This window comes from Variovorax paradoxus NBRC 15149 (genome assembly GCF_001591365.1).
GTDB classification, from domain to species: domain Bacteria; phylum Pseudomonadota; class Gammaproteobacteria; order Burkholderiales; family Burkholderiaceae_C; genus Variovorax; species Variovorax paradoxus.
Window position 1 is genome coordinate 392,312 of record NZ_BCUT01000007.1, and the last position, 112,056, is coordinate 504,367.

General features: G+C 68.3%; 104 protein-coding genes, 1 tRNA gene and 1 riboswitch (2 of these 106 only partly in view). Of the genes, 64 read left to right on the forward strand and 41 right to left on the reverse strand.

Features of this window, described 5'->3' with window-relative positions; translation table 11 throughout:
- The 16 genes from VPA02S_RS27420 to VPA02S_RS27495 form a co-directional block, all read left to right on the forward strand.
- Positions 1 to 801, forward strand: the 3' portion of a protein-coding gene (locus tag VPA02S_RS27420; RefSeq protein WP_062366814.1) for an alpha/beta fold hydrolase. It extends 75 nt beyond the left edge of the window; only the last 801 of its 876 coding nucleotides appear in the window; the start codon falls outside the window, past its left edge; it ends in the stop codon at positions 799 to 801.
- A gap of 44 nt (positions 802 to 845) precedes the next feature.
- On the forward strand, positions 846 to 1,682 hold the full coding sequence (locus VPA02S_RS27425; protein WP_012748267.1) for an IclR family transcriptional regulator: 837 nt from the start codon (positions 846 to 848) through the stop codon (positions 1,680 to 1,682).
- Between the two features lie 8 nt (positions 1,683 to 1,690).
- Entirely contained in the window at positions 1,691 to 2,530 is an 840-nt protein-coding gene (locus VPA02S_RS27430; RefSeq protein WP_020610580.1) for an SDR family oxidoreductase, read from the forward strand.
- Positions 2,523 to 4,241 carry a thiamine pyrophosphate-binding protein gene (locus tag VPA02S_RS27435; RefSeq protein WP_018904669.1) on the forward strand — a complete coding sequence of 573 codons (1,719 nt, stop codon included), beginning with the start codon at positions 2,523 to 2,525 and terminating at the stop codon, positions 4,239 to 4,241. Before VPA02S_RS27430 ends, VPA02S_RS27435 begins: the two co-directional genes overlap by 8 nt.
- Before the next feature lie 5 nt (positions 4,242 to 4,246).
- Complete coding sequence (locus VPA02S_RS27440; protein WP_018904668.1) at positions 4,247 to 5,041, forward strand: aspartate dehydrogenase; 795 nt, start codon at positions 4,247 to 4,249, stop codon at positions 5,039 to 5,041.
- A 13-nt stretch (positions 5,042 to 5,054) separates the two neighbouring features.
- Positions 5,055 to 6,533 carry an aldehyde dehydrogenase gene (locus tag VPA02S_RS27445; protein ID WP_018904667.1) on the forward strand — a complete coding sequence of 493 codons (1,479 nt, stop codon included), beginning with the start codon at positions 5,055 to 5,057 and terminating at the stop codon, positions 6,531 to 6,533.
- Complete coding sequence (locus VPA02S_RS27450) at positions 6,530 to 7,501, forward strand: VOC family protein (protein ID WP_018904666.1); 972 nt, start codon at positions 6,530 to 6,532, stop codon at positions 7,499 to 7,501. The genes VPA02S_RS27445 and VPA02S_RS27450 overlap by 4 nt, the downstream gene beginning before the upstream one ends.
- 17 nt (positions 7,502 to 7,518) lie before the next feature.
- Positions 7,519 to 8,511, forward strand: coding sequence for a Bug family tripartite tricarboxylate transporter substrate binding protein (locus VPA02S_RS27455; RefSeq protein WP_026284008.1), 993 nt, complete (start codon positions 7,519 to 7,521; stop codon positions 8,509 to 8,511).
- A gap of 29 nt (positions 8,512 to 8,540) precedes the next feature.
- A complete protein-coding gene (locus VPA02S_RS27460) occupies positions 8,541 to 9,704 on the forward strand; it encodes an FAD-dependent monooxygenase (protein WP_018904664.1) in 1,164 nt (387 codons plus the stop codon).
- Positions 9,705 to 9,735: 31 nt separating this feature from the next.
- The gene (locus VPA02S_RS27465) at positions 9,736 to 9,957 is read left to right on the forward strand and encodes a recombinase-like helix-turn-helix domain-containing protein (RefSeq protein ID WP_018904663.1); all 222 of its coding nucleotides are present in this window, start codon (positions 9,736 to 9,738) and stop codon (positions 9,955 to 9,957) included.
- Between the two features lie 13 nt (positions 9,958 to 9,970).
- Entirely contained in the window at positions 9,971 to 11,014 is a 1,044-nt protein-coding gene (locus VPA02S_RS27470; protein ID WP_018904662.1) for a Rieske 2Fe-2S domain-containing protein, read from the forward strand.
- 18 nt (positions 11,015 to 11,032) lie between these two features.
- The gene (locus tag VPA02S_RS27475; protein ID WP_062366816.1) at positions 11,033 to 12,001 is read left to right on the forward strand and encodes a PDR/VanB family oxidoreductase; all 969 of its coding nucleotides are present in this window, start codon (positions 11,033 to 11,035) and stop codon (positions 11,999 to 12,001) included.
- 36 nt (positions 12,002 to 12,037) lie between these two features.
- Positions 12,038 to 13,144 (forward strand): porin, encoded by a 1,107-nt coding sequence (locus VPA02S_RS27480; protein ID WP_018904660.1) that lies wholly within the window; start codon positions 12,038 to 12,040, stop codon positions 13,142 to 13,144.
- A 47-nt stretch (positions 13,145 to 13,191) separates the two neighbouring features.
- The gene (locus VPA02S_RS27485) at positions 13,192 to 14,505 is read left to right on the forward strand and encodes an MFS transporter (protein WP_018904659.1); all 1,314 of its coding nucleotides are present in this window, start codon (positions 13,192 to 13,194) and stop codon (positions 14,503 to 14,505) included.
- Between the two features lie 646 nt (positions 14,506 to 15,151).
- The gene (locus VPA02S_RS27490; RefSeq protein ID WP_018904658.1) at positions 15,152 to 17,377 is read left to right on the forward strand and encodes a M1 family metallopeptidase; all 2,226 of its coding nucleotides are present in this window, start codon (positions 15,152 to 15,154) and stop codon (positions 17,375 to 17,377) included.
- Positions 17,378 to 17,397: 20 nt separating this feature from the next.
- A complete protein-coding gene (locus VPA02S_RS27495) occupies positions 17,398 to 17,805 on the forward strand; it encodes a hypothetical protein (RefSeq protein WP_244883785.1) in 408 nt (135 codons plus the stop codon).
- Positions 17,806 to 18,121: 316 nt separating this feature from the next.
- Here VPA02S_RS27495 and VPA02S_RS27500 read toward each other — a convergent pair whose 3' ends face one another.
- Together VPA02S_RS27500 and VPA02S_RS27505 are read right to left on the reverse strand one after the other, a co-directional pair.
- Complete coding sequence (locus tag VPA02S_RS27500; RefSeq protein WP_018904656.1) at positions 18,122 to 18,871, reverse strand: transporter substrate-binding domain-containing protein; 750 nt, start codon at positions 18,869 to 18,871, stop codon at positions 18,122 to 18,124.
- A gap of 58 nt (positions 18,872 to 18,929) precedes the next feature.
- Positions 18,930 to 19,751, reverse strand: coding sequence for a substrate-binding domain-containing protein (locus VPA02S_RS27505; RefSeq protein WP_018904655.1), 822 nt, complete (start codon positions 19,749 to 19,751; stop codon positions 18,930 to 18,932).
- Positions 19,752 to 19,887: 136 nt separating this feature from the next.
- On the opposite strand from VPA02S_RS27505, the gene VPA02S_RS27510 reads away from it, so the two are divergent.
- The gene (locus tag VPA02S_RS27510) at positions 19,888 to 20,661 is read left to right on the forward strand and encodes a helix-turn-helix transcriptional regulator (protein WP_018904654.1); all 774 of its coding nucleotides are present in this window, start codon (positions 19,888 to 19,890) and stop codon (positions 20,659 to 20,661) included.
- A gap of 38 nt (positions 20,662 to 20,699) precedes the next feature.
- Positions 20,700 to 21,611, forward strand: coding sequence for a DMT family transporter (locus VPA02S_RS27515; RefSeq protein WP_018904653.1), 912 nt, complete (start codon positions 20,700 to 20,702; stop codon positions 21,609 to 21,611).
- Here the strand turns inward: VPA02S_RS27515 and VPA02S_RS27520 are convergent.
- The gene (locus tag VPA02S_RS27520; protein ID WP_012748248.1) at positions 21,597 to 21,881 is read right to left on the reverse strand and encodes a DUF1488 family protein; all 285 of its coding nucleotides are present in this window, start codon (positions 21,879 to 21,881) and stop codon (positions 21,597 to 21,599) included. The genes VPA02S_RS27515 and VPA02S_RS27520 overlap by 15 nt on opposite strands.
- A gap of 126 nt (positions 21,882 to 22,007) precedes the next feature.
- Between VPA02S_RS27520 and VPA02S_RS27525 the strand changes: the two genes are divergently transcribed.
- Together VPA02S_RS27525 and VPA02S_RS31880 are read left to right on the forward strand one after the other, a co-directional pair.
- Positions 22,008 to 23,159, forward strand: coding sequence for a sensor histidine kinase (locus tag VPA02S_RS27525; RefSeq protein ID WP_018904652.1), 1,152 nt, complete (start codon positions 22,008 to 22,010; stop codon positions 23,157 to 23,159).
- 137 nt (positions 23,160 to 23,296) lie between these two features.
- A complete protein-coding gene (locus VPA02S_RS31880) occupies positions 23,297 to 23,755 on the forward strand; it encodes a hypothetical protein (protein WP_155247834.1) in 459 nt (152 codons plus the stop codon).
- 38 nt (positions 23,756 to 23,793) lie between these two features.
- On the opposite strand, the gene VPA02S_RS27530 is transcribed toward VPA02S_RS31880, so the two are convergent.
- Entirely contained in the window at positions 23,794 to 24,702 is a 909-nt protein-coding gene (locus VPA02S_RS27530; RefSeq protein WP_012748246.1) for a response regulator transcription factor, read from the reverse strand.
- Complete coding sequence (locus VPA02S_RS27535) at positions 24,680 to 28,066, reverse strand: hybrid sensor histidine kinase/response regulator (protein WP_230537791.1); 3,387 nt, start codon at positions 28,064 to 28,066, stop codon at positions 24,680 to 24,682. Before VPA02S_RS27535 ends, VPA02S_RS27530 begins: the two co-directional genes overlap by 23 nt.
- 254 nt (positions 28,067 to 28,320) lie before the next feature.
- On the opposite strand from VPA02S_RS27535, the gene urtA reads away from it, so the two are divergent.
- From urtA to VPA02S_RS27575, 8 genes are all read left to right on the forward strand, one after another.
- On the forward strand, positions 28,321 to 29,589 hold the full coding sequence (urtA, locus tag VPA02S_RS27540) for an urea ABC transporter substrate-binding protein (protein ID WP_062366818.1): 1,269 nt from the start codon (positions 28,321 to 28,323) through the stop codon (positions 29,587 to 29,589).
- A 140-nt stretch (positions 29,590 to 29,729) separates the two neighbouring features.
- Positions 29,730 to 30,644, forward strand: coding sequence for an urea ABC transporter permease subunit UrtB (gene urtB / locus VPA02S_RS27545; protein ID WP_012748243.1), 915 nt, complete (start codon positions 29,730 to 29,732; stop codon positions 30,642 to 30,644).
- Positions 30,645 to 30,678: 34 nt separating this feature from the next.
- Entirely contained in the window at positions 30,679 to 31,875 is a 1,197-nt protein-coding gene (gene urtC, locus VPA02S_RS27550; RefSeq protein WP_026284007.1) for an urea ABC transporter permease subunit UrtC, read from the forward strand.
- A 21-nt stretch (positions 31,876 to 31,896) separates the two neighbouring features.
- Positions 31,897 to 32,640: an urea ABC transporter ATP-binding protein UrtD gene (gene urtD / locus VPA02S_RS27555; protein WP_012748241.1), complete on the forward strand. Its 744-nt coding sequence runs from the start codon at positions 31,897 to 31,899 to the stop codon at positions 32,638 to 32,640.
- 323 nt (positions 32,641 to 32,963) lie between these two features.
- Complete coding sequence (gene urtE / locus VPA02S_RS27560) at positions 32,964 to 33,653, forward strand: urea ABC transporter ATP-binding subunit UrtE (protein ID WP_026284006.1); 690 nt, start codon at positions 32,964 to 32,966, stop codon at positions 33,651 to 33,653.
- A 27-nt stretch (positions 33,654 to 33,680) separates the two neighbouring features.
- Positions 33,681 to 34,913, forward strand: coding sequence for a formamidase (gene fmdA, locus VPA02S_RS27565; RefSeq protein ID WP_018904647.1), 1,233 nt, complete (start codon positions 33,681 to 33,683; stop codon positions 34,911 to 34,913).
- 11 nt (positions 34,914 to 34,924) lie between these two features.
- Complete coding sequence (locus VPA02S_RS27570; protein WP_018904646.1) at positions 34,925 to 35,272, forward strand: FmdB family zinc ribbon protein; 348 nt, start codon at positions 34,925 to 34,927, stop codon at positions 35,270 to 35,272.
- 148 nt (positions 35,273 to 35,420) lie between these two features.
- Positions 35,421 to 35,771, forward strand: coding sequence for a hypothetical protein (locus tag VPA02S_RS27575; protein WP_012748237.1), 351 nt, complete (start codon positions 35,421 to 35,423; stop codon positions 35,769 to 35,771).
- An 81-nt stretch (positions 35,772 to 35,852) separates the two neighbouring features.
- Here the strand turns inward: VPA02S_RS27575 and VPA02S_RS27580 are convergent, their stop codons facing one another.
- The 8 genes from VPA02S_RS27580 to VPA02S_RS27615 all read right to left on the reverse strand — a co-directional run bounded on the left by VPA02S_RS27580 (position 35,853) and on the right by VPA02S_RS27615 (position 44,665).
- A complete protein-coding gene (locus tag VPA02S_RS27580; protein ID WP_155247833.1) occupies positions 35,853 to 36,131 on the reverse strand; it encodes a hypothetical protein in 279 nt (92 codons plus the stop codon).
- Positions 36,132 to 36,155: 24 nt separating this feature from the next.
- On the reverse strand, positions 36,156 to 38,435 hold the full coding sequence (locus VPA02S_RS27585; protein WP_018904644.1) for a glycoside hydrolase family 3 N-terminal domain-containing protein: 2,280 nt from the start codon (positions 38,433 to 38,435) through the stop codon (positions 36,156 to 36,158).
- 69 nt (positions 38,436 to 38,504) lie between these two features.
- Complete coding sequence (locus VPA02S_RS27590; protein WP_018904643.1) at positions 38,505 to 39,485, reverse strand: tripartite tricarboxylate transporter substrate binding protein; 981 nt, start codon at positions 39,483 to 39,485, stop codon at positions 38,505 to 38,507.
- A gap of 63 nt (positions 39,486 to 39,548) precedes the next feature.
- Positions 39,549 to 40,775 carry a tricarballylate utilization 4Fe-4S protein TcuB gene (gene tcuB, locus VPA02S_RS27595; protein WP_018904642.1) on the reverse strand — a complete coding sequence of 409 codons (1,227 nt, stop codon included), beginning with the start codon at positions 40,773 to 40,775 and terminating at the stop codon, positions 39,549 to 39,551.
- A complete protein-coding gene (tcuA, locus tag VPA02S_RS27600) occupies positions 40,759 to 42,189 on the reverse strand; it encodes an FAD-dependent tricarballylate dehydrogenase TcuA (RefSeq protein WP_018904641.1) in 1,431 nt (476 codons plus the stop codon). Before tcuA ends, tcuB begins: the two co-directional genes overlap by 17 nt.
- Before the next feature lie 76 nt (positions 42,190 to 42,265).
- Entirely contained in the window at positions 42,266 to 43,192 is a 927-nt protein-coding gene (locus VPA02S_RS27605) for a LysR family transcriptional regulator (protein ID WP_018904640.1), read from the reverse strand.
- Between the two features lie 90 nt (positions 43,193 to 43,282).
- On the reverse strand, positions 43,283 to 44,050 hold the full coding sequence (locus VPA02S_RS27610) for a class II aldolase/adducin family protein (protein ID WP_018904639.1): 768 nt from the start codon (positions 44,048 to 44,050) through the stop codon (positions 43,283 to 43,285).
- A gap of 24 nt (positions 44,051 to 44,074) precedes the next feature.
- Positions 44,075 to 44,665, reverse strand: coding sequence for an HD domain-containing protein (locus VPA02S_RS27615; protein ID WP_018904638.1), 591 nt, complete (start codon positions 44,663 to 44,665; stop codon positions 44,075 to 44,077).
- Positions 44,666 to 44,767: 102 nt separating this feature from the next.
- Here VPA02S_RS27615 and VPA02S_RS27620 point away from each other — a divergent pair, with 102 nt between their 5' ends.
- Complete coding sequence (locus VPA02S_RS27620; RefSeq protein WP_026284005.1) at positions 44,768 to 45,487, forward strand: Crp/Fnr family transcriptional regulator; 720 nt, start codon at positions 44,768 to 44,770, stop codon at positions 45,485 to 45,487.
- Between the two features lie 4 nt (positions 45,488 to 45,491).
- Here VPA02S_RS27620 and VPA02S_RS27625 read toward each other — a convergent pair whose 3' ends face one another.
- The 5 genes from VPA02S_RS27625 to VPA02S_RS27645 all read right to left on the reverse strand — a co-directional run bounded on the left by VPA02S_RS27625 (position 45,492) and on the right by VPA02S_RS27645 (position 50,627).
- On the reverse strand, positions 45,492 to 46,655 hold the full coding sequence (locus VPA02S_RS27625) for an ABC transporter substrate-binding protein (protein ID WP_018904636.1): 1,164 nt from the start codon (positions 46,653 to 46,655) through the stop codon (positions 45,492 to 45,494).
- A gap of 104 nt (positions 46,656 to 46,759) precedes the next feature.
- Positions 46,760 to 47,518, reverse strand: coding sequence for a tRNA (guanosine(46)-N7)-methyltransferase TrmB (gene trmB, locus VPA02S_RS27630; protein ID WP_018904635.1), 759 nt, complete (start codon positions 47,516 to 47,518; stop codon positions 46,760 to 46,762).
- A complete protein-coding gene (gluQRS, locus tag VPA02S_RS27635; RefSeq protein ID WP_018904634.1) occupies positions 47,518 to 48,441 on the reverse strand; it encodes a tRNA glutamyl-Q(34) synthetase GluQRS in 924 nt (307 codons plus the stop codon). Before gluQRS ends, trmB begins: the two co-directional genes overlap by 1 nt.
- 7 nt (positions 48,442 to 48,448) lie before the next feature.
- Entirely contained in the window at positions 48,449 to 49,531 is a 1,083-nt protein-coding gene (locus VPA02S_RS27640) for an NAD(P)/FAD-dependent oxidoreductase (RefSeq protein WP_018904633.1), read from the reverse strand.
- Between the two features lie 142 nt (positions 49,532 to 49,673).
- Positions 49,674 to 50,627, reverse strand: a complete 954-nt coding sequence (locus tag VPA02S_RS27645; protein ID WP_012748223.1) for a LysR family transcriptional regulator — start codon at positions 50,625 to 50,627, stop codon at positions 49,674 to 49,676.
- A gap of 177 nt (positions 50,628 to 50,804) precedes the next feature.
- Here VPA02S_RS27645 and VPA02S_RS27650 point away from each other — a divergent pair, with 177 nt between their 5' ends.
- The 4 genes from VPA02S_RS27650 to VPA02S_RS27665 are packed head-to-tail and all read left to right on the forward strand — an operon-like array spanning position 50,805 to position 53,539.
- Positions 50,805 to 51,506, forward strand: coding sequence for a pirin family protein (locus VPA02S_RS27650; RefSeq protein ID WP_018904632.1), 702 nt, complete (start codon positions 50,805 to 50,807; stop codon positions 51,504 to 51,506).
- 15 nt (positions 51,507 to 51,521) lie between these two features.
- On the forward strand, positions 51,522 to 52,007 hold the full coding sequence (locus VPA02S_RS27655; protein ID WP_259347625.1) for a DoxX family protein: 486 nt from the start codon (positions 51,522 to 51,524) through the stop codon (positions 52,005 to 52,007).
- 31 nt (positions 52,008 to 52,038) lie between these two features.
- The gene (locus tag VPA02S_RS27660) at positions 52,039 to 52,590 is read left to right on the forward strand and encodes a flavodoxin family protein (RefSeq protein ID WP_018904630.1); all 552 of its coding nucleotides are present in this window, start codon (positions 52,039 to 52,041) and stop codon (positions 52,588 to 52,590) included.
- Between the two features lie 25 nt (positions 52,591 to 52,615).
- On the forward strand, positions 52,616 to 53,539 hold the full coding sequence (locus tag VPA02S_RS27665) for a pirin family protein (RefSeq protein WP_018904629.1): 924 nt from the start codon (positions 52,616 to 52,618) through the stop codon (positions 53,537 to 53,539).
- Between the two features lie 31 nt (positions 53,540 to 53,570).
- Here the strand turns inward: VPA02S_RS27665 and VPA02S_RS27670 are convergent, their stop codons facing one another.
- Entirely contained in the window at positions 53,571 to 54,362 is a 792-nt protein-coding gene (locus VPA02S_RS27670; RefSeq protein WP_018904628.1) for a sulfurtransferase, read from the reverse strand.
- A 61-nt stretch (positions 54,363 to 54,423) separates the two neighbouring features.
- On the opposite strand from VPA02S_RS27670, the gene dnaE reads away from it, so the two are divergent.
- Positions 54,424 to 57,942: a DNA polymerase III subunit alpha gene (gene dnaE, locus VPA02S_RS27675; protein ID WP_012748217.1), complete on the forward strand. Its 3,519-nt coding sequence runs from the start codon at positions 54,424 to 54,426 to the stop codon at positions 57,940 to 57,942.
- A 45-nt stretch (positions 57,943 to 57,987) separates the two neighbouring features.
- On the opposite strand, the gene tolA is transcribed toward dnaE, so the two are convergent.
- Genes tolA through ribD form a run of 10 tightly spaced genes read right to left on the reverse strand, consistent with a single transcriptional unit; the run spans position 57,988 to position 65,755 of the window.
- Positions 57,988 to 58,914 (reverse strand): cell envelope integrity protein TolA, encoded by a 927-nt coding sequence (gene tolA / locus VPA02S_RS27680; RefSeq protein WP_018904627.1) that lies wholly within the window; start codon positions 58,912 to 58,914, stop codon positions 57,988 to 57,990.
- 3 nt (positions 58,915 to 58,917) lie between these two features.
- Entirely contained in the window at positions 58,918 to 59,355 is a 438-nt protein-coding gene (locus VPA02S_RS27685) for an ExbD/TolR family protein (RefSeq protein ID WP_012748215.1), read from the reverse strand.
- A gap of 15 nt (positions 59,356 to 59,370) precedes the next feature.
- Positions 59,371 to 60,093: a protein TolQ gene (gene tolQ / locus VPA02S_RS27690; protein ID WP_012748214.1), complete on the reverse strand. Its 723-nt coding sequence runs from the start codon at positions 60,091 to 60,093 to the stop codon at positions 59,371 to 59,373.
- Positions 60,090 to 60,548 (reverse strand): YbgC/FadM family acyl-CoA thioesterase, encoded by a 459-nt coding sequence (locus VPA02S_RS27695; protein ID WP_018904626.1) that lies wholly within the window; start codon positions 60,546 to 60,548, stop codon positions 60,090 to 60,092. Before VPA02S_RS27695 ends, tolQ begins: the two co-directional genes overlap by 4 nt.
- Positions 60,545 to 61,741 (reverse strand): pyridoxal phosphate-dependent aminotransferase, encoded by a 1,197-nt coding sequence (locus VPA02S_RS27700; protein ID WP_018904625.1) that lies wholly within the window; start codon positions 61,739 to 61,741, stop codon positions 60,545 to 60,547. The genes VPA02S_RS27695 and VPA02S_RS27700 overlap by 4 nt, the downstream gene beginning before the upstream one ends.
- Positions 61,738 to 62,283, reverse strand: coding sequence for a transcription antitermination factor NusB (gene nusB, locus VPA02S_RS27705; RefSeq protein ID WP_012748211.1), 546 nt, complete (start codon positions 62,281 to 62,283; stop codon positions 61,738 to 61,740). The genes VPA02S_RS27700 and nusB overlap by 4 nt, the downstream gene beginning before the upstream one ends.
- Entirely contained in the window at positions 62,280 to 62,750 is a 471-nt protein-coding gene (gene ribH / locus VPA02S_RS27710; protein ID WP_018904624.1) for a 6,7-dimethyl-8-ribityllumazine synthase, read from the reverse strand. Before ribH ends, nusB begins: the two co-directional genes overlap by 4 nt.
- A gap of 5 nt (positions 62,751 to 62,755) precedes the next feature.
- Positions 62,756 to 63,910: a bifunctional 3,4-dihydroxy-2-butanone-4-phosphate synthase/GTP cyclohydrolase II gene (ribBA, locus tag VPA02S_RS27715; RefSeq protein WP_018904623.1), complete on the reverse strand. Its 1,155-nt coding sequence runs from the start codon at positions 63,908 to 63,910 to the stop codon at positions 62,756 to 62,758.
- Positions 63,907 to 64,572, reverse strand: a complete 666-nt coding sequence (locus VPA02S_RS27720) for a riboflavin synthase (RefSeq protein ID WP_026284004.1) — start codon at positions 64,570 to 64,572, stop codon at positions 63,907 to 63,909. Before VPA02S_RS27720 ends, ribBA begins: the two co-directional genes overlap by 4 nt.
- Positions 64,573 to 64,627: 55 nt before the next feature.
- Entirely contained in the window at positions 64,628 to 65,755 is a 1,128-nt protein-coding gene (ribD, locus tag VPA02S_RS27725) for a bifunctional diaminohydroxyphosphoribosylaminopyrimidine deaminase/5-amino-6-(5-phosphoribosylamino)uracil reductase RibD (protein ID WP_018904621.1), read from the reverse strand.
- Between the two features lie 195 nt (positions 65,756 to 65,950).
- Here ribD and VPA02S_RS27730 point away from each other — a divergent pair, with 195 nt between their 5' ends.
- Genes VPA02S_RS27730 through VPA02S_RS27755 form a run of 6 tightly spaced genes read left to right on the forward strand, consistent with a single transcriptional unit; the run spans position 65,951 to position 72,378 of the window.
- Positions 65,951 to 66,460 (forward strand): GspH/FimT family pseudopilin, encoded by a 510-nt coding sequence (locus VPA02S_RS27730; protein ID WP_080642514.1) that lies wholly within the window; start codon positions 65,951 to 65,953, stop codon positions 66,458 to 66,460.
- Positions 66,461 to 66,471: 11 nt separating this feature from the next.
- Positions 66,472 to 67,005 (forward strand): type IV pilus modification protein PilV, encoded by a 534-nt coding sequence (pilV, locus tag VPA02S_RS27735; RefSeq protein WP_230537790.1) that lies wholly within the window; start codon positions 66,472 to 66,474, stop codon positions 67,003 to 67,005.
- Positions 67,002 to 67,811, forward strand: a complete 810-nt coding sequence (locus tag VPA02S_RS27740) for a PilW family protein (RefSeq protein WP_018904619.1) — start codon at positions 67,002 to 67,004, stop codon at positions 67,809 to 67,811. The genes pilV and VPA02S_RS27740 overlap by 4 nt, the downstream gene beginning before the upstream one ends.
- Complete coding sequence (locus VPA02S_RS27745; protein WP_018904618.1) at positions 67,808 to 68,494, forward strand: pilus assembly PilX family protein; 687 nt, start codon at positions 67,808 to 67,810, stop codon at positions 68,492 to 68,494. The genes VPA02S_RS27740 and VPA02S_RS27745 overlap by 4 nt, the downstream gene beginning before the upstream one ends.
- A 50-nt stretch (positions 68,495 to 68,544) precedes the next feature.
- Positions 68,545 to 71,892: a pilus assembly protein gene (locus VPA02S_RS27750; RefSeq protein ID WP_018904617.1), complete on the forward strand. Its 3,348-nt coding sequence runs from the start codon at positions 68,545 to 68,547 to the stop codon at positions 71,890 to 71,892.
- A gap of 39 nt (positions 71,893 to 71,931) precedes the next feature.
- Positions 71,932 to 72,378 (forward strand): type IV pilin protein, encoded by a 447-nt coding sequence (locus tag VPA02S_RS27755; RefSeq protein ID WP_018904616.1) that lies wholly within the window; start codon positions 71,932 to 71,934, stop codon positions 72,376 to 72,378.
- 15 nt (positions 72,379 to 72,393) lie between these two features.
- Here the strand turns inward: VPA02S_RS27755 and nrdR are convergent, their stop codons facing one another.
- The 3 genes from nrdR to VPA02S_RS27770 form a co-directional block, all read right to left on the reverse strand.
- A complete protein-coding gene (nrdR, locus tag VPA02S_RS27760; RefSeq protein WP_012748200.1) occupies positions 72,394 to 72,837 on the reverse strand; it encodes a transcriptional regulator NrdR in 444 nt (147 codons plus the stop codon).
- Between the two features lie 19 nt (positions 72,838 to 72,856).
- On the reverse strand, positions 72,857 to 74,101 hold the full coding sequence (gene glyA, locus VPA02S_RS27765) for a serine hydroxymethyltransferase (protein WP_018904615.1): 1,245 nt from the start codon (positions 74,099 to 74,101) through the stop codon (positions 72,857 to 72,859).
- 41 nt (positions 74,102 to 74,142) lie between these two features.
- A riboswitch (ZMP/ZTP riboswitch) is annotated at positions 74,143 to 74,269 on the reverse strand.
- Between the two features lie 17 nt (positions 74,270 to 74,286).
- Complete coding sequence (locus VPA02S_RS27770) at positions 74,287 to 75,150, reverse strand: lytic transglycosylase domain-containing protein (RefSeq protein ID WP_018904614.1); 864 nt, start codon at positions 75,148 to 75,150, stop codon at positions 74,287 to 74,289.
- A gap of 578 nt (positions 75,151 to 75,728) precedes the next feature.
- Between VPA02S_RS27770 and VPA02S_RS27775 the strand changes: the two genes are divergently transcribed.
- Together VPA02S_RS27775 and VPA02S_RS27780 are read left to right on the forward strand one after the other, a co-directional pair.
- Entirely contained in the window at positions 75,729 to 79,556 is a 3,828-nt protein-coding gene (locus VPA02S_RS27775; protein WP_018904613.1) for a DUF748 domain-containing protein, read from the forward strand.
- Between the two features lie 128 nt (positions 79,557 to 79,684).
- A complete protein-coding gene (locus VPA02S_RS27780; protein WP_051128014.1) occupies positions 79,685 to 82,615 on the forward strand; it encodes a DUF349 domain-containing protein in 2,931 nt (976 codons plus the stop codon).
- Between the two features lie 72 nt (positions 82,616 to 82,687).
- On the opposite strand, the gene VPA02S_RS27785 is transcribed toward VPA02S_RS27780, so the two are convergent.
- The 5 genes from VPA02S_RS27785 to VPA02S_RS27805 all read right to left on the reverse strand — a co-directional run bounded on the left by VPA02S_RS27785 (position 82,688) and on the right by VPA02S_RS27805 (position 86,112).
- Positions 82,688 to 83,479 carry a M90 family metallopeptidase gene (locus VPA02S_RS27785; protein ID WP_018904611.1) on the reverse strand — a complete coding sequence of 264 codons (792 nt, stop codon included), beginning with the start codon at positions 83,477 to 83,479 and terminating at the stop codon, positions 82,688 to 82,690.
- Positions 83,480 to 83,486: 7 nt separating this feature from the next.
- On the reverse strand, positions 83,487 to 84,257 hold the full coding sequence (locus VPA02S_RS27790) for a UDP-2,3-diacylglucosamine diphosphatase (protein ID WP_018904610.1): 771 nt from the start codon (positions 84,255 to 84,257) through the stop codon (positions 83,487 to 83,489).
- Positions 84,258 to 84,294: 37 nt separating this feature from the next.
- The gene (locus VPA02S_RS27795; RefSeq protein WP_012748192.1) at positions 84,295 to 84,807 is read right to left on the reverse strand and encodes a peptidylprolyl isomerase; all 513 of its coding nucleotides are present in this window, start codon (positions 84,805 to 84,807) and stop codon (positions 84,295 to 84,297) included.
- 30 nt (positions 84,808 to 84,837) lie between these two features.
- A complete protein-coding gene (locus VPA02S_RS27800; protein ID WP_018904609.1) occupies positions 84,838 to 85,437 on the reverse strand; it encodes a peptidylprolyl isomerase in 600 nt (199 codons plus the stop codon).
- Between the two features lie 84 nt (positions 85,438 to 85,521).
- Positions 85,522 to 86,112, reverse strand: a complete 591-nt coding sequence (locus tag VPA02S_RS27805) for a tetratricopeptide repeat protein (RefSeq protein WP_012748190.1) — start codon at positions 86,110 to 86,112, stop codon at positions 85,522 to 85,524.
- Positions 86,113 to 86,304: 192 nt separating this feature from the next.
- Here VPA02S_RS27805 and cysS point away from each other — a divergent pair, with 192 nt between their 5' ends.
- The 13 genes from cysS (at position 86,305) to fae (ending at position 98,726) form a co-directional block, all read left to right on the forward strand.
- The gene (gene cysS, locus VPA02S_RS27810) at positions 86,305 to 87,684 is read left to right on the forward strand and encodes a cysteine--tRNA ligase (protein ID WP_018904608.1); all 1,380 of its coding nucleotides are present in this window, start codon (positions 86,305 to 86,307) and stop codon (positions 87,682 to 87,684) included.
- 17 nt (positions 87,685 to 87,701) lie between these two features.
- Positions 87,702 to 88,355: a DNA-3-methyladenine glycosylase family protein gene (locus VPA02S_RS27815; RefSeq protein ID WP_012748188.1), complete on the forward strand. Its 654-nt coding sequence runs from the start codon at positions 87,702 to 87,704 to the stop codon at positions 88,353 to 88,355.
- A gap of 16 nt (positions 88,356 to 88,371) precedes the next feature.
- A complete protein-coding gene (locus VPA02S_RS27820) occupies positions 88,372 to 89,352 on the forward strand; it encodes an acetyl-CoA carboxylase carboxyltransferase subunit alpha (RefSeq protein WP_012748187.1) in 981 nt (326 codons plus the stop codon).
- Between the two features lie 24 nt (positions 89,353 to 89,376).
- Positions 89,377 to 90,354, forward strand: coding sequence for a tRNA lysidine(34) synthetase TilS (gene tilS, locus VPA02S_RS27825; RefSeq protein ID WP_018904607.1), 978 nt, complete (start codon positions 89,377 to 89,379; stop codon positions 90,352 to 90,354).
- Positions 90,355 to 90,424: 70 nt separating this feature from the next.
- Positions 90,425 to 91,693, forward strand: coding sequence for an aspartate kinase (locus VPA02S_RS27830; RefSeq protein ID WP_018904606.1), 1,269 nt, complete (start codon positions 90,425 to 90,427; stop codon positions 91,691 to 91,693).
- 26 nt (positions 91,694 to 91,719) lie between these two features.
- Positions 91,720 to 91,812, forward strand: a tRNA-Ser gene (locus tag VPA02S_RS27835).
- Between the two features lie 230 nt (positions 91,813 to 92,042).
- Positions 92,043 to 93,089 (forward strand): beta-ribofuranosylaminobenzene 5'-phosphate synthase family protein, encoded by a 1,047-nt coding sequence (locus tag VPA02S_RS27840; RefSeq protein ID WP_012748184.1) that lies wholly within the window; start codon positions 92,043 to 92,045, stop codon positions 93,087 to 93,089.
- A 59-nt stretch (positions 93,090 to 93,148) separates the two neighbouring features.
- Complete coding sequence (locus VPA02S_RS27845) at positions 93,149 to 94,066, forward strand: NAD(P)-dependent methylenetetrahydromethanopterin dehydrogenase (protein ID WP_026284001.1); 918 nt, start codon at positions 93,149 to 93,151, stop codon at positions 94,064 to 94,066.
- A 14-nt stretch (positions 94,067 to 94,080) separates the two neighbouring features.
- Entirely contained in the window at positions 94,081 to 95,223 is a 1,143-nt protein-coding gene (locus tag VPA02S_RS27850; protein WP_038107181.1) for an ATP-grasp domain-containing protein, read from the forward strand.
- Positions 95,220 to 96,227: a methenyltetrahydromethanopterin cyclohydrolase gene (mch, locus tag VPA02S_RS27855; protein ID WP_018904603.1), complete on the forward strand. Its 1,008-nt coding sequence runs from the start codon at positions 95,220 to 95,222 to the stop codon at positions 96,225 to 96,227. The genes VPA02S_RS27850 and mch overlap by 4 nt, the downstream gene beginning before the upstream one ends.
- Positions 96,228 to 96,229: 2 nt before the next feature.
- A complete protein-coding gene (locus VPA02S_RS27860; protein WP_018904602.1) occupies positions 96,230 to 97,183 on the forward strand; it encodes an ATP-grasp domain-containing protein in 954 nt (317 codons plus the stop codon).
- A complete protein-coding gene (locus VPA02S_RS27865) occupies positions 97,183 to 98,130 on the forward strand; it encodes a triphosphoribosyl-dephospho-CoA synthase (RefSeq protein WP_018904601.1) in 948 nt (315 codons plus the stop codon). The genes VPA02S_RS27860 and VPA02S_RS27865 overlap by 1 nt, the downstream gene beginning before the upstream one ends.
- An 83-nt stretch (positions 98,131 to 98,213) precedes the next feature.
- Positions 98,214 to 98,726: a formaldehyde-activating enzyme gene (gene fae, locus VPA02S_RS27870; protein ID WP_012748178.1), complete on the forward strand. Its 513-nt coding sequence runs from the start codon at positions 98,214 to 98,216 to the stop codon at positions 98,724 to 98,726.
- Positions 98,727 to 98,790: 64 nt separating this feature from the next.
- Here fae and VPA02S_RS27875 read toward each other — a convergent pair whose 3' ends face one another.
- Complete coding sequence (locus tag VPA02S_RS27875) at positions 98,791 to 99,222, reverse strand: dihydroneopterin aldolase (RefSeq protein WP_018904599.1); 432 nt, start codon at positions 99,220 to 99,222, stop codon at positions 98,791 to 98,793.
- A 309-nt stretch (positions 99,223 to 99,531) separates the two neighbouring features.
- Between VPA02S_RS27875 and VPA02S_RS27880 the strand changes: the two genes are divergently transcribed.
- From VPA02S_RS27880 to VPA02S_RS27900, 5 genes are read left to right on the forward strand one after another with little or no spacing between them, the layout of a single operon-like run.
- On the forward strand, positions 99,532 to 101,580 hold the full coding sequence (locus tag VPA02S_RS27880) for a sigma-54-dependent Fis family transcriptional regulator (RefSeq protein WP_018904597.1): 2,049 nt from the start codon (positions 99,532 to 99,534) through the stop codon (positions 101,578 to 101,580).
- Between the two features lie 18 nt (positions 101,581 to 101,598).
- On the forward strand, positions 101,599 to 102,252 hold the full coding sequence (locus VPA02S_RS27885; RefSeq protein ID WP_012748175.1) for a flavoprotein: 654 nt from the start codon (positions 101,599 to 101,601) through the stop codon (positions 102,250 to 102,252).
- A complete protein-coding gene (locus VPA02S_RS27890; RefSeq protein ID WP_018904596.1) occupies positions 102,231 to 103,715 on the forward strand; it encodes a DUF6513 domain-containing protein in 1,485 nt (494 codons plus the stop codon). The genes VPA02S_RS27885 and VPA02S_RS27890 overlap by 22 nt, the downstream gene beginning before the upstream one ends.
- Positions 103,712 to 104,293, forward strand: a complete 582-nt coding sequence (locus VPA02S_RS27895; RefSeq protein WP_018904595.1) for a DUF447 domain-containing protein — start codon at positions 103,712 to 103,714, stop codon at positions 104,291 to 104,293. Before VPA02S_RS27890 ends, VPA02S_RS27895 begins: the two co-directional genes overlap by 4 nt.
- Positions 104,290 to 104,994 (forward strand): (5-formylfuran-3-yl)methyl phosphate synthase, encoded by a 705-nt coding sequence (locus VPA02S_RS27900; RefSeq protein ID WP_018904594.1) that lies wholly within the window; start codon positions 104,290 to 104,292, stop codon positions 104,992 to 104,994. Before VPA02S_RS27895 ends, VPA02S_RS27900 begins: the two co-directional genes overlap by 4 nt.
- Before the next feature lie 30 nt (positions 104,995 to 105,024).
- Here the strand turns inward: VPA02S_RS27900 and VPA02S_RS27905 are convergent, their stop codons facing one another.
- The 3 genes from VPA02S_RS27905 to VPA02S_RS27915 are packed head-to-tail and all read right to left on the reverse strand — an operon-like array spanning position 105,025 to position 107,703.
- A complete protein-coding gene (locus tag VPA02S_RS27905; RefSeq protein WP_018904593.1) occupies positions 105,025 to 105,624 on the reverse strand; it encodes an amino acid kinase family protein in 600 nt (199 codons plus the stop codon).
- On the reverse strand, positions 105,624 to 106,724 hold the full coding sequence (locus VPA02S_RS27910; RefSeq protein ID WP_155247832.1) for a hydantoinase/oxoprolinase family protein: 1,101 nt from the start codon (positions 106,722 to 106,724) through the stop codon (positions 105,624 to 105,626). The genes VPA02S_RS27905 and VPA02S_RS27910 overlap by 1 nt, the downstream gene beginning before the upstream one ends.
- Positions 106,711 to 107,703 (reverse strand): ATP-grasp domain-containing protein, encoded by a 993-nt coding sequence (locus VPA02S_RS27915; protein ID WP_018904591.1) that lies wholly within the window; start codon positions 107,701 to 107,703, stop codon positions 106,711 to 106,713. Before VPA02S_RS27915 ends, VPA02S_RS27910 begins: the two co-directional genes overlap by 14 nt.
- Before the next feature lie 38 nt (positions 107,704 to 107,741).
- On the opposite strand from VPA02S_RS27915, the gene VPA02S_RS27920 reads away from it, so the two are divergent.
- From VPA02S_RS27920 to fhcD, 4 genes are all read left to right on the forward strand, one after another.
- Complete coding sequence (locus VPA02S_RS27920; RefSeq protein ID WP_018904590.1) at positions 107,742 to 108,476, forward strand: HisA/HisF-related TIM barrel protein; 735 nt, start codon at positions 107,742 to 107,744, stop codon at positions 108,474 to 108,476.
- 232 nt (positions 108,477 to 108,708) lie between these two features.
- The gene (locus VPA02S_RS27925) at positions 108,709 to 109,932 is read left to right on the forward strand and encodes a molybdopterin-binding domain-containing protein (protein ID WP_018904589.1); all 1,224 of its coding nucleotides are present in this window, start codon (positions 108,709 to 108,711) and stop codon (positions 109,930 to 109,932) included.
- A complete protein-coding gene (locus tag VPA02S_RS27930; protein WP_018904588.1) occupies positions 109,929 to 111,614 on the forward strand; it encodes a formylmethanofuran dehydrogenase subunit A in 1,686 nt (561 codons plus the stop codon). Before VPA02S_RS27925 ends, VPA02S_RS27930 begins: the two co-directional genes overlap by 4 nt.
- A protein-coding gene (fhcD, locus tag VPA02S_RS27935) for a formylmethanofuran--tetrahydromethanopterin N-formyltransferase (protein WP_018904587.1) crosses the window boundary here: on the forward strand, positions 111,611 to 112,056 show its beginning. Its footprint extends 508 nt past the window's final position; the window shows 446 of its 954 coding nt (coding positions 1–446); the start codon lies at positions 111,611 to 111,613; its stop codon lies beyond the right edge, outside the window. The genes VPA02S_RS27930 and fhcD overlap by 4 nt, the downstream gene beginning before the upstream one ends.

The window sequence follows — 112,056 nt, forward strand, 5'->3', positions numbered from 1 at the left end:
CCGGCGCGCGCCGTGCCGGTCGGCGGCGGTGCCGTGGTGTCGGTGCGCGAATGCGGCGCGGGCCCGGCCATCGTCTGCCTGCACGGCATCGGCTCGGGTGCGGCCTCGTGGCTCGGCCTTGCCTTGCAGCTCGCGCCGCAGGCCCGCGTGATCGCGTGGGATGCGCCGGGCTATGGCGCCTCGACGCCGCTCGCGCCTGCGTCGCCTTGTGCGGCCGACTACGCGCAGCGGCTGCACGGCCTGCTCGATGCGCTGGAGCTGCCGTCCTGCGTGCTGGTCGGCCATTCGCTCGGCGCGATCACGGCGGGCCGCGCCGCGCGCAAGGATTCTGCCCTGGCTTCGCGCATCCGCCGTCTCGTGCTCGTCAGCCCCGCGGCCGGCTATGGCGCCCCGCAGCGCGAGGAAGCCCGCCGCAAGGTGCGCGCCGAGCGGCTTGCAACGCTCGATGAACTCGGCATTGCCGGCATGGCCGCGAAGCGCGCAGGCCGGCTGGTGTCCGGCAACGCCAGCGAACGCGCGCGCCAGTGGGTGCAATGGAACATGGCGCGGCTGAGCGACGGCGGCTATCGCCAGGCCGTCGAGCTGCTGTGCAATGCCGACCTGCTGGCCGACCTGCCGCCCGTCATGCCGGTGCGCGTGGCCTGTGGCGCGCTCGATGCCGTCACCACGCCCGAGGCCTGCGCCGAGGTCGCGCGCCGCTGCGGCGTGCCGCTCGAATCGATTGCCGATGCCGGCCATGCGAGCTACGTGGAGCAGCCGCAAGCCGTTGCCGCATTGCTGCGCGAAGTGCTGGCCGCCTGACAGAAGACACACGACAAGACAACCAAAGGGAAGAACGAACCACCATGGCCACCCACGACAACGAGACAATGGAAGAGGGCGGCGAGCGCTACAACGTGCCGGCGCTCGAACGGGGCCTGCGCGTGCTGTGCGAGTTCAGCCGTGAGAGCCGCACGCTCTCCGCGCCTGAACTGGGGCGCCGCCTCGACCTGCCGCGCTCGACCGTGTTCCGGCTTCTCACCACGCTGGAGAACATGGGTTTCCTCGAGCGCGCCGAAGGCGGGCGCGACTACCGCCTGGGCCTGGCCGTGCTGCGCCTGGGCTTCGAATACCTGGCCTCGCTGGAGCTCACGCAGCTGGGCGCGCCGCTGCTCAACCGCCTGTGCGACGAGCTGCGCACGCCCTGCAACCTGGTGGTGCGCGACGGCCGCTCCATCGTCTACGTGGCCAAGGTGGCGCCGCCCACGCCGTTCGCAAGCTCGGTCACCGTGGGCACGCGGCTGCCGGCCCATGCCACGGTGCTCGGCCGCGTGCTGCTCGAAGACCTCACGCTGCCGCAGCTGCGCGCGCTCTACCCGGAAGACAGGCTCGAGACCTTCTCGCCGAGCACGCCCACGACCGTGAGCGAGCTGTTCGACATGGTGCAGGCCGACCGCACGCGCGGCTACGTGCTGGGAGAAGGCTTCTTCGAATCGAACATCTCCAGCATCGCGGCGCCGGTGCGCGACCACAGCGGCCACATCGTGGCGGCGCTGGGCGCCACCATCACCTCGGGCCACATCGAGGAGAACCGCATGGACGAGATGGTGCAGCGCGTGCGCGCCACCGCCGAAGAAATTTCGGGCCTCCTGAACTATTCGCCCGCCCGCGCGCAAAAGGTGGTGCCGCTTCGCAGCGCATGAACCACGCCATGACACAGCCATCTACTTCTTCTTCCTTCTTTGCCGCCGACGCACTGGCGGGCCGCGTGGCCGTGGTCACGGGCGGTTCCTCGGGCATCGGCCTGGCCACGGTCGAGCTGCTGCTCGAATGCGGCGCCGCGGTGGCGCTGTGCGGCCGCAATGCCGGGCGGCTCGACAGCGCGGTGGCCGGCCTGCGCGAGAAGCACGCGGGCGCGCGGCTCTTCGCGCAGCCCTGCGACGTGCTCGACGGCCCCTCGGTGCGCGCCTTTGCGGCCGCCAGCGAGGCCGCGCTCGGCCCGGCCTCGATGCTGGTCAACAACGCGGGGCAGGGGCGCGTCTCCACCTTCGCCGACACCGACGACGCGGCCTGGACCGAAGAGCTCAAGCTCAAGTTCTTCTCGGTCATCAACCCCACGCGTGCCTTCCTGCCGCAGCTCGCGGCGCAGCGGATCGTGCACGGCGACGCCGCCATCGTCTGCGCCAACTCGCTGCTCGCGCGCCAGCCCGAGCCGCACATGGTCGCCACCTCGGCCGCGCGCGCCGGCCTGCTGAACCTCGTGCGCTCGATGGCCACCGAGTTCGCGCCGCAGGGCGTGCGCGTGAACGGCATCCTGATCGGCCTGGTCGAGTCGGGCCAGTGGCGCCGCCGCTTCGAGGCGCGCGAAGACAAGTCGCAGGACTGGGCCGCATGGAGCGGCCAGCTCGCGCAGAACAAGCACATTCCGCTGGGCCGCCTGGGGCTTCCGACCGAAGCCGCGCGCGCCATTCTTTTTCTTGCTTCACCGCTCGCGTCGTACACGACGGGCAGCCACATCGATATCTCTGGAGGCCTTTCGCGCCATGCATAACCCCAACAACAACAACACGGTCACGGTCGGCGCAGTCGTCGCGGCCTTTCTCGAACAGTGCGGCGTCAAGGCGGCCTTCGGCGTGATCTCGATCCACAACATGCCGATCCTCGATGCCTTCGCGCAGCGCGGCGCGATCCGCTTCGTGCCCGCGCGCGGCGAGGCCGGGGCCGGTAACATGGCCGACGCCTATGCGCGCTCCACGGCCAGCCTGGGCGTGTGCCTCACCAGCACGGGCCCGGCGGCCGGCAACATCGCGGGCAGCATGGTCGAGGCGCTGACGGCCGGTGCGCCGCTCTTGCACATCACGGGGCAGATCGAGACGCCGTATCTCGACAAGGGCATGTCGTACATCCACGAGGCACCCGACCAGCTGACCATGCTCAAGGCGGTGTCGAAGGCGGCCCTGCGCGTGCGCAGCGTGGAGACCGTGCTCGGCACGCTCAAGCGCGCGGTGCAGCTCGCATTGACGGCGCCGACCGGGCCGGTGAGCGTGGAGATCCCGATCGACATCCAGTCGGCGCTCACGACCATGCCGGCCGACCTGTCGCCGCTGCCGATCGAGCGGCCCGTGCCTTCGGCCGCATCGCTCGATGCGCTGGCGGCACGCCTGGCAGCCGCCAGGCGCCCGATGCTGTGGGTCGGCGGCGGCGCGCGCCATGCGGGCGCCGCCATCCGCCGGCTGCAGAAGCTCGGCTTCGGCGTGGTCACGACCACGCAGGGCCGCGGCACGGTGCCCGAGGACGACGCGGGTTCGCTCGGCTCCTACAACATCCACAAGCCGGTCGAGGCGCTGTACCAGCGCTGCGACGCAATGCTGGTCGTCGGCTCGCGGCTGCGCGGCAACGAAACGCTCAAGTACGAGTTGAAGCTGCCGCGCCTGTTGCTGCGCATCGATGCCGACGCCGCCGCCGAAGGCCGCGGCTACGCCACCGACCTGTTCGTCTGCGGCGATTCCGCGCTGGCGCTCGAAGGCCTGGCCGACCGCCTCGAGGCCGCGAAGTACAAGGCCGACCCCGAACTGCTCGCCGACCTGCGCGCCGCGCACGAACAGGCCGTGGCCTCGCTGACCGACGGCCTCGGCCCCTATGCCGCGCTCGTGAAGGAGCTGCAGGCCGCAGCCGGCCGCAGCTTCAACTGGGTGCGCGACGTCACGGTGTCGAACAGCACCTGGGGCAACCGCGAGCTGCGCATCTTCGAGCCGAGCGCGGGCGTGCACGCCACGGGCGGCGGCATCGGGCAGGGCATGCCGATGGCCATCGGCGCGGCCATTGGCGCGGCCGAGACGGGCTCGGGCCGCAAGACCTTCTGCCTGGCGGGCGACGGCGGCTTCATCCTGAACCTCGGCGAGCTTGCCACCGCGGTGCAGGAGCAGGCCGACATGCTGATCGTGCTCATGAACGACAAGGGCTACGGCGTCATCAAGAACATCCAGGACGCCCAGTACGGCGGCCGCCGCTGCTATGCCGACCTGCACACACCCGACTACGCGATGCTGTGCGCCTCGCTGGCGCTGCCGCATGCGCGCGTGCAGCGCATGGACGAGCTGAAGGCGAAGCTCGGCGAGGCGCTGGCAAGGAAGGGCCCGTTCCTGCTCGAGATCGACATGCTGTCGATCGGCGATTTCAAGAGCGCCTTCGCGGGTCCACCGACCAATACCGTGACCCAGATTCCGGCGCTCGGCAAGGCTGCGGCCACGTCGGTGGAGTGACGGGCATGACCGCGCTGCGCGTTGCACTCATCGGCTGCGGTGCCATCGGCACCTCGGTGCTCGAACTGCTCGAGGGCGACACGGCCCTGGCGGTGGCGGCCATCGTCGTGCCTGAAGAAGGCGTGGCCGCTGCGCAGAGGCTTGTGCCCGGCGTGCCGGTTGCAAGCCGCGTGCCGGTTGCGGGCATCGACCTCGTGGTCGAGACGGCCGGGCATGCGGCCATCGAGGAGCATGTGCTGCCGGCGCTCGCACGCGGCACGCCGTGCATCGTGGCCTCGGTGGGCGCGCTGTCGGCCGCGGGCCTTGCCGAAAGGCTCGAAGCCGCCGCCACTGCCGGCCGCACCCAGGTGCAGCTGATCGCGGGCGCGATCGGTGCCATCGACGCGCTGGCGGCCGCGCGCATCGGCGGGCTGGGCAGCGTGCGCTACACGGGCCGCAAGCCGCCGCGGGCCTGGAAGGGCACGCCGGCCGAGCAGGGCCGCGACCTCGATGCGCTCACGCAGGAAACCGTCATCTTCGAAGGCAGCGCGCGCGAGGCGGCGCAGCTCTATCCCAAGAACGCCAACGTCGCGGCCACCGTGTCGCTCGCGGGGCTGGGGCTCGACAGGACGATGGTGCGGCTCATTGCCGATCCGGCCATCGCCGACAACGTGCACACGGTCGAGGCCGAGGGCGCCTTCGGCAGCTTCGAGCTGACCATGCGCAACAAGCCGCTTGCGGCCAATCCCAAGACCTCCGCGCTCACCGTCTACAGCGCGGTGCGCGCGCTGCGCAACCGGGCCGCGGCGCTCGCCATCTGAGCCATTCCCCACCATGATTTCTTCCGAACTTCTTCCGATCTGCGTTGCCGGCGAATGGCGCCTGGGCGGCGGCGACGTGTACGAGAGCCTCTATCCCGCCACGGGCGAGCCGATCGCGCGCCTCAGGGCCGCGAGCCTGGCCGATGTCGAGGAGGCCATCACGCGTGCCGACCACGCGTTCCGCAACAGCGGCTGGGCCCAGCGCCTGCCGCACGAGCGCGCCGCCGTGCTGCACCGCGTGGCGCAGCTGATCCGCGAAGAGAGCGAAAGCCTTGCGCAGAAGCAGCGCCTGGACAACGGCAAGCCGATCAACGAAACGCGCAACCTCGTGGCCAGCGCCGCGGGCACCTTCCAGTTCTTCGCGGCAGCATTGGAGACGCTCGAAGAAACCATCACCCCCTCGCGCGGCGCCTTCGTCACGATGAGCGTGCACGAGCCCATGGGCGTGGTCGCGGCGATCACGCCGTGGAACTCGCCGATCGCGAGCGAAGCGCAGAAGCTCGCGCCCGCGCTGGCGGCCGGCAATGCGGTGGTCGTGAAGCCCGCCGAAGTCACGCCGCTGATGGCGCTGGAGCTCGCGCGCATCTGCGAGCAGGCCGGCGTGCCGAAGGGCATCGTCAGCGTGCTGCCGGGCAAGGGATCGGTCATCGGCGATGCGATCACGAAGCATCCGCTGGTCAAGCGCGTGTCGTTCACGGGCGGCACCACCACCGGCAAGCACATCGCGCACATCGCGGCCGACAAGATGATGCCGGTGTCGCTGGAGCTGGGCGGCAAGTCGCCCACCATGGTGCTCGACGATGCGGACCTCGACCATGCGGTGAGCGGCGTGCTCTACGGCATCTTCAGCTCATCGGGCGAATCGTGCATCGCCGGCTCGCGCCTCTTTGTGGCACGCGGCATCTATGACGAGTTCCTCACGCGGCTGGCCGAAGGCGCCAATGCCTTGCGCGTGGGCGACCCGGCTTCGGAGCGCACGCAGATGGGCCCGCTCATCACCGCCAGGCACCGCGAGGGCATCGAGCGCTATGTGGAGCTGGGCGTGTCCGAAGGCGGGCGCATCCGCACCGGCGGCGTGCGGCCCCATGGCGGCGACTACGACAAGGGCTACTTCTACCGGCCGACCATCATCGAGGGCCTGGACAACAGCGCGCGCATCAGCCAGGAAGAGATCTTCGGCCCGGTACTGGTCGCGATGCCCTTCGACGACGAGGAGTCGCTGATCGCGCAGGCCAACGACAGCGTCTACGCGCTGGCCGCGGGCGTCTGGAGCCGCGACTTCAAGCGCGCCTGGAAGCTCGGCCGCGCGGTGCAGGCCGGCACCGTCTGGGTCAACACCTACAAGCAGTTCTCGGTCTCCACCCCCTTCGGCGGCTGGCGCGACAGCGGCCTCGGCCGCGAGAAGGGCCGCGAAGGCATTTTCCAGTACATGGAGCAAAAGAGCATGTACTGGGGCACCAACGAACAACCTCTGCCCTGGGCACTGACATGAGCGTACTTGGCATCGACCAGATCACCTACGGGGCGGACGACCTGCCCACCTGCCGCCGTTTCTTCGAGGACTGGGGCCTCGCGCTGAAGTCGGAAGCGGCCGACGAGCTCGTCTTCGAATGCCTCAACGGCTGCAAGGTGGTCGTCGCGGCGTTGGACAAGGCGGGCCTTCCGCCCGCGATGGAAGAGGGCCCGACGCTGCGCGAAGTGGTGTGGGGCGTGGAAAGCGACGCGGACCTCGACCGCTATGCCGCCGCCATCGCGCGGGACCCGGCCTTCTTCGATGTCACCGTCGACGGCGCGCGCCGCATCGGCTGCATCGACCCCAACGGCCTCGCCGCGCGGCTGCAGGTCAGCCGCAAGCACGCGGTCGAGGTCGACTGCGGCGCCATGAACACCTGGAACGCCAAGCCGCGCGTCAACCAGCCCGCACCGGTCTATGAACGCGCGACGCCGATCGAGGTCGGCCACGTGGTGTTCTTCGTGAGCGACGTGGCGGCCACCAGCGCGTTCTACGCGCAGCGCTTCGGCTTCGTTTCGTCCGACAGCTATCCGAAGCGCGGCGCCTTCATGCGCTGCGCGCCGGAGGGCGGCCACCATGACCTGTTCCTGCTGCAGATCCCCTCGGGCAAGCGCGGACTCAACCACGTCGCCTTCACCGTGCGCGACATCCACGAGGTGTTCGGCGGCGGCCTGCACTTTTCGCGCCGCGGCTGGGAAACGCAGCTGGGCCCGGGGCGGCACCCGGTGTCTTCCGCGTACTTCTGGTACTTCAAGAATCCGGCCGGCGGCCTGATCGAGTACTACGCGGACGAAGACCAGCTCACGGCCGACTGGCAGCCGCGCGAGTTCGAGCCGGGGCCTACGGTGTTCGCCGAATGGGCGGTCGACGGCGGCCTCGACGGCAACACGCGCCGCCAGAAGAACGCGGAAGGCCCGAAGGGCGCCTTCCTCACGGAGAAAAAGTGAATCCCACAACCACCACCATGCAACGACGCCTTTCCCTTTCCCTTGTGTTCGCCGCGCTGTCGGCCTTTGCCATCGCTTCGCCCGCGCAGGCGCAGGGCGAGGTGCAGAAGCAGCTCTCGAGCGAGCGCTTCACCATCGTCTCGCCGTTCCCGCCCGGCGGTCCGGTCGACACGCTGGCGCGCGTGCTGTCGGACGGGCTCGCCAAGCGCTACGGCCAGGCCGCGGTGGTCGAGAACCTGGTCGGCGCGGCCGGCAACATCGGCATCGACAAGGTCAAGCGCGCCAAGGGCGACGGCCACACGCTGCTCGTGGTGCCCGCGGGCAACCTCACGATCAACCCCACCTTGATGCCGAACTTCCCGTTCGACATCGAGAAGGACTTCGTGCCCGTCACCATGCTGGCCAAGGCGCCCAACGTGCTGGTGGCCTCGCCCTCGTCGGGCATCAAGAGCGCGAAGGAGCTGGTGGCGCGGGCCAAGGCCAAGCCCGATTCGCTTTCGTACGCCTCGCCCGGCGTGGGCAGCGGCCTGCACCTGGCGGGCGAGCTGTTCAAGCAGCAGGCCGGCATCGACCTGCTGCACGTGCCCTACAAGGGCACGGCGCCCGCGCTCAACGACGTGCTCGGCGGCGCGGTGCCGCTGATGTTCAGCAACCTGCCCGCGACCATGCCCTTCATCAAGAACGGCAAGCTGGTGGCGCTGGGCGTGACCGAGGCCGCGCGCAGCCCGGCCGCGCCCGACATTCCGACGCTGGCGGAGCAGGGCATCCAGGGCGTGGCCGTGACCTCGTGGTATGGCCTGCTGGCGCCCAAGGGCACGCCGCCCGCCGTGGTCGAGCAGCTCGCGAAAGACGCCGCGGAGATGCTGGCGCAGCCCGACGTGCGCGAGCGCCTGAAAGCGCAAGGCATGACGGATGCAGCGATGAAGCCGGCCGCGTTTGCCGCGCACATCCGCGAAGAAACAGCCGTGTGGGCCAGGATCATCAAGGCCCGCAACATCGTGGCCGAGTGAGCCGCGAACAACAAAAGGGGGAGACACCCATGAAGACAAGCGAATCCACCATCGGCATCGTCGGCGCGGGCATCGGCGGCCTGGTGGCGGCCATCGCGCTGCGCCGCGCCGGGCACGACGTGGCCGTGTTCGAGCAGGCGAAGCAGTTCGCCCGCGTCGGTGCGGACATCAACCTCACGCCCAATGCGGTGCGTGCGCTGGACGGCCTCGGCGTGGGCGAGGCCGCGCGGGTCACGGCGGCCCGGCCTTCGTACCGCATCAGCCGCACCTACGACACGGGCGAGGAAACCTCGCGCCTCGAGATGGCCGATTCGGCCGAGCAGCGCTACGGTGCGCCGCAGCTCACCATCCACCGCGCCGATCTGCTGGCTGCGCTGGCCGACATGTTCCCGGCCGAGTGCGTGGCGCTGGGCAAGCGCGCGCAGACCATCGCCGCGGACGAGAAGGGCGTGAGCCTCTCGTTCAGCGACGGCACCGGCGCCCGCGTCGGCGCGCTGCTCGGCGCCGACGGCATCCACTCGTGCGTGCGCACCGCGATGTTCGGCGCCGAGAGCCCGCGCTTCACCGGCATCGTCGCCTACCGCGCCGTGGTGCCCGCCGAGCGTGTGGCGGGCGTGCCCAACCTCGGTGCCTTCACCAAGTGGTGGGGCCCGAATCCGCAGAGCCAGATCGTCACGTTCCCGCTCAACCGCGGCAGGGACATCTTCATCTTCGCGACCACGCCGCAGGACAGCTGGCACCTCGAATCCTGGACCGCGCCCGGCAGCGTCGACGAGCTGCGCGAACAGTACGTGGCCTACCACCCCGAGGCGCGCGCCCTGCTCGAAGCCTGCGACACGGTGCTGAAGACCGCCCTGTACGAGCGCGACCCCATGCCGGCCTGGACCGCCGGCCGCATGGCCCTGCTCGGCGATGCCGCGCACCCGATGCTGCCCTTCATGGCGCAGGGTGCGGGCATGGCGATCGAAGACGCCGTGGTGCTGTCGCGCCACCTCGAAGGCGTTGCCATGGCCGATATGCCCTCTGCGCTGCAGGCCTACCAGGCCGCGCGCATCGAGCGCGCCAGCCAGGTGCAGCTTGGCTCGCGCGGCAACAACTGGCTGCGCGAAGGCGGCAATGCCGACTGGGTCTATGGCTACGACGCCTGGGCCGTGCCGCTGGGCGCCCCCGCTGGCGCCACTGCCACCGCCTGATTCACATCCACCTCACCCCACGGAGGCAACCATGCAACAAGACCGCTACCTGCAACCGCACCAGGCGCGCCAGCGCCCCGCGACCACCTATGAAGACCTGCTGGGCGACGTGATCGAGCGCGCCTTTGCCGACGGCATCCACGACCTGCCCAGCCTCGTGCAGCGCCTGAACGACAGCGGCCTGGCCACACCCGGCGGCCAGCCCTGGACCGAGGCGCTGTACCGCAAGGAAATGGCCACGCTGGCCGCCTGAGGAGCATCACACCATGACCATCGCCATCACCCCCGTTGCCGCAGACCCGGTCGACCATTTGCTCGAGATCGGCCTGAAGGATCTCTGGTACCCGATCTGCCCCTCGCACTTCATCAAGGAGAACCCCGTCTCGCTGCGCCGCCTGGGCCGCAAGATCGCGCTGTGGCGCGACGGCGAAGGCGTGCTGCACGCGCTGGAGGACCGCTGCCCGCACCGCGGCGCGCCGCTGTCGCAGGGCGTGGTGCTGGGCGACCGGCTCTCGTGCCCCTACCACGGCGTGGAAGTGCGCCATGACGGCGTCGTCACGCGCGTGCCCGGCAGCCCGGGCTGCAAGCTCGAAGGCTCGCAGGCCACGCGGCACTTCCATGTGCAGGAATGCGCGGGCGCGGTGTTCCTCTACAACGGGAAGGAATCGGTCGACGTGCCGCCGCCGCTCGTGCTGCCCGAGCAGCTCACGGACGACGCCGAGTATTCGTCCTTCCTTTGCTACACCGAGTGGAAGGGCGACTACCGCTACGTGCTCGACAACGTGATGGACCCGATGCACGGCACCTACCTGCACAAGCAGTCGCATTCGATGGCCGAGGGCGATTCGACGGCCAAGTTCGGCATCCGCCAGACCGACACCGGCTTCGTGTTCGAGAAGGAAGGCCAGCGCAACGTCAACTTCGACTGGACCGAATGGGCCGACACCGGCATCCACTGGATGCGCCTGGAAATTCCATATCCGAAGACCGGCGGCCCCGGCGGCAACTTCATCATCATCGGCGCCTTCTCGCCGATCGTGAAGGGCATGACGGCCACCTTCTTCTGGCGCGTGCGCAAGCTGCCGCGGGGCTGGGAGCGCGACACCTGGCGCTTCCTCTACAAGAACCGCCTCGAGGCGCGCCACTGGCACGTGCTCGAGCAGGACCGCGTGATGCTCGAGGAGATGGAGCCCGACGCCAACCAGCACGAGAACCTCTACCAGCACGACCTGGGCATCGTGCGGCTGCGCCGCCACATGCGCAATCTCGCGCAAGCACAGCTCGCAGAAGCTGCCGCGGCCGCGGCCTGATCCATAGAAAGCCTTGCCATGTCTTCCCCCACGCTGAACGCCCTGGTGCACACGATGCGCTACGAGGCCGACGGCATCGTCAGCGTCGAGTTCCGGCCGGCTTCGCCCGAGACGGAGTTTCCCGCCTTCGAGGCCGGCTCCCACATCGACCTGCACCTGCCCAACGGGCTGGTGCGCAGCTACTCGCTGTGCAACCCGGCGAGCGACCGCCAGCGCTACGTGGTCGGCGTGCTCAACGACCGCAAGAGCCGCGGCGGCTCGCGCTATGTGCACCAGCAATTGCGCGTGGGCATGACGCTGCCGATCTCGGTGCCGCGCAACAACTTCAAGCTCGAAGAGGGCGCGGACCATTCGGTGCTGGTGGCCGGCGGCATCGGCGTGACGCCCATCTGGTGCATGCTGCAGCGGCTCGCGGCCCTGGGCAGGCCGGTGGAACTGGTCTACTGCGCGCGCACCCGCAAGGAGGCCGCCTTCTGCGAGGCGATCGAGGCGCTGGCGCGCGAGCATGCGGTGCCGGTCACCTGGCACTTCGACGAAGAGAAGGGCGCGCCGCCCGACCTGGCCGCGCTCCTGGCCGGCAAGGGCGCCGCGAGCCACTACTACTGCTGCGGCCCCACGCCGATGCTCGATGCCTTCGAGAAGAGCTGCGAGACGCTGGGCTATGCCCATGCCCACATCGAGCGCTTTGCCGCAGTGCACGTGGAGGCGCCGAGCGCCACGCAAAGCTGCGTGGTCGAGTGCGCCAAGAGCGGAAGGAGCGTCGAGGTGCCGCCCGGCAAGTCGATCGTCGACAGCCTGATCGATGCCGGCCTGAACCCCGACCACAGCTGCAAGGAAGGCGTCTGCGGCGCCTGCGAAACCGCGGTGCTCGAAGGCGAGGTCGACCACCACGACGGCATCCTCACCAAGATCGAACGCGCGTCCAACAAGACCATGATGATCTGCGTCTCTCGCTGCAAGGGCGAGCGGCTGGTGCTCGACATCTGAGGCCGCCGGCCAGAGAAAAACCAACCCGAAAATCCGATGAAAAAATACTTGATCACGCTGGCCGCGGCCAGCGCGGCTGGCGGAGCGCTGGCCCAATCTTCCGTCACGCTCTTCGGCGTGGTCGACGCGGCCGTCACCTACACGCGCGGCAGCGGCGACGGGTCGGCCCACAAGACGCAGCTGACCAACAGCGGCAACATGTTCAGCCGCCTCGGCTTTCGCGGCACGGAAGACCTGGGCGGCGGGTACTCGGCCAACTTCTGGATGGAGATGGGCCTGCAGAACGACAGCGGCACGGGCTTTCCGTCGAACTCGAACAACCAAGCCAGCGGCAACGGCCCGGCGGGCGTGCTGAGCTTCAACCGCCGCTCGACGGTGAGCCTGGCGGGTCCGTTCGGCGAAGTGCGCCTGGGCCGCGACTACGTGCCGGCGTTCTGGAACACGGCCATCTTCGATCCCTTCGGCACGGGCGGCGGCATCGGCGCCAACCAGATCTATTTCTCGGGCCTGGGCGGCCTGGTCGCACCGACCGGCACGCGCGCCTCGAACAGCATCGGCTACTTCCTGCCCGCGAACCTCGGCGGCTTCTACGGGCAGGTGATGTATGCGATGGGCGAGAACGATTCGAACGCGCTGCTGCCGGGCACCAGGGTGCCGAGCAAGCACGACGGCGAACACACCGGCGCGCGCTTCGGCTACCAGAGCGGCGGCCTGCACGTGGCCATTGCCACCGGCCGCACGCGCTATGCGAGCGGCGACCTGCGCGTGACCAACCTGGGCGCGGCCTACAGCTTCGGCCCTTCGCTCATGAACCTCAAGCTCACGAGCGAGCTGTACAAGGAATCGAAGGGCAGCACCGACGCCAAGGGCGTGCTCGTCGGCTTCCAGCTGCCCATCGGGCCGGGCGAGATCAAGGCCTCGTATGCACGCTACAAGCTGGAGCCCGCGAACGCGGTGCGCGAGCCCACCTCGTCGAAACTGGCCATCGGCTACGTGCACAACCTGTCCAGGCGCAGCGCGCTGTACGGCACGCTCGCGCGCATCAGCAACAGGAACGGCGCCGCGCAGGCGCTGGCGGGTGCCATCACCATGCCGGGCCGCTCGTCCAGCGGCATCGAGCTGGGCATGCGGCACATGTTCTAGGCGCAGGGCGCGCCAGCACCATCCACGCAAAAAAAAAAGGCCGGGCCATGCACAGCAAAAACTTTCGTTGGTACGGCGTCGCCACGCTGTTCGTGATCGTCGCGATCTCCTACGTGGACCGCATCAACATCGCGGTGCTGATCACCGACGCCGCGTTCCTCAGCCACGCGGGCATTGCCGCTTCCGACCGCGTGAGCCAGGGTTTTTTGGCCACGGCCTTCATGCTGGGCTACGGCGTATCGGCCTTCGTGCTCACGCCGTTCTGCTCGGCCTTGTTCGGCGTGCGCCGCAGCCTGGTCTACGGCCTCATCTTGTGGGGCGTGGTGACCTGGGCCTCGCCCCTGTTCGACAGCTACGGCCTGCTGCTGGCCTCGCGCGTGCTGCTGGGCGTGTCGGAAGGGCCGCTGTTCTCGCTCGCGTCGTCCTACATCAAGGCGCACTTCAGGAGCGACGAGAACGGCAAGCCCAATGCGCTCGTGAACATGGGCACGGGGCTCGGGCTGGCGGTGGGCTATCCGCTGGTGGGCTACCTGCTCACGCGCTTCGCGTGGGACAGCTCCTTCCATGTGCTGGGAGTGCTCAACATCGCACTGGGCATTCCGCTGGTGCTGGCCTTCGTGCGCATGCCGGTGGGGCATGAAGACGGGACCAGGCCGTCTTCCCTTGGCGAGGCGATGGCGCGCGTCGGCGGCATCGTGCGGGGTGCGCTGCACACGCGCAACCTGTTCGTCATCACGCTGCTCACTTCGGCGGCGCTGGCCTATCTCTGGGGCAGCAGCAACTGGCTGCCGACCTACCTGCGCGAGGCGCGCGGCTTCTCGCTGCGCGAGATGGGCTGGATCGCGTCGGCGCCGCAGTACGCCACGGTGCTTGCGGTGTTCGTGGGCGGCGTGCTGATCGACAGGCTCGGGCGCGACCGCGTGCCCTTCATCTTCATGGGTGCGAGCGCGGGCGTGGCGCTGTCGGTGCTCATGGCCATCAACGCACGCGATCCGTATGCGGCCGCATGCTGCCTGGTGGCGGCCAATTTCTTCTGGGGCCTGCAGAGCCCGGCCATTCCGAGCACGGTGCAGCATTGCTCGCGGCCCGAGCACACGGCCAGCGCCTTCGGCGTGACGAACGGCGCGGGCAGCCTGGTGGCGGCCTTCATGCCGGCGCTGATGGGCGGCGTGATCAGCGCGGTGTCGCATGGCGGCGGCGCGGGTGCGGCCGTCACCGCGGCGTCGTCGGCGGCGGGCTTCTTCGCGGGCTTTGCGCTGCTCATCGGCACGCAGGCGGTGGTGTTTGCCTGCGGACTGCTGCTGTGGTGGCGCGAACGCGCGCAGCGCATGACTGCAGTCTCTGGTTCACAGCTTTCGTAGCGGCGGCGGGCGCTGGAACCTTCGTACTGTGGCTGTTGCGTCACAGCGAACAGGCCCCGTGCCTGCAGACCACGCGAGCCGATGCTGCGGGCGCAGAACCATCTTCGTATCGCATGGCCCGCAGCGCGGGCCATGACGCCATTCGACTTATGGCGCGCGAACATTTTGAGAGAGAAAAGTTCCGCGGGTCGTTGAGCTGCCAGATTCGATCAGCTACAACTGTGCGCACTTCAACGGACGAGGGAATGCGCGTGAAAACAAAGACAAGAGCCGCTTGCAGGCCTGCCGCTGCCGCTTCGGCGCCGGCCGTTCTTCCTTCGACGCGGCAGAGCGTCGCATCGATGCACGGGCACTGAGCCCGCTCCCACGCGCCGCCATCCGCGCCCGCACTCCTTCCATCACCGCGCCTTGACGGAAATGGCTCCGGTCACTCCGCGCATCCTGGGACCGCCGAAGCCCGAGCGGTGCGATCCGGCCTGAGCGTGCGTTCCTGACGAATCCGGTGTTCGGCGGGAGGGCGCCGTGCCGCCCGCCGTTTTCCGCGGTTGGCTTTTCATCTCATCCCGCGTGCCATGTGCAGCGCCGGCTATCCGCTGGCGTTCGCAGTGCTGCGCATGTTCCTTACCCAGAGTACCCAGAGGCGATCATGAAAAAACTGAATACACCCGTCGTTCACCACCTGGCCCTCTCCGCCGTGATGCTTGCCGCCTTGACGGCGTGCGGCGGTGGCGGAGACGGCGGCGGCGGCGCATCGCTTGGCGGCGCCGGCCTTGGCGCGTCGTCGACGCTCGCAAGCGGCGCGCAGGATTCGAGCAAGGCACCCGAGGACGGCGCGCCTTCGTCGCAGGAATCGGCCGTGGCCGCGGTCGACCGCTCGGTGAAGCCGATGGAGCTGCCCGACACCGTCTGGCCCATCAACTACAAGCTGTGGTTCAGGCCCGATGCGGCGCTGAAGACCTTCGTGGGGCGCGGCGACGTGGAGATCGAGGTGCTCAAGCCGGTGGATGCCATCGTGGTTGCCGCGCACAACCTCAAGTTTGCGAACGGCCGCACCACCTTGCGCAAGCTGTCGAATCCTTCGGAGGTGATCGCGCTGGTGCCCACGCCGCAGACGCTGGGCGACTTTGTGCAACTGCGGCGCAACGACGGGCAGATCGCCAAGGGCAAGTACCTGCTGCACATGGAGTGGGACGGCAAGATCCAGTTCTCCGATGCGGAATATTGCCCGCCCGAGGAGATGGCCCGCAATCCGTTCTGCTCGGCTGCGACCGGCGTCTTCAAGGTGGGCCTTTCCACGCCCGAGGGCGTGAGCAGCGATGCGATCGTGACGCAGGGCGAAACCAACTATGCGCGGCAGTGGTTCCCGGGCTGGGACGAGCCGGCCTTCCGCCACAGCTTCGAGATCTCCGCCGAGGTGCCGGGCGACTGGCAGACCGTGTCGAACGCCGCGCAGAAGTCGGCCGTCAAGCTGCCCGACGGCTACCAGCAGGTGTCGTTCGAGAAGACCCCGTCGATGCCGATGTACCTCGCGTTCTTCGGCGGCGGCAAGTTCGATGTTCTGTCGGACACCTTCAAGAGCCCGCTCGACGGCAGCGAGATGCCGCTGCGCTGGTTCACGCCGCCGGGCCGCTCCACCTGGGCCAACTTTGCGATGGAGTGGACCAAGGTGGCGATGGACTACTACTACAACTACACCGGCATTCCACTGCCGTTCAAGAAGTTCGACACCGTGGCGGCCAACGACAGCTACGACAACAAGCCCAACACAGGCTTCGGCGGCATGGAGAACTGGGGTTCGATCTTCGAGTTTGCCGACCGCGTGCTGACCAAGCCGGGCGAAACGCCCACGCTGTATTCGGTGACGGTGGTGACGCACGAGATCGCGCACCAGTGGTTCGGCGACCTCGTCACGCTCGACTGGTGGGACAACGTGTGGCTCAACGAATCGTTCGCGCGCTGGTTCGACCGCCGCACCACGATCAAATTCCACCCCGACTACTACAGCTTTTCCGACTACGTGCTCGACAAGCACACCGTGATCGTGGCCGACCTGAAGGACACGGCGGTGCCGGTGCAGCGCAACCTCAACGATGCGGGCTCGTTCGGCTTCATCAGCCCGTCGATCTTCGTCTACAACAAGGGCAGCCACGTGCTGGAGACGGTGCAGAACTACATCGGCGAGGAGGCGATGCAGAAGGGCCTGCAGATCTACCTGAAGGACTATGCCTTCGGCAACGCGACGCCGTCGCGGCTGTGGACCTCGCTGGAGAAGGCGAGCGGCGGCAAGAAGGTGGCGGACATCGGCGACAGCTTCATCCGCCAGACCGGCGTGCCGCTGCTGACGGTGGATGCGCAATGCGCGGGCGACCGCACCTTCGTGTCGATCAGCCAGGAGTCGTTCCCCAACCAGAACGCCTATCCGGCCTCGACCTGGACCATTCCCGTGACGCTGGCCTACGGCGACGCGATGGAGCAGCGCAAGACCTTCGTCATGGCCACCAGCACCACGCAGCTGGAGCTCCCGGGCTGCACCGCGGTGCTGGCCGGGCCCACGGGGCAGGACTACTACGTGAGCAACTACAGCACGCAGTCGTGGAGCGACCTGCTGGCCAAGGCGCAGAACTTTGCGGACAACAAGCCGCTCCTGCTGAACATCGAGCGGGACGCGTTCCGCCTGCTGTCGGTGGGGCGCATCACGCAGGGGCAGTACGACCAGATCAAGGGCGTTCTCAACCTGCCGACGACGCTGCTCGCAAAGACCGAGGCAAGCCAGCAGAAGATGATGGCGCAGGACGCGGGCGGCAAGGAAGACTATCCGCATGCGCTGCGCTACCAGGGCAACCTGAAGCTGCGCGAGAACCAGAAGCGCTGAGTCGAGGCCGCACGATCATGATGAACACACTCAACTGTGTTGCGGCCGGCCTGTCGTCGCTGCTCTTGCTGGCCGGCTGCGGCCAGCACGCCGAGCCGGAGGCGCAGCTTGTCGGCGTCTACGCCGTGAAGACGAACGGCGCGTTGCGCGAACTGGTCAAGATCGAGCGCCAGGGCGGCCGCTACATCATGCGAGACAAGGTACGCACCCCCGAGTGGAGCGAGCCGAAGATGCAGATGCAGCCGGTGACGCGCGAGCGCTGGAACCGGATCACCACCGACACCGCGAACACGGAGTTCGTCGGCGTGTCGAGCGACCAGCTCGCGATCTTCAAGGTGCCGCCGGGGTGGCAGAAGAACAGCTTCAAGACGGAGACCGGCTACTTCCTGTTCTATTCGCAGGGGCCGGTGGAGGCGTACAAGCTGTGATGCGGCGCCTGCGTTGAAGGGAGCGGGAGCGGGTTCATTCAGGGCGCGCTCCCGCCGACGGGGTACCTTGCTCCGCGAATGTCCTCCGGCCTTCGGCCTCCCCCTTAATTTCGCTGCGCAAGGCACCCCATCGACGGAAGCGTTACGCGGAGCGGTCGTTGATCAGCTGTGCACCCAGAGCGTGCCCAGGTGCACAGGGCATCGGGTGCTCCCCGCAGCGAAATCAAGGAGGAGGCCGCAGGCCGGGGGACATTCGCGGAGGGGAGTACCCGGTGGCCTGTGCACGCGCCCTGAACAGGACCGACGGCGCCAAGAACTACGGACGAGTAGAACCCGGCGCCACGATCGCCCCCTCGATGCGATGACGCCGAAGCGCATCGGCAACAAAGCCACTCGCCTTCATCTCCTCGACAAAGGAAGACAGCAGCGCCTGCGCCTCGGCACCGCGGCTCGCGGGCGTGCCCATGGCCTGCTGGATCACCATGAAGCGGCCGGGCAGCACGCGCACGCCCGGCTCGCGCCGCACCTCGGCTTCGAGCAGCTGGCGAATGCCGGCGGCCACCTCGACCGCGCCTGAACGCAGCGCCGCCAATGCGGCGGCCGCGCCCTGGAGCCGGACGATCTCGGCCTGCTCGATCTCGCGCGTGAGGAACAGGTCGTAGGCGCTGCCCGCGCCGACCGAGATGCGGTGGCCCTTTGCATCGACCTGCGCGTTGTCCGTGAGCGCTGATGGCTCGCGCACGAGATAGCTGCCTTCGATCAGCACATAAGGCGCGGTGAACAGCAGCCCTTCGCTGCGCGCCGGGTCGATCGCGAAGAAGCCGATGTCGGCCTTCTCGTTCTTCACCGCGTCGACCGATGCCGCCGCCTTCTCGAACACCACCAGCTCGATGCCCACGCCAAGCCGCCGCGCGAACTCGCGCGCGAGATCGATCGATACGCCCATCGGTTCGCCGGTGGCCGCGTCCTTGTTCGCGAGGATCGGGTTGCCGAGGTTGATCGATGCGCGCAGCGTGCCGCCGGGCGCGAAGGCGGAGACAAGGGCAGGGGCAATAGATGGGTTCATGGCGTGCATCGTCCGGGAAAGATGATGGACGCCAGTTTACTGAGCCCGGGCTGCCGCCTCAGCGCGCCGTCAGCGGCTCCAGCCCCGTCTTCGCAATGGTCGGCGCCGCCTCGGGCGAATTGAGATAGCGGATCAGCTGGCGCGCCGCGTCGGGCTGCTTGGAGGCGGTGGCAATGCCGGCCGAGAACACCGTCACCTGCTGCACTTCCGCGGGCAGGGGGCCGATGTAGTCGATGCCCGCGATCGGCAGCAGTTCGCTCACCTGCTGCAGCCCGAGCGCCGCGTCGCCGCGCGCCACCACCGTGCCCACGCGCTCGCTCAGGATGCGCTTGCTCTTGGGCTTGACCTGGTCCTCGATGCCGAGCTTCTTGAGCAGTTCGGTCTCGTAGTAGGTGCCGCTGGCGCTGGCCGAATAGGCGATGGAAGGCGCTGCCAGCAGCGTGCGCTTGAGCGCATCGACCGTCGAGATGTCGGGCTTGGGCGCGCCCTTGCGCACCGCAAAGCCGATCGACGAGCGCACCAGGTCGACCTGGCTGCCGGGCACCACCTTGCCTTGCGCCACCAGCGAATCGAGCGCGGGCCGCGCGAGGATCACCACGTCGGCCGGCTCGTTGCGCGAGAGCCGGCTCGGAATGGAATCTTCGGCATTGCCCATGGAGGCGCCATACGCCGTCTTGACCGTGCGGCCGCTGCTGCGTTCGAAGCCGGGGCGCAGCTCGTTGTACGCGGCCGTGAAGCCGCCCGAGGTCATCACGTGGATGTCGCCGGCCGCGGGCGGTGCGCTGCCGAGGCTGCCGCATGCGGCAAGAACGGATGCGGCAGCCAGCAGGCTGGCGCGGCGGGTCAGGCGGGCGAGCGAGAAGGTGGGGGTGGTCTTCATGGTGTCTCCGGATGAAATTCCCTCGATCGTAGGCAGCGAGGCTGTCAATCGGCCTTCAGCGCCTTCGGGGTAAACACCAGGGCCTGTGGCCCGGCTGGCAGAATCCGGACGGGCGGCACTGCTGCCTTTCACACCCATGACCTACCTTCGCAGCGTGCTCTTCGAAAGCGGCTCCGTCAGCTGCCAGCTGGCCACGCTGGAGACGGCCGAGCCCGGCTGGAGCCCGCCTTATCGCGTGCAGGGGCCGCGCCTGCTGCTGCCGCTGAGCCAGCGCTTCGAATGCCGGCTGGGCGCGGACGCCTTCGTCTGCGATCCCGCGGCCGCACTGTGGCTGTCGCCCGACGGGCCCTACCAGTTGAAGCACCCGATGGCGGGCCAGCGCAGCGTGGTGGTCACGCTCGTCGAAGACCTGGCGCCGGCGGGCCGGGTGTACCTGCCGCTGGGCGGCCAGCTGCTGCTGCGCCGATGCCTGCAGGCCCATGCGATGCAGGCGATCGATGCGCTCGAGGTGCAGGAGCATCTGGCCGGCCTGGTCCAGAGCATGCGGCCGGCCGACCGGCCGGCGCCGCCGAAGGTCCACCGCGCGGTCGAGCGCGCCCGCGACTACATCGCCGCGGCACCGGAGCGCAGCGACACGCTCGACGAGATCGCCAAGGCGGTCCATTGCTCGGCCTTCCACCTGGCGCGCCGCTTCCGCATGCACACGGGAACGAGCCTGCACGGCCTGCGCAACCAGCTGCGCATGACGCTCGCGCTCGACCGCCTGCGCGAAGGTGAGCCAAGCATCAGCGCGCTTGCGGCCGACCTGGGCTTTGCAAGCCATGCGCACTTCACGGTGGCCTTCCGGCGCGCCTTTGGCATGGCGCCGAGCCAGATGCGCACGAATCTGGAAGCGCGCCGCCTGCATTGACAGAACACTGCGGGCTTCGCATTCAACGGAGCCAACAGATGACGGTCAACGTGCGCCTTTCAGCCGGCCTGGCCGCCGGCGTGGCCTCGGCGCTGATCGCGGGCATCTGGCAGGTGGCCACGCGCCATTCGACCACCACCACCATCGCTCCGGCCGACCTGGCGATCCTGCGCTACGGCATACCGGCGATCGTGCTCATGCCCGTGTGGCTGCGCGTCGGCCTGCTGCCGCGCGGGGTGCCGCTGCGGTGGCTGACCGGGATGGTGCTTGGCGCGGGGCTGCCTTTCGGGCTGGTGGCGATGAGCGGCACCAGGTTCGCCCCGTCGGCGCACATGGGTGTCTTCATGGCGGGCGCATGTCCGCTCTTTGCCGCGGGCCTGGCCTGGATGTTCTGGCGCGAACGCCCGGACCGCGCGCGGGCGCTCGGCCTGGTGTTCCTTGCGGCGGGCATCGGCATGCTGGGGGCGGGCAGTTTTCGCGGCGTCGATGCCGGCGCCTGGCGCGGCGATCTGCTCTTTCTTCTTGCGGCCGCGTTGTGGGCCGGCTTCACGCTGTCGTTCAGGCGCGCCGGCCTTGGCGCATGGCAAGGCGCGGCGGTCGTCAGTGCGTGGTCGGCGATCCTGCTCGTGCCATGGCTGCTGTGGCGGGGCGGAACGGGCCTTGCCGATGCGCCGCTGCGCGACGTGCTGTGGCAGGCGCTGATGCAGGGTGCGGTCGCGGGCTTGCTGGGGCTGTGGATCTTCGGCGCGGCCGTTGCGCGCCTTGGTGCGTCGCAGGCGGCGGCGTTCGGAGGGCTGGCGCCGGTCTTCTCCGCGTTGGGCGGGTGGTGGTGGCTGGCCGAGCCCGCCACGGGCATCGACCGGGTCGCGATTGCCAGCGCCCTGATCGGCGTGACGCTGGCCAGCGGCGCCCGCACGCGCAGTGCGCGCGTGGAATCAACCGCGGGGTAGGTCGAACTCGCGCAGCATCACCGGCTCGATCGAGCCCTGCGCCGCCCGCCGGCGCACGGCCGCTTCGAGCTGGTCCGCGTACTGCGCGTAGATTTCCATCGGGTCGTCGCCTTGCGCGCCGGGGCGGAAGCGGTAGCGCAGGACGTCCTTGCTGATGCTCGCGCCCATGTGCTGGCCATCGATGAGCACCCAGAAGCGGACCGTGCCCGAGGCCTCGTGGAAGAAGGGTGGATCGACGGGGTCCGTCCCGGAAAGAGGCTGTTCAGACATGGCGTGTGTTCCGGTAGGAGGAGCCTCAGGATACGCTTCATCGAGTACCCTTTTTTCTCCGGCGCCCGGGCAGTGGCTGTTGGCCGTACCTCCTGTTGTCCTACACGGGCGCATACTCCGGCCAGCATGCGCCTGAGCCAATTCATCAAGGACAACATCGAACCCATCCTCGTCGAGTGGGAATCCTTTGCACGAACGATGATCCCGCCGGCGGAGACCATGTCCGTTGTCGAACTGCGGGACCATGCGCATGAAATCCTGCTGGCCATTGCCGGCGAAATGGAGTCGGCCCAGTCTGAAAGGCAGCGCGAAGCAAAGTCCAAGGGACTTGCGCTGCCGTTCCTCAAGGAGACTTTTGCCGCCGAACACGGTGGCCTGCGCCAGCGGGTGGGTTTCGACCTTTCCCAACTGGGCGCGGAATACCGCGCGCTGCGGGCCACGGTTCTTCGTTTGTGGATGGGACACGTCGGCACGGTCGATGCCGCGGTCCTGGAAGAAGTGATGCGCTTCAACGAAGGCATCGACCAGGGCCTTGCCGAGGCCATGGCCACCTATTCGGAGCACGTGGCCAATTCCAGGGACACCTTCCTGGCCGTGCTGGGACACGACCTGCGAAACCCGTTGAGCGCGCTCAGCTCCTGCATTCATCTTCTCGAACTGGCTGGCGAGGCGAGGCCCAAGGAGCGCACGCTCCAGATCGCCAGGCGAAGCATTGCGTCGATCAACGACATGGTCACCGACCTGCTCGAGTACACGCGCACCCGGCTCGGCCGCGGCATCGAAGTGGTTCCACAGGAAGGCGACCTGAGTGCGCTGTGCCAGGAGGCCTTCGACGAGGTCTGCGCGGCCTATCCCAGGCGGGAGCTCGTCGCCGAGCTTCCAGCCGATGTGGTGCTGATGTTCGATGCGCCCAGGATGCGCCAGGTCCTCACCAACCTGCTGAGCAACGCCGTGCAGCATGGAGACCCCGCCCATCCCGTGGCGCTGGTGATCCGGGACGAGGGGGCGCATGCGAGCCTGATCGTCAAGAACCAGGGAAGGCCGATTCCCCCCGATTCGATGCAGGTCATCTTCAACCCGCTGGTGCAGGTTGCGACACGCGAATCGGCGCCGCACGAGCGGCCCGCCACGAGCCTGGGGCTGGGTCTCTACATTGCGCGGGAGATCGTGACGGGGCACGGCGGCACCATCACCGTGACCTCCTCCGCGGCGGAAGGCACGGCATTCACCGTTCATCTGCCTCGCGGCGGCAAGCAGGCGACCCAGCCCGGCGGGTGATACCGACAGGCGCCGCGCAGCTATCCATTGCATGGCACCGGCGACTGGGCCGGCCCGCCATGAAGACTTTGGACTACAAGCCGGCTTTCCGGCCGTGTCTAGCTTGGCCTTGTCGAAACACCAACAAGGAGATTCCGATGAAGCTGACACGACGTATTGCACCGACCCTGGTGGCGGTTCTCATGGGCGCCTGCGTGGCCCCGCTCGCATTGGCTGCGGGCGGCGGCTCCGGAGGAGGCGGTGGTGGCGGTGCCGGGGGCGGTGGAGGTGGCGGCAGCAGCGCCGGTGTAGGCGCGGGCGTTGGTGCGGGCGCCAATGGCAATGGCGCGGGCGCGGCCAGCGGCTCCAATGCCTCGGCCAACGCGGCGACGCCGGCAACACCCGCCACGCCTGCAACACCGGCCACGGCCACATCGCCTGCAACGCCAGCCACGCCTGCGACACCGGCCACGCCGTCGCCGCAGTCTTCTTCTTCTTCGTCCTCGGCATCGTCCACGATGTCTGCTACGCCCGCGACGCCGGCCGTGCCGGGCTCCAAGGCCGACAGCACCGCGACGACGCCTGCGGTGCCTGCAACGCCGGCAACGAAGAGGTAGGTAACTCGACCAGGCCAGCTGCCCGCTGGATGGCTCGATCAGGCCAGCTGTCCGCTGGCCAGTGCCGCCGCGGCAGCGCGCGTCTCGACGCCCAGCTTCTCGAAGATGTGCTCGAGGTGCTTGTTGACGGTGCGCGGGCTGGTGCCCAGGATCTCGCCGATGTCGCGGTTGGTCTTGCCCTTGGCAAGCCATGAGAGCACTTCGGTCTCGCGCGGCGTGAGCGCCGCTTCGGCCAGCCGCGCCGACGGCTTGCCCGCGGCCCCTTCGCGCTGCGCCGCGAACAGCAGCATGGTTTCGCCGAGCGCCGCGGCGCCGAGGTTGCGCACCGAAATGCGTGCGCCTGCCGCCGTGGCCACTGCAATGGCCGCGCCGGGCGCAAGCGCGGGTGCGAGCGCGGCGGGCAGCAGCCCGGCGGCCGGCGCCGCATCGAGCGCATGCAGCCACAGCGCGGCTTGCGGCGAGCGCCATGCGATGCGCCCGCGCGCATCGACAAAGACCACGCCCATGCCGGCCACGTCGACCGCATCGCGCGCCATGCGCGTGATGCGTGCGTTGCGCGTGTGCGTGTGCAGCCGCGCGAGCACCTCCTGCGCGCGGATCGGCTTCACCACGTAGTCGACGCCGCCGCATTCGAAGCCCTCGACCACGTGCGCGGTTTCCGAAAGGCCGGTCATGAACAGCACCGGGATGTGCGCGAGCGCCGCATTGGCCTTGATGCGCCGGCAGGTCTCGAAGCCCGACAGGCCGGGCATCAGGCCGTCGAGCAGGATCGCGTCGGGCACCACCAGTTCGAGCCGCTGCAGCGCGGCCTCGCCGTCGGCCGCGACCAGCACGGTGTAGCCGCTCGATTCGAGCGTGTCGCACAGCATGCCGAGGCTGCTGGGGGCGTCGTCCACCACCAGCACCACGGGGCGTTCGGCTTCGTCAGGGGGCGAGAGTGTCTGCATCTTGTTCTGCGAGTGCCTTGCGGAGCTTGTCGAGTTCGAATCGGTTGGCCATGCCGCGCAGCCAGGTGCAGGTGGCCGCGGCCGGTGGGGAGGCGGCGGCGAGGCGGTCGAGCACCTGGTGCAGGCCGCGCATGTGGCCCATCTGCACCAGCCGCATCAGCTCGGCGCGGTCGTCTTCGGAGAGCGCGAGCTGCACCGGCCGCGGCGCCATGTCGACGGTGGGCGGCATCGCGTCGTTCGACGCCAGCCATTCGAGGCCGAGGTGCCGCTCCAGCGTGGCGATCAGCTGCGACTCGATGACCGGCTTGCCCACGAAGGCCTGGCAGCCCGCGGCGCGCAGCAGTTCGCCCTGGTTCTCGAACATGTTGGCCGAGACGATGATGATCGGCAGGCGGTCGAAGCCCGAGGCGCGCACCAGCGCCGCGGTCTGCCAGCCATCCATGTCGTCCATGGTGAGGTCCAGCAGGATCGCCGAGGGCAGGTTCTCGCGCAGGCTGTCGAGGCATTCGGTGCCGCTTGCGGCCTCGCGCACCTCGAAGCCCAGCGGCGCGAGCATGCCGGCCAGCATCTGGCGCTGCACCGGCTGGTCGTCCACCACCAGCAGCGTGCGGCGCGCGCCGATGTAGCCCGACACCGGCCGCCGTGTCTCCGCCTGCGGGCCGGGGTCGGCCACTTCGCGCAGGTACACCCGCACGCTGAAGGTGCTGCCCGCGGGCGAGGTGGCGGCCAGCGCCAGCTCGCCGCCCATCAGCGACGTGAGCAGGCCGGTGATCGTGAGGCCCAGGCCCGTGCCGGGCTCGCCGCGCCGGCGCCCGGCGGCGCCGCGCTCGAACGGAAGAAAGATGCGCTGGTGGTCCTGCGGCGCCACGCCGATGCCGGTGTCGACCACGTCGAAGCGCAGCACCTCGCGCCGCGCATCCACATGCAGCGTGACCGTGCCGCTGTCGGTGAAGCGCACCGCGTTGGCCAGCAGGTTGATGAGGATCTGGCGCAGCCGCTTGGCATCGGCATGCACCCAGGGCGGCAGCCGACCGCTGTGGGTGTAGACGAACGCCAGGCCCTTGTTCTCGGCCTGCGGCCGCACCATGTGCACCACCTCGTCCAGGAAGGCCGGCAGCGCGAGAGGGGCGGGCTCCAGCTGCAGCCGGCCGGCCTCGATGCGCGCCAGGTCGAGCAGCCCGTCGATCAGCCCCAGCATGTGCTCGCCGCTGCGCTGGATGGTCTGCACCGCTTCGCGCGGCGGCGCCACGGCTTCGCCCTTGAGCAGGATCTGCGAGTAGCCCAGGATGCTGTTGAGCGGCGTGCGCAGCTCGTGCGTCATGCCGGCCACGTAGCGGGTCTTGGCCTGGTTGGCGGCTTCGGCGGCTTCCTTCGCGGTCTGCAGCGCGGCGTCGGTGCGCTGGTGCGCCTCGATCTCGACGGTGAGCAGGTGGTTGTGGCGGTTCGATTCCTCCTGCGCCATCTGCCGGCTCTCGCTGCCCAGCACGATCCACCAGGCGGCCACCGCCGCCACCAGCGACAGCAGCGCAAACACCTTGAGGAAGGCGCTGCGCAGCGCCGGGTCCACCGCATCGGCGCCCACGATGGCCTCCTGCGCGTACACCACGCCCATCACCGTGGCCAGCAGCGCCACCAGCGAGGTGGCCACCATCAGGTAGTGCGCCACGCGAAAGTTGAGCCGGCCCGACAGCGCGGGCGGCAGCAGCGCCTGGAGCCAGCCGCTCATCTGCTCGGCCGCGCGCGAGTCGGTCTTGCAGCGGTCGTGACAGCGCGATTCGAGCGTGCAGCACAGCGAGCAGATCGGCGCGCTGTAGGCCGGGCAGTGCGCCATGTCCTCGGACTCGAAGCTGTTGTCGCACACCGAGCATTTCACGATCTGCCCCGGCGTCCAGCGCCGGATGTCGCTGCGCGCGAGGTAGTAGCGTCCGCGCGTGCGCCAGGCCAGCAGCGGCGAGACCACCAGCGCCGTTGCCAGCGCGATGAAGGGCGAGAACGCGCGCGCCCACTGGCCCAGCACGCCGGAGTACGCCAGCATGGCGAGCGCCGCCGCCACCAGCATCGCGCCCAGGCCGACCGGGTTGATGTCGTACAGGTGCGCGCGCTTGAACTCGATGGTGCGCGGGCTCCAGCCCAGCGGCTTGTTGATGACCAGGTCGGCCACCAGCGCGCCGACCCAGGCGATGGCGATGTTGCTGTAGAAGCCCAGCACATGCTCGAGCGCCGCGAACACGCCCAGCGTCATCAGCAGGATCGCGATGACCACGTTGAACACCAGCCACACCACGCGCCCCGGGTGGCTGTGCGTGAGCCGCGCGAAGAAGTTGGACCACGCCAGCGAGCCCGCATAGGCATTGGTGAGGTTGATCTTCATCTGCGAGACCACCACGAAGAGGGTGGTGATCGCCAGCACCCAGGCCGGATCGCGCAGCACGTACGAAAAGCCCGTGAGGTACATCAGCGTGGGCTCGACCGCGTGCCGGGCCGGAATCTCGTGCTGGAGCGCCAGAAAGGCCAGGAAGGCGCCGCCCATCATCTTGAGCATGCCCGGCACGATCCAGCCCGGCCCCGCCACCAGCACCGCGGCCCACCAGCGGCCGCGGTTGGCGGCCGTCTTCTCGGGCAGGAAGCGCAGGTAGTCGACCTGCTCGCCGATCTGCACCACCAGCGAGAAGGCCACCGTGGCGGCGGCGCCGAACATCAGCGGATCGAAGCTGCTGCTGTCGGAGCTGCGGCCCACCAGGCCGGTGAAGTCGGCATACAGCCCGGGCTTCTTCACCAGCACCGCGATGAACGGGCAGACGAACAGCACGATCCAGATCGGCTGCGTCCACAGCTGCAGGCCCGAGATGAGCGTGATGCCGCGCATCACCAGCGGCACGATCACGACCGACGACATCAGGTAGAGCAGCGGCAGCGGCCAGTCGAGGTACAGCTGCAGCGCCAGCGCGAGGATGGCCGCCTCCAGCGCGAAGAAGATGAAGGTGAAGCTCGCGTAGATCAGCGAGGTGAGGGTGGAGCCCAGGTAGCCGAAGCCCGCGCCGCGCGTGAGCAGGTCCATGTCCACGCCATGCCGGGCCGCGTAGTAGGAGATCGGCAAGCCGGTGAGAAAGGTGATGAGCCCCACCACCAGGATGGCCCACAGCGCGTTCGAGAAGCCGTAGCTCAGCGCAATGGCGCCGCCGATGGCCTCCAGCGCCAGGAACGAGGTGGCGCCGAAGGCCGCGTTGGCGACGCGGAACTCCGACCACTTGCGAAAGCTGCGCGGCGTGTAGCGCAGCGCGTAGTCCTCCAGCGTTTCGTTCGCGACCCACGCGTTGTAGTCGCGGCGGATGCGGAAGATCTTCTGGCCGGTGACGGGTTGCATGGTGGGGGCTTGCGGCAAGGGCGAGGGCGGCGGCATGGAAGGCAGCAGAGCAAGAAGCGCTCCCTGCGTGCTTTGCGCCCTTGTGCGCGGCTCGCAAGTCTGCAGGCCCGGGCGCTTGCGGCCGCTACGTTGAATGACGTATTCGCGCCGGCGCAGGTGATTTCTAAAGTACCAGCCATGGTGCTCGGGGCACCGTCCGACGCACTGCGATGGTGCGCGGCTCACCCTTCCAACAACCTGCCTGGAGTTTCCCGATGTCGCGTGATTCAGAAGATCTTTCCCTCGATGCCCTGGCATTGCGCCGCCGCCGGCTGCTGCAGGGCGCTGCCGCGCTGCCCGTGATGGGCCTGTCCGGCCTGAGCTTCGGCCAGTCGCAGTTCCCCACGGCCAAAGTCAACACCACCAAGCTCGCGGTGACCGACACCGAAGTGACGGTAGGCCAGCTGCACTCGTCCTCCGGCACCATGGCCATTTCGGAAACCGGCTCGATCCAGGCCGAGCAGCTCGCCATCGACCAGATCAACGCGATGGGCGGCATCCTCGGGCGCAAGATCAAGGTGATCAAGGAAGACGGCGCCTCCGATTGGCCGACCTTTGCCGAGAAGTCGAAGAAGCTGCTGGTCAACGACCATTGCGCCGCGGTGTTCGGCTGCTGGACCAGCGCCTCGCGCAAGGCCGTGCTGCCGGTGTTCGAGAAGGAGAACGGCCTCCTGTACTACCCGACCTTCTACGAAGGCCTGGAGCAGAGCAAGAACGTGATCTACACGGGCCAGGAAGCCACGCAGCAGATCATCTGGGGCCTCGATTGGGGCGCCAAGGAGAAGAAGGCCAAGACCTTCTTCCTGGTGGGCTCCGACTACATCTGGCCGCGCACCTCGATGAAGATCGCGCGCAAGCACATCGAGAACTTCCAGAAGGGCTCGGTCAAGGGCGAGGAGTACTACCCGCTGGGCCACACCAACTTCAACTCTCTGATCAACAAGATCAAGGTCGCCAAGCCCGACTGCATCTTCGCGGCGGTGGTGGGCGGCTCGAACGTGGCCTTCTACAAGCAGCTCAAGGCCGCGGGCATCACGGGCGACAAGCAGTTCCTGCTGACGTTGGCCGTCACGGAAGACGAGATGACCGGCGTGGGCGGCGAGAACTTCGCGGGCTTCTATTCGTCGATGAAGTACTTCCAGTCGCTCGACAACGCGAACAACAAGAAGTTCGTGGAAGCCTTCAAGGCCAAGTACGGCAAGGACGCGGTGATCGGCGACGTCACGCAGGCCGGCTACCTGGGCCCGTGGCTCTGGAAGGCGGCGGTGGAGAAGGCCGGCAGCTTCGACGTGGACAAGGTGGTGGCCGGCTCGCCGGGCATCGAGCTGAAGACGGCGCCTGAGGGCTACGTGAAGCTGGACGCGAACCATCACCTGTGGAGCAAGGCGCGCATCGGGCAAGGGCAGCTGGATGGCACGTTCAAGGTGGTGGCGGAGTCGGCGGAATTGATCAAGCCGGATCCGTTTCCCAAAGGCTACCAGTAACCCTGTCTCGCTCCCTCCCCTTCCGGGGGAGGGCAGGGGTGGGGGCAAGCGGCGCCACCCATGGGCACGCTCTGCCTGCCCCCATCCCAACCTTCCCCCGGAAGGGGAAGGAGCCAATACCCAACACCGGAATCGTTGCCATGACTCTGTCGGACATGATGAACATCGGCCTGATGCAGGGCTTCGCGGGGCTGAGCCTGTTCGCGGTGCTGCTGCTGATGGGCCTCGGGCTCGCGATCATCTTCGGCCAGATGGGCGTGATCAACATGGCGCATGGCGAGTTCATGACCATCGGCGCCTATTCGATCTACCTGGCCGCGCGCGTCACCGAAAGCCTGGCGCCCGCGTTCATGCCGTACTACTTTCCGATCGCGATCGGCCTCGCCTTCGTGTTCGCCTTCATCGTCGGCTGGATCGTGGAGTGGGTGCTGATCCGCCATCTCTACAAGCGCCCGCTCGACACGCTGCTCGCCACCTGGGGCGTGAGCCTGGGGCTGCAGCAGATCTTCCGCACCTTCATCGGCCCGAAGGAAGTGAGCCCCACGCTGCCCGAGTGGCTCATGGGCTCGTGGACGCCGCATGAAGGCCTGGACATTCCGATCAACGGCCTGTTCGTGCTCGCACTCACCGCGCTGGTCACCGGCGGCGTGCTGCTTGCGCTGCACAAGAGCCGATGGGGGCTGCGCGTGCGCGCCACCGTGGCCAACCGCACCATGGCCAACGCGACCGGCATCGACACCATGAAGACCGACCGCCTGACCTTTGCCATCGGCTGCGGCATTGCCGGCATGGCGGGCGCGGCCTTCACCACCATCGGCTCCACCGGGCCGACCTCGGGCTCGCTCTACATCGTGGATGCCTTCCTGGTCGTCACCTTTGGCGGCGCGGCCAGCCTGCTGGGTACCGTGGTCTCGGCCTTCGGCATTGCGCAGACGCAGTCGATCTCGGAGTTCTTCATGACCGGCTCGATGGCCAAGGTGCTGACGCTCTCGCTGATCGTGCTGATTCTGATGATGCGGCCGCAAGGGCTTTTCGCAGTCAAGGTGCGTCGTTGATGAACCCGAACCCTTCCTGGAGAACGTTCCGATGATGAATTTCATCAAGGCCTCGATCCTGCGCTACCAGCTCGGCAGCCTGCTGCTGCTGGTGCTGCTGCTGGCGGTCGTGCTGCCGCTGTCGCTCGACATCTTCCGCCTGAACCTCGTGGGCAAGTACCTCACCTACGCCTTCGTGGCCGTTGGCCTGGTGATGGTATGGGGCTACGGCGGCGTGCTGAGCCTGGGGCAGGGCGTGTTCTTCGGCATCGGCGGCTACGCGATGGCGATGTTCCTCAAGCTCGAGGCCTCCGACCCCGTCACGACCAAGATCCAGTCGACGCCCGGCATTCCGGACTTCATGGACTGGAACCAGATCACCGAGCTGCCCGCGCTGTGGCTGCCGTTCAAGAGCCTGCCGCTGAGCCTGGCGCTGGTGGTGCTGGCGCCGATGGCGCTGGCCTGGCTGGTGAGCTTTGCGATGTTCAAGCGCCGCGTGGGCGGCGTGTACTTTGCGATCATCACGCAGGCGGTGGCGCTGATCTGCACCGTGCTCATCATCGGCCAGCAGGGCTACACCGGCGGTGTCAACGGCATGACCGACCTGAAGACGATGCTGGGCTGGGACACGCGCACCGACGGCGCCAAGTACGTTCTCTACTACGTCTGCGTGGGCCTGCTGGTCGCGAGCATCGTGCTGTGCCGCTGGATCCAGACCAGCAAGCTCGGCACGCTGCTGCTCGCCATGCGCGACAAGGAAGACCGCGTGCGCTTCTCGGGCTACGACGTGTCCAACTTCAAGGTCTTCATCTTCTGCCTGGCGGCCGGGCTCTCGGGCATCGGCGGCGCGATGTTCGCGCTGCAGGTGGGCTTCATGTCGCCGAGCTTCGTGGGCATCGTGCCGTCGATCGAGATGGTGATCTTCTGCGCCGTGGGCGGCCGCATGAGCCTGGTGGGCGCGGTGTACGGCGCGCTGCTGGTGAATGCGGGCAAGACGCTGTTCTCGGAGAGCTTTCCGGACCTGTGGCTGTTCCTGATGGCCGGCCTCTTCATCGGCGTGACCATGGCCTTCCCGATGGGGCTCGCGGGCCTGTGGGAAGACACGATCACGCCGTGGTGGGCCTCGCGCCGCCAGGCCCTGCGCGATGCCGCGGTGAAGCCGCCGCCCGCCGCCGTGTCGGCCCCTTCACCCGTCGCCGTGCCGCAGGTCGAGCCCGTGCTGCCCGAAGGCATCGGCCGCCAGCGCGCCTGACCGAACCCGGAGTCCCATCCCATGAGCAACACCGACTTCGCACTCGCCGTGGAAGACCTCAGCGTCTCCTTCGACGGCTTCAAGGCCATCGACGACCTGACGCTGTACATCGACCGCAACGAACTGCGCGTGATCATCGGCCCCAACGGCGCCGGCAAGACCACGCTGCTCGATCTGATCTGCGGCAAGACGCGCGCGAGCGCCGGCAGCATCAAGTTCAAGAACACCGAGCTCACCAAGATGGCCGAGCACAAGCGCGTGCGGCTGGGCATCGGCCGCAAGTTCCAGACGCCGTCGATCTACGAGAACCTGAGCGTGTTCCAGAACCTGGAGGTGTCGTTCCCGAAGGGCCGATCGGTGCTCGGCGCGCTGGCGTTCAAGTGCGACGACGAGGTCAAGGCCAAGGTCCAGGCGGTGGCCGAGGACATCGGCCTGGCCGACAGGCTGCGCACCGAGGCAGGATTGCTGAGCCATGGCCAGAAGCAGTGGCTGGAGATCGGCATGCTGCTGATGCAGGAACCCGAGCTGCTGATGCTCGACGAACCCATTGCCGGCATGAGCGCGCGTGAACGCGAGCTCACGGCCGACCTGCTCAAGCGCATCTGCCGGAACCGCGCGGTGATCGTCATCGAGCACGACATGGCTTTCGTGAAGCAGATCGCGCACAAGGTCACCGTGATGCACCAGGGAAAGATCCTGGCCGAGGGGCCGATGGAGAAGGTGCAGGCGGACCCCAAGGTCATCGATGTTTATCTGGGGCACTAGATGAAGCGCTGTCTTTCAGGGCGCGCTCCCGCCGACGGGGTACCTTGCTCCGCGAATGTCCTCCGGCCTGCGGCCTCCCCCTTGATTTCGCTGCGCAAGGCACCCCATCGGCGTGATCGTCATGCGCAGCGGTCGTTGATCGGCCAGCACCACAGCCGCGCCCATCGTGCACAGGGCATCGGGTGCTTCCCGCAGCGAAATAAAGGAGGAGGGCGAAGCCCGGGGGACATTCGCGGAGGGAAGTACCCGGTGGCCTGTGCACGCGCCCTGAACAGCAGCGCAAAAAACAAGAGCACTAGAGGAACAACCAGATGAGCAACATCATGCTGAAAGTAGAAGACCTCCACGTAGCCTATGGCCAGAGCGAGGCCCTGCACGGCATCTCGTTCGAAGGCCATGCCAACGAAACAATAGCCGTCATGGGCCGCAACGGCATGGGCAAGACCACGCTGTTCAAGAGTTTGATGGGCGTGCTTCCCATCAAGAGTGGCCGCATCGAAGTGGCCGGACAGGACGTATCGCGCGACGAGAGCTTCAAGCGCGTGGCCAAGGGCATCGCCTACGTGCCGCAGGGCCGCATGATCTTTCCGACCCTCACGGTGGAAGAGAACATCCAGACCGGCCTCGAAAACTCGAAGACCAAACGCATTCCCGAAGAAATCTATGCGCTGTTCCCCGTGCTGTGGGACATGAAACGCCGCAAAGGCGGCAACCTCTCGGGCGGCCAGCAGCAGCAGCTGGCCATTGCGCGCGCCCTCGTCACCGACCCCAAGGTGCTGCTGCTCGACGAGCCCACCGAAGGAATCCAGCCTTCGATCATCAAGGACATTGCCAAGGCCCTCAACGAGATCCGCAAGCTGCGCGGCATCACCATCGTCGTGTCCGAGCAGGTGCTGAGCTTTGCCATGGACGTGGCCGACCGGCTCTTCGTGATCGAAGGCGGGCGGCTCGTGCACGAGACCGCGCGCGACAAGACCGATGTGGATCACATCAAAGCCTACCTCTCCGTTTAACCACAACCAACCCAGGAGCCACTGCAAATGACGGACACGCTGATCAAGGTCGACCTGACCAAGCCGCCCACCGAGAACGAGATGATCCACAACCGCTGGCATCCGGACATTCCGATGGCCTGCTGGGTCAACCCGGGCGACGACTTCATCCTCGAGACTTTCGACTGGACCGGCGGCTTCATCAAGAACAACGACAGCGCCGACGACGTGCGCGACATCGACCTGAGCACCGTGCACTACCTCTCGGGCCCCGTGGGCGTGAAGGGCGCCGAGCCCGGCGACCTGCTGGTGGTCGACTTGCTCGACATCGGCGCCAAGCAGGACAGCCTCTGGGGCTTCAACGGATTTTTCTCGAAGAAGAACGGCGGCGGCTTCCTGACCGACCACTTTCCCGAGGCGCAGAAATCCATCTGGGACTTCAAGGGCATGTTCACCAGCTCGCGCCACGTTCCCGGCGTCAACTTCGCGGGCCTCATCCACCCCGGCCTGATCGGCTGCCTGCCCGACAAGCCGATGCTCGACATGTGGAACGAGCGCGAAGGCAAGCTCATCGCCACCGATCCGGACCGCGTGCCCGGCCTTGCCAATCCGCCGTTCGCCGGCACCGCCCACATGGGCAAGATGACGGGCGAGGCGAGGGCGAAGGCCGCCGCCGAGGGTGCGCGCACCGTGCCGCCGCGCGAGCACGGCGGCAACTGCGACATCAAGGACCTGTCGCGCGGCTCGAAGGTGTTCTTTCCGGTGTACGTCGACGGCGCGGGCCTCAGCGTGGGCGACCTGCACTTCAGCCAGGGCGACGGCGAGATCACCTTCTGCGGCGCCATCGAGATGGCGGGCTGGGTGCACATGAAGGTCACGCTCATCAAGGGCGGCATGGCCAAGTACGGCATCAGGAACCCGATCTTCAAGCCGAGCGTGATCACGCCGCAGTACAACGACTACCTGATCTTCGAAGGCATCTCGGTCGACGAGGCCGGCAAGCAGTACTACCTGGACGTGAACGTGGCCTATCGGCAAGCTTGCCTCAACGCCATCGAGTACCTGAAGAAGTTCGGCTACTCGGGCGCGCAGGCCTATTCGATTCTGGGCACCGCACCCGTGCAAGGCCACATCAGCGGCGTGGTCGACGTGCCCAACTCCTGTGCCACGCTCTGGCTGCCCACGCAGATCTTCGACTTCGACATCAACCCGAACGCCGCGGGGCCGGTGAAGATGATCGACGGCAGCATCGACATGCCGCTCTCGCACGACCTGGCCTGACGGACGCGCCCATGCCCACCTACGACTACGCCTGCGGCCAGTGCGGCGGCTTCGAGGCGCTGCGGCCTTCGGGCCAGCGCGACGAGCCTGCCGCATGCCCCGACTGCGGATGCGCATCGCCGCGCGTGCTTTCGGCGGCACCACGGCTCGCGCTGATGGCGTCTGGTACGCGCCGCGCGATGGAAACCAACGAGCGCGCCCGGCACGAGCCGGGCAGCTCGCGCGACTACGCGCGCTTCAAGCATCCGGCGGGCTGCGGCTGCTGCTCGGGTTCATCGCCGCGGCGCAGTGCGACGGTGACGGCACCCAACGGCGCCAAGTCGGCGCCTGCCAAGCGGCCCTGGATGATTTCGCACTAATGCAGGCCTAACAATCCACGGCATGCAGCGGGCCGGCACCGGCTCGATTGTTTCAATCCCGTGAACGCCGCGATTCCGTTTGCCGCGGTTTTTTGAGGCACTTCAGGATCACACTTCATTTCACCAACCAACCCATTAGGAGATTGAAATGAATGCCTCGAAAGTCCTCGCTGCTGCTGCACTCTCGCTCCTGGCTGCCGCCGGTGCGCATGCAGAAACCTACGAAGGTGTGCTGACCGTGAACTCCGGCGTTTCGCGCGCCGAAGTCGCGCCGCAAGCCGTTGCCGCCGCCCGCGCCGGCAACGAATACGGCGACAGCGCCAGCGCCGGTGCGCAAGCCTTCACCTCGACCGCCGACCGCGCGACCATCCAGGCCGAAGCCGTTGCCAAGGCGCACGACCCGCTCGCAAGCCTCGACCGCCGCGCGTTCTACCGCGACGAAGTGCCGCAAGCCTACAAGAAGCCCAGCGTGTCGTTCACGCGCCAAGCCGGCCTCTGAGCCGAATCGCTCCCTTGATCGGCGCAATGAAGAACGGGCCCCCGACGGGGCCCGTTTTTCGCGTTCTCCGCCAGCCGTTCCTCATCCGATCCTGAATACCTTGGCTTGCCCGTTGCATCGGGCGCGCAGCAGATCGCCATCGATCTCGATGTGCGTCCAAGCCGCGAACACCCCGTCGCCGTCCAGCAGCTCGATGCTGTCGGCGGACAGCACCCTGTAGCGAAAGATCGGCGCGCATGCAGGTCCGTTCTTCTCTCCCAGGATCGCGGCGACCGTGCCGTCCGGACCGAAGCTGTAGCTCTCGGTGCTCGTTTCGCAGATGAGAGCCAGGCGGCGCCCGGCGAGCAGGGGTGTTTTCATCATCGACCGATCGTCCACCGCGCCTCACTCCCGCGTGAGCGCGAAGCTCTTCTTGATGCCGTCTGCGGCCGAAGGTGCCACCCACAGGTCGAATTCTCCCGGCTCCACCGTCGGCTTCATGTCGCGGCCGATGAACTGCAGGTCGTCCGGGCGCAGCGTGAACTCGACCACCTTCGACGCACCGGGCCCGATGCGCACCTTGCGGAAGTTCTTGAGCTCGCGCACCGGCCGCGTCACGCTCGCGGCGCGTTCGGCGGCATAGAGCTGCACCACTTCCTCGGCCTCGCGCTGGCCGGTGTTGGTGACGGTGGCGCGCACGCGCAGCGTGCCGCCGATCGGCAGCCGGTCCTGGCTCAGCTCCATGCCGTCGTAGCGCACCGGCGCATAGCCGATGCCATGGCCGAAGGGGTAGAGCGCCCGGTTCGTGGTGTCCACGTAGCGGGTCTTGAAAGCCATGGCCTGGTCGTAGTCGGGCAGCGGCCGGCCGGTGCGCTTCTGGCCGTAGTAGAAGGGCACCTGGCCGGACGCCTGCGGAAAGCTCACCGGCAGGCGGCCCGAGGGATTGAAGTCGCCGAAGACCACGTCGGCAATGGCGTTGCCGGTCTGCACGCCGAGAAACCAGGTGACGAGGATGGCGTCGGCATTGCGCACCGCACCCTTGAGTGCCATCGCGCGGCCGTTGCTCAGCAGCACGACCACGGGCTTGCCGGTGGCGGCCACGGCCTCGGCCAGGTCCTGCTGGGCCTGCGGAATGCCGATGTCGGTGCGCGAGCGCGCCTCGCCCGACATGCGCTCGCTCTCGCCGATGGCGAGCACCACCACGTCGGCCTCGCGCGCGGCGGCCACGGCGGCCTCGATGCCGCCGGCCAGCGGCGCATCGATGCCCGAGCCGCGCACCACCGCCAGCGCGCCCGGGTCGGCCAGCGCGGCGCGCAGGCCGTCGTCGATGCCCACGGGCGCCGCCTGGCCCGGGAACAGGCTCCACGCGCCGAGCAGGTCCTGCGTGCCCGAGGCGAAGGGCCCGATCAGCGCGATCTTGCGGCCCGCCTTGGGCAGCGGCAGCACTGCGCGCTCGTTCTTCAGCAGCACGATGGAGCGGCGCGCATCCTCGCGCGCCAGCGCGATGTGGGCAGGGTTGTCGGCCCGCGGCTGCGCTGGTGCGGCGTCGAGCCCGCGCAGCGGCTGGTCGAAGAGGCCCAGCTTCTGCTTGACCCACAGCACCCGGCGCACCGCATCGTCCAGGCGCGCCATCGGCACTTCGCCCGAGGCCACGAGTTCGGGCAGGTGGCGCATGTACAGGCCGCTCTGCATGCTGACGTCGGTGCCGGCCAGGAACGACTGCTTGGCCGCCTCGCGGCCGTCGGCGGCGTAGCCGTGCGCGATCAGTTCCTCGTCGGCCGTGTAGTCGGACACCACGAAGCCCTTGAACTTCCATTCGTCGCGCAGCACGCCCGTGAGCAGCGCCGGGTTGGCAATCGACGGAATGCCCGAGATCTCGTTGAAGGCGCTCATGACCGAGAGCGCGCCCGCGTCCAGCGCGGCGCGGAACGGCGGCAGGTAGACCTGGCGCAGCGTGCGCTCGGAGATGTCGGTGGCGGCGTAGTCGAGCCCGCCCTCGGCAGCGCCGTAGGCCGCGAAGTGCTTGGGCGTGGCCAGCAGCGAATCGCCGCGCGAGAGGTCGGCGCCCTGGAAGCCGCGCACGCGCGCGGCCGCGAACTGGTTGGCCAGGTACACGTCTTCGCCCGCGCCCTCGATGCCGCGGCCCCATCGCGCATCGCGTGCAATGTCCACCATCGGCGCGAAGGTCCAGCGAAAGCCGTCGGCGCTCGCTTCCACCGCGGCGGCGCGCGCGGTGCGCTCGGCCAGTTCGGGCTCCCAGCTCGCGGCCTCGGCCAGCGGCATCGGGAAGATGGTGCGAAAGCCGTGGATCACGTCGGCGCCGTACAGCAGCGGAATGCCCAGGCGCGATTCGCGCACGGCCACCTCCTGCAGCACCCGCTTGCGCTCCAGCCCCTCGTTGTTGAACAGGCCGGTGACGCGGCCGGCGCGCACGTCGTCGATTTCCTGCTGCGCGTTGCGCTGGCCGGCTTGCGGGTTGCCGGGAATGTTGGTGTTGGCGGGGCCATAGAGGCTGAGCTGGCCGACCTTCTCCTCGACCGTCATGCGGGCGATGAGCGATTCGATGCGGGCGTCCGCGCCCTTGGCGCCCTCGGCGGTGGCCGGGGCCGGGAGAGACGCGGGGGAGAAGAAAACCGAGGCCAGGCCCAGCAGGGCCGCCGCCATGGCGGGGATTCGAACGTGCATGGCACGCCATTCTCATGCCAAAGCGATGCCGCACGGAACGGCCGGGCTTTGACGGTAAGGCGCGGGCGCCTATTCGGCAGTCGCGCTGGCGTCGCGGGCCACCTTCACCCACTTGGTGGTTTCGCTGCCGATGAAGGCCTTGAGCTCGGCCGGCCGCATGTTGCCTGCTGTTACGCCTTGCTCCTCGAAACGCCTGGCCACGTCCTGCTGCTGCAGCGCGCGGGCGACTTCGGCGTTCAGGCGCGTGACCAGTGCCGGCGGCGTGCCGTGCGGTGCCATGAGTGCGAACCAGGTGGTCATGTCGTAGCCCTTGAGGCCGGCCTCGTCCAGCGTGGGCACGCCCGGGTAGGCCGGCGAGCGCTTCAGCGTGGTCACGGCCAGCGCATGCACCTTGCCGCCGCGCACGTGCGGCGCGGCCGAGGGGCTGGTCTCGATGGCCATCTGGATCTGGCCGCCGATCAGGTCCGCCATCATCGGCGCGCCGCCCTTGTAGGGCACGTGGGTGACGTCGGTCCGGGTCATCGAGCGGAACAGCTCGCCCGAGATGTGCTCGGTGCTGCCGTTGCCGGCCGAGCCGAAGTTCACCTTGCCGGGATTGGCGTTGATGTAGGCCACCAGTTCCGCCACCGACCTGGCCGGCACCTTGTCGTTGACCACCAGCACGTTGGGCGTGGAGGCCACGAGCGCCACGGGATCGAAGTCGCGCTGGAAGTCGTAGGGCAGGCGCTTGTAGAGGCCCGGCGCGATCGAATGCGCGATGGTGGCCAGGAACAGCGTGTAGCCGTCGGCCGGCGCCTTCGATGCGATGGCCGCGCCCACGGTGCCGCCCGCGCCGCCACGGTTGTCGATGATGACCGGCTGCCCGAGCGATTCCGAGAGCTTCTGGCCCATGGTGCGCGCGACGATGTCAGTGGTGCCGCCCGCCACGAAGGGCACGACGATGGTGATGGGCTTGGCGGGCCAGCCGTCTGCGAGCGCGGTCGATGCGGCCGCCGCCGAGAGCAGGGCGGCCATGCCGGCGCGCAGGAAAGAGGAGAGCGTCTTGTTCATCGTGATGGGTCTTGGTGTTGTCGTGGCTTTGAAGATTGCAGGGTCTGGGGTGCACGAGTTCATTCACTCGGCGCCCAGCTGCAGGCGGCTGGGCAGGCGTTTCTCGATCGCGAACTTGAGCAGCGCCGCCGAGCGGAAGATGCCGTGCGCGAACTTGCCGTAGGGCAGCGTGAGGAACAGCGCCATCACCACGCCCAGGTGCACCGCGAGCAGCAGCGCCATGAAGGCGGTGTCGCGCCACGCGAGCAGGGCCAGGCCGGTCGCGCTGGTGAGCAGCAGCAGCGCGATGAAGCCGCGGTCCATCGGCCGCTGGGCCACGTCGCCATGCGCCGCATTGCGCCGCAGGTTCAGCCACAGCAGCCCGACGGGGCCGATCACCAGGCCGATGCCGCCCGCGGTGCCCAGCAGCACCGGCAGGCTCGTGAGCGCATAGGGCGCGTGCAGGCCCAGCAGGTAGTGGTAGAGCGTTGCCACGCAGGTGGAGGCGAAGCACAGCATGAAGCCGTAGAAGGTGAAGTGGTGGAAACGCCGGCGCCAGGGCGTGAAGCGGTCGTCTTCGTTGTTGCAGCCCTCGCCGTGGCCGCCGTCCAGGTAGGTGAGGCGCAGCACGTCGTGCGCGGCCTCGGCGCCGGCCGCGGCGCGCACGCCGGCCACTTCGCCCGGCGCGTTCTCCTGCGTCGGCGACACCTCGCGCCAGAAGCGCCGCACGCCCATCGCCAATGCGAACACCACGAAGGCGAACACCGCGCCGAACACCAGCGCGAGAAAGTTGTGCGGGAAGATCGCGTAGAAGTTGCCCGCGAGCGGCTCGTGCAGCAGCGCGCCTGTCATAGCCACGGCCAGCACGAGGAACAGCGCGAGCCCACCGGCCAGTGCCAGCGCAACGGTGAGCCCGGCCTTTTTGTAGAGCGGGCCCATGGCGGGCGGCCAGGCGTAGTCGTGGTACGTCTGCATGCGCACCTGCGCCATCGCCTGCGGCACGTTCACCGCAAACTCGTGCGGCGGCGCGTACTGGCAGGCATGCAGGCAGGAGCCGCAGTTGTGGCACAGGTTGGCCAGGTAGTGCGTGTCGGCCTTGCCGAACTCAAGCCGCCGCGTCATTGCGGGGAACACGGCGCAGAAGCCTTCGCAATACCGGCAGGCGTTGCAGATCTGCAGGATGCGCGCGACTTCGGCTTCGCTGGCGGCGAGCGGCAGCGCCGGCCGGATGGGAATGACGCGCGCCGATGCGCTGCCGATGCCATCGGCATCCGCACGGGCGCGTGCGACCAGGTCAGTGAGCTGCTGCAAGGGCGGTCTCCGGGGAATTCTTTTTCGAATGGCTCTTTGCTGCGCGTGCCGCCTGCGTGCCCGCGATGCGGCCGAAGGCCGTGCCGATGCTCATGCCCACGCCGGCCGTGTAGCCCTTACCCAGCACGTTGCCGGCCATCATTTCGCCGGCCACGAACAGGTTGGGGCTGGGCCGGCCGCCAAAGCGCACGGCCGCGGTCTCGTCCACCTTCAGGCCGAGATACGTGAAGGTGATGCCGGGCCGCAGCGGGTAGGCGTAGAAGGGTGCGGTGTCGATCGGACGCGCCCAGTGCGTCTTGGCGGGCGCGATGCCTTCGGTGTGGCAGTCGTCGAGGGCCGTGTGGTCGAAGCGGCCGACGCGGCAGGCCGCGTTGTAGTCCTGCACGGTGCGGACGAACGTGGCTTCGTCCAGGCCAATCTTCTGCGCGAGTTCGCCCAGCGTGCTTGCCTGCGTGCCGGCGAACACCGGCGGCATGAAGCGCCCGACGGCCTTCTGGTCGATGACCGACCACGCGATCTGCCCCGGCTGCTGCGCCACGAGCCGGCCCCAGATCGCGTAGCGCTTGGGCCAGAAGTCTTCGCCCTCATCGTAGAAGCGTTGCGCCTCGCGGTTGACCACCACGCCGAGCGACACGCAGTCGATGCGGGTGCAGATGCCGCCGTCGTAGAGCGGTGCGCGCGCATCGATGGCCACCATGTGGCCCTGCGACGGATCGCCGATGCTGTCGGCGCCCGCGTCGATCATGTACTTCAGCAGCACGCCCTGGTTGAAGCGCGTGCCGCGGACGAGGAAATTGTCGGCCGGCCATTCGCCGCGCTCGTTCCGGCCCCAGGCTTCGCGCAGCCATTCACGGTTCGATTCGAAGCCGCCGGCGGCCAGCACGCAGCTCCTGGCTTCGATGCGCTCGCCGGCCTCGGTGCGCACGGCTGCGAAGCGGTCGCCGTCGAGCTCCACCGAGGCCACGGGCGTGTCGTAGCGGATCTGCACGCCGAGTTTTTCGGCGCTCCGGAAATAGGCGTTCACCAGCGCCTTGCCGCCGCCCATGAAGAAGGCATTGGTGCGCGCCACGTGCAGCGCGCCCGACAGCGGCGGCTGGAAGTGCACGCCATGGCTGCGCATCCAGTCGCGGCAGTTCGACGAGGCGCGGATCACCAGCCGCGCGAGGTGCTCGTCGGTCAGGCCGCCGGTCACCTTCAAGAGGTCTTGCCAGTACTCCTCTTCAGGGTAGGCATCGACCAGCACGTCCTGCGGCGCGTCGTGCATGCAGCGCAGGTTGCGGGTGTGCTGCGAATTGCCGCCGCGCCATTCCTTCGGCGAGGCTTCCAGCAGCAGCACCGAAGCGCCGGCCTCGCGCGCCATCAGCGCGGCGCACAGCGCGGCATTGCCGCCGCCGACAACCAGTACATCTATCACTCGTGGGTCTCCTTTGAATCAGGAGACTTTAGGGAGCGCGCCCTTCACGCGAAAGGCCGAAAGAGGCAACGGGTGTTCAGTTATCGAGAAGACTTGCGCCGGTCCATCGGCCCTCGCGCACCAGGGCGCGCGCCGTGTCGGCAACCACCACGCGCGCGGCCAGCGCGGCCGGCGAAAGCTCGTCGTCCGAGAGGCTCACGAGCAGGTTGCGGCGGCCCACGTGCGCATCGCTGATCTGCGTGAGCTCCAGGTCGTCGCGGTCATGCCGGGCCGTGGCGGCGCCGGGCTGCACGGTGGCGCCGTAGCCCGCGCGCACCGCGTCCATCAGCAGCGCGAGGCCGTCGACCTCGGCAACGATGCGCGGCTGGATGCGGGCCCGCGCAAAGGCCGCCATCAGCGTCGCGCGCAGGCCGTGGCTGCCGCTCGGCAGGATCAGTGGCACTTCGGCGAGCTGCGACAGGCGGACCTTGGTGCCCGTGGGGCGCCCCTCCAGCGTCGGCGATGCGATCACGAACAGCTTCTCGGCCAGGAGCGGCGCCACGCTCCAGCGCCGCGGCGTATCGGTCTGGAACAGCACCGCCAGGTCGAGCTGGCGCGCATGCAGCATCGTCGTGAGATGGCCCGACAGCGCCTCGACCATGTGCAGCCGCACTTCGGGATAGCGCTGCTGCATGGCGCGCATCAGCGGCACGCCCAGCACGGTGGCCGTGGTGGGCGCGAGGCCCACGCTCACATGGCCCGACAGGCGCGCCTGCTGCGCCGCGCGCACGGCATCGTCGGCATGCCGCAGCGTGAGCTGGGCCTGCTGCAAAAAGGCCAGGCCGGCATCGGTGGGCGCCACGCCGGTCGAGCTGCGCTGCAAGAGGCGCGTGGAAAGCTCGCCTTCGAGCCGGCTGATCTGCTGGCTCAGCGCCGAGGTGACCACGCCCAGTTCGACGGCCGCACGGCCCATGCTGCGCAGTTCGCAGACCTTGACGAAGTAGCGCAGTTGCCGGAGTTCCATGCCCGCATCATCGCGCAGATGAAAAAATGGCCGCCAACACCCGTCGCGCAGGCGCTGGCAGCCGTGGAAACCGGGATCGGCGCTTGTTGCTTATTGCCTGTAGCTGTCGTCGATGCGGTCGAGCTTGCGGATCAGCGAGGGCCAGACGAACTGCCCGCCCAGGCCGCCGGTCTGCACCTTCATCGCCTGGCCCACGCCCTCGACGATCCTGGGGTTCACCTGCGTGAGCTCGCCGCCGCCCGATTGCGCGGCGATCTGGATCTGGCAGGTGTTCTCGAAGGTGTACATCGAAAGAAAGGCGTCGGCAATGGTCTTGCCGCAAGTCAGCAGGCCGTGGTTGCGCAGCATCAGGAAATTGGCGTTGCCCATGTCGGCCTGCAGGCGCGGCTTCTCGTCGTCGCGGAAGGCCACGCCTTCGTAGTCGTGGTAGGCGAGCGAGGCCAGCACGAAGGTGGACTGCTGGCTGATGGGCAGCACGCCGTTCTTCTGCGCGCTGACGGCAATGCCGGCCTTGGTGTGGGTGTGCAGCACGCACTGGATGTCTTCGCGCGCCGCATGCACGGCGCTGTGGATCACGAAGCCGGCCGGGTTCACGGGGTAGGGCGAGTCGATGATCTTGTTGCACTGCTGGTCGACCTTGACCAGGCTCGACGCGGTGATCTCGTCGAACATCAGGCCGTAGGGGTTGATCAGGAAGTGGTGCTCGGGCCCGGGAATGCGCGCACTGATGTGCGTGAAGACCAGGTCGCTCCAGCCGTAGAGCGCCACCAGGCGGTAGCAGGCGGCAAGGTCGACGCGCAGCTGCCACTCCTCGGCGGAGACGAGCTTCTGGATTTCGGATTGGGTGTTTGCGTTCATGGTGGTGGTTTCCTTGGGGATGGGTCAGGCCGCGGCTGGTTCCTTCATGGCCGCCTTGTAGATGCTCTGCTTCGGCTGCGCCATCAGGCGCTGCAGCATGGGTTCGAATTCGCTGATGGGCAGCGTCTCGGCGCGGGGGTCGAAGGCCGGGTTGTCGTAGAGCGCGCAGAACTCGGCCGTGCGCTCGTAGTGCGGATGGTCCTTGAAGCCGTCGCGCATGTCGCGGTCCAGGCCGATGTGATGGAAGAAGTAGTGGCCCTGGAAGATGCCGTGGTGCTGCACCATCCAGTGGTTGGCCTCGCTCACGAAGGGCTTGAGGATGGCCGCGGCAATGTCGGGATGGTTGAAGCTGCCGAGCGTGTCGCCGATGTCGTGCAGGAGCGCGCACACCACGTATTCCTCGTCGCGGCCGTCGCGCAGCGCGCGCGTGGCGGTCTGCAGCGAATGGGTGTAGCGGTCGACCGGAAAGCCGCCGTAGTCGCCTTCGAGGATCTGCAGGTGCCGGATCACGCGCGCGGGCAGGCCGGCCGCGAACTGCCTGAACTCGCCGCCTATCAGCTGCCAGTCTTCGCGCGTGCTCTCCTGCATGCTCCTGAAACCTGCCCGTTCGCTCATCGTGTTGTCTCCGTGTTCTTTGGGGGGAGCGGCCACTGTAGACCCGCGCTTGACGTTCAACTGTCAAGAATTTGACAATGCAAGGCTCTGGTAAACCCCTGCATGCCGCCTTCCAAACCGCGTCTTTCCGCCCCGCACCGCGCTGCGATGGAGCGCAATCCATGGTTCACCAGCATGCCGCGCGCGCAGCGCGAAGCACTGCTGGGCGCAGGCGAACTCATCCACGTGCGGCGCGGCGCCATGGTGTTCCGCCAGGGCGATCCGGTCCACGCCGCGGGCGGCGGCTTCTACGGCCTCCTGGCCGGCACGATCAAGATCTCTTCGCTGCGGCAGGACGGGCGCGAGGCCATTCTTGCGGTGCTCGAGCCCGGCAACTGGTTCGGCGAGATCACGCTGATCGACGGCTCGCCGCGCACCCACGACGCCACCGCGCTGGAGGCGCTCGACCTGCTCGTGGTGCCGCCCGAGGCCTTTGCCCAGCAGATGCGCGACGTGGTCTTTGCCAACGCAATGGCCGCCATGCTGGCCGCGCGCGTGCGCATGCTCTACGGCCTCACCGAAGACGCCACGCTGCGCAGCCTGCGTGCGCGCGTGGCGCACCGGCTGCTGGTGCTGGCGCGCGGCGACGCCACGCAGTCGGTGCAGCTGCGCCGCACGCTGATGCTGCCGCAGGAAGCGCTGGCGATGATGCTCGGCGTCACGCGCCAGACGCTCTCGAAGGAGCTCAATGCGCTGGCGGACGAGGGCGTGCTGGCGCTGGGCTACGGGCGCATCGAGCTCAGGTCGATCGATGCGCTGCAGGCGCTGGTGAGCAGCGGATAGCGGCTCAGCGCAGCACGCGTCCGTCGGCCGAGATGCTGATCAGGTCGATGGTGCGCGAGGCATCGCGCAGGCCCGGGCGCAGGTTGACGCGGAAGCCGCCCACGTCGTAGTCGGTCATGGCGGTCATCACGCGCTGCAGGCTGGCAGTGGTAAAGCCGCGGCCCGCGCGGCGCACCGCTTCGCCCGCCACCTTGACCGCGATGAAGCCTTCGAGCCCTTCGTAGGAGGGCGTCTGGTCGGAGTTGTCGACCGCGGCGCGGTACTCCTTGACGATCGGAATGGCCGAGGGCCGCGGCGACGGCACCACTTGCGAGATCACGATGCCGCCGATGTCCTTGCCCAGTTCGGCATAGAGCGGGTCGATGCCCACGATCGAGAAGGCCATGAAGCTGCCGCTGTAGCCGCTCTTGCGCAGCTTGCGGATCGCATTGGCCGTGGTGCCCGAGAGCGACACCAGCACGATGGCCTGCGGCGTCTGCTGCATCACCGTCTTCAGCGCCGCGTCGAGTTTGTCGGCGCCGCCGGCCGGCACCATCGCCGAGGCCACCAGCGCGGGCAGCTTCAGCTCGGTGATGGCCTGCTGGACGGCGGCCAGGCCGGCGCGGCCCATGGCGTCGTCGTCGCCCACCAGCGCGATGCGCGTCTGGCCCACGGTGGCGCACTGGCGCACGATCTTCAGGGCCTCGTCGATCATGCCGGGGCGCACGTGGAATACGTGGGGATGGCTGGCCTCGCGCAGCGTGTCGGCGGCGGCAAAGGGCGCGAACAGCAGGCTGCCTTGCTGCGCCGCCACGTTCGCTCCGGCATCGCTGCTGGCGGTGCCCACGAAGCCGAACAGCATGTCGGCCTTGTCGGCACCCAGCAGCGTGCGCGCATTGGCGGCAGCCCGGCCCGCGTCGTAGCCGTCGTCCAGCTGCAGCAGCTTGAGCTGCAGGCCGCTCGCGGCATTGCGCTCGTTGAAGTCGGCCACCGCGAGCCGGCTGCCGGCCGCAAAGGCCAGCCCGATCTCGCCGGCCGCGCCCGTCAGCGGCACCGACTGGCCCAGCACGACCACCCGTGCGCCCGCCGCGCGGCCCGACGATTGCGACAGCGCCGGCAGATGAACGCCGCCGCCCAGCAGCAGCGCCCCGCACGCCTTGCCCAGCCATTCCCTGCGAGAACTGTCCATGGCTCACCTTTTTTAACAGTAGTAAAAAAGTGTAGCAAGTTCGGTGCCGATGGGGAAGGCTGCGGAAAACGAGGCCGCCCGGCGGGCCTCCCGCAGGAGCGGCCTCAGGCGCGCCGGAACACCAGGTCCCAGACGCCGTGGCCCAGCTTGATGCCGCGGTTCTCGAACTTGGTGAGCGGCCGGTACTCCGGCTTGGGTGCGTAGCCTTCGGCCGTGTTGCGCAGCAGCGGCTCGGCGGACAGCACCTCGAGCATCTGCTCGGCGTAGGGCTGCCAGTCGGTGGCGCAGTGGATGTAGCCGCCCGGCTGCAGGTGCTCGGCGAGCTTCTTCACGAACTCGGGCTGGATCAGGCGGCGCTTGTTGTGGCGCTTCTTGTGCCACGGGTCGGGAAAGAACACATGCACGCCCGCCAGCGAGCCGGGCTGCAGCATGTGGTCGAGCACGTCGACCGCATCGTGCGCGCAGATGCGGATGTTGCTGATCGACTGCTCGCCGATGCGCTTGAGCAGCGCGCCCACGCCGGGCTCGTGCACTTCGCAGCACAGGAAGTTGGTCTCGGGCAGCACCGTGGCGATGTGCGCGGTGGCCTCGCCCATGCCAAAGCCGATCTCGAGTACGGTCGGCGCGGCGCGGCCGCCGAAGGCCGCCGTGAGGTCGAGCGGCTCGGGCTTGTAGGGAATGAGGAACAGCGGGCCCAGCTCGGCAAAGGCGCGCGCCTGGCCGTCGGTGGTGCGGCCCGCGCGCTTCACGAAGCTCTTGAGGCGGCGGTGCAGCGGATGCGGCTTGTTGTTGCTGTTGTCGTCGGCCGCGTCGTCGTCGTCGCTGGGCGTGGAATCGTGGGGCACGGTGTCGGGAAAGGTCATTACGGCCGCGAATTGTAGAGATCGCGCCATTCGGGCACCCAGCCGGCCAATGCAGGCGCGCAGGAAGCGGCCGTGGTGGCGCGCAGGCCGAGCACGCGCGCGGCCGCGTCGAGGGCGGCCAGGGCAGCCTCTGGCGTGGCGGTGTCGATGGCGGTGGCGCCGTTCTGCTTGGAGAGCTTGTCGCCGTCGGCGCCGCGCACCAGCGGCGTGTGCAGGTAGCTGGGCGTGGGCAGGCCGAGTGCGCGCTGCAGCAGGATCTGGCGCGCGGTGTTGTCGGCCAGGTCTTCGCCGCGCACCACGTCGGTCACGCCCTGTTCCGCGTCGTCGACCACCACCGCAAGCTGGTAGGCCCAGGGGCCGTCGGCGCGGCGCAGCACGAAGTCGCCAACCTCGCGGCTCACGTCCTGGCATTGGCGGCCGAGGCGGCGGTCGGTCCAGCAGAGTTCGCCGGAGGCCGATGGCGGCTGGGCCGATTCGAACTTCTCGGTGGCAAAGCGCCAGGCGCGTGCGGGCTTGCCGTGCAGGCCGTCGCGGCAGGTGCCGGGATAGACCCGCTCGCCATGGCGCGTGTGCGGCCGGCCGAGCCGTGCCAGCGCCTCGTCGATGTCCTTGCGCGAGCAGCCGCAGGGGTAGGCAAGGCCGAAGGCCTGCAGCCTTGCCAGCGCGGCTTCGTAGCGCTCGGTGCGCTGCGTCTGCCACAGCGGCGCTTCGTCGGGCAGCAGGCCGCAGTCGGCCAGTTGCCCAAGGATGTGCTCGCCCATGCCGGGCAGGCAGCGTTCGGTGTCGGCGTCCTCGATGCGGATCAGCCAGCGCGCCTTCGGGCCGCGCGCGCGCACGTCGAGCCAGCTTGCGAGCGCGGCCACCAGCGAGCCGGCATGCAGCGGGCCGGTGGGCGAGGGCGCGAAACGGCCGGTCTCCCGCATCCGTGGATCAGATCACTGCAAGCGCCAGCGAAAGGCCCGAGAGGAACGCATCCTCGACCCGGTGCCCGGTGCACCAGTCGCCGGCCACGCCGATGCGTGCCTTGGCGTCCCACAGGTGGCTCTTGCCCACGGGCACCTGGGTCTGGGCTTCGGGCCAGCAGCGCGCCCGCGCGTGCGTGGGCGCGGCATGGATGCCGGTGATTTCGGCGAAGGCGCGCAGCAGCTTGGCCTCGACGCGCGCGGCATCGTCGCGCAGGTGCTCCTGCGACCAGGTGGCGCTGGCCTGCAGCGTCCAGCGCTCGACGCGTTCGCGGCCGGGCTTGGACGACTCGCGCGCCAGCCATGCCACGCGGTGATGGGTGCTGCGCGCCGCATTCCATTGCGGGCCGAGGTGCGACATGTTGGCCTGGTTGGCCTGCGGGAAGGCGATCATCAGCGTCCAGCAGGGCGCGATGCGCACCGGCTCGATCTTCTGGCTGATGGCGGCCGAGAGCTTGCCGTCGCCCAGCAGCGCGCGCGTGCGCGAGGGCGGCACGGCCAGCAGCACGGCGTCGAAGCCCGAGTACACGTGCTGCGAATCGTCTTCACCGGCGGTGCGCAGCTGCCAGCGCTTGGCGTCGAGCGCATCGGCTTCGATCTGCGTGACCTGCGTGTCGAGCACGAGGCTGTCGCCCAGCGGCGCGGCCCAGTGGGCCACCAGGGCGTCCATGCCCGGCTGCGCCACCCAATGCGATTCGCGCCCGGGCAATGCGGCCTCGGCCACGCGGCCGTGCGCATCGAGCACGCGCACGAGGTTGGCGCTCCAGGGGCGGCAGAGGCTGGGCGTGGCTTCCAGCGCCAGCGCAAAGCGCGGATCGCGCACGGTGAAGTACTGCGCGCCGCTGTCGAAGCGGCCGAAGGCGGTGTCGACGCTCGCCATGCGCCCGCCGGGCGCGGCCTCGCGTTCGAACACCGTGACCTTGTGGCCGGCCTGTACCAGCGTCCGGGCGCAGGCGACTCCGGCAATGCCGGCGCCGACGACGGCGTAGTGGCGTGGAGCGGCGGGGGTTCGGTGGCGGTCGGCCGCCTTTGCAGTTGCGCGAGTGGTCATGAGGGACTCTTTTCTTGTGTACGGAGACGGATGGATGTGTCCGGACTCTACATCGGTCCGGGAGGGGGCTGGAGGACGTGTCCTGTTCGGGGTGCGTGCACAGGCCACCGGGTACTTCCCTCCGCGAATGTCCCGCGCCGAATCAACGCCCGCGATGCCGTTCAAGCAAAGCCCGCCGCGTGGCCTCGTGCTCGAACTGCGCGAGCCACCATTCGAGCGCGCGGCCCGGCCCGCCCGCGCTGCGCACGCGCCAGGCGCAGTGCATGGTCGCGAGCGGCGGCTGGCGTTCGGTCTTGCGCTCGACCAGGTGGCCGGCCTCGATGTAGGGCCGCGCCATCGGCTCGGGCAGGAAGCCGCCGCCCAGGCCGTGCAGCTGCGCGTTCAGCTTGGCCTGCATGCTCGGCACCGTGAGCACGTCCTGTCCACCGACCAGGTTGACCGTCATGCTCGGCCCGCTGCGCACCGAGTCGGCCGCCGCCACCGCGCGATGCTGGCGAAGCACCGCATCGGTCAATGGCTCGGGCAGGCGCGCGAGCGGATGGTGCGGCGCCACCGCATAGACGAAGCACAGCTCGCCGATCGGCCGGCTGCGGATGCCGGTGGCGGTGAAGGCCAGGCTCGCCGCATCGAGCACCGCGCCGATGGCGAGGTCGGCCTCGCCGCTGGTCAGCGCCTCGATGGTGCCGAGCAGGGTTTCGTCGCGCAGCTTGAGCCGCGTGGGCGGATCGAGCGCGAAGAAGGCCGTGGCCAGGTCGAGCAGCGGGTCGCGCGCGATCACGCTGTCGACCGCAATGGTGAGCATCGGCTCCCAGCCCGTGGCCACGCGCTTGACGCGGTTGGCAACCGCATCGATCTCGCCGAGCAGCCGCGCCGCCTCGCGCAGCAGCTCGGCGCCGGCCTCGGTGATGCGGGCCTGGCGTGCGCTGCGGTCGAACAGCAGCACGTCGAGCGCGTCCTCGATCTGGCGCACGCGGTAGCTGAGCGCGCTGGGCACGAGGTTGAGCGCGCGCGCCGCGCCGGCAAAGCTGCCGGTGCTCGCCACGGTCTGCAGCATGGCGAGCGCATCGGGGGTCAGTACGTCTCTGGCGCTGGGCATGGCGGCTCCTTCGACCGGCGGCCCGATCGATCAAAAAATTTGAATGATGCCATCAAAACCCGGCGCTTTTATCCATGGGGTGCGGGCCTAAAGTTCTTCACATCCGCTGCGCATCCGGCGCGGCATACGAAGAAGGCCCGAGCAACCCCCACAGGGCAGGGCCGAAGGAGTCTGACGATGTTGCAAGTCCGTAAATCACAGGAACGCGGTTATGCCGACCATGGCTGGCTGCGCTCGTTCCACAGCTTTTCCTTTGCCGGCTACTACGACCCGGCCCACATGGGTTTCGGCAACCTGCGGGTGATCAACGAAGACCGCGTGGCCGCGGGCGCCGGTTTCGGCACCCATGGCCACAAGGACATGGAGATCATCAGCTACGTGCTCTCGGGCGAACTGGCGCACAAGGACAGCATGGGCAACGTGGAATCCATCCCGCCGGGCGACGTGCAGCGCATGAGCGCGGGCCGCGGCGTGATGCACAGCGAGTTCAACCACAAGGCCGACGAGACCACGCACTTCCTGCAGATCTGGATCGAGCCGAACGTGCGCGGCATTGCGCCCGGCTACGAGCAGAAGAAGTTCAGCGACGCCGAAAAGCGCGGCAAGCTGCGCCTGGTGGCCTCGCCCGACGGTGCCGACGGCTCGGTCACGGTGCACGCCGATGCGCGCCTCTTCGCAGGCCTGCTCGACGGCGATGAAACCGCCAGCCTGGCGCTCGATTCGAAGCGCAAGAGCTACGTGCACCTGGTGCGCGGCGAGCTCGAAGTCAATGGCCAGAAGCTTGTGGGCGGCGACGCCGCGATGCTCCAGGGCGAATCGCAGCTCACGCTCGGCGCCGGCAAGGATGCCGAAGTGCTGGTGTTCGACCTGGCGGCGTGATCCCGGGCCGGGCGCATGCCGCCCGGCCTTCTTTTTCCCCTGTTCTTTTTTCAATTTCAACAACCCGAGGAGTTTTCACACATGGCAACCACAACCACCACCCCCAATGCAGCCCAGGACACGCTGGCGCTGGTCGGCCGCATCCTGATCGCGTACCTGTTCATCCCGGCCGGCATCGGCAAGCTCATGGGCTTTGCGGGCACCGTGGGCTACATCAACTCGGTGGGCCTGCCGCTGCCGGAAGTCGGCGCCGCGATCGCCATCCTGGTCGAGCTCGTCCTCGGCATCGCGCTGCTGGTGGGCTTCAAGACCCGCTGGACCGCCATTGCGATGGCCGTCTTCACCGTGGTCACCGCGCTGTTCTTCCACAAGTACTGGTCGGCGCCCGATGCAATGAAGATGATGCAGCAGATCAACTTCAACAAGAACATCGCCATTGCCGGCGGCCTGCTCGCCTTCGCCGCCTTCGGCCCCGGCCGCTTCAGCATCGACAAGCGCTGATTCCACAACCTGAACAAAGGAGTCCCTGAACATGGCAAACATCGTCGTTGTCTTCCATTCCGGCTACGGCCATACCCAGCGCGTGGCGCAAGCCGTGGCCGATGGCGCGGACGCGCAGCTGCTCGCCATCGATGCCGATGGCAACCTGCCCGAAGGCGGCTGGGAGACGCTGGCCGCGGCCGACGCGATCATCTTCGGCTCGCCGACCTACATGGGCGGCGTGAGCTGGCAGTTCAAGAAATTTGCCGATGCGTCGTCGAAGGTCTGGTTCACGCAGGGCTGGAAGGACAAGCTCTTTGCGGGCTTCACCAACAGCGCCACCATGAACGGCGACAAGGTCGCGACCATGGGCTACCTGTGGACGCTTGCGATGCAGCACAGCGGCCTGTGGGTCAGCATGGGCATCCTGCCGAGCAACAGCAAGGCGGCCACGCGCGATTCGATGAACTACGTGGGCGGCTACGGCGGCCTGTTGACGCAGTCGCCTTCGGATGCGAGCCCGGCCGAGATGTTCAAGGGCGACTTCGACACGGCAAGGGCATTCGGCGAGCGTATTGCCACAGTGGCAAGATCGCGCGGATAAAACCCAGCCAACCACGGAGCCCCCGATGACCGATACCGCCGCACAGACCCAATTGCTTCAACCACACGACAAGGACCTGGGCGGCGGCTTCAATGTGCGGCGCCTGCTGCCCGCGGCGCAGCGCCGCTCGGTGGGCCCGTTCGTGTTCTTCGACCACTTCGGCCCGGCCACCGAGCAGCCCGGCATGGCGCACGACGTGCGGCCGCATCCGCACATCGGCCTGTCCACGGTCACCTATCTTTTCGAGGGCGCGATGATGCATCGCGACAGCCTCGGCAGCGTGCAGGAGATCCTGCCCGGCGCGATCAACTGGATGACCGCGGGGCGCGGCATCGTGCACTCCGAGCGCAAGCCCGAGCGCCTCAAGGCCGACACCTACGTGAACCATGGGCTGCAGCTCTGGGCCGCCTTGCCGCAGGTGCATGAAGAAATCGAGCCGAGCTTCGAGCACACGCCGGCCGGTGGCATTCCCGAGGTGGTGGAGCAGGGCGTGGCGGTGCGCGTGCTGGTGGGCGAGGCCTTTGGCCAACGCTCGCCGGTCAAGACGCTGTCGCAGACGATCTACCTCGACATCGCATTGCCCGCGGGCGGCCGCTTCGAACTGCCCGCGCTGGCGCCCGAATTGGCGGTGTATGCCGTCGATGCCGATGTGCGCATCAATGGCGAAGCGATTCCCGCGCACACGATGGCGGTTCTGCCCGACGGCCAGGGCGCAGTGCTGGCTTGCGACACCGCGGCGCGCCTGATGGTGATCGGCGGCGAGCCGCTCGACGGCCCGCGCTACATCACCTGGAATTTCGTATCGAGCCGGCGCGAGCGCATCCTCGAAGCCGGCTCCGACTGGGCTGCGCAGCGCATGGGACATGTGCCTGGCGAGACCGAGTTCATTCCGCTGCCCGGCAAGCCCTTTGGCGTGCGCGAACCCGACGTGGGCACCACGCCGGTCTGATCTGCGGAGCGCGTGGCCGGCAACCCGCCGGCTATTTCTTCAGGCCGCTGCTGAGGCCCACGTCTTCCGACGCACGCGCACTGGCATCGGCCGCACGTGCGCTCAGGTCGGGCGCGAGCGCGCGCCGGCCGTCGAACACGAAGCAGTCGCCGTGGTAGTGCGCACCGCCGACCTCTTCGAAATATTTGAGGATGCCGCCTTCGAGCTGCAGCACGTTCTCGATGCCTTCCTCGCGCATCAGGATGGCGGCCTTCTCGCAGCGGATGCCGCCGGTGCAGAAGCTCACCACGGTCTTGCCCGCGAAATCGGCTCGGTGCGCCTTGAGCGCGGGCGGGAATTCGGTGAACTTGGTGATGCGCCAGTCGATCGCGCCGTCGAAGCTGCCTTCGTCGACCTCGAAGTCGTTGCGGGTGTCGAGCAGCGCGATTTCCCGGCCTTCATCGTCGTGGCCCTGGTCGAGCCAGCGCTTGAGCGTGGGCGCGTCCACGCCCGGCGCGCGGCCCGCTGCCGGCTGGATGGCCGGATGGTCCATGCGGATGATCTCGCGCTTGAGTTTCACCAGCATGCGGCGGAAGGGCTGCGCGGCGGACCAGCTTTCCTTGGTTTCGAGGTCGGCGAAGCGCGCATCGGCGCGCAGGCCGGCCACGAAGCTGCGCACGGCGTCGGGCAGCCCCGCCAGGAACAGGTTGATGCCCTCGGGCGCCAGCAGGATGGTGCCCATGAGGCCCAGCGCCTGGGCGCGCCCGCGCAGGTCTTCGCGCAGCACGGGGCTGTCGTCGATGGCCACGAATTTGTAGGCCGCAATATTCAAAATCTCTTGCACGGGCCGAGATTGTAGGGATTGCCAACCCACATCGTGGAGTGGCGGTTTCTACAATGGGCGGATGTTTGTTCACCTGCGCCTGCACACCGAGTTTTCCGTCGTCGACGGCACCAACCGCATCGACGAAGTCGTCAAGGCCGCCGCTGCCGACAAGCAGCCCGCACTGGCCATCACCGACCTGAACAACCTGTTCGGGGCGGTCAAGTTCTACAAGCAGGGGCGAAGCAAGGGCGTCAAGCCGGTCATCGGCGCTGAAATCTTCATCGAAGGCCTGGGCAAGGAGCCCGGCGTGCTCACCCGCATCGTGCTGCTGGTGCAGAACATGGAAGGCTACCTGCACCTGTCCGAGCTGCTGGCGCGTGCCTGGACGCAGAACGTGGGCCGCGGCCAGTCGCAGGCGGCCTGCAAGCTCGAATGGCTCCAGGAGCTGCAGGGCGGACTGATCGCGCTGTCGGGCGCGCAGGCCGGCCCGCTGGGCGCGCCGCTGCTGCAGGGCCAGGAAGAGCGCGCCGCCGAGCTGGCGCTGCAATTGGCGGGCATGTTCCCGCACCGCTTCTACATCGAGCTGCAGCGCGCGGGCCGCCCCGAGGACGAGCCGCATGTGATTGCCGCCGTCAAGCTCGCGGCCCGCCTGCGCCTGCCGGTGGTCGCCACGCACCCGGTGCAGTTTGCCGAACGCCAGGACTACGAGGCGCACGAGGCGCGCGTCTGCATCTCGGAAGGCGAAATCCTCGGCAACCCGCGCCGCGTGCGCAAGTTCACCGAGGAGCAGTACTTCAAGTCGAGCGCCGAGATGCAGGCGCTCTTTGCCGACGTGCCGAGCGCGCTGGCCAACACGGTCGAGATCGCCAAGCGCTGCAACCTCACGCTGGTGCTCGGCAAGCCGCAGCTGCCCGATTTTCCGACGCCCTTCATCAGCGAAGGCGTGCGCATGCCGATCGACGAGTTCTTCCGCCAGGAGTCCTTCCTGGGCCTGGAAGAACGCCTGGCGCACCTCTATCCCGATCCGGCCAGGCGCGAGGCCGAGCGGCCGCGCTATGTGGAGCGGCTCGAGTTCGAGATCAACACGATCCTGAACATGGGCTTCCCCGGCTACTTCCTGATCGTGGGCGACTTCATCAAGTGGGCCAAGAACAATGGCTGCCCGGTGGGCCCGGGCCGGGGCTCGGGCGCCGGTTCGCTGGTGGCCTATGCGCTGAAGATCACCGACCTCGATCCGCTCGAATACAAGCTGCTGTTCGAACGTTTCCTGAACCCCGAGCGCGTCTCGATGCCCGACTTCGACATCGACTTCTGCCAGGGCAACCGCGACCGCGTGATCGACTACGTCAAGGACAAGTACGGCCGCGATGCCGTGAGCCAGATCGCCACCTTCGGAACAATGGCCGCGCGCGCCGCCATCCGCGACGTGGGCCGCGTGCTCGACATGAGCTACATGTTCTGCGACGGCATCAGCAAGCTCATTCCCAATAAGCCGGGCCAGCCCGTCACCATCCAGTATCCGCCCAACCCCAAGGTGGAGGGCGACAAGAACAACTACGCCATCGAGATGGAGCCGCAGCTCGCGGCGCGCATCGAGAAGGAAGAAGAAGTGCGCATGCTGGTCGAGCTCGCGCAGAAGCTCGAAGGCATGACGCGCAACATCGGCATGCACGCGGGCGGCGTGCTGATTGCGCCCGGCAAGCTCACCGACTTCTGCCCGCTCTACCAGCAGCCCGGCAGCGACTCGGCCGTGAGCCAGTACGACAAGGACGACGTGGAGGCCATCGGCCTCGTGAAGTTCGACTTCCTGGGCCTGGCCACGCTCACGATCCTCGAGATCGCGAAAGAGTTCATCGTCAAGCGCCACAAGGGCCAGGAGAACTTCGCGTACGAGAACATCAAGCTCGACGACCGCGAGACCTACAAGCTGTTCTCCGAGGGCAAGACCGAAGCGGTGTTCCAGTTTGAAAGCCGCGGCATGCAGGGCATGCTGAAGGATGCGCGGCCGACGCGCCTGGAGGACCTGATCGCGCTCAACGCGCTGTACCGTCCGGGCCCGATGGACCTGATCCCGAGCTTCGTGGCGCGCAAGCACGGCCGCGAAGAGGTGGAGTACCCGCACCCGGCCGTGGCCGAGATGCTCTCCGAGACCTACGGGATCATGGTCTACCAGGAGCAGGTGATGCAGACCGCGCAGATCCTGGGCGGCTATTCGCTCGGCGGCGCCGACCTGCTGCGCCGCGCCATGGGCAAGAAAAAGCTCGAGGAGATGGCCGAGCACCGCGAGAAATTCCGCGCGGGCGCGCTCTCGACGCACGGCATTCCCCAGGACAAGGCCGACGAGATCTTCGACTTGATGGAGAAGTTCGCGGGCTACGGCTTCAACAAGTCGCACGCCGCCGCCTACTCTCTGCTGGCGTACCACACCGGTTGGCTCAAGGTCCACTACACGGCCGAGTTCTTCTGCGCCAACATGACCGTGGAAATGGACGACACCGACAAGCTCAAGGTGCTGTTCGAGGACGCGCAGAAGAACTTCGGCATCACCTTCGAGCCGCCGGACGTGAACCGCGGCAACTACCGTTTCGAGCCGGTCACCGACAAGGTGATCCGCTACGGCCTGGGGGCCGTCAAGGGCACGGGCCAGCTCGCGGTCGAGGCCGTGGTGCGCGCACGCGAAGAAGGCGGGCCCTTCAAGAGCCTGTTCGATTTCTGCGTGCGCATCGATCGCCAGCGCATCAACAAGCGCACGGTCGAAGCGCTCATCAAGGCCGGCGCATTCGATTCGATCCAGCAGAACCGCGCCTCGCTCATCGCCTCGGTCGACCGCGCCTTCGAGTTCGCGGCCGCCACCGAGGCCAATGCCGCGCAGGTCGACATCTTCGGCGACAGCGAGCATGGCTCGGCCACGCAGGAGCCCGAGCTGGTGGACGCCACGCCCTGGGGCGTGAAGGAGCGGCTCACCTTCGAGAAGACGGCCGTCGGCTTCTATCTCTCAGGCCACCTGTTCGACGAGGTGGCGCACGAGGTGCGGCGCTTCTGCAAGCGCGAGATCGGCGACCTCATGGACACGCGCGAGCAGCAGGTGATCGCGGGCATCGTGAGCGATTTCCGCGTGATCAACGGCCAGCGCGGCCGGCTGGCGATCTTCAAGCTCGACGACAAGTCCGATGCCATCGACGCCACCGCGGACGAGGCGCTGATCAACGCGAACCGCAACACCCTGAAGGACGACGAACTGGTGATCGTGAGCGGCCGGCTGCAGCCGGGCCGCGGCGGCTTCGAGGCCCGCTTCCAGGTGCAGCAGGTGTGGGACCTGGCCACCGCGCGCTGCCGCTTCGGAAAATTCCTGCGCGTGGCGGTCAATGGCAAGGCGCCCGACATCGCGCGCCTGGTGAAAGACTTTCCGCCGCGCACCGAGCAGAGCGAGCACGGCGACCTCGTGCAGGGGCTGCCGGTGCGCCTGTCGATGGCGCGCGGCGGTGCGCAGGTCGAGCTGCAGCTGGGCGAGCGCGCGAAGTTCTTCCCGACCGATGCCGCGCTCGCGAGCTGGACGGCGCAGGCGGAAGCCGGCAAGGCCTCGGTGGTCTACGAGTGAGCGGCGAGGCGGCCGGGCGCGCTTGGCGCCTGGCCGGCCCTGCAACTACCGCTTGGGCCGCAGCGAAACGATCAGCGACGGGAAGATGCGCCCGTCGGTGTCGCGCGGCAGCTTGTCGGTCTTGTGCAGGCCGCGTTCGGCGGCTTCGTCCCAGCTGGGCAGTCCGCTCGACTTGGTCAGCTTGACGCCGACGATGGTGCCGTCCGGTGCCAGGTTCACCTCGAACTCGGCGGCCGGATTGCCGTTGACCGTCTCGGCATCGGGGAAGGTGATGTTGGGGCGCACCGCCGCGGCAATGCGTCCGGCGTAGCCGCTCGACGGTCCTGACGAGCGCATTGCCGTGCCCTTGGAATCGTCGCTGCCGCTCGCGCCCGCGAGGCCCTGCATGCGCTTGAGCGTTGCGGCGCGGTCGGCCGCGGCCTGCTTGGCTGCGGCTTCCTGCTGCTTCTTCGCTTCGGCCTGCTTGGCCTCGGCCTCCTGCTGCTGTTTCTTCTGCTGTTCGGCGAGCTTTTGCTGCTGCGCCTTCTTGCGTTCGGCTTCGTCTTCGGCGCGCTGCTTGGCTTCGAGCTCTTTCTTGCGCTGCTGTTGCTGGCGCTCGAGCTCGCGCTCCTTCTGTTCCTTTTCTTCCTTGAGCTTTTTCTCGCGTTCGAGCGCGATGTCCGGCGCGCGCGGCGCCGGGGCGGGCTCGGGGGCTTTCACCTGAGGCGGTGGCGGCGGGGGAGGCGCAGGCGGCGGCGGCGCGGGAGCCGGCGTGGGTGCCTGCGGCGCGGACAGGCGCGGCGCGGCCTGCTGCACCGTGGAAGACCACAGCTCCGCATCGACGGCGCCTTCGTCGGCATCGCTGCGCCAGCGCACTCCCCACGTCAGCGCGGCAATCAGCAGCGCATGCGCAACCAGCGCGAGCAGCACCGCGCGCGGCGTGCCGCGCTGCGGCGGTGGTGCGAACTCGGGGCGATCCAGGGCGAGCGACATGCCTTATTTGCCGCCCGTGGTGGTGACGGACAAGCCCACGCGCTCGATGCCGCTGCGCTTGAGCTGGTTCATCGCCTTCACGACGGTTTCGTACTTCACGGACTTGTCGGCGCTGATGACCACGGGGCGCTGGTCGTCGCCGCCCTGGGCGGTCTTGGCCGCGGAGCCGATCTGGGTCATGGGAACGGACGTGCCGCCGCTGCCGGTGGACGGGTCCTTCTTGATCTGCGCTTCGTCATCGCTCTTGATGACGATTTCGATCGGCTTGTCGGGCTGCTTGTTGGCGCGGTCGACCGACGGCAGGTTGATCACGCTCGGCGTGATGAGCGGCGCGGTGACCATGAAGATGATCAGCAGCACCAGCATCACGTCGATGAACGGGACCATGTTGATCTCGTTGATCGTGCGGCGGCCTCGGCCCCGGGATGAAACTGCGGGCATGCGCTGGACCTCCGCTCAGCGGTTGGCCGGAGCCGCCGAAGTTGCCGACGCCACCGCGGCCGGATTGGCCGAAAGGTTGCGCTGCAGGATGTTGGAGAACTCCTCGATGTAGGTTTCGAGGGCAATCGCGATCTTGTCGATCTCGCGTGCGAAGCGGTTGTAGCCCACCACCGCCGGAATGGCGGCGAACAGGCCGATGGCGGTGGCCACCAGCGCTTCGGCAATGCCGGGCGCCACGGTGGCCAGCGTCACCTGCGCGAGCGCGGCCAGGCCGGTGAAGGCATGCATGATCCCCCAGACCGTGCCGAACAGGCCCACATACGGCGAAACGGAACCCACGGTCGCCAGGAACGACAGGTTCTGCTCGGCCGCGTCGAGTTCGCGCTGGAAGCTCGCGCGCATGGCGCGGCGGGCACCGTCGAGCAGCGTGGGCGCGTCGCTCACGTGGCGCTCGCGCAGCTTCTGGTACTCGCGCATGCCCGAGGCGAAGATGCGCTCCATGGGGCCGGCGAACTTGGCGTTCTGCGCGGCCGAGGCGAAGAGCTCGTTCAGGCTGGTGCCCGACCAGAACTCGCGCTCGAAGTCGTCGTTGAGCGCGCGCATGCGGCGCAGCGCGAAGTACTTGCGGATGATCGCGGCCCAGCTGGCGATCGAGACGATCACGAGCAGCAGCACGACCAGTTGCACCACGAAGCTCGCATGGAGCAGGAGATTGATGATGGAGAGGTCTTGGTTCATGGCTTGAAAGGTTGAGTCATGGAGCCGCCGCAGCGCTCGAGGGTTCCCGCAACTTGGGCCGGTATGCGCGCAGGACGCAATGTGGAGGCATCCACCCAGCCGATGCGGATCGTGCCTTCGCACAGCAGGACGGGTGCCGCGGCTCCCGTTCGTTCTTGCTCTGTTTTTGATAGCACCTGTTGACCGATTATCAATGACGCCGTGCCCAGTTGTCGGAGATCGGCTGTAACCAGCAGTTCGTCGTCGAGTCGGGAGGGGCGATGGTATTTGAGCTGCGTTTCGCTCACCACGAACTGGCCGCCGGTTTCCTCGCGCAGCTTTCGCTGCTCGATGCCCAGCGAGCGCAGCCATTCGGTGCGGCCGCGCTCCATGAACTTGAGGTAGTTGGCATAGAACACGATGCCGCCGGCGTCGGTGTCTTCCCAGTAGACGCGGATCGGAAACGCGTAGCTCATCGGGCGGGGTTCGCGATCATCGCGCGCAGGCGCTCGACCGATTCCTGCAGGTGCGCCATCGAGCTGGCGGTGGAGAAGCGCACGAACCGGCTGGTCTCGGCCGTGCCGAAATCGCGGCCCGGCGTCACGGCCACGTGGGCGCGCTTCATGGTTTCGAAGGCAAAGTCCCAGCTGCCCGAGATGCCCAGCTTCTCGGCGACCGCGGTGCAGTCGGCCCAGGCGTAGAAGGCGCCATCGGGCACCACCGGCACGTTCAGGCCCAGCGCATTCAGCTGCGGAATGAACCAGTCGCGGCGCGCCTTGAACTCGGCGCGGCGGCGCTCGTATTCGGCAATGCTCTCGGCCTCGAAGCAGGCCAGCGCGGCGTACTGCGACACGGTGCTCGCGCAGATGAAGAGGTTCTGCGCCAGCCGCTCGACCACCGGCACCAGCGCCTCGGGCACCACCAGCCAGCCCAGGCGCCAGCCGGTCATGTTGAAGTACTTGCTGAAGCTGTTGATGCTGATGACGTTGTCGTCGATGGCCAATGCCGTCTGCCCGAAGGCATCGTCGTGCGAAAGGCCCAGGTAGATCTCGTCGATCAGCGTGATGCCGCCGCGCTGCGACACCACCTCGTGGATGCGGCGCAGTTCATCGGGCGCGATCGAGGTGCCGGTCGGGTTGGAGGGCGAGGCGAGCAGCACGCCGCGCGTCTTCTCGGTCCAGGCGGCCTCGACCTTGGCGGCCGTGAGCTGGAAGCGCTCTTCGGCCGTGGTGGGCACCAGCACGGCCTTGCCGTCTGCGGCGCTCACGAAGTGGCGGTTGCAGGGGTAGCTCGGGTCGGGCAGAAGGATCTCGTCGCCGGATTCGATCAGCGCCAGGCAGGCCAGCTGCAGCGCAGCCGAAGCCCCCGCGGTCACCACGATGCGGCGCGCCGGCACGTCGACGCCGAAGCGCTGTGCGTACCAGCCGCTGATGCGTTCGCGCAGCAGCTCCAGGCCGGTGGCCTGGGTGTACTGCGTGGCACCGGCACGCACGGCGCGCGCGGCGGCTTCCTGCACCAGCGGCGGGGCGGTGAAGTCGGGCTCGCCGATGTTCAGGAAGATCATCGGCCGGTCGGTGTGGGCCACCTCGCGGGCGAGCACGCCGGCGGCCTTGGCCACCTCCATCACGTAGAAGGGTTCGATGCGCTGTGCGCGCCCCGAAATTCTCACGCTCTGGCCTTGCCCGAGGCCCGGTCGGCCTCGACCTCGGCGGCGCGCAATTGCGGCGCCAGGCCGTTGAGCACGGCGTTCACGTACTTGTGGCCGTCGGTGCCGCCGAATTCCTTGGCAAGCTCGATGCACTCGTTGAGCACCACGCGCCATGGCACGTCCAGGCAGTGCTGGAACTCGTACACGCCGATCCACATCACGGCGTGTTCGATCGGCGATATTTCTTCGAACTTGCGGTCCAGCAGCGGGCGGATCAGTGCGTCGAGCTGCTCGGCGCCTTCGATCGAGCCGTGCAGCAGAGCGTCGTAGTGCGCGGCGTCGGCCTTGTGGAAGCCCGCGAGGTCGCGCGTGAAGTGGTCGATCTCGGTCGGGTCGTTGCGGCCCACCAGGTGCTGGTAGAGCGCCTGCAGCGCGAATTCGCGCGCGCGGCTGCGGTTCGACTTGGCCGAGGCCTTGCGCGCGCCGGTGCTGGTGAGGCCGGTGCGCACTTGCCGCGCCGGGCGCGGCTTGGCGCCGGCTGCCTTGTTGTTGTCTTCGGTCATGTGAGGGAGGCCAGCAGCCGCGCCATCTCGACAGCCACCTGGGCCGCGTCGCGGCCCTTGTCGGTCTGCCGGGCAATGGCTTGTTCGAGGTTTTCGGTCGTGAGGATCGCGTTGGCGATGGGAAGGCGATGGTCGAGCGCCACGCGGCTCACGCTCGCGCCCGATTCGTTGGCCACCAGTTCGAAGTGGTAGGTCTCGCCGCGGATGATGCAGCCCAGCGCCACCAGCGCGTGGTAGCCGCCGCGCACGGCCATGGCCTGCAGCGCGATCGGCACTTCGAGCGCGCCGGGAACCTGCACATGGTGGATGTCCTCCGCGGCCACGCCCAGCTTCTCGAGCTCGGCCAGGCAGGCGGCGGCGAGCGCATCGGTGATGTCGGCGTTGAAGCGCGCCTGCACGATGCCGATGCGCAGGCCTTTTCCGTCGAGCGGCGTGTTGTGGTCAGCGCCCTTGTTTGCACCTTGCATGGTGGTCAGTCTTTCGTGAGGTAGCCGGCAATTTCGAGGCCGTAGCCTGCGGCCATGCTCGGCATGCGGCGGGGCGTGCCGAGCAGGTTCATCTTGTGCACGCCGCATTCGCGCAGGATCTGCGCGCCGATGCCGTAGCTGCGCAGGTCCATGCGGCCGCGCTCGGGTGCCTGCGCGGGGCGCGCGGTGCCGTCGAATTGCGCGAGCAGCTCGCCGGCCGTTTCGCCGCAATTGAGCAGCACGGCCACGCCCTTGCCCTCGTTCGCGATGTGCGCGAGGCTGGCGTCCAGGCTCCACGAGTGCAGCGAGCGGTTGATCTCGAGCGCATCGAGCACCGACAGCGGCTCGTGCACGCGCACCGACACCGTGTCTTCGGGCGACCACTGGCCGCGCACCAGCGCCAGGTGCACGCCGCGGCTCGGCTTGTCGGTGAAGGCATGGGCGGTGAAGCTGCCCCAGGCGGTCTGGATCTCGCGGCAGCCGACCTTCTCGACCAGCGATTCGGTGCGGCTGCGGTGCTCGATGAGCGCGGCGATGGTGCCGATCTTCAGGCCGTGTTCGGCCGCGAAGAGCTGCAGGTCGGGCAGGCGCGCCATGGTGCCGTCCTCGTTCATCACCTCGCAGATCACCGAGGCGGGCGAGCAGCCGGCCATCGCGGCCAGGTCGCAGCCGGCTTCGGTATGGCCGGCGCGCATCAGCACGCCGCCGTCCACTGCCTGCAGTGGAAAGATGTGGCCGGGCTGCACCAGGTCGCTGGCCACGGCGTTGCGCGCCACCGCCGCCTGCACGGTGCGCGCGCGGTCGGCGGCCGAGATGCCGGTGGTCACGCCTTCGGCCGCCTCGATGGAGACGGTGAAGGCCGTCGAATGCTTGGCGCCGTTGCGCGACACCATGGGCGGCAGCTGCAGCCGCTCGCACATCTCGCGCGAGAGCGTGAGGCAGATCAGCCCGCGCGCATGGCGCGCCATGAAGTTGATGGCCTCGGGCGTGATGTGGTCGGCCGCAATGACGATGTCGCCTTCGTTCTCGCGGTCTTCCTCGTCCACCAGGATCACCATGCGGCCGGCGGCGAGCTCGGCCACGATCTCCTCGACCGAGGAAATCGGCGCGGGTGCCCGCGTGCCGCGGGGAGCGCCGATGGGCGTGACGGAAGCGTTCATTCGGCTGTGTCCTTGGAATACGTGGAAGGAGTCGGCACCAGCACGCCGGCCTGGAGCATGCGCTCCACGTAGCGCGCCACGGTGTCGATTTCGAGATTGACCCTGGAGCCGGCCTGCAGGCTGCCGAGGGAGGTGTTGTCGACGGTGTGCGGAATCAGGTTGATGCTGATCTCCGCGCCGCCGTCGATGTCGCTCACGCTGTTGACCGTGAGGCTCACGCCGTTGACCGTGATCGAGCCCTTGTACGCCAGGAAGCGCGCGAGCGCGGGCGGGGCCACCACGCGCAGCTCCCAGCTTTCGCCAACCGGCGCGAAGTGGCTGACCGTGCCGATGCCATCCACATGGCCGGAGACGATGTGGCCGCCCAGCCGGTCGCTGGCGCGCAGCGCCTTCTCGAGGTTGATGCGGGCGCCTTCTTCGGTCAGCCCCGCGGTCTTGTCGAGCGATTCGGCCGAGATGTCGATGGTGAACTGCTGCCGGGCGGGGTCGAGCGTGGTCACGGTCATGCACGCGCCGTTGAGCGCAATGCTGTCGCCGAGCCCGACGTCGGCCAGATAGCCGTCGGGCACCGCAATGCCGAGTCTTTTGCCGTAGGAGGAGGAGGGGCCGAGGTCGTGGATGGCGGCGATGCGCCCCACGCCGGTGATGATTCCGGTGAACATCCGCGCATTTTCGCAGACATCGGGGGTCCGCCCGGCGGGCGCCTGCATTCGCCCGCTAGAAAGCGTCCCTTCCGGCGACCCGGGCCACGATCCGGACGTCCGGCCCGATCCGCTCGATGGTCCTGAACTCCAGCGGCAGCGCGCCGGCCAGGTCGGCCAGCGGCCCGCCGGCGTGGATGCCAGAAGCCATGTCGAGCCCGTCGCCGATGAGCTTGGGTGCCAGGTACACCAGCAGCTCGTCGACCAGGCCTTCGCGCAGCAGCGAGCCGTTGAGCTTGTGGCCGGACTCGACGTGGAGCTCGTTGACCTCGCGGCGGGCCAGATCCCGCAGCATCGCGGCCAGGTCGACCTTGCCCTGCGCGTTGGGCAGGTAGGCGATGGTGGCGCCGCGCGCTTCCAGGGCCGCGGCCTTGGCCTCGTCCTGCGCCGCGGCGTAGATCCAGACGGGCCGCCCGGCCATGAAGATCCGCGCGTCGGGCGGTGTCTGCAATTGGCTGTCGACCACCACCACATGCGGCTGGCGCGTGGTTTCCACCAGCCGCACGTCGAGCCGGGGATCGTCCTCCAGCACCGTGCCCACGCCGGTCAGCACCGCGCTGGCCCGCGCCCGCCAGGCGTGGCCGTCGGCGCGCGCCGGTTCCGAGGTGATCCATTGGCTCACGCCGTTGCGCAGGCCGGTCTTGCCGTCCAGCGAGGCGGCAGCCTTGAGCCGCACCCAGGGCATCTTGCGGACCATGCGGCTGAAAAAACCGAGGTTGAGTTCGCGCGCTTCCTCCGCGCCCGGCCCCACCTCGACCGCCACGCCGGCCGCGCGCAGCCGCTCGAAGCCCTGGCCGGCCACCAGCGGGTTGGGATCGGCCAACGACGCCACCACCCGGCCGATGCCCGCCACCGCCAGCGCATCGCAGCAGGGGCCGGTGCGGCCATGGTGCGCGCAGGGCTCGAGCGTGACGAAGGCGGTGGCACCGGCCACCGAATGGCCGCGCGCCGCGGCATCGCGCAGCGCCATGACCTCGGCATGCGGGCCGCCGACCTGCTGGGTGCGGCCTTGGCCGATCACCGCGCCGTTCGCGTCCACCAGCACGCAGCCGACGCGCGGATTGGGGTCGGTCTCCGGCCCGGCCTGGCGCGCGAGGTCCAGGGCCTGGGTCATGAAATTCACAATTTCATTTGCATTTGTCATTTTTTATTAAATCAAATCTATTTGGAAATCAATTTAAAAACAATTGAAGTCGATGATCCATTGATCCGTTTATTTCGACCGCTCATCGTTCAATGGGTGGTCAATATGAATTGGCCAAATAGAATTTTTAAAATTGCAGTCAGGGAGAAAGGTCTGCCGCTCCAGCCATTTGGGCGAGGCGGCGGACGGTACAACATGAAAAACGGATTCTGCGCGTCCGTGAGGACGCGTTCCCGCAGAAGCGGAGCCCCATGTGGCTTCACGCTGGTCGAAATGATGGTCGTCATCGTACTGGTGGCCATCCTGCTGGCACTGGCGCTGCCCAGCTTCAACAGCCTGATCGAGAAGTACCGCGTCGAGGGCATGGCGTCGGCTCTGGTGGCGAGCGTGAGCCATGCGCGTGCAGAGGCGGCTCGGCGCGGGCAGGCCGTGACCATCCGGCAGCGTGCGGAGTGCAGCGGCGCGGACTGGAGCTGCGGCTGGGAAACCGTGGTCGGCAGCGGCACCGGGTTCGAAATCCTCCAGCGGCAAGACCCTGACACGCGCGTTGCAATCCAGAAAAGCGCGCTCGGGCCCATGGCCTTCGATCCCATGGGCCATTTTTCGAGCGTCGCCCGCATCAGCTTCCACCCGGTTGGAAGCGCCAGTTCATCCAACGACGTCGCTGTGTGCCTGTCGCTCGGCTGGCGCGTCAGGCGATGCTGAGGGGGCGGAACGTGCCGATCAATTCGATTCGCGCGCCGCGCGGCCAAGCGGGCTTCTCGATGATCGAGGCCCTGGTGGCCATTCTCGTGCTCTCGTTCGGCCTGCTCGCGCTGGCCGGCTTCCAGCTGCGTGTGCTCTCCGACAGCGTGGGCGCGAGCAACCAGAACATCGCCGCGCTGCTGGCCGGCGACATGGCCGATCGCATCCGTGCGAATCCCGTGGCCGGTGCCGTGTCGGCCAGCCCCTACGTGGCCGGCTGGTCGGCGGCGAACGCCACCGCGCCCACCCCCGCCTGCGCAGGAGCGAAGGCCCGTTGCACCGCCGCTCAATTGGCGGCCCACGATCTGTGGACCTGGAAGCAAAGGGTGGCGAGTGCGTTGCCCGGCGGCGTGGCCGACGTGCAGAGCAAGAAGGCCGTCGGCGGCCTGCTGTTCGTGCACATCGCCTGGGACGAGCCCTCCGCAGTCAACCCGATCGCACCGGCCTGGAGCTGCCCGCGCGGCAAGGCCTGCCAGGAAGCCATCGTCGCGGTGCCACAGCCATGAACAACAAAGCCTTCTCTCACCGCCTGCGGCAGGCCGGCTTCACCCTGGTCGAAATCCTCGTCGCGCTGATCATCGGCATGCTGGTGGTGCTGGCCGCCATGGCCAGCATGCTCGGCACGCGCAGCACCGCTGCGACCGGCGACGACGTCAATGTGCTGCACCAGTCGTCGGCGCTGGCATTCAGGCTGCTGGGCCAGCAGATCCGGCAGGCCGGCTACTTCCCGATCGATGCCACCGGGCCGCTGTACTACTTCGATGTGAACGCGGGCACCAAGCTCGATAGCGAGCCGGCCTTCTTTGCGATCAAGGGGCAGGAGGCGGCCGCCGGTTCGGTGAACGACACGCTCAAGGTCGGCTTTGCGCCGAATCCGGATTTCTTCCATGACTGCCTCGGCCAAGTGGCCAAGGACAAGGACTCAGGGGGAGCGGCGTACAAGCCCGCCTCTCCCGCGGACCCCGCGAACGTGCGCCTCATCACCAGTGAGTTCTACGTAGTCAACGGCGCCTTGCGGTGCAAGGGCAGCGGCCATACCACGCCGCAGCCGATCATCGACGGCGTCGAGCGCTTCGATGTCATGTACGGCATCGGCGATGCCGGAACCGAACGCGTGGTGCGCTACGTGACGGCCACGAACGTAACGAGCTTCGATCAGGTTCGCACGGTGCGCGTGTGCCTGCAGCTTGCGGGCACTTCCAGGAGCAACCCGGGCGGCAGCTACGTCGACTGCGATGGTTCGTCCCGGACCAGCAGCGACGGCAGATTGCGCCGCGTCTACACCGCGGTGTTCGCACTGCGGAACCTATGAAACACATTCAGGTCCCCGGCAGACGCTCGGCGCAGCAGCGCGGGTTCTCGCTGTTCATCGTGCTCATCATGCTGCTGCTCTCGGCACTGCTCGCGGTGGGCGGTGCGCGGACGGCCCAGCTGCTCGAATCGATGGCGGGCAACCAGCGTGATTACCAGCGTGCCTTCGAGGCCGCCGAAGCCGCGCTGCTGGATGCCGAGCGCGACATCCGGCAGCAGGCCTTCGATGCCACGACCCAGACCTACGTGGCGTGCTCGGCGCTCGTGAGCTCGCCTTGCCGCAAGGCCGCCGATGGCCGCGTGTTTCCCGACCGGGATACCGGCTGGGTGACCGCCTACGTGGGCAAGGGCGCCAACAGCTGCGATCGTGGCATCTGCTACTTCGCCGGGACCGACTCCGTGGGCGCCGCTTCGGGCAGTGAGGCCTACCGGTTCTGGACCCGTTCCGCCTACGTGGACCAGTACGCCGCCTACGGTGCATTCACGGGCGCGCCGACGGCCGGCAATCCGGCCCTGGCCAGCGCCCGGTACTGGATCGAAGTGATCGACCGCGCGCGCAGCGACGAGCCGCTGTACCGGATCACCGCGCTGTCCACCGGCGCGCGCACCGCAAGCACGGGCGGCGGTACGCGGGTCCTGTTGCAGATGTCCTTCGATCCGGCCGCGGTCAGGAAAGTGAATTGAGCATGGCGGGAAGAATAGATATGAACATCCATAGGTTTTCGAGGAACGCCATGCTGTGCGGCCTCGTGCTGGCGCAGACCGCCGGGCACGCCGCGCAATATCCGCTGTCCCAGGCGCCGCGCAACACGGCGGTCAAGGAGCCGGCGCCGAATGTGATCGTGTCGGTCGACAACTCGGGCAGCATGGCGGCGTCGTCGCGAGCGTCGGACGGAAATTGGGCACCGCCGGCCGGAACACCCACGCGGCTCGAAGCGCTGAAGACCGCGCTCAGGGACAACTTCTCGGCGGCCAACATTCCCAACGGCCGGATCCGCCTTTCCTGGCAGGCGATGAACAACAACAAGGACGGCAGCTGCGTCGGCTTCTTCGGCGACATCGCCCCTGGCATCTATCAGGCCGGCAGTTGTCTCGTCAATGGCCGAGCCAATGCGAACCTGATGCGTTCGCTGGACGACACGCACCGCGCCAATTTCATGAGCTGGGTCGACGCCCTGGCCGCGGAAGGTGGAACACCCTTGCACGCCATGATGACCCGCGCTGGCGAATACATGATGACCACCGGCCGGTACAGCCCGTACTCGAACGACCCTGGCGTGGAGGGTGCCGCCCAATCGAGCTGCCGCAAGGCCTTCCACATCTTCATGACGGACGGCGACTACAACTTCTTCGGCTTCAACCCGGATCCCGCGGCGCTCAACATGCCGGCCATCGGCAACGCGGATGGAACGAGTCGCGCCCTGCCTGACGCCGTGACCTATGTGCCGCGCGCGCCCTACAAGGACAACGCGGGTGCCGTCAGCAACAGCGCCAACTGGAGGAAGTACGGTTCCGGGTGGAGGCCGACGGCGGAATACCGGCCCACGTTGGCCGACATGGCATTTCACTACTGGGCCACTGACCTGCAGCCCGATGTCCCCAACAAACTCAAGAAGATCGTTGCCGAGCCCGGCAATGCGACTGTAGGAAAGGCGACGGTCCCAGAGTACTGGAACCCCAAGAACGATCCCGCCACTTGGCAGCACCTGATCACCTACACCATCGGGTTCGGCGCTGCCTCGTCGTGGGCGGGCACGCCGGCCATTTCAGCGAATGCGTCGCAGCCGACCTACAGTGGGGACTATGCAGGACTGGTCGATGGAACCGCTGCCTGGCGGAATCCGTTGACGAGCACGCTGGAAACGACGGAGTTCACCTGGAACGATGGAAGCGTGACAACGGGAACCCCGCGCTGGAGTTCCGGCGGTGGTGCTTATGGTTATTACCACGAGAGGGCCGACAACGCCGCCGCCGTGCGCATGGACCTCTGGCACGCCGCGCTCAACAGCCGCGGCACCTTCACGCCAGCGGCGAATGCGAAGGCGCTCAGCGATGCCTTCCGGTCCATCCTCTCGCAGATCCTGCTCAACACCAGTGCCTCGCTGACCTCGATCTCGGCCAGCGGCTCCAGGGTTTCGACCGCCACTTCGGCCTACCAGGCCGGCTACGACACGGCCGACTGGTCGGGCAAGCTGACGGCCACTCCGTTCGGCAGCAATGGCAAGCTGGCCGCCGCGCCCGCGTGGTCGGCGCGCGAACTGCTTGATGCGCGCATGGCTGTGCCCGGCGCGCACGACGGCAATCGCAAGGTGCTGAGCTTCTCGGGCACCAGCGCCGCGGCCAGCGGGGCGGGCGTGCCGTTTCGGTGGGGCAACCTGAGCGAGGCGCAGAAGGCGGCGCTCAAGGGCAGCACCGCCACCGACGCGGCAAGCACCGCACTCGGCCAGGGCGTGCTCGACTTCCTGCGCGGCGACCGCAGCAACGAGGGCGCCGGCCTCAACCTGCGCAAGCGCGGCCATGTGCTGGGGGACATCGTGGGCTCCAGCGTCCGGTATGTGGGGAAGCCCAACAGCGGCTTCACCCATGAAGGCTATGCCGCATTCGCCTCGACCATCGCCCGCGCGCCGATGGTCTATGTGGGTGCCAACGACGGCATGCTGCATGCCTTCAACGCGGGCACCGGCCAGGAGGCGTTCGCCTATGTGCCGGAAGGCGTCTATGGCACGGCGGCGGCGCCCCAGCTCAAGAAGCTCAGCGAAAGCACCTACTCGCACAGGTACTACGTCGACGGCAGCCCGTTCGTGGCCGACATCTACATGGGTTCGGCCGCCGACGCCAAGGCCACCGACACCGAGAAGGCGAAGCTGTGGAAGTCCTTCCTCGTGGGGACGCTGGGGGCGGGCGGCAAGGGGTATTTCGTGCTCGACGTCACCAAGCCCGAGAACATCGGCGAGGCCAACGCCGCCGGCGTGGCCCTGATCGATACCACCGCCCTTGCCGACGACGACCTCGGCCACCAGTTCCAGCAACCCGTGCTCGATTCCTTTTCGAGGCGCGCGCTGCAGGTGGCGCGGCTCAACAACGGCCGCAGGGCCGTGATCCTGGGCAACGGCTACAACAGCACGAGCGAGAAGGCGATGCTGTGGATCCAGTACCTCGACGGCGACAAGTCCGTGCTGAAGATCCCCGCGCCGGCCACGCAGGCCGCCGGCACCGGCAACGGGCTGTCGGCACCGCAGGTGGTGGACAGCAACGGCGATGGCAAGGTCGACTACGTCTATGCCGGCGACCTGCTCGGCAATCTCTGGAAGTTCGACCTGAGCAGCGCCAAGAGCAGCGACTGGAAGGCCACCCTGGGCGCATCGAGCCTGGACGACGCGCCGCTGTTCGCCGCCGGCGCCACGCAGCCGATCACGGCCGCGCCGCTGGTCGTCGACCATCCGCGCGGCGGCTACATGGTGATGTTCGGCACCGGCCGGCTGTTTGCCGCCGGCGACGAAGGCAGCACCGCCCAGCAGTACCTGTACGGCGTCTGGGACCGCGCCAACGGCAGCACGGGCACCGCGGCGCTGGCCGACCTGGTGGCGCAGACCATCGGGACCGGCACGGTCAAGGAAGGCGACGTGGAATTCCGCACCGCGTCGAACCACGGCGTGAGCTACAGCGGCTCGGGCGGCAAGCGCGGCTGGTACCTCCAGCTGGGAACCGCCGGCGAGCGCATCGTCTATCCGGGCGATGCGCTGAGCGGGAGCGCGGGGCTGTTTTCGTCCACCATTCCCGGCTCCGCGAGCAATTCGCTCGACTGCGCGCCGGGCACCAGCGACGACGGCTGGTCGATGGTGGTCGACTTCTTCAGCGGCGTGGTCCCCGACGGCATTGCCTACAACGGGTCCACCAGCGCGCTGGGCAGCTACCTCGGCTTCCGGAACCATTCAGGACGGGACGACATCGTCTTCCGGCCGCAGGACGCCGCGGAAAAAGGCAAGCACGTGATCTGCAATGCGGCCGGCGGCTGCAACGAGACCGAGCTGCCGCAAGCCGTGCGCCGCTTCGGCTGGCGCAACCTGATCTCGTCGAACTGACGCCGCAGCGCTCCCCGAGCCATGAACAAACATCCTGAAATGCAGGCCCGCAAAGAGCGGATTCGCCCGCGCGGCTTCACGCTGGTCGAACTCATGATCGTGACGGCGGTGATCGCCGTCCTGGCCGCGATCGCCTACCCGAGCTACACGCGCTATGTGCTGCGGGCCAAGCGGGCCGATGCCAAGCAGCAGCTGCTGCAGGCGGCCCAATGGACCGAGCGCTACCTGACGGCCAACGGCCAATATCCGCCTTTAACCGTTGCGCTGCCGGCGGGGCTGAACCAGGCGCCATCCTCCGGCACGGCAAACTACACCATCAGCTATGCGGCCCGGGACGCGACCAGCTACACGCTGCAGGCCGAGCCGCAGGGCGCGTCGGCCGCCGACGAATGCAAAACACTCACGGTGAACCAGCAGGGCGTCAAGCTGGCGGCCGGCCAGACCAGCGCTTCGAATGCGCTGGTGCAGGCCTGCTGGAACCGCTGAGCGCGGGGCTCTTCTTCAGATGTCGCGCAGCAGCTGCCGGAACTCGTCCACGTCCTCGAAGCTGCGGTAGACCGAGGCAAAGCGCACGTAGGCCACCTTGTCGAGCTTTTTCAGCTCGCGCATCACGAGTTCGCCCACCTTGGTCGAATCGATCTCGCGCAGGCCGCTGGCCAGCAACTTCTGCTCGATGCGCAGCAGGGCGTTGTCGATCTGCTCGATGCTGACCGGGCGCTTGCGCAGCGCCAGCATCATCGAGGCGCGGACCTTGCCCGATTCGAAGTCGGCGCGGCTGCCGTCCTTCTTGACGACCACCGGAAAGTTGACGTCGGGCCGCTCATAGGTGGTGAAGCGCTTGTCGCAGGCGCTGCACTGGCGGCGCCTGCGCACGAAGTCGGCGTCTTCCGAAACGCGGGTCTCGACGACCTGCGTTTCGAGATGACCGCAAAAAGGACATTTCATGCGGCCACTTCTTGCCGGATCAGCGGTAGACCGGGAACCGGCTCGTCAGCGCGTGCACCTTGGCGCGGACCGCATCGATGTTGGCGGCGTCGCGCGGGTTCTCGAGCACGTCGGCGATCAGGTTCGCGGTGATGCGCGCCTCTTCGTCCCTGAAGCCGCGCGTGGTCATGGCCGGGGTGCCGATGCGCACGCCGCTGGTGACCATCGGCTTTTCGGGGTCGTTGGGGATCGCGTTCTTGTTGATCGTCATGTGGGCGTTGCCCAGCACGGCTTCGGCTTCCTTGCCGGTGATGCCCTTGGCGCGCAGGTCGACGAGCATCACGTGGCTTTCGGTGCGTCCGCTCACGATGCGCAGGCCGCGCTCGGTGAGGGTGTCGGCCACGATCTGGGCGTTCTTGACCACCTGCTGCTGGTAGGCCTTGAACTCGGGCGACATGGCTTCCTTGAACGCGACGGCCTTGGCGGCGATCACGTGCATCAGCGGGCCGCCTTGCAGGCCCGGGAAGATCGCGCTGTTGATGGCTTTCTCGTGCTGCGACTTCATCAGGATGATGCCGCCGCGCGGGCCGCGCAGGCTCTTGTGGGTGGTGGAGGTGACCACGTCGGCATGCGGCACCGGGTTGGGGTACACGCCCGCGGCCACGAGCCCGGCATAGTGGGCGATGTCGACCATGAAGATCGCGCCCACGTCCTTGGCCACCTTGGCAAAGCGCTCGAAGTCGATGCGCAGCGAATAGGCAGAGGCGCCCGCGATGATCAGCTTGGGCATGTGCTCGTGCGCCTTGCGTTCCATCGCGTCGTAGTCGATGGCTTCGTTGGCGTCCAGGCCGTAGCTCACCACGTTGAACCACTTGCCGCTCATGTTGAGGGGCATGCCGTGGGTCAGGTGGCCGCCTTCGGCCAGGCTCATGCCCATGATGGTGTCGCCGGGCTTCAAAAAGGCCAGCATCACGGCTTCGTTGGCCGAGGCGCCGCAATGCGGCTGCACGTTGGCGGCGTCGGCGCCGAAGATCTGCTTGACGCGGTCGATGGCCAGCTGCTCGGCCACGTCGACATGCTCGCAGCCGCCGTAGTAGCGCTTGCCCGGGTAGCCTTCGGCGTATTTGTTGGTGAGCTGCGAGCCCTGCGCAGCCATGACGGCCGGCGAGGCGTAGTTTTCGCTCGCGATCAGTTCGATGTGGTGTTCCTGGCGCGCGTTTTCGGCCTGGATGGCAGCCCAGATTTCGGGATCGGTCTGTTCGACCAGGATGTTGCGGTGGTACATGGCAGTCCTTTGAAGACGAGGTCCTTGTTCTTCAACCAAACAAGGGCTGCCCAGGCGAACGGCTGAACGCCTGTATGGATGCCAGGCGGCACGCTTCCCAGTGGTATTCCACGTCAGCGCAGGGCACCGTGCGGGGTGCTGCGCCTATCGCCAGTCGCGTACGGGGTGAAGTGTAGCGCAGGGGCTCAGGAAACGCCCGACAGCAGGGCCACTTTCTGCGGGTCCGCTGCCGGCTCGGCCGCCTGTTGCGGCTTGGGCGGCACGGCAACCGGAATCGGCTGGGCCTGCGCACGCACGACCGGCGCCGCGGGCGTTGGCATGGTCGGCGGATTGCGGCCATTGGCTACCTGAACCAGGCGTTCGTGCTCGGCCAGAACCTTGCCGGCATAGCCGCCGTCGTCCTCGAGGTTGGCCGCGCCCACGTAGTAGCGCAGGCCGCCTTCGAGCGAGCCGGCGCGGGCGATGCATTCCTGCAGCACCTTCACGCCCACGCGCATGTTGGTCACCGGGTCGAAGGCGGTGAGCGTGCCGCCCGCGCTTTCGTACTTGTCGCCATGCACGCGTGTCATGACCTGCATCAGGCCCTGGGCGCCGACCTGGCTCTGGGCGAAGGGATTGAAGCTCGATTCGACGGCCATGATGGCCAGGATCAGCGTCGGGTCGAGCTTGGTGCGCTTGCCCAATTGATAGGCCTCCGCAACCAGCACGCTCAGCGGTTCGGCCGCCACGCGGTACTTCTTGCTGAGCCAATAGGCCACGGCGGCCTGCTGCTTGGGCAGGTCGCCGGGGCTCGCGGCCGTGGTGCGCACGATGGCGGTCGGCTCCAGGTCGGTGGCTTCGGGCGCGGGCTTGCGCGACTGCAGCCAGCCCATGAGCTGTTCCTCGCCGGTCTTGCGCAGGTCGGGCCGCGCCACCAGGGCGAGGGCCGCGAACACGATGGCCAGGCCGACCAGTGCAAACCCGTTGTGGGTGATTTCAAAAAAGCCGTCTGCCACATCGGACACAAAGGTCCTCAGCCCGCGGGCCGTGGCATCAAACGCCTTGTTCATCGCTCTTCCTTTCTGTGCGGCACCTGGTCGCAGCGCCGCGGGGGCGATGGATGAAGGCAGCGGCGCTTGGATTGGTACGAATCAGGCTCCGCGCATGGAGGTGTAGGGGGTGGAGCGCGGCGGCCTGATCAAGCCGGGGGAACTCGGCAGCGGATTCAGGTGGCCCCTGCTGGGTCTGGGGCAGGCCAGGGGCAGGCGGGATTCTAGCGCGGCTAAATACCCGGTCAAGTATAAGAGCCTATTCCCTTATGTGATTACATATTTAAACAAAATCTGAGGGAAAACCCTTGGAAGACGGCATTGCAATGCAAGGGCGGGGCGCCTAATCTGAATACGCCTGAGTTCTCAGGCGGTTTTCCGAAATCCTACGGCCCGAGGTGCAAGTCAAGGGTTGGAACGATGGAGGATCCATGGCGGCAATCTCTTGCTGCCAGCACGGCAGGAACCATTGACTTCCGGTCGCGCGAAACGATGGCATGGGTTTTGTGCCCGCCATCAAGCCCGGTAATGAGACTTTTCGTCGAATTGCCGGGCTTTCTTGTTTCTGGCTCCAAGCTTCTTTGCGGCACACTCCCGCGATGGATGTAGCTTCGCTCAAACAAAACAAATGGGTGCGACGTGGGATCGTCGCGTTGCTGGTTCTGCTGGCGCTCTGGGTCATCGCCTGGCTCGCGGTGCCGCCAATTGCCAAGAGCCAGCTCCAGAAGATCGCGAGCGAGAAGCTGGGCCGGCAGGTCACGGTCGGCAAGATCGATTTCAAGCCCTGGACCCTCGAGCTCGCGCTGAACGACCTGCGTATTGCCACGGCCGACGGCAGCCGGCCCCAGGTGGCGGTCAAGCGCATCTATGCCGACGCCGAACTGCAGTCGATCCTGCGGCTGGCGCCGGTGATCGATGCGGTGACGGTCGAGGCGCCGGCCATCCTGCTCACGCACCAGGCCGACGGCAAGTACGACATCGACGACATCCTGGCCAAGCTCGCGGCCGGACCGCCGCCCGACCCCAAGGCCGAACCGGCGCGCTTTGCGATCTACAACATCTCGATCAGGGACGGCGCGGTCGATTTCGACGACCAGACCGTCAAGCGCAGGCACGAACTGCGCGGCTTCGTGCTCAACGTGCCGTTCCTGAGCAACCTGGCTTCCAAGCGCGACATCAACACCGAGCCCAAGCTGGCTTTCGCGCTCAACGGCAGCAAGTTCGATTCGGCGGCCCTCACCACGCCGTTCGCGGCAAGCCGCAAGACCGACGCCCACGTGCAGTTCAAGGGGCTCGACCTGGCGCCGTACCTGGGCTACATCCCGGGCGGCCTGCCAGTGCAACTGCAGGCGGGCAGCCTGGATGCCGACCTGAAGATCGACTTCGAGCAGGCTGCCACCGCCGGCCTCAAGATCACCGGCACGGTCGAGGCGCACAAGGCCAAGCTCGGCGATGCGCGGGGGCGGGACCTCCTGGGTTTCGATTCGCTCAAGCTGGCGCTGGCCGACGTGCGGCCGCTGGAAGCGGTGTTTCACCTGAGCGAGGTGGCGCTGGCCAATCCGCAGCTTGCGGTCGCGCGCGACGCCAAGGGCCAGCTCAACCTGCTGGCCACCGATCCGGCCACCGGAGCGGCAGAGAAGGTGGCGAAAGCCCCCGCCGCCGCCGCAAGCGCGCCGAACGGCAAGGCCCCCGAAAAGCCGAAGCTGAAGGTCCGCGTCGACAAGGTGGCTCTCAGCGGCGGGCGCATCGGATGGCGCGATGAAACCGTCCAGCCGGCCGCGGCCATCGAGACGACCGCGCTCGGCCTCGACCTGACCGAGCTCACCTGGCCCATGGAGAAGCCGGCCCGGTTCAGCGGCAGCACCGCCATTGCCGGCGCCACGCTCAAGTTCCAGGGCAGCGCCACCGACAAGGTGGCCGAGGTGCAGACCGAGGTCGACGCGCTGCCGCTGTCGCTGGCGGCCCCCTACCTGGCGCAGAGCCTGGAGCCCACGCTCGACGGCAAGCTCAGCGGCCAGGTCGAGGTTGCCTGGGCCCAGCCCGACCTGCGCTTCAAGGCGCGGCGCGTGGCCGTCGACGGCCTGGCGCTCACCCAGGCGAAGACCGCGCTGGCAAGCGTCGGGCGCTTCGAGCTGATCGACGCCGAAGCCGACATGACCAAGCACACGCTCGACGTGGCCTCGTTCACCGCCACCAACCCGAAGGTGCAGGTCGAGCGCGACAGCGAAAAGCGCTGGATGTTCGAGCGCTGGCTCAAGACGCCGGCCGGGAACGGCGGCACGGCGCAGGCCAAGGCGGCTGCGCCCAAGCCTGCCGGCGCCGGCCCCGAGGCGGCCCCGCCCGGCGCCAACACCAAGCCCTGGGCATTGACCATCGGCACCCTGGCGGTCGACAACGGCACGCTGTCCTATGCCGACAAGGCCAGCGCCACGCCGGTGGCCGTGGAGATCACGGCCTTCAGCCTGAAGGCGCAGAAGGTCGCGCCCGAAACCGCCACGGTCTCGCCCTTGCAGGTTTCGGGGCGCATCGGCTCCCGCCGCTCGGAGCCGGGGCGCTTCGACTACAAGGGCAACGTGGTGCTCAAGCCGCTCTCGGCCGAGGGCCGGCTCGAAGTGGCCTCGTTCCCGGCCCATGCCTTCAAGGCCTACTACGCCGACGCGCTCAACGTCGACATCCGCCGCGCCTTCGCCAGCTACAAGGGGACGGTGCGCTACGCGAGCGCGCCGGCGGGCATGACGATCAAGCTGGCCGGGGACACGGCGCTCGACGACTTCCGCGCCAACAGCATCTCGCTGACGCAGTCGCCGGGCTTCGACCGCAACACCAACCAGCTGCTGAGCTGGAAGACCCTGAGCCTGCGCGGCCTGCAGGTGAGCATGGCGCCCAATGCCGCACCGGCGGTGGATGTGCGCGAAACCACGCTGACCGATTTCTTCGCCCGCGTGATCGTCGACCCGACCGGCCGGCTCAACCTGGTGAACCTCACCAAGAAGGGCGAGGCGGACGCCAACGCCGCTGCCGCGGCCAGCGCGGAGGTCAAGACCCGGCGCAGCCTCGGCGGGACCACCACCACGACGCGCGGCGGACCGCAGCAGCCTTCGGGTGGCGGCGGCGGTGCGCCGGTGTCGGCCGAGGCCATGGTCGGCGGCGGTCCCGAGCCTGCCAAGCCGGCCGCGGCGCCCACCGCAACTGCGCAGGCCGAGGCCGATGCGGGGCCCAGGCCGGTCATCAACTTCGGCCCGATGAGCCTGGTCAACGGCCGCATCGACTTCACCGACCTGTTCGTGAAGCCCAACTATTCGGCCGACCTGAGCGAGCTGACCGGCAAGCTCAGCTCCTTCTCGTCGAACCCGCCCAAGGGCGAGGGCGGCCGTCCCGCGCTGGCCGACCTGGAACTGCGCGGCAAGGCGCAGCAGACCGCCGCGCTGGAAATCACCGGCAAGCTCAATCCGCTGGCCAAGCCGCTGGAGCTCGACATCACCGCCAAGATGCGCGATCTCGACTTGGCACCGCTGTCGCCATACTCGGTGCGCTACGCCGGCCACGGCATCGAGCGCGGCAAGATGAGCATGGACGTCAACTACAAGATCGCACCCGACGGCCAGCTCACGGCCTCCAACAAGCTGGTGCTCAACCAGCTGCAGTTCGGCGACGAAGTGCAGGGCGCGCCCAACAGCCTGCCGGTGCGGCTCGCGGTGGCCCTGCTGGCCGACCGCAACGGCGTGATCGACGTGGACCTGCCGCTCAGGGGCTCGCTCAACGATCCGCAGTTCAGCATCGGCCCGCTGATCTTCAAGGCGGTGGTCAACCTGATCGTCAAGGCCGTGACCTCGCCGTTCAGCCTGCTGACCGGCGGACTTGGCGGCGGCAGCGGCGAGTCGAGCACCATCACCTTCGAGCCCGGAAGCGCCGTGCTCAGCGCCACTGCCAAGGAGAGCCTGGACAAGGTCGTGAAGGCGCTGACGGAGCGTCCGAACCTGCGGATGACGGTGGTCGGCACCGCCAGCCTCGAAAAGGAGCGCGACGCCTACCAGCGCCAGCGCCTGCGCCAGCTCGCCCAGGCCGAGAAGCGGCGCGTGGCGGTGCGCGGCGGCCAGGACGGCACCGAGGTGCCGCCCCTGACCGATGCCGAATACCCCGAGCTGCTGACCGCCGTGTACAAGCGCGCGGACATCACCAAGCCGCGCAACATGGTCGGCCTGGCCAAGGACCTGCCGGTGAAGGAAATGGAAAACCTGCTGCTTGCGAGCATTCCGGTCGACGAGGAGTCGATCCGCCAGCTGGCCGTGGAGCGCGGCGCCGTGGTGCGCGACTACCTGCTGGCCCAGAAGCTGCCGAGCGAACGCCTGTTCCTCGGCGCCGTGAAGACCAAGGCGAGCGGTGACGACTGGAAGCCCGGCGCCGAGCTCGACCTGGCCATGAAGTGACGAACGCCCACTTGGTTTTCCGCTCCGCCTCGCCATATAGGTAGCCATCCCGCGCCGCTTCCGGCAGCCATTTGGCTGCGGTTGCGGCATGGAATTCAACCGCCCGCCACAACTGGGTGAAAATGTCGATGTGCGCCGGCCTTTGCCGGCGCCTTCGCTTTCTCTCTTCAGACAACGATTTCGCGCAAGTGACCTCTACTTCTTCCAAGCCACACGACCTCCAGGCCCTCGACACGCTCACCGGCGGCGCCTTCACCGCGCCAACTTCGGGCGAGCGCGCCGCGCGCATCCGCGACTGGCTCGCAGGCAACCCCGCGCCCGAGCAGATGCAGGAAGTCTTCAAGGAGCTGAGCGGCCGCGACAAGGGCGCCGCGCGCCTGCTGCGCGAAAAGCTCGACGAACTCAAGCGCGCCAAGAGCCAGGAGGCCATTGCCGCCGAATGGGCACAAAAGGCCGAGGCGCTGCTGGCCCAGCCCAAGCTCAACATCGCCGATGCGCTCGCCTGGCAGCGCGACGCCGCCAAGGCCGGCGCGCCCCTCTCGCGCGAACCGCTCGCGGGTTTCAAGGTGCAGTTGGCCGAACGCGTCAAGGGCATCGAAGACCTGCAGCACCGCGCCCAGGTGCACCGCGAGGCCGCCGTGCTGCTGGCCCAGCGCTTCGAGGTGCTGTCGACCAAGGGCTGGCAGGACGCCCAGGCCGCCGAGGAATCGCTGCGCGCCGACGTGGCCCATTGGCAGCAGCAGGCCGCCGACATCACGGCCGATGCCAACTGGAACAGCCTGGATGCCAGGTTTGCCCCGCAGCTCGAAGCGTCGAAGGCGCAGTTGCTGGTCGTCTCCGATGCGTTCCATGCGGCATTGGCCCAGGCGCAGGCCGCGGCCGCCGACGCTGCCGCTCCCTTGCCGCCGGTGCCGGTGTGGGCCGACGAACTTCGCGCCGCGCGCGGCGAAGTCGTCGCACCCAAGGCGGCGCCCGCCAAGCCCGCGGCGCCCAAGGTCGACCCGGCCGTGCGTGCAGCGGCGCAGGACGCCGTGCAGGCGGCCCTGGCCAAGCTCGAACAGGAAACCGCCGAAGGCCACGGCAAGGCCAGCGCCGGCGCGGCCGCCGCATTGCGTGCGGTGCTGAAGGAACACGGCAAGCTGGTCGAGGCACCGCTCGAGGCGCGCGTGCATGCGGCGCTGGTCGCAGCCGGCGAGCTCGAAGGCTGGCAGCGCTGGAGCGCCGACAAGGTGCGCGAAGACCTCGTCGCCAAGGCCGAAGGCCTGCTCAAGCGCCCCGAAGGCCAGGCCCTTGGCGGCCGCAAGATGCAGGAAACCCTGCGCTCGCTGCGCGACCAGTGGAAGCAGGCCGACCAGGGCGGCATGCCGAACCATGCGCTCTGGAAGCGCTTCGACGAAGCCTGCAACGAAGCCCACAAGGTGGTCGAGGCCTGGCTCGAGAAGGTGCGCGCCGATGCGGCCGAGCACCGCGCGCACCGCGTGGCGCTGATCGAAGAAGTGCGGGCCTGGGCGGCCGAGCACGCCAACCCCACCGACCTGAAGGCGCACAACCGCGCGCTGCATCAGTTTGCCGACCGCTGGCGCGATGCCGGCCACGTGGGCGAGAAGATCTTCGCCGAGCTGCAGCCGCAGTGGAACGAAGCCTTCGGCGCCGCGCGCGCACCCTTCGAGGCGGCGCAAAAGGCCAGTATCGAACGGCGCCAGGCCATGATCGCGGAAGCCGCCGAGCTCGGCGCCCAGCCCATGCTGCGCATCGATGCCGTCAAGGCGCTGCAGCAGCGCTGGCAGGCCGAGGCCCAGGGCGTGCCGCTCGACCGCCGGCATGAGCAAAAGCTGTGGGACGCGTTCCGCGCACCCATCGACGAAGCCTTCAACCGCAAGACCGCCGAGCGCGAAAAGGTCTCCTCTGCAATGAGCGAGCACGACCGCCATGTGCTCGAGGCCTCCAAGGCACTGGACGCGGCCAATGCCGGCGGCGACGTGCAGAAGATCCGCGCCGCCATCGCGCGGCTCGAAGCCGCGCTGCGCGGCGAGGCGCCTCCGCCTGCGCCGGCACCTGCCGCAAAGCCTGAGCCCTCGAGCGACGGCCCCGCCGTGGGCGCCACCGAAGTGGTTGCGCCCGGACAGGCCGCGGCCGAGTTCGGCGAAAGCGCCGAGCAGGCGCCGGGCTCGAGCGACGCGGAAGCCCAGCCGGGCACGCACGCTCCGGCCCGTGCCGCGGCCAGCCCGGACCTCGTCGCGCCGGCCGACGGTGCCGACGCATCAGCGCGCTCCGACGTGGCGGCACATGACGCCGGCGAAGCTGCCGCGGCCGAAGAAGCCAAGGCACCGCCCGCACCGCCGAAGCCCGCTCCCAAGCCCGTGGTTGCCGTGCGCGGCGACGACCGTCCCGGCAACAAGAAGGCCGACGCCGTGCCCGCGGGCCGTGCAGGCGGCCGCTTCGGCGATCGGCGCGACGGTGCCCGTCCGGGGCCGGGCGGCCCTGGCCGTCCCGGTGATCGCGGCGCGGCGCGTCCCGATGGCCGTGGCGGCGACCGCGGTGCGCCGGCCGGACGCTTCGGCGACCGTCCGCCGCGCTTCGAGGACCGTGGTCCGCGGCTCGGCGACGCCGCTTTCCGCGCCCAGCGCGAAGCGCTCGAGCGCGCCGACCTCGCACTGCGCAAGCTTGCGGCGCAGGCCCACGGCGAAGCGCTCACGCAGGTGCTCGGCGCATGGGAACAGCGCGATGCCTCGCGGCTGCCCAGCGTGCAGGAACTCGGACGCGCGGTGACGCCCGCGGTGCGCAGCGGCTGGTCCCAGGCCATCGGCACGGCGCCCAAGGCCGCGCCCGATGAAGCTGCCGAAGCACTGCTGCGCCTCGAAATGGCCGCCGAAGTGCCGACGCCGGCCGAGCAGCTCGAAGCGCGCCGTGCATTGCAGCTCAAGCTGCTGACCAAGCGCGGCGATCCGGCACCGGCCCAGACCTGGGGCCAGGACGCCGGCAAGGTGCTGGCGGCGGCCCATGACCCTGCGAGCGCGCGCCGTTTGCAGAATGCGCTGAAGGCGCTGCTGCGCAAGTAGGCGGGATCGTCGTCCTGCCAAAGAAGAAAAGCGCCCACGGGCGCTTTTCTTTTGCCCGGCCGCGCGCGGCGATCAGGCCTGGCCGCGTCCGAAGAATTCGTCGAAGAGCGCGAGCACCGACGGAAAATCCCGCGCAAAGGCCGTGCGGTTCACGAAGTAGGCCTCGCAGGCCACCGCGAAGAATTCGCTGATCGACACCGCCCCGTAGTCGTCGAGCCATGGCGGCTCCGCGCCGAAGCGCTCGGCCAGGATGGTTTTCTCGCGGAAGTCCTCGTACGCCGGCTGCAGCACCGCGAGCCAGGCGGCGCGGGCCTCGCGTGCGCTTCGCTTGCCCGCAAAGCCGGGCGGCAGCGGCGGGCAGCCGTCGGCGTCGCCTGCGCGCATGTCGATCTTGTGGGCGAATTCGTGGATCACGACGTTGTAGCCGCCGCCCGTCGTGATGCCGCTCGCGAGCACGTCCTGCCAGCTCAGCATCACCGGCCCGCGGTCCATGGCCTCGCCGGCCACCACTTCGTCGTATTCGTGCACCACCTGCGCCTCGTCGACGATCTTGCGCCGCGCGACGACCTCCGACGGATGCACCACGATACCGACGAAATCGTCGTACCAGTCCAGCCCGCCCTTCAGGTTGAGGATCGGCAGCACCGCCTGCGCGGCGATGGCCAGCGCGACCTCGTCGGTGATGACGAAGCCCTGGGTGCCATGAAATTCCTTGTCGCGCAGGAACTCGGCCGAGAGGGTTCGAAGCCGCAGCTGCATGTCGTGCGGAAGCTCGCCAAGAAAGGCATAGCGCGCCAGCGTGGCCTGCCAGGCGTCTTCAGGGATGGAGGGCAGGGCGCGCAGCCGGCGCAGCCACTTGAACATACCCGCGCTAGCGCAGGTCGACGCGCTGTGCGCCGGCGGGGGACAGGCACAGCAGCTGCGCGCGCGGCGGATGGGCTGCGGCATCCCAGTCGCTGAGGACGATGCGGCTGAGGCCGTCGCCCAGGTCGTGATCGGCCGGGCGGTGCGTGTGGCCGTGCACCAGCGTGTGCGCGCGCGCCTGCTGCAGCCACTGGCGCGCGGCGCCGCCGTCCACGTCGGCCCAGACGGCCGAGGGGTTGCGCTTGCGGTCTTCGCTTTGCGCGCGCATGGAGCGCGCGAGCGCGCGGCGCTCGGCCAGCGGCCTGGCCAGGAAGGCGGCCTGCCATTCGGGCGTGCGCACCTGGGCGCGGAACTGGAGGTAGTCGGTGTCGTCCAGGCAAAGGATGTCGCCATGGCTCAGCAGCCAGCGTTCGCCATGCAGCACCAGCACCGTGGGGTCGTCCAGCAGCGTGAAGCCGCACTGGGCAGCGAGCGCCGGGCCCACGAGGAAGTCGCGGTTGCCGTGCATGAAGTACACCGGCAGCCGCTCGGCCGTGCGGCGCAGCAGCTCGGCGCATTCGGCCTCGAAGCCGGGCAGGGCGGCGGCGTCGTCGCCCACCCACACCTCGAACAGGTCGCCCAGGATGACGAGCGCATCGGCCGGCGTGGTCTCCAGATAGCCGCGCCAGGCCTCGAAGGTGGCGGGCTCGTCGACCTGCAGGTGCAGGTCGGAGATCAGGTCGACGGTGCGCCACGCGGGCGGGGCGAGCAGTTCCTTGAAAACCGGAGGTTCCGCCATGCCCGTGCCGCGCCGCGTTCGTTCGCCGGTCCGCGCGTTATTCCGCGACGAGGACGGCCTTCTCGATCACCACGTCCTCGAGCGGCACGTCGTCGTGGAAGCCCTTGCGGCCCGTCTTCACGGCCTTGATCTTGTCCACCACGTCGGTGCCGCCGGTGACCTTGCCGAACACCGCGTAGCCCCAGCCTTGGGCCGAGGGCGCGGTGTGGTTCAGGAAGCCGTTGTCGGCCACGTTGATGAAGAACTGGGCGGTGGCCGAGTGCGGTGCGCTGGTGCGCGCCATGGCGACGGTGTAGTTGTCGTTCTTGAGGCCGTTGTTGGCTTCGTTCTCGATCTCGGCGCCGGTGGGCTTTTGCTTCATGCCGGGCTCGAAGCCGCCGCCTTGCACCATGAAGCCCGGGATCACGCGGTGGAACACCGTGTTGTCGTAGTGACCGTTCTTCACATAGTTGACGAAGTTCTCGGCCGACTTCGGCGCCTTGGCGCTGTCGAGTTCGAGCGTGATCACGCCGTAGTTCTTGATGTGGAGTTCGACTTTGGGGTTGCTCATGAGGGAGTCCTTCCTTCGGATGTTCGGAAATTATTTCGCCAGTGTGGCGGACTTGATGATGATGGGCTCGAGCGGCACGTTCTGCATGCCGCCCTTGTTACCGGTTTGCACGGCACGGATCTTGTCGACCACCTCGGTGCCGGCCACGACGCGGCCGAACACCGTGTAGCCGTAGCCGTCGGGGTTGGGCGCGTTGAGCGAATCGTTGTTCTTCACGTTGATGAAGAACTGCGAGGTGGCCGAATTCGGATTGCCCGTGCGCGCCATTGCGATGGTGTAGCGGTCGTTCTTCAGGCCGTTGCTGGCTTCGAGCGGAATGGGCGCGCGCGTGGGTTTTTGCTGCATGTCGGCCGTGAAGCCGCCGCCCTGGATCATGAAGCCGTCGATCACGCGGTGGAACACGGTGCCGTCGTAGTGCTTGTCCTTGACGTACTGCAGGAAGTTCTCGACCGTCTGGGGTGCCTTGGCCTGGTCGAGCTCGACCAGGATGTCGCCGGCCGAGGTGGCGAGCTTCACGCGCGGGCCGGGCTGCTGTGCATGGACGGCGCCGGCAAGTGCGAGCGAGGCGGCCAGCACGAGCGCGCCGCGGCGGCTGAAGCGGGTGGACAGGGAAGGGGCTTGGATCGTCAAGGATGGCTCCGTGTGCGAATGATGTGGGGCGCGGGCCGGGCAATGCAAGCGGCCGTGGCCAGGATGCTGCCGGCGGTTGTCGTTTTACTTGCTGGCGCGGCCGACCGGCTTGCGGGCTTCAGGCGGTGCCGCCGGCAGGGCCGCGGCATCGGCCTCGGCCTTGGGCGTGAAGATCTGGCGGATCAGCGAGAGCTTGGGCGCCACGCTGGCGTTGGTGCTGGCGAATTGCTGCGCTCGCACATATTCCTGGGCCGCCAGGCGGGCGTACACGTCGCCGAGGTTCTCGTGCGCGGTGGCGTAGTTGGGGTTGAGCCTGAGCGCCTGCTCCAGCGCGGCGCGCGCCTGGTCGAACTTGCTCTGCGCTGCATAGAGCGCGGCCAGGTTGTTGTAGGGCTCGGGCAGTTCGGGGAAATCCTGCGTCATCTGCGTGAACGCGGCAATGGCCTCGTTCTGCTTCTTCTGCTCGGTGAGGATCACGCCGCGCAGGAAGCGCATCTGCGGATCGCGCGGCTTGCCGGCGATGTAGGCGTCGGCCTTGGCGAGCGCCTCGTTCGACTTGCCCTGGCGCAGCAGGGTGTTCACGTCGTCGTAGTCGTTGGCGTAGGCCGCGGAACCCCACAGGCTGAACAGCAGTGCGAAGGCGATGGAGAGTTTGGAGAACGCGACGTGCTTCATGAAGCCTCGGCAGGAGTGGGAAATGCGGGCTTCGAAAACACCCGGAATGGACACGGCAGCAGCCGTTTATACTGCGGTGCATTGTAGCCGAGGGGCCATGTCCAACCCCTCGTGGCCACTGTCCCGTCACCCCTGAAATACACCGTCGTTCGCCCGTACCGCACGAGCGCGAAGCGACGCTTTCCGAGCCTCATGAGTCTGCGCATCTACAACACGCTTTCGCGTGAACTGGAGGAGTTCTCCCCATTGCAACCGGGCCGGGTGCGCATGTACGTGTGCGGCATGACGGTCTATGACCTCTGCCATCTGGGCCATGCGCGCTCGATGATCGCCTTCGACCTGGTGCAGCGCTGGCTCAAGGCCAGCGGCCTGGCCGTGACCTACGTGCGCAACATCACCGATATCGACGACAAGATCATTCGCCGCGCGGTCGAGAACGGCGAAACCATCCGTTCGCTCACCGACCGCATGATCGATGCGCTGCACGAAGATGCCGATGCGCTCGGCATCGAGCGGCCCACCCACGAACCCCGCGCCACCGACTACATCCCGCAGATGCTGTCGATGATCGGCACGCTCGAGAAGAAGGGCCTGGCCTACCGCGCGGAGAACGGCGACGTGAACTACGCGGTGCGCAAGTTTCCGGGCTACGGCAAGCTCAGCGGCAAGTCCATCGACGAGCTGCACGCGGGCGAGCGCGTGGCGGTGCTCGACGGCAAGGACGATCCGCTCGACCCGGTGCTCTGGAAGAGCGCCAAGCCGAGCGAACCCGAAGAAGTGAAGTGGGCCAGCGAGTTCGGCCCGGGCCGCCCCGGCTGGCACATCGAGTGCTCGGCCATGGCTTGCGAGCTGCTGGGTGAAACGCTCGACATCCATGGTGGCGGCGAAGACCTGCAGTTCCCGCATCACGAGAACGAAATTGCGCAGAGCGAAGGCGCAACCGGCAAGCCGCTGGCCAACTACTGGATGCACAACGGCTTCATCGTGACCGACAACGAGAAGATGTCCAAGAGCCTGGGCAACTTCTTCCTGATCCGCGACGTGCTCAAGAAGTACGACGCCGAGACCATCCGCTTCTTCGTCGTGCGGGCGCACTACCGCCGTCCGCTCAACTACAGCGACGTGCATCTCGACGACGCCCGAGCCTCGCTCAAGCGGCTCTACACGTCGCTCGACCTGGTCGCGCCGCAGGCGTTGGCGGCCATCGACTGGAACGATCCGTATGCGGCGCGCTTCAAGGCCGCAATGGACGAGGACTTTGCAACGCCCGAGGCCGTGGCCGTGCTGTTCGACCTGGCGGGCGAAGTGAACCGCACGCAGTCGCCCGCGCAGGCCGGGCTGCTGAAGGCGCTCGGCGGATGCCTGAACATCCTGCAGGACGACCCGAAGCGCTTCCTGCGCGCGGGCACCACGCTAGCCGAGTCCGCCATCCAGGCGCAGATCGATGCGCGCGCGGCCGCCAAGGCGGCCAAGAACTTCGCCGAGGCCGACCGTATCCGCAACGACCTCCTGGCGCAGGGCATCGTGCTCAAGGATTCGCCCACCGGCACAACCTGGGCCGCAGCGCAGTGAACGGAACCACGAATCCCATGCCTGCTTCCTCGAAAAACCCGGCGGTCCAGATCTTCACGCCGGACTATTGGGAAGAGGCCTGCAAGCACCTGTCCAGGAAGGACCGCGTGATGAAGCGGCTGATCCCGAAGTTCGGCGATGCCTGCCTCGAGTCGCGCGGCGACGCATTCACAACGCTCGCACGCAGCATCGTGGGCCAGCAGATTTCGGTGAAGGCCGCGCAGACCGTGTGGGACAAGTTCGTGGTGCTGCCGCGCAAGCTCACGCCGGCCAACGTGCTCAAGCTCAAGGTCGACGACATGCGCGCGGCAGGGCTGTCGGCGCGCAAGATCGAGTACCTGGTGGACCTGGCCATTCATTTCGATTCGGGCGCGGTGCACGTCGACGCCTGGAAGGACATGGCCGACGAGCTCATCATCGATGAACTCGTGGCCATCCGCGGCATCGGCCGCTGGACGGCCGAGATGTTCCTCATCTTCCACCTGATGCGGCCCAACGTGCTGCCGGTCGACGACCTGGGCCTGCTCAACGGCATCAGCGTCAACTATTTTTCGGGCGATCCCGTGAGCCGCAGCGATGCCCGCGACGTCGCCGTGGCCTGGGCCCCGTATTGCAGCGTTGCGACTTGGTATATTTGGCGATCGCTCGACCCGGTACCGGTCGCATACTGAACAACAGGAGAAGACGTTGGCGAAACGAACCTTCCTCGACTTCGAGCAGCCCATTGCTGAACTCGAAACAAAGATCGAAGAACTGCGCTATGTACAGACCGAATCGGCGGTCGACATCTCGGAGGAAATCGACCAGCTCGGCAAGAAGAGCCAGCAGCTCACCAAGGACATCTACAGCGACCTGACGCCCTGGCAGATCACCAAGATCGCGCGGCATCCGGAGCGGCCCTACACGCTCGACTACGTCAACGAGATCTTCACCGACTTCGTCGAACTGCACGGCGACCGGCATTTTTCCGACGACCTCTCCATCGTGGGCGGCCTGGCGCGCTTCAACGGCACGCCCTGCATGGTGCTCGGCCACCAGAAGGGGCGCGACACCAAGGAGCGCACCGCGCGCAACTTCGGCATGAGCAAGCCCGAGGGCTACCGCAAGGCGCTGCGCCTCATGAAGACGGCCGAGAAGTTCAAGCTGCCGGTCTTCACCTTCGTCGATACGCCCGGCGCCTATCCGGGCATCGATGCCGAGGAGCGCGGCCAGTCCGAGGCCATCGGCCGCAACATCTACGAGATGGCGCAGCTCGAGGTGCCGATCATCGTCACCATCATCGGCGAAGGCGGCTCCGGCGGCGCGCTGGCCATCTCGGTGGGCGACCAGCTCGTGATGCTGCAGTATTCGATCTACTCGGTCATCAGCCCCGAAGGCTGCGCCTCCATTCTCTGGAAGACCAGCGACAAGGCGCAGGAAGCGGCCGATGCGCTCGGCATCACGGCGCACCGCCTGAAGGCGCTGGGCCTGGTCGACAAGATCGTGAACGAACCGGTCGGCGGGGCGCACCGCGACCACCGCCAGATGGCCGCTTTCCTCAAGCGCGCGCTCAACGACGCCTTCCGCCAGGTCAGCGACCTGAAGCCGAAGGAACTGCTCGAGCGCCGCTACGAGCGCCTGCAGAGCTACGGGCGCTTCAACGACACCAAGGCCGACACCGGCAGATAAACAAGCCAGCGCGCTGCTCCTTCCATGAACGAAGCCTTCGAACGCGCCATGGCCGCGTTCGAGCCGGCGCATCTGCCGCTGGCGGTGGGCTTCAGCGGCGGCGCGGATTCCACGGCGCTGCTTGCCGCTTGCGCCTCGGCCTGGCCCGGACAGGTTGTTGCCTTTCATGTGCACCACGGCCTGCAGGCCGCGGCCGATGATTTCGAGCGCCATTGCGCGGCCGTGTGCGAACGCCTCGGCGTGCCGCTCGCGGTGCACCGCGTGGACGCGCGCCATGCCCAGGGCGACAGCCCCGAAGATGCGGCGCGCCGCGCCCGCTACGACGCTTTTGCGGCCATGGCGCGCATGGATACGGCGCTTGGCGCTATCGAATCGATAGTCCTCGGGCACCATGCGGACGACCAGGTCGAAACCCTTTTTCTGGCGCTCTCCAGGGGCGCCGGCCTGCCGGGCCTCGCGGCCATGCCCGCGCATGCGCGGCGCAACGGGCTGGACATCTACCGCCCGCTGCTGGCGGTGCCCGGTGCCGACATCCGCGCGTGGCTCAAAAGCGTCGACCTGCCGTGGATCGAAGACCCGACCAACGAGGACGAGCGCTACACCCGCAACCGGATCCGCGCCGTGCTGCTGCCCGCGCTCGCGCGGACCTTCCCGCAGTTCCGCGCCACCTTCGCCCGCAGCATCGGCCATGCCGCGCAGGCGCAGGAACTGCTGGGCGAACTCGCGGCGCAGGACCTGGTCGTGGTGGGCAACCCGCCCCGCATCGCCGCGCTGCAGGCGCTTTCACGCGCGCGGCAGGCCAATGTGCTGCGGCACTGGCTGATGCAGGCGCACGGCTGCGCGCCCAGCGCGGCGCAGCTCGACCAGCTGCTGGACCAGGTCCGGGCCTGCACCACCCGCGGCCACCGGATCCACCTCAAGGTGGCCAATGGATTCGCCCAGCGCAGGGGCGACCTGCTGCATTGGTACAATTCCGGGCCCTCGCCCAAGGCTTCGCGCTGACGGCTTGCAGGGCGCCGCGCTGGCACTCGGAGGTGCAGCGGCGGCCCTTCCCATTTCTCTGAATTCATCCATGGCATTGATCGTTCACAAATACGGCGGTACGTCGATGGGCTCGACCGAGCGCATCAAGAATGTCGCCAAGCGCGTCGCCAAGTGGGCGCGCGCCGGCCACCAGATGATCGTGGTCCCGAGTGCCATGAGCGGCGAGACCAATCGCCTGCTCGGCCTGGCCAAGGAACTGGCGCCGAGCAAACCGAGCGACGCCCACGGGCGCGAACTCGACATGCTCGCCTCGACCGGCGAGCAGGCGTCGTCTGCGCTGCTGGCCATTGCGCTGCAGGCCGAGGGCATGCAGGCCGTGAGCTACGCGGGCTGGCAGGTGTCGGTGCGCACCGACAACTCCTACACCAAGGCGCGCATCGAGAGCATCGACGACGAGCGCGTGCGCGCCGACCTGGACGCCGGCAAGGTGGTGGTCATCACCGGCTTCCAGGGCGTGGACGACGAAGGCAACATCACCACGCTGGGCCGCGGCGGCAGCGACACCTCGGCCGTGGCCATTGCGGCCGCGATGAAGGCGCACGAGTGCCTGATCTACACCGACGTCGACGGCGTCTACACCACCGATCCGCGCGTGGAGCCCGATGCGCGCCGCCTCTCGACCGTGAGCTTCGAAGAGATGCTCGAGATGGCGAGCCTGGGCTCCAAGGTGCTGCAGATCCGCTCGGTGGAATTCGCCGGCAAGTACAAGGTGCCGCTGCGTGTGCTCTCGAGCTTCACGCCGTGGGACATCGACATCAATGAAGAGGCCAAGTCAGGCACGCTGATCACTTTCGAGGAAGACGAAAACATGGAACAAGCCGTCGTATCCGGCATCGCTTTCAACCGCGACGAAGCCAAGATCTCGGTGCTCGGCGTGCCCGACAAGCCGGGCATCGCGTATCACATCCTCGGTGCCGTGGCAGACGCCAACATCGAAGTCGACGTGATCATCCAGAACCTCAGCAAGGACGGCCGGACCGACTTCAGCTTCACGGTGCACCGCAACGAATATGCGAAGACGGTCGACCTGCTGCAGTCGAAGGTCATGCCCTCGCTGGGCGCGACCGAGATCGTGGGCGACACCAAGATCTGCAAGGTCAGCATCGTGGGCATCGGCATGCGCAGCCACGTGGGTGTTGCCAGCAAGATGTTCCGCGTGCTGAGCGAAGAGGGCATCAACATCCAGATGATTTCCACCAGCGAGATCAAGACCTCGGTCGTGATCGACGAAAAATACATGGAATTGGCCGTGCGCGCGCTGCACAAAGCCTTCGACCTGGACCAACCGGCCGCCTGATGGTGGCATAATCTCGGCTTCTTTCAGGAACTGTGACCGAGTGGCCGAAGGTGCTCCCCTGCTAAGGGAGTATGGGGTGTAGAGCCTCATCGAGGGTTCGAATCCCTCCGGTTCCGCCAGATAGCAAACAAAAACGCCCCTCACGGGGCGTTTTTCATTTGGGCGCTGCAACCGCAGCAGCCGCCCCCTGCAGCGGCCCCCGCGCGCCGTGACACATTGTCCCGCTCCTGGGACATCGCCAGCCTCCTGAACGCGCCCTGGCCCCGGTGTCCCCTCTGGGCGCATGGACGGAACGGCCCTTGCTATGACAAGCGAGTCCATGACCTCGCCTCATCGCACACCGCCGCCCATGATCTCCGCCGATCTCGCCATTGCTTCCAGGCTCGACCAGGGCGTTCGCACCGTGAGCGTGAGCGCGCCCGGGCGCCTGCACCTGGGCTTTCTGGACCCCTCGGGTTCGCTGGGACGCGCGTTCGGCAGCCTGGGGCTCGTGATCGACGGCTTCACCACCGACCTCGAACTGTCGGCGTCCGCGTCATCGGACCAGCTATCGGCCGACACGCCGGCCGGCGGGGCGGAGCTGGCCCGCGCGGCGGACTATCTGGCGGTGTTGAAGCAGCGCAGCGGCCGCCACGCGCCGCTGTCGCTGCGGCTGCGCCATGCGCTGCCGCCGCATGCGGGCTTCGGCTCGGGCACGCAGCTGGCGTCGGCGATCGGGCGGGCCTTTGCCGAATGGCATGGGCTCGATCTGGACACGGGCACGCTGGCGCACTGGCTCGGGCGCGGCCTGCGCTCCGGGATCGGCATTGCGGGTTTCGACAGCGGCGGCCTGCTGCTCGATGGCGGCCCGGGCGCCGACGGGCTGCCCGCACCGCTGCTGTCGCGCATCGAGTTTCCGGAGGAATGGCGCGTCATCGTGGTCCAGGACCCCACGCACAAGGGCCTGTCGGGCGGCGCGGAGAAGAAAGCCATTGCGGCCTTGCCGCCCCTGCCGCAAACGGCCGCGGCCGAGATCTGCCACCAGGTGCTGATGCGGGTGCTGCCCGGCGCCGCGCGCGCGGAGTTCGCGCCGTTTGCCGCGGGCATCAACCGCATGCAGCAGCTGCTCGGCGAGCACTTCGCGCCGGCGCAGGGTGGCATCTACACGAGCGCGGCGGTCGGCCGGCTGATGCACTGGTTCGCGGATGCGAGCCGCGGGCACGACGCGGCCATCGGCCAGAGCTCGTGGGGCCCCACCAGTTTTGCGATCGTGCCTTCGCACGTGCGGGCCGAGATGCTGGTCGATGCGGCACGTGCCTCCGGGCAGCTCGACCCGCGGCTGGAGCTGCGCATCGTCTCGGGCCGCAACCGCGGGGCGGTGGTGCGCGGCCGTGCCGCCGAATCGCGCAACCGCTGAATCCGCAGAGCACCCGCCCTCAACCTTCCACACATCAACATCAACCAACGCAGGCCCTCATGGAACGTCCCCGCATCCTCCACATGTTCACCCCCGGCCAACAGATGAGCCCGTTCGACATCAACATGGCAGCGGACGCCGGCTACCAGATCATCGTGCCGTACTGCGAAGTGGGCCTGGACCGCATCACCGGGCTGACGCAGGACACCATCTTCTCGCGCGGACCGAAGGGCGTGGCGCGCACCGGCATCTTCATCGGCGGGCGCGATGCGCAGCTGGCGGCCGACATGCTCGAGCGCGCGCGAACCTCGATGGTCAAGCCCTTCGTCGTCTCGGCAATGGCCGACCCGAGCGGTGCCTACACCACGGCCGCGGCCATGGTGGCCTGCGTCGAGGCCGCGCTCAAGCGCCACCATGGGCAGGGCCTGGAAGGCCAGCGCGTGGTGATCCTCGGCGGCACGGGGCCGGTGGGCCGCGTGGCGGGCGTGATCGCGGCAGGGGCCGGTGCCGAGGTGTACCTGTCCAGCCGCAACGGCATCGACGCGGCGCAGGAAGCGGCCGACGAAACCGGGCAGCGCTTCGGCGTGAAGCTGCACGGCCTCTCGGGCGGCGACCCCGACGCCGTGCGCCGCTCCATCGCCGATGCCGACGTGCTGCTGGCCTGCGCGGCCGCGGGCGTGCAGGTGGTCTCCCGCGAGGCACTCGGCGCCGCGACGCGGCTCAAGGTGGCGGCCGACGTGAATGCCGTGCCGCCCGAAGGCATTGCCGGCGTCGGCGTGATGGACGATGCCAAGCCATTGGCCGGCACGCAGGCCGTGGCCATCGGCGCGCTGGCGGTGGGCAACGTCAAGTACCAGACACAGCATCGGCTGCTGGTGCAGATGTGCGAGGCCGAAAAAGCGCAGGTGCTGAGCTTTCCCGAAGCCTTTGCGGTGGCCCGCGCGTTCCTGGTCGAGCAGGCCGGAAAGACGGCTTGAAGCCCGCGGGCACCATGCAGACGATCGCCGTTGCCGCCATCTCCGCGCGTGCCATGGCCGAGGCGGCGGCCAGCGAGGGCTTCAAGGTGATTGCGCTCGATCTGTTCGGCGATGTCGACACGCGCCGCGCGGCTTCGCGCTGGCTGCCGATTGGCGCACCCGGCAGTTTGCAGATCGATGCGGCCAGCGTGGTGGCTGCGCTGCGCACGCTCGCAAAGGACAGCGAACCGGTGCAGGGCTGGATTGCAGGCAGCGGCTTCGAGGGCGAGCCCGATCTGCTGGAAGAGGGCGCGGCCGTGCTGCCGCTGATCGGCACCGCGCCCGCGGCCGTGCGCCGCCTGCGCGATCCGGCGGCCTTCTTCGGCTTTCTTGCTGCGCAGGTCATCCCATTTCCGCAAGTGCTGCTGCAGCCGCCCGAGGACCCCGCGGGATGGCTCATGAAAGACGCGCACGGCTGCGGCGGCTGGCATGTGCGCCATGCGCCGTGGTCGATCGACGAGCCGCCGTCTTCGCACCACTACTTCCAGCGCGAAATGGCCGGGCTGCCGATGTCGGCCACTTTCATCGCCAATGGCCGCGATGTGCATGTGCTCGGCTTCAACGAGCAGACCGTGCGCCGCTTCGGCACGCGGCCCTTCGTGTTCTGCGGTGCCGTCGGGCCGGTGCCCGTGGCAGAGGACATCGCGCGCCGCGTGACGGCCATTGCGCGCGCTCTGGCCGTGGAGTTCGAACTGCGCGGCCTGTGCAGCCTCGACTTCATGCGCGACGGCGACGCCATCGGCGTGCTGGAGGTCAATCCGAGGCCACCGGCCAGCATGAGCCTCTATAAGGCGCGCGCCGGTTCACCGGGCGTGATGCAGGCGCATCTGCGTGCCTGCCTGCATGGCGAGCTGCCGCCGCCGGTGCCATCGGCTGCGCAAGAGGTCGAAGGCATCGAGATCGTCTTCGCACGGCAGCCGCTGCAGCTCGACGCGGCTGCGGCGCAGCGCCTGGCTGCATGGCCCGGCATCCACGACCTGCCCGAAGCCGGCCAGCGCTTCGACATCGACGACCCCGTGTGCACCCTGACCGCGAGCGGAAGCAGCGCGCAGCAGGTGCGCACCCGACTGAACGAAGGCCGCGAGCGGCTGCTGCAATCACTGGAGACCAAGGCATGAGCAACACTTCCCCGCCCGCGGCCGCGTCGGGCCTGAGCGTCAACCTGCTGGCCCGTCCGCTGGTCGAGCGCCTGCTGGCCGATGCCGATGCGCTCGGGCTGCAAGTGCGCCGCGACGAGAGCGGCGCGCGCATCGTCGATGCCGGCATCGAGGCGCGCGGCAGCGTGGCGGCCGGCCTGCAGATCGGCGGGATCTGCATGGGTGGGCTGGGGCATGTGAACCTGCGCAGCGGCGCCGCCGCCGAGGGCTGGCCCACGTGGCTCGACGTGCGCAGTTCGCAGCCGGTGCTGGCCTGCCTTGGCAGCCAGTACGCCGGCTGGAGCCTCTCGGCCACCAAGGAAGAGACCGGCGGCAAGAAGTTCTTCTCGCTCGGCTCGGGGCCGGCGCGCGCGCTGGCGGTCAAGGAAAAACTCTTTGCCGAACTGGGCTACCGCGACCATGCACCCTGCGGCGTGCTGGTGCTGGAAGTCGATCGCGCGCCGCCGAAGATCGTGATCGACAAGCTGCTGCGCGATTGCGGCCTGGCTGCCGAAGCGCTGACCCTGATCCTCACGCCCACCACCAGCCTCGCAGGCACCACGCAGGTGGTGGCGCGCGTGCTCGAGGTGGCGCTGCACAAGGCGCACGAGCTGGGCTTTGCGCTCGCCAACATCGTCGAGGGCGCCGGCACCGCGCCGCTGCCGTCGCCGAGCGCCGATGGCGTCGAGGCCATGGGCCGCACCAACGACGCCATCCTCTACGGCGGCCGCGTGCACCTGACGGTCCGCGGCGACGACACCGCGGCACGCGAGCTGGCCCGTGCGCTGCCCTCGCGCAATTCGCGCGACCACGGGCGCTCGTTCGCCGAGATCTTCAAGGAGGTCGAGTACGACTTCTACAAGATCGATGGCGCCTTGTTCGCGCCGGCCGAGGTGTGGGTCAGCAACATCGACAGCGGCAACACCTGGCACGGCGGCGCGACCGACATGGCGCTGCTGCAGCGCCTGTGGCTGCAGGAGGCCTGACCATGCGTGTGGTGATCATGACGGACGAGATCGGCTGGCACACGCGCCAGCTGCAGGCCGCGCTGCGCGCACGCGGCGCGGTGGGGCGCTGCGTCGACCTGGCCGACTGCAACATCGACACCACTGCCGCATGGCATGGCCTGGTCATTCCCGGCTACGGCCGCGAGCTGCCCGATGCGGTGCTGGTGCGCGGCATCGCCGGCGGAAGCTTCGAGCAGGTCACCAAGCGGCTGGGCGTGCTGCATGCGCTGCGCGAACTCGGCGTGCCGGTCTACAACGACGCGCGCGCCATCGAGCGCACGGTCGACAAGTCGATGACCAGCCTGCTGCTGCATGCCGCGCGCATTCCCGCGCCTGCCACCTGGGCCACCGAGTCGGCGGCCCAGGCGCGGCGCATCGCCATGCGCGAGATGGCCGCGGGCCACGCGCTGGTGCTCAAGCCTTTGTTCGGTTCGCAGGGCAAGAACCTCCAGCTGGTGGGCGAGGTCGACGGCGTCCATCATCCGATGCCCGACATCGATGCGCGCTACGCGGGTCTGGCCTATCTGCAGCGCTTCGTGCCGCCCATGGCTTCGCCGGGCTTCGACTGGCGCGTGATGGTGGTGGGCGGACGCGCCGTCACCGCGATGCGGCGCGTCAGCATGCACTGGATCCACAACGTGGCCCAGGGCGCGCGCTGCGAGCCGGCCGTGCTGGAGCCCGCGCTCGCGCAACTGGCCGAAGGCGCGGCGCAGGCGCTCGACATGGACTACGCGGGCGTGGACCTCATCGCGGCGGCCAGCGGGCCGAAGATCCAGGTGCTCGAGGTCAATGGCGTGGCCGCCTGGCAGGGGCTGCAGCGCGTGACGGGCTTCAACATTGCGCGCGCCATCGTCGACGACCTGCTCGACCGCAAGCTCGCGCAGGCGCGCCGCCTCGTGCAGCAGAACCTGCCGCCGCCGGAGCGCCGCGCCTGATGATGACGACGAACGCGCGGCAGGCGGCCATCGAGCGTGCACGGGCCTGCTTCCTGCGCGCCTGCTGGCTCGACGTGGCCGTGCGCAAGCCAGGCAACGTGAGCCAGGCTTCGCCAGGCCACGGCATGCAGGCCTCGATGTTCATTGCCAGCGCCGAGGCCGCGGCCGGTGCGCTGTTCGAGCCCGGCTTGCGCGTCGGCGCGCGCATCGAGGCGGCCGTGGCGGCCACCTGGGCGGTGGCGGGGTGCAACACCAACCTCGGCATCCTGCTGCTGTGCGCGCCCATCGCGCTCGCGGTGGAGCAGCACCCGCAGGCCGCAACCCCCGCGGCCTTGCGCGCGGCCGTGGCGTCGGTGCTGGCCGCGCTCGACATCGACGATGCGCGCGCCGCCTACCGCGCGATTGCGCAGGCGCATCCCGGAGGCCTGGGCACCGCGCCGGCCGAGGACGTGCGCGATGCGCCCAGCGTCGACCTGCGTGCCGCCATGGCGCTTGCCGCCGACCGTGACCTCATCGCGCGCCAGTACCGCGACGGGTTCGCGGACTTGTTCGCGCTGGCGTTCCAGCAACCGATGCAACCGGCGGGCTGGGGCGAGGCGCCGGCCGATGCCGGTGCACCGCCCGATACCGTCACTGTGGCTTTCGTCCAACGGCTTTACCTGGCCTGTCTGAGCGCCTTTCCTGATTCACACATTGTTCGAAAACACGGCGAGCGCGTGGCACAGACTGTCATGACGGCGGCGCAGGCCTGGCAGGAGCGTGCCGGCGCGGGCGTGGCGCTCGACGCCGACCCCGGCTTCGCCGCTTGGGACTTTTCCCTCAAGGCCGCAGGCGTCAACCCCGGGACCAGCGCCGATTTCACCGTGGCGGCGCTGCTGCTTTCGGGCTGGATCCGCTCGTGCGCGGCGCCCGCGCGCGAGGCAGCCAATGGATGGCACGGATCGTGATACCCATGGCTTTGCGCTGGTCTTCCTGACCGGTGTCGTATTGACCCTAAACACCTTGGACCTCTGAGAGGAGACTCGAAACCATGGCAAAAATCGATCGACTGATGGTGGGCGAATCGCTCGTTGGCGACGGCAACGAAGTAGCCCATATCGACCTGATCATCGGACCGCGCGGCAGCGCTGCCGAGACCGCCTTCGCGAACGCGTTGACGAACAACAAGGACGGCTTCACTTCGCTGCTCGCAGTCGTGGCTCCCAACCTGCTGACCAAGCCGGCCACCGTGATGTTCAACAAAGTGACCATCAAGGGCGCCAAGCAGGCGGTGCAGATGTTCGGGCCGGCGCAGCGCGCCGTGGCGCTGGCGGTGGCCGACAGCGTCGAGGATGGCACCATCCCCATGGCGGAGGCGGACAACCTGTTCATCTGCGTCGGCGTGTTCATCCACTGGCTTGCCGACGACGACAAGAAGATCCAGGACTACAACTACCAGGCCACCCGCGAAGCCATCCAGCGCGCCGTGGCCGGCTCGCCGACCGCCGCGGAAGTGGTCGACAAGAAGGGCACGACGGCACACCCGTTCGCAGCCCATCTTTGAGCCTCTGAGCCGCAAGAACAAAAGCCGACGCGGTTCACGCGTCGGCTTTTTTATCTTCGGAGGTTCAGTGCTTGGCGGGCACCATGCCGCTCGCAAGAAAGTTCAGCACGGTCGCGCCGTGCCCCAGCTTCGAGGCGCGATGCGTGGGCGCGTGGCGGTCGATCTGCACCCCCACCGCCTGCACATCGTCGAACTTGCGCGGCTTCACGACCTTCACGCGGACCCAGCTGGCACCGAATTCGTCGATGAGGATGTCGGCAATGGCCTCTGCAAAGGCCTCGAGCAGTTGCAGCCGGTGCTCGGCCATGAGCCGCACCAGCCGCTCGCGCACCATGCCGTAGTCGATGGTGTCGCCGATGCGGTCGGTGTCGCACGCGCGCGCGCGGGGTACGCCGGCGTGCACATCGATCAAGAGGGGCTGCGGATGATGCAGCTCGGAGTCGTGGATGCCGATCACCGTCTGGCCGCTGAAGCCCTCGATGAAGATCAGGTCCATGGGCGCGGCTGCCTCGGCCGCGTCGGGCGATGCGTTCGAGGCAGGCGAGGCATTCGAAGAAGAAAGGCGGGCGACGGAAGGACGCGGGCTGGTGTTCAAGTGGTGTCTCCAGTGATCGAATGTGTTTGAAAGTGTGTCTGGCGGCATGCAAGCCCACCCCAGCGAGATTCGTCAACGCAAAATGCAGGCCAGAGACCGGACCCGCTCCGGCATTGCCAGTGCTTGGTGTTTCACCGGGTGCGCGGCAAGCCGGCAGGCACAACAATGGGCCGAACAAGGAGACACGATGGAACGCGCCGGAGAACTCCAATGACATTGACGCTGAGGCAAGGCGATCGACACGCTGACCGTGTGCTCGACGTGGTGAGGCGGGGCTTTCATGAAGAGGGCAATGACCTGGTCACGCGCTCCTGGAGCCGCTGCCTGAACCAGTACCAGCTCGATCCCGGCCGCCCGCGCGAACCGGTGGTCATTGCATCGTCGGCGCTGCAGAGCCGGCGCAACCAGCATGCCGACGTCATCGAGTGCGCGCGCTACGAGATGACCACGCTCTACCAGCAGCTCGCGGATGCCGAATCCGCCGTGGTGCTGACCGATACCGACGGCGTGATCGTGCACATGGTGTCCTCGCCGGAGTTCGCCGCCGAAGCGGAGCCCATGGGCCTGCGCGCCGGCGGCATGTGGGGCGAGGCCGAGGCCGGCACCAATGGCATGGGCACCTGCCTGGCCGCGGCGCATCCGATCTCCGTGCGGCGCGAAGAGCATTTCTTCAGCCACTTCACGCAGCTCACGTGTTCGGCGGTGCCGGTGTTCGATCCGTCCGGCGAGATCATCGCCGTGCTCGACGTGACCAGCCGCTCCAGCCTCATGCAGCAGCACGTGCTGGTGCTCTTGGGCATGACGGCGCGCATGATCGAGAACCGGCTCATCGACAAGCGCTTCTCGAATGCGCATCCGCTGCACTTCCACAGCCGGCCCGAATTCGTCTACACGCTGCATGAAGGCAAGCTCGCGGTCGGCGACGACGGGCGCATTCTTGCGGCCAACCGCAGCGCCTTGTTCCAGCTCGGCCTGCAGTCAATGGACGAAATCCGCACGCAGCGCATCGACGATCTGTTCCAGACCTCGCTCGAGGACATCGTCCAGCGCAGCCTTTCTTCTTCATTCCATCCGGTGGTGGCCTACCGCGCCAATGCGGCGCTGCGTTTCTTCGCGGTGGCGCGGCGGCCGGCTTCGGACGCCGCCACGCCGGCGCGTGCGCGCGTGGCCGGCGCGGCAGGCACGGCATCGATGGTGGCCGAGACGGGCGCCGACGCTTTCCGTGCGCCGCTGCGGCCGGCGGCCGCGCGTGCGCCGAGCGTTCGCACCTTCAAGGACGCGCGGCTCGTGGCCCATCTGGACACCGCGCGGCGCGTGGTCGCGCGCCGGACCCCGGTGCTGCTGTGCGGCGAAACCGGTTCGGGCAAGGAAGTGTTCGCGCGCGCGATCCACGAGAGCAGCCCGCATGCCGAGGGCGCCTTCGTCGCGGTCAATTGCGCGAGCCTGCCCGAGACGCTGATCGAATCCGAGCTCTTCGGCTACAAGGCCGGCGCCTTCACCGGTGCGCAGCGCAGCGGGCGGCGCGGCAAGATCCTGCAGGCCGATGGCGGCACGCTGTTCCTCGACGAAATCGCCGACATGCCGCTGGAGCTGCAGGCCCGGCTGCTGCGCGTGCTCGACGAGCGCCAGGTCACGCCGCTGGGCACCGAGGACACCCATCCGGTGGACTTCCAGCTCGTGAGCGCGAGCCACCAGCACCTGCCGAGCCTGGTGCGCGAAGGCCGCTTCCGCGAAGACCTCTACTACCGCCTGGCCGGCATCGAACTCGACCTGCCCGCGCTGCGCGACCGCAGCGACAAGCGCGACCTGATCCACGACGTGCTCAAGGACGAAGGCGGCAACGACAGCCGGCTCGGCGAAGAGGCCGAGCGCCTGCTCATGGCCTATTCATGGCCCGGCAACCTGCGGCAGCTGCGCCACGTGCTGCGCAGCGCCGCCGCGCTGGCCGACGGCAAGACCATCACGCGGGAGCACCTGCCTTCGCTGGCCGTGCGCACGGCACCTTCGCCATTGCCCGCGCTGGCCCATGCGGCAGTGTCCGAACCGTCCGATGCGGCCGCGGACGCGGCGCCGTCCGATGCGGCACCGGCCATCAAGCAACTCAACCCGATCCAGGCCAACGAGCGGCAGGTGCTGCTGCAGATGCTCGAGCAGCATCGCTGGAACGTGAGCAACGTCGCCAAGGCGCTCGATGTCAGCCGCAACACCCTGTACCGAAAACTCCACAAGCTTCACATCGAGATCTCTCCACCCGATTGAGCCTGAGGGCTCGCAGACATGACGAACGGGGAGCCGGCGGGCACGGGCAAGATCGATCCACGCGGCGCCGCGCTGGCGGCCGAAGACGGCGAAGCGCCGCTGCCGGCATCGCCGCCGCGCTCGCGGCTGGCCTGGTGCGTCACGGGTTCGGGCCATTTCCTCGAGGAATCGCTCGCCATTGCGGCGCGGCTGCCTTCGGTCGACCTGTTCCTCTCGGCCGCAGCTGAAGAGGTGCTGCCGATCTACAAGCTGCAGATCGAGGCGCTCAGGCCGCGTTTTCGCGTGTTCCGCGACAAGACGGCCAGCGGCGTGCCGGTGGGCATGCTCTACGACGATGTCTATCACACGGTGGTGGTGGCGCCGGCCACCAGCAATACGGTGGCCAAGTGCGCATTCGGCATCAGCGACTCGCTGCCGACGAACATGTTTGCGCAGGCCGGCAAGCTCGGCATTCCTGGCATCGTGTTTGCATGCGATACGGAACCGGTGGTGGTGACCAAGTCGCCGCATGACTGGGTCACGCTGCGCCCGCGGCGCATCGAACTGGACAACGTGGAGCGGCTGCGCGGCATCGACTTTTGCCAGGTGGTCTGTTCACCGGCCCAATTGGAGACCGCGCTCGACACGCGCCTGAAGGAACTTTCTCTCGCATGGAACACATCGTCTTCCTGACCGGGCGCCTCGCCCAAGCCAGCCTCACGCGGGTGCTGGCCGGGATCGAGGCGGCACCGTTCACATGGGAAGTGCGCGAGATCGGCCTGCAGGTGGCGGCGCTGATGACGGCCGACATGATCCGCCGCCGCGTCGCGGCCCCGGTGTTCAGCGAGGGCGAAGGCGAGGGCGCCGCGCCACGCCGCGCCGACCGCATCATGGTGCCGGGCCGCTGCCGCGGCGACGTCGAGGCGCTGAGCCTTCACTTCGGCGTTCCGGTGGAGCGCGGCCCGCAGGAGCTGAAAGACCTGCCGCGCCACTTCAACCGCAGCGCGCGCGCGGTCGACCTGGACGACTACGAGGTCGCGATCTTTGCCGAGATCGTCGACGCGCCGCGGCTGTCGGTGGCGCAGATCGTCGAGCGCGCGCAGCAGCTCGCGGCCGACGGTGCCAATGTCATCGACCTGGGCTGCCTGCCCGAGACGCGCTTCGACCACCTGGCCGAGAGCGTGCAGGCGCTGAAGGCCGCGGGCTTCCAGGTCAGCGTCGATTCGAGCGACACACAGGAGCTGCTGCTCGGCGGAAAGGCCGGCGCCGACTACCTGCTGAGCCTCACGCTCGACACGCTGTGGATCGCCGACGAGGTCGCGGCCACGCCGGTGCTGATACCGCGCGTTCCGGCCGACGAAGCGTCGCTGTACGAAGCCGTCGAGCAGATGCAGCGGCGCGGCCGTGCCTTCCTGGCCGATTCGATCCTCGACCCGATACCCTTCGGCCTGACCGCCTCCATCGTGCGCTACCACCGGCTGCGCGAGCGCTTCCCCGATGCGCCGATCATGCTCGGCGTGGGCAACCTCACCGAGCTCACCGAGGCCGACACCAGCGGCATCAACGCGGTGCTGTTCGGCATTGCCGCCGAGCTGAACGTGGCGGCGGTGCTGACCACGCAGGTGAGCCAGCATGCGCGCCGCGCGGTGAGCGAGGCCGACTGGGCGCGCCGCATCATGCATGCCGCGGCGCGCAACGCCACCTTGCCCAAGGGCATGAGCGATGCGCTGATGACGGTGCACGCCAAGCATCCGTTCCCCGACACGCCCGAGGAGATCGGCGAGATCGCCTCGCAGGTGCGCGACCCCAACTTTCGCGTGCAGATTTCGCCGCTCGGCCTGCACGTGTACAACCGCGACGGCATGCGGCTCGCGCAGGGCGCCTTCGAACTCTGGCCGCAGCTCCAGCTGCAGGACGATGCCGACCATGCGTTCTACATGGGCGTGGAGCTGGCGCGCGCCGAGATCGCCTGGCAGCTCGGCAAGCGCTACGTGCAGGACCAGCCGCTCGACTGGGGCTGCGCCGCGCCGCGCGCCACCGAAGATCTCGCGCGCTGGTGCGCGCCGGGAACTACCATGAAGACATCGAAGAAGAACAGCGCGGCCGAGGCCGATGCCACCAGCAGCAGCACCACCACCGCGCCATCCCCCTCATGAACGACCAGATCTTCGAAGCCGTGGTGACCACCGCGGCCCCCGGCGGCAAGCCGCACGTGGCGCCGATGGGCATCCGCTACCAGGAGGGCGGCATCCTGCTGATGCCGTTCAAGCCCTCGACCACGCATGACAACATCGTGGCCACCGGCCATGCGGTGCTCAACATCGTCTGCGACACCCGCGTGTTCGCGGGCTGCGTGACGGGCCGCAAGCTGTGGCCCACGTTGCCGGCCGAGCGCATCGAAGGCGTGCGGCTCGCTTCTGCACTGCGCCACGTCGAACTCGAACTGGCCGAGCAGCGCGACGACGTGCAGCGGCCGGTGCTGCGCATGGTGGCCGTGCACGAGGCCACGCATGCGCCGTTTGCCGGCTTCAACCGCGCGCAGGCCGCGGTGATCGAAGGGGCAGTGCTGGTCAGCCGGCTGCACATGCTCCCCCCCGAGAAAGTGGAAACCGAAATGACCTACCTGCAGATCGCGATCGACAAGACCGCCGGCCCCGAGGAACGCGAGGCCTGGGAGTGGCTGCGCGCCGCGGTCGCGCAGCACCGCGCCGCCGACCGGGAGCGCACATCATGACGATGCGGATGCTGGTGAGCGTACGCAGCGTGGAGGAGGCCCTGCTCGCTGCCCGCGGCGGCGCCGACTTCATCGACCTGAAGGAGCCCAACGAAGGCGCGCTGGGCGGCCTGCCGGTGGCAACCATCGGCGCCATCGTGAGTGCGCTGCGCCGGCACGGCATCGGCCTGCCCGTGAGCGCGACGATCGGCGACCTGCCGATGCATGCGCTGGACGCGATCCTCGCGCAGGTGGATGCGGTGGGTGCCTGCGGCGTCGACTACGTGAAGGTCGGCATCGAGCGTGGGCCCGAGGCCTTGGCGGTGCTGGATGCGCTCGCGGCCTGCCACTGGCCGGTGGTGCCGGTCTTCATCGGCGACCACGGGCTCGATGCCGCGCTGACCGCGCATGCCTGCACGCTCGGCTTTCCCGGGCTCATGGTCGACACCGCCGACAAAGAGGCCGGCAGCCTGTTCGATGCCGTGCCGATGGCCGATCTGCGTGCCTTCCTCGCCCAGGTGCGCGCCGCGGGGCAAATGGCTGGCGTGGCGGGCGCGCTGCGCACGGCGCATGTTCCGCTGCTGCAATCGTTGGCGCCGGATTTCGCGGGGTTTCGCAGCGCCGTTTGCGTGGGCGACCGCAAGGCGGCCCTGAGCCCGGAGCGGCTTGCGGCACTGGCCGCGCTGCTGCACGGCGAGGCGGTGGAGCCTGTAGCGGTCTGAACTTTTTTTGTGAGCCGGCGCAAGGCCCGCTCAGCGCGGGGCGAAGGTCGCCTCGCCCAGCAGCAGCGCACGCATGGTCGCGAGCTGGTTCTTGTGGAGCAGGGTGATCGGAAACGCCGCATCGCCGGAGCGTTCGGCAAACTGCTGGTCGACCACGCCGGCATCGCCGAGCTCATTGAGCGTCATCTGCGGATCGATGGTGCACGACTTCACCAGCACCAGCTGCTCGGCATTGAGATGCTTGGCGAGGTCGAGCGCGATGGTGTCGGACGTGGCGTCCCAGCTGGTGCGGCCGTCCGGCTTGTCGCGCCGCAGTTCGAGCGGCAGCCACAGCGCGGTTTTTCCGCGCCGCAGCAGCTCGGGGATTTCGGTCTTGCGCGCGGCCAGCTGCAGCGCCGGGTTCAGCGCATGCAGCTGGTAGGCCGTCTGCGCCATGGCGAGCACCGCCATGTTGTGGGCGGCCAGGTCGTTGAACTGCCAGTGCGCCTGCACGCGCCGCACTTCGTCTGCAAAGGTGCCGCCGCCGCAGACCACCGTGACGCGGCCGCCGCCGATCTGCGTGAGCAGATCGAGCCACTGCGGCAGCACCGGGTCGGCACAGAGGCTGCCGCCAATCTTGACCACCCACATCAGTCGTGCTCCCTTTCGAACAGCGCGGCCACCGCCACGCTCGGTGCGCACACCTGCGCCCAGCCGGCGGTGCCCGCGGGCGCATGGCGGGCGACGTTTGCCACCTCACTGCCATAGGCGGCAAAGCGGCGCGGCACGGCTTGCGAAGCTTCGCCCGCCGCAGCGACGGCGGCCAGGCCGGGCACCAGGAAGGCGCCGCATCCTGCGCTCACCACCATGGCATCGCGCGAGAGCGCATGCGCCGCCAGCACGCGGCGCAACTGCGCATCGATGGCCTCGACCTGCGCCGCGCGCCAGGCACGTGCGAGCTCCAGCCATTCTTCAGCGGATGCATCGCGCTCGTCCAGCCCCACCATGCGCGCAAGGCGCTGGCGCGTGGCCGGCAGGCTCTTGGCTGCGTTGTCGGCGCTGGGGTGCAGGTCGTGCGCCGGGTCGAGCTCGCCGCACAGGCGATAGACGTCGGCCGTGGTCGCGAAGAACTCGTTCATCACATGCCTTGCCTGGCCGCGCCATTCGATGCGCTGGGTCAACGCGCACACCGGCGTGCGCACCACGCCGTGGTAGGCGAGCTCGCCGGTCACCAGGCGTTCGGCGTCGGTGCGGCTGGTGGTCAGCACGCGCTGGTTGCCGAAGGCGATCAGGTCGGTGGTGGTGCTGCCGATGTCGACCAGCACGCCTTCGGGGAACACGAGCGCGGCATGCCGAGCGGTCGCGAGCCAGTTGGCCGAGGCGATGTGCTCCCAGTGCCGCGCGACATCGGCCGCCGTGCACCAGCCCGCATCGCCGGCAAAGAAATGCAGCGCGCCCGGCCGCGTGGGCAGCGCGGCCGCCAGTGCCGCGGCGATGCCGCGCACGCCGGCTTCGCGGTCGGGAAACAGGTCGACCATCTCGCCCGTCATGGTGACGGCATGCTGCGCGGACGCAAGCACGGGCCAGCGCGTGCCCGCGGCCTGCAGCGCACGCGCCAGATGGTCGAGGCCCTGCCAGAGCGGACAGCCCCACTGCGCCACGTCGACCACCTCGCCGCCTTGCAGCAGGCAGGCCTTGACATGGGCGCCGCCGATGTCCCAGCCGATGGTGGTGCGTTCAGGCGACGGCACGCGCAAGTTCCCGTTCTTGATGAGTGCCGCCGCCGTGCAGGCGGTCCGCCAGCAGCTCCGCCGCGAGGTTGCGGCCCAGCGCCGCCGAGAGCCCGACATAGGCGCAGGTGACGCGCGGATTGACTTCGATCACGACTGGCCCGTGCTGCGGATGCCAGACCAGGTCGATGCCCGCGAAGCCGCGCAGCCCGGGGATGGCGCGTGCCACCTGCATGGCGAGCGCGGCCAGGTCATGCCGGCGCGGGTCGCCGCGGCCCACCGCATCGACGTTCACGCCATCGAAAGACAGCCTGCCGTGCGCATCGATCGAAATGCATTGGCGGTTGATGCTCAGCATTTCGGCATTCTGCTCCGTGCACAGCAGCGAGAGGCTCAGGGCTTCGCCCTCGATCCAGGGCTCGAGCGTCAAGGTGGCGCCGGCCTGCGTGCGCGTGGCCTGGTCGTCGAGCGCGTCGGCGTGGCGGGCGTGCACATGGGTGGCCACGCCGCCGGCGCCATCGTCGGGCTTGACCACCCAGCGCGCGATGTCGGGCGCATCGGCAAAGGCCAGCGGCGTCTGCACGGCGTGGGCGGCCAGGTGCGCGAGCGTGGCCTTCTTGCCGGCCGTGAGCTCGATGGCCTCGGCACTGCAGCCGAGCCAGCGCGCATCGCCCACCGTGCGCTGGAAGCGCGCGAGCAGGCCGTCCGTCTCGGGCGCCACGAGCCACACCAGGTCGTGCAGCGCGCTCTGCCGCGCGACGAAGTCGAAAGCCGATTCGTTGGCGTGGGGCCGCAGTGGCACGGCTCCTGCAGGCAGGGTGTTCCCCGGTTCGCAGACCGCCGCGGAAACCGAACAATCGGCGGCGCGCACCAGGTCCGCCACCATGGCATCGCGCATCGACAGGCCCAGCGGCAGCAGCTCGTCGGCTGCGGCGTCGTCGCCGTAGTCGCTCCATCCGCCGCCGCTGAGATACTCGTAAATAAAAACGCGTTGGGTCATTTCATCATCCACTTTCCGGGCTCTTCCCCATCTTTTCCATGACTTCCGAACTGAACCTGATCCCTGTCGTCGACCTGCTGAAGGGCCAGGTGGTGCGGGCCGTGCGCGGCGACCGCAAGGCCTACCGGCCGATCGTGTCGGCGCTGTGCGCCAGCAGCGATCCGGTGACGGTGGCGCGCATCCTGTGCGAACACTGCGCGGCGCGCCAGCTGTACGTGGCCGACCTCGACGCCCTGCAGGGCGGGGCGGTGCAGACCGGTGTGCTGGCCGATCTGCTGCAGGCGCTGCCGGGCATCGAGCTGTGGCTGGATGCCGGCTTGGCGGATGCATCGGCCGGCCAGGCGCTGCGCGAACAGCTGGCGCCTTACGCGCCCCGCATCGTGCTGGTGTTCGGCAGCGAATCGCTGCGTTCGCGCGAGGCGCTGGCGCGCTGTTTCGAGGCCACGGCCGCTGATGGCGCCGGCGACCCCGGGGCGGCGCTGTCGCTGGACCGGCGCGATGGCCAGCGGCTCGATGCTGCCGGCTGCTGGGACGCGGTGGAACTGTGGCCGAAGCGGCTGATCGTGATGACGCTGGAGCGCGTCGGCTCCGGCGCCGGCCCGGACCTCGAAACGCTGCAGGAGGTGAGGCGCCTGGCGCCGGGCGCCATGGTGATTGGTGCCGGCGGCATCCGCAGCGAGGACGACCTGGCGCGCGCGAGTGCGGCCGGCGCCGATGCCTGGCTGGTGGCCAGCGCGCTGCACGACCTGCAATTGCCACGCGTGCGCCGCTGATCTGCCGAAGCCGGTGCGACGAGGGTGGGTGAGGCGTGCCATCAGCCCGCTGTACACACGAACCGTGCCATCCACCGGCGGGCTCGCTTGCACTGCCGCCGGCCCCTGCCGGCACGCATTGACCGCCAAAAGCGCAACACTCTGTCTCACTTCGTGTGTGTCAACAGGGCGCCGTCCCAAGGCGCGGCGGCCCTTCGGGTGAATGGCACATGGCTTGCGTGGTGGCCTGCCCATGAATCAACCCGACACTGCCGCGCCGCCCGGCAATGCCCCCTGGACCTGCCCCTTTTGCCCCCTGCTGTGCGACACCTTCGGCGTGGAGGTGGGCACGCCGCTCAAGCTCGTGGGCAGCGACTGCCCGCGCGCGCGCAAGGCGCTCGCCAACTTCGATGCCGCAGCCGGCGCGGCGCAGCCCCGGGCCGGCGGCCAGGACTGCGACCTGGACACGGCGATCGGCAAGGCCGCCTCGCTGCTCGCGGCCAGCCGCCAGCCCCTGTTCGGCGGCCTCGGCACCGACGTCGCGGGGGCCCGGGCGCTCTATGCGTTGGCCTGCGAAACCGGCGCCATCTGCGACCCGGCCCAGGGGCAGGCGCTGATGCATGGCCTGCGCGCGCTGCAGGACCGCGGCGGCTTCAGCACCACGCTGGCGGAAGCAAGGACGCGGGCCGACCTGGTCGTCTGCATGACCGAGGAGCCCACGGCGCACTACCCGGAGTTCTTCCGCCGCATCGGCGTGGGGGAGCGGGAAGGCGTGGCCGTGGAAACGCTGCCGCTGCACGGCGACCTGTTCGACACCGTGGCGCTGCTCGCGGCGCTCGTAGCGGGCCGTGTTTCGAAAGACGATGCCCGCGTGCCGGCCGACCTGGCGGCGCTTTCGGCGCGGCTGCAGGCGGCGCGCTATGCGGTGCTGGTGTATGAATCGGGCCGGCTGCCGGCGCAGGGCGCGCTGATCGTCGAGGCGATCCAGCGCATCGTCGCCACGCTCAACCGCAGCACGCGCGCGGCCTCGCTGCCGCTGGGCGGCGGCGATGGCGCCTCCACCGTGAACCAGGTGTTCGCCTGGCTCTCGGGCCTGCCGCTGCGTTCGCGCGCCGGGCCGCTGGGCCTGGAGCATGAGCCGCTGTGCTTCGACGCGCAGCGCCTGCTGGCCGATGGCGCGGCCGACACGCTGCTGTGGGTGTCGAGCTACGGCCCCGAGCCCGCGCCGCCCGCTGCAGGCGTGCCGCGCGTCGTGCTCGGCCATCCGGCAATGCGCGCGGCTCAGGATGCGCACGAGCTGGTGTTCATTCCCGTGTCCACACCCGGCATCGGCTCCGCGGGCCATCTGTTCCGCACCGACGGTTCGGTGCTGCTGCCGCTGCGGCCCGTGTACGAGGACGGGCTGCCGAGCGTGGCCGAGGTGGTCCGGCGCCTGACGCAGGCGGTGCAGGCGCTGAAGAAGGGGCGCGTGCAATGACGGCGACACTGCGCCTGCGCGGCGGCCGCGTCATCGATCCCGCGAACGGCCGCGACGAGGTGCGCGACCTGTACGTGCGCGATGGCCGCATGGTCGAGCTTGCACCGAACGAAGCCGCCACTGAGGAGATCGACATCGGCGGCTGCATTGTGATGGCCGGCGGCATCGACATGCACACCCACATCGGCGGCGGCAAGGTCAACCTCGCGCGCATGCTGCTGCCCGAAGACCACCGGGCCAACGCGAACCCCATTGCGCTGCCCGACAACGTGCTCGAGCTGGCCTCGTGCGGCACCTGCACGCCGGGCACGCTGGCCACCGGCTACCGCTATGTCGAGATGGGCTACACGGCGGCCTTCGAGCCGGCCATGATGGCCTGCAACGCGCGCCACGCGCACATGGAGATGGGCGACACGCCGATCCTCGACCACGGCGCCTACGTGATGCTCGGCAACGACGAGCTGTTCTTGCGCATGCTGGCCGAGGGCTGGGACTTCGAGCGTATCCGCGACTATGCGGGCTGGACCATCAACGCCAGCAAGGCGATGGGCGTGAAGGTGGTGAACCCGGGCGGCATCTCGGCCTTCAAGTTCAACCAGCGCAAGCTCGACGTCGACGAGAACCACGTGCACTGGCAGGTCACGCCGCGGCAGGTGGTGCACACGCTGGCGCGCGCGCTGCGCGAGCTTGGCGTGCCGCATCCGCTGCACATCCACGGCAGCAACCTGGGCGTGGCCGGCAACATCCAGTCCACGCTCGACACCATCGCCGCGCTCGACGGCCTGCCCGGGCACCTGACGCACATCCAGTTCCACGCCTATGGCACCGAGGGGCCGAAGAAGTTCTCCTCGGCCGCGCTGCAGCTCGCGGAGGTGGTGAACGCCAACAAGAACGTCAGCATCGACGTCGGCCAGATCATGTTCGGCCAGACCGTCACGGCCTCGGGCGACACCATGCGCCAGCATGCGCAGTCGGGCCTGGCCGATCCGCGCAAGTGGATCGGCGCCGACATCGAGTGCGAGGCCGGCTGCGGCGTGGTGCCGTTCCGCTACCGCGAGCAGAGCTACGTGAATGCGCTGCAGTGGGTCATCGGGCTGGAGATCTTCTTGCTGGTCGACGACCCATGGCGCGTGGTGCTGACCACCGACCACCCCAACGGCGGCCCGTTCACGAGCTATCCGCACCTGATTCGCCTGTTGATGGACCGCAGCTTCCGCGAGGAGCAGCTCGCCAAGCTGCATCCCGAAGTGGCGGCGCAGTCCGCGCTGCGCTCGATCACGCGCGAGCTCTCGCTCTACGAGATCGCGATCATGACCCGCGCCGGCCCCGCGCGGCTGCTGGGCCTGCGCGACCGCGGCCATCTGGGCGCGGGCGCCGCGGCCGACATTGCGGTGTACCGCGAGAACGCCGACCGCGAGGCCATGTTCGCGACGCCCGAATACGTGTTCAAGGACGGCATGCTGGTCTCGCGCGCCGGCCGCGTCACGGCGGCGCCGGTGGGCGGCACGCACTTCGTCGCGCCGGACTACGACCGCGGCATCGAGAAGCGGCTGCGCCGGCATCTTGCGGCGCAGGGTTCGGTCAACTTCGACCACATCGCCATCGGCCACAACGAGCTGTGCCAATGCTGCAACGGCGGGCGCCTGCTGCCGGCCGAGTGCTTCAAGGAGTCGTCGTCGTGAAGGCCCTGGAGCGCAACGGCGTCGTCATCGATGAAACCTTTGCCGAGGCCTTTCCGATGAAGGCCACGCGCATCCTCATCACGGCGCACAACATGGCGTGGGCGCGCCATGCGGCGGTGTCGGCCACCGGCTTCGCGACCTCGGTGATCGCCTGCGGCTGCGAGGCCGGCATCGAGCGCGAGATATTGCCGGACGAATCGCCCGACGGCCGGCCCGGCGTGAGCGTGCTGATCTTCTCGATGTCAGGCAAGGAGCTCGGCAAGCAGCTCGAGCGCCGCGTCGGCCAGTGCGTGCTGACCTGTCCGACCACCGCGGTGTTCGCGGGCCTGCCGCGCGGCGCACCGGGCAGCGACGTGGCCGCGCTCGGCAGGAACCTGCGCTTCTTCGGCGACGGCTGGCAGATATCGAAGGTGATCGATGGCGTGCGCTACTGGCGCGTGCC

Coding starts and splice junctions, on each gene's coding strand:
- VPA02S_RS27425 (WP_012748267.1), top strand. CDS start 846: ATGGCCACCCACGACAACGAGACAATGGAAGAGGGCGGCGAGCGCTAC.
- VPA02S_RS27430 (WP_020610580.1), top strand. CDS start 1,691: ATGACACAGCCATCTACTTCTTCTTCCTTCTTTGCCGCCGACGCACTG.
- VPA02S_RS27435 (WP_018904669.1), top strand. CDS start 2,523: ATGCATAACCCCAACAACAACAACACGGTCACGGTCGGCGCAGTCGTC.
- VPA02S_RS27440 (WP_018904668.1), top strand. CDS start 4,247: ATGACCGCGCTGCGCGTTGCACTCATCGGCTGCGGTGCCATCGGCACC.
- VPA02S_RS27445 (WP_018904667.1), top strand. CDS start 5,055: ATGATTTCTTCCGAACTTCTTCCGATCTGCGTTGCCGGCGAATGGCGC.
- VPA02S_RS27450 (WP_018904666.1), top strand. CDS start 6,530: ATGAGCGTACTTGGCATCGACCAGATCACCTACGGGGCGGACGACCTG.
- VPA02S_RS27455 (WP_026284008.1), top strand. CDS start 7,519: ATGCAACGACGCCTTTCCCTTTCCCTTGTGTTCGCCGCGCTGTCGGCC.
- VPA02S_RS27460 (WP_018904664.1), top strand. CDS start 8,541: ATGAAGACAAGCGAATCCACCATCGGCATCGTCGGCGCGGGCATCGGC.
- VPA02S_RS27465 (WP_018904663.1), top strand. CDS start 9,736: ATGCAACAAGACCGCTACCTGCAACCGCACCAGGCGCGCCAGCGCCCC.
- VPA02S_RS27470 (WP_018904662.1), top strand. CDS start 9,971: ATGACCATCGCCATCACCCCCGTTGCCGCAGACCCGGTCGACCATTTG.
- VPA02S_RS27475 (WP_062366816.1), top strand. CDS start 11,033: ATGTCTTCCCCCACGCTGAACGCCCTGGTGCACACGATGCGCTACGAG.
- VPA02S_RS27480 (WP_018904660.1), top strand. CDS start 12,038: ATGAAAAAATACTTGATCACGCTGGCCGCGGCCAGCGCGGCTGGCGGA.
- VPA02S_RS27485 (WP_018904659.1), top strand. CDS start 13,192: ATGCACAGCAAAAACTTTCGTTGGTACGGCGTCGCCACGCTGTTCGTG.
- VPA02S_RS27490 (WP_018904658.1), top strand. CDS start 15,152: ATGAAAAAACTGAATACACCCGTCGTTCACCACCTGGCCCTCTCCGCC.
- VPA02S_RS27495 (WP_244883785.1), top strand. CDS start 17,398: ATGAACACACTCAACTGTGTTGCGGCCGGCCTGTCGTCGCTGCTCTTG.
- VPA02S_RS27500 (WP_018904656.1), bottom strand. CDS start 18,871: ATGAACCCATCTATTGCCCCTGCCCTTGTCTCCGCCTTCGCGCCCGGC.
- VPA02S_RS27505 (WP_018904655.1), bottom strand. CDS start 19,751: ATGAAGACCACCCCCACCTTCTCGCTCGCCCGCCTGACCCGCCGCGCC.
- VPA02S_RS27510 (WP_018904654.1), top strand. CDS start 19,888: ATGACCTACCTTCGCAGCGTGCTCTTCGAAAGCGGCTCCGTCAGCTGC.
- VPA02S_RS27515 (WP_018904653.1), top strand. CDS start 20,700: ATGACGGTCAACGTGCGCCTTTCAGCCGGCCTGGCCGCCGGCGTGGCC.
- VPA02S_RS27520 (WP_012748248.1), bottom strand. CDS start 21,881: ATGTCTGAACAGCCTCTTTCCGGGACGGACCCCGTCGATCCACCCTTC.
- VPA02S_RS27525 (WP_018904652.1), top strand. CDS start 22,008: ATGCGCCTGAGCCAATTCATCAAGGACAACATCGAACCCATCCTCGTC.
- VPA02S_RS31880 (WP_155247834.1), top strand. CDS start 23,297: ATGAAGCTGACACGACGTATTGCACCGACCCTGGTGGCGGTTCTCATG.
- VPA02S_RS27530 (WP_012748246.1), bottom strand. CDS start 24,702: ATGCAGACACTCTCGCCCCCTGACGAAGCCGAACGCCCCGTGGTGCTG.
- VPA02S_RS27535 (WP_230537791.1), bottom strand. CDS start 28,066: ATGCAACCCGTCACCGGCCAGAAGATCTTCCGCATCCGCCGCGACTAC.
- urtA (WP_062366818.1), top strand. CDS start 28,321: ATGTCGCGTGATTCAGAAGATCTTTCCCTCGATGCCCTGGCATTGCGC.
- urtB (WP_012748243.1), top strand. CDS start 29,730: ATGACTCTGTCGGACATGATGAACATCGGCCTGATGCAGGGCTTCGCG.
- urtC (WP_026284007.1), top strand. CDS start 30,679: ATGAATTTCATCAAGGCCTCGATCCTGCGCTACCAGCTCGGCAGCCTG.
- urtD (WP_012748241.1), top strand. CDS start 31,897: ATGAGCAACACCGACTTCGCACTCGCCGTGGAAGACCTCAGCGTCTCC.
- urtE (WP_026284006.1), top strand. CDS start 32,964: ATGCTGAAAGTAGAAGACCTCCACGTAGCCTATGGCCAGAGCGAGGCC.
- fmdA (WP_018904647.1), top strand. CDS start 33,681: ATGACGGACACGCTGATCAAGGTCGACCTGACCAAGCCGCCCACCGAG.
- VPA02S_RS27570 (WP_018904646.1), top strand. CDS start 34,925: ATGCCCACCTACGACTACGCCTGCGGCCAGTGCGGCGGCTTCGAGGCG.
- VPA02S_RS27575 (WP_012748237.1), top strand. CDS start 35,421: ATGAATGCCTCGAAAGTCCTCGCTGCTGCTGCACTCTCGCTCCTGGCT.
- VPA02S_RS27580 (WP_155247833.1), bottom strand. CDS start 36,131: ATGAAAACACCCCTGCTCGCCGGGCGCCGCCTGGCTCTCATCTGCGAA.
- VPA02S_RS27585 (WP_018904644.1), bottom strand. CDS start 38,435: ATGCACGTTCGAATCCCCGCCATGGCGGCGGCCCTGCTGGGCCTGGCC.
- VPA02S_RS27590 (WP_018904643.1), bottom strand. CDS start 39,485: ATGAACAAGACGCTCTCCTCTTTCCTGCGCGCCGGCATGGCCGCCCTG.
- VPA02S_RS27605 (WP_018904640.1), bottom strand. CDS start 43,192: ATGGAACTCCGGCAACTGCGCTACTTCGTCAAGGTCTGCGAACTGCGC.
- VPA02S_RS27610 (WP_018904639.1), bottom strand. CDS start 44,050: ATGAACGCAAACACCCAATCCGAAATCCAGAAGCTCGTCTCCGCCGAG.
- VPA02S_RS27615 (WP_018904638.1), bottom strand. CDS start 44,665: ATGAGCGAACGGGCAGGTTTCAGGAGCATGCAGGAGAGCACGCGCGAA.
- VPA02S_RS27620 (WP_026284005.1), top strand. CDS start 44,768: ATGCCGCCTTCCAAACCGCGTCTTTCCGCCCCGCACCGCGCTGCGATG.
- VPA02S_RS27625 (WP_018904636.1), bottom strand. CDS start 46,655: ATGGACAGTTCTCGCAGGGAATGGCTGGGCAAGGCGTGCGGGGCGCTG.
- trmB (WP_018904635.1), bottom strand. CDS start 47,518: ATGACCTTTCCCGACACCGTGCCCCACGATTCCACGCCCAGCGACGAC.
- gluQRS (WP_018904634.1), bottom strand. CDS start 48,441: ATGCGGGAGACCGGCCGTTTCGCGCCCTCGCCCACCGGCCCGCTGCAT.
- VPA02S_RS27640 (WP_018904633.1), bottom strand. CDS start 49,531: ATGACCACTCGCGCAACTGCAAAGGCGGCCGACCGCCACCGAACCCCC.
- VPA02S_RS27645 (WP_012748223.1), bottom strand. CDS start 50,627: ATGCCCAGCGCCAGAGACGTACTGACCCCCGATGCGCTCGCCATGCTG.
- VPA02S_RS27650 (WP_018904632.1), top strand. CDS start 50,805: ATGTTGCAAGTCCGTAAATCACAGGAACGCGGTTATGCCGACCATGGC.
- VPA02S_RS27655 (WP_259347625.1), top strand. CDS start 51,522: ATGCCGCCCGGCCTTCTTTTTCCCCTGTTCTTTTTTCAATTTCAACAA.
- VPA02S_RS27660 (WP_018904630.1), top strand. CDS start 52,039: ATGGCAAACATCGTCGTTGTCTTCCATTCCGGCTACGGCCATACCCAG.
- VPA02S_RS27665 (WP_018904629.1), top strand. CDS start 52,616: ATGACCGATACCGCCGCACAGACCCAATTGCTTCAACCACACGACAAG.
- dnaE (WP_012748217.1), top strand. CDS start 54,424: ATGTTTGTTCACCTGCGCCTGCACACCGAGTTTTCCGTCGTCGACGGC.
- tolA (WP_018904627.1), bottom strand. CDS start 58,914: ATGTCGCTCGCCCTGGATCGCCCCGAGTTCGCACCACCGCCGCAGCGC.
- VPA02S_RS27685 (WP_012748215.1), bottom strand. CDS start 59,355: ATGCCCGCAGTTTCATCCCGGGGCCGAGGCCGCCGCACGATCAACGAG.
- tolQ (WP_012748214.1), bottom strand. CDS start 60,093: ATGAACCAAGACCTCTCCATCATCAATCTCCTGCTCCATGCGAGCTTC.
- VPA02S_RS27695 (WP_018904626.1), bottom strand. CDS start 60,548: ATGAGCTACGCGTTTCCGATCCGCGTCTACTGGGAAGACACCGACGCC.
- nusB (WP_012748211.1), bottom strand. CDS start 62,283: ATGACCGAAGACAACAACAAGGCAGCCGGCGCCAAGCCGCGCCCGGCG.
- ribH (WP_018904624.1), bottom strand. CDS start 62,750: ATGCAAGGTGCAAACAAGGGCGCTGACCACAACACGCCGCTCGACGGA.
- ribBA (WP_018904623.1), bottom strand. CDS start 63,910: ATGAACGCTTCCGTCACGCCCATCGGCGCTCCCCGCGGCACGCGGGCA.
- VPA02S_RS27720 (WP_026284004.1), bottom strand. CDS start 64,572: ATGTTCACCGGAATCATCACCGGCGTGGGGCGCATCGCCGCCATCCAC.
- ribD (WP_018904621.1), bottom strand. CDS start 65,755: ATGACAAATGCAAATGAAATTGTGAATTTCATGACCCAGGCCCTGGAC.
- VPA02S_RS27730 (WP_080642514.1), top strand. CDS start 65,951: ATGAAAAACGGATTCTGCGCGTCCGTGAGGACGCGTTCCCGCAGAAGC.
- VPA02S_RS27740 (WP_018904619.1), top strand. CDS start 67,002: ATGAACAACAAAGCCTTCTCTCACCGCCTGCGGCAGGCCGGCTTCACC.
- VPA02S_RS27745 (WP_018904618.1), top strand. CDS start 67,808: ATGAAACACATTCAGGTCCCCGGCAGACGCTCGGCGCAGCAGCGCGGG.
- VPA02S_RS27750 (WP_018904617.1), top strand. CDS start 68,545: ATGCTGTGCGGCCTCGTGCTGGCGCAGACCGCCGGGCACGCCGCGCAA.
- VPA02S_RS27755 (WP_018904616.1), top strand. CDS start 71,932: ATGCAGGCCCGCAAAGAGCGGATTCGCCCGCGCGGCTTCACGCTGGTC.
- nrdR (WP_012748200.1), bottom strand. CDS start 72,837: ATGAAATGTCCTTTTTGCGGTCATCTCGAAACGCAGGTCGTCGAGACC.
- glyA (WP_018904615.1), bottom strand. CDS start 74,101: ATGTACCACCGCAACATCCTGGTCGAACAGACCGATCCCGAAATCTGG.
- VPA02S_RS27770 (WP_018904614.1), bottom strand. CDS start 75,150: ATGAACAAGGCGTTTGATGCCACGGCCCGCGGGCTGAGGACCTTTGTG.
- VPA02S_RS27775 (WP_018904613.1), top strand. CDS start 75,729: ATGGATGTAGCTTCGCTCAAACAAAACAAATGGGTGCGACGTGGGATC.
- VPA02S_RS27780 (WP_051128014.1), top strand. CDS start 79,685: ATGTGCGCCGGCCTTTGCCGGCGCCTTCGCTTTCTCTCTTCAGACAAC.
- VPA02S_RS27785 (WP_018904611.1), bottom strand. CDS start 83,479: ATGTTCAAGTGGCTGCGCCGGCTGCGCGCCCTGCCCTCCATCCCTGAA.
- VPA02S_RS27790 (WP_018904610.1), bottom strand. CDS start 84,257: ATGGCGGAACCTCCGGTTTTCAAGGAACTGCTCGCCCCGCCCGCGTGG.
- VPA02S_RS27795 (WP_012748192.1), bottom strand. CDS start 84,807: ATGAGCAACCCCAAAGTCGAACTCCACATCAAGAACTACGGCGTGATC.
- VPA02S_RS27805 (WP_012748190.1), bottom strand. CDS start 86,112: ATGAAGCACGTCGCGTTCTCCAAACTCTCCATCGCCTTCGCACTGCTG.
- cysS (WP_018904608.1), top strand. CDS start 86,305: ATGAGTCTGCGCATCTACAACACGCTTTCGCGTGAACTGGAGGAGTTC.
- VPA02S_RS27815 (WP_012748188.1), top strand. CDS start 87,702: ATGCCTGCTTCCTCGAAAAACCCGGCGGTCCAGATCTTCACGCCGGAC.
- tilS (WP_018904607.1), top strand. CDS start 89,377: ATGAACGAAGCCTTCGAACGCGCCATGGCCGCGTTCGAGCCGGCGCAT.
- VPA02S_RS27830 (WP_018904606.1), top strand. CDS start 90,425: ATGGCATTGATCGTTCACAAATACGGCGGTACGTCGATGGGCTCGACC.
- VPA02S_RS27840 (WP_012748184.1), top strand. CDS start 92,043: ATGATCTCCGCCGATCTCGCCATTGCTTCCAGGCTCGACCAGGGCGTT.
- VPA02S_RS27845 (WP_026284001.1), top strand. CDS start 93,149: ATGGAACGTCCCCGCATCCTCCACATGTTCACCCCCGGCCAACAGATG.
- VPA02S_RS27850 (WP_038107181.1), top strand. CDS start 94,081: ATGCAGACGATCGCCGTTGCCGCCATCTCCGCGCGTGCCATGGCCGAG.
- mch (WP_018904603.1), top strand. CDS start 95,220: ATGAGCAACACTTCCCCGCCCGCGGCCGCGTCGGGCCTGAGCGTCAAC.
- VPA02S_RS27860 (WP_018904602.1), top strand. CDS start 96,230: ATGCGTGTGGTGATCATGACGGACGAGATCGGCTGGCACACGCGCCAG.
- VPA02S_RS27865 (WP_018904601.1), top strand. CDS start 97,183: ATGATGACGACGAACGCGCGGCAGGCGGCCATCGAGCGTGCACGGGCC.
- fae (WP_012748178.1), top strand. CDS start 98,214: ATGGCAAAAATCGATCGACTGATGGTGGGCGAATCGCTCGTTGGCGAC.
- VPA02S_RS27875 (WP_018904599.1), bottom strand. CDS start 99,222: ATGGACCTGATCTTCATCGAGGGCTTCAGCGGCCAGACGGTGATCGGC.
- VPA02S_RS27880 (WP_018904597.1), top strand. CDS start 99,532: ATGACATTGACGCTGAGGCAAGGCGATCGACACGCTGACCGTGTGCTC.
- VPA02S_RS27885 (WP_012748175.1), top strand. CDS start 101,599: ATGACGAACGGGGAGCCGGCGGGCACGGGCAAGATCGATCCACGCGGC.
- VPA02S_RS27890 (WP_018904596.1), top strand. CDS start 102,231: ATGGAACACATCGTCTTCCTGACCGGGCGCCTCGCCCAAGCCAGCCTC.
- VPA02S_RS27895 (WP_018904595.1), top strand. CDS start 103,712: ATGAACGACCAGATCTTCGAAGCCGTGGTGACCACCGCGGCCCCCGGC.
- VPA02S_RS27900 (WP_018904594.1), top strand. CDS start 104,290: ATGACGATGCGGATGCTGGTGAGCGTACGCAGCGTGGAGGAGGCCCTG.
- VPA02S_RS27905 (WP_018904593.1), bottom strand. CDS start 105,624: ATGTGGGTGGTCAAGATTGGCGGCAGCCTCTGTGCCGACCCGGTGCTG.
- VPA02S_RS27915 (WP_018904591.1), bottom strand. CDS start 107,703: ATGACCCAACGCGTTTTTATTTACGAGTATCTCAGCGGCGGCGGATGG.
- VPA02S_RS27920 (WP_018904590.1), top strand. CDS start 107,742: ATGACTTCCGAACTGAACCTGATCCCTGTCGTCGACCTGCTGAAGGGC.
- VPA02S_RS27925 (WP_018904589.1), top strand. CDS start 108,709: ATGAATCAACCCGACACTGCCGCGCCGCCCGGCAATGCCCCCTGGACC.
- VPA02S_RS27930 (WP_018904588.1), top strand. CDS start 109,929: ATGACGGCGACACTGCGCCTGCGCGGCGGCCGCGTCATCGATCCCGCG.